Origin of the sequence: Kribbella sp. NPDC005582, assembly GCF_040605415.1 — a bacterium.
Taxonomy (GTDB): domain Bacteria; phylum Actinomycetota; class Actinomycetes; order Propionibacteriales; family Kribbellaceae; genus Kribbella.
This window is the reverse complement of sequence record NZ_JBEXCU010000003.1, coordinates 798199-913541: the sequence shown is the minus strand read 5'-3', so window position 1 is coordinate 913541 and position 115343 is coordinate 798199. Positions and strand designations below refer to the sequence as shown.

Below are 115343 nucleotides of genomic sequence, written 5' to 3'. Positions count from 1 at the left end.
GCCGGCTGAAATAGTTGAATGCTCTGTCAAACGGCTGGGCGGCCCGATCGGTTCAATCTCCTGCTCGATTGAACCGCCGTTTGAGACTTTTGCCCGTCAGGACCTGATCAGCCGGCCGCGCCGGTGACGGTTTGGACGACTCGGGCCGACAGATCCAGCACGGCCCGGCGGGTTTCGTCCTGAAGTTGTTCGGCGTGCAGCGGCCAGGCCCGGGCGATGTGGACGTCGTGCGGCAGCACGAGCGGCTCGAGACCGCGCTGCCGGAACGCCTCCATCAGCCAGTCGACCGTGCTCGGCTCCGCGTTCTGCACCATCGTGATCACGACGACGCCACGGGTCAGCAGGACGTTCTGACCGTCCGGGGTGAGCTGGTCGAGCTGCTGCAGGCAGTAGGTCGCGACATGCTGCACGGACGGAACGACCAGCACGACGCAGTGCGCCGACGACGCCATCTCCATGCTGACTTCGTCGTACATGCTGCCGGGGCAGTCGACCACAGCGAGACCGACGTCGCGAGCGCCTTGGCCCTGGGCCTCGGCGAGTGATCGGCGGACCGCGTCGCCGGTGCCTTCGCTGCGGACCAGGCTGACGCGTTCGATCGGCCCGGCGCCGAGGGTGAGCTCCAAGCGGCGCGAGAGCTCGGCGCCGCCCGGATCGGCATCGATGGCGACGACACGGTCCGACCGCTGCGTTGCCAGCATCATCGCGAGCAGAGCGCTGACTGTCGACGTACCGCCGTTGGTGACCGGGCTGAGGACACCGACGCGGCGCATGATCGCGATCGGCCGCCGGATGGTGGCGATGTTGTCGACGTCGCGCTGGATCCGTCCGGAGGCGCCGACCAGGTACGCCGCCTCGGAGGCGAACCGCCGGAAGCGCCGGAACACCGAGTCGCCCTCAGGAGCGATCGGCTGACCGAGCTGGTCCGACTGCGGGGTCGGCGGCGGTCCCCAGCCGGTGCTCGGCACCGGCGGCGGAGCCTGCTGGTACGGCGCCTGCCCCGGGTGCTGCTGGTGGTACGGCGGGGGCTGCTGCTGGTACTGCGGCTCCGCGTAGGGCTGCTGGTACTGCTGCGGGTATTGCTCAGCCGGCGGGTACTGCGGTACGGCGTAGGGCGGCGGCTCCACCGGCGGCAGCTGGCCGTACGGCGGCGGCTGCTGGTACGGCGGAGGTGGGGGCGGCGGCGGATAGCCCTGCTGAGGCGGGTACTGCTGCGGCTGGTACGGCGGCTGCTGCTCGTACGGCGGCTGCGGCGGATACTCCTGCTGCGGGTACTGCTGCTGCGGCGGGTACTGCTGCTGCGGCGGGTACTGCTGCTGCGGGTATTGCTCCGGCGCATACTGCTGCGGGGGCGCCGGCGGATACGGCTGCTGATACTGCGGCGGCGGCCCCTGCTGCGGCGGCGCTTGCTGCGGATAGGGCTGCTGCTGCGCAGGCGGGTACGCCGGTTGCTGCTGCACCGGCGGCGGTCCGGGCTGGGGCGCAGGCGGAGCGGGCGGCGCCTCCGCTACCGGCTGGTCGGCCGCGGGCGGAGCGTCGGTACGGGACGGCTCTTCGGCCGGTGACTGCTCCGCCGACATCCGGCGCAGCATGTCACCCTGCCAGTCAGATTCAGTCATTCCATCCGGTCGTCAGAATGCGTGCAGCAGGTTGGAGTAGACGCCGAACACTCCCAGCGCCAGCGGGACCGTCACGATGATCGCGCCAACTTCAAGATAGTCGAGCAGCTGCGTGAGCCGCGCACGGACATGCTCCGCCGGTGCGAAACCGAGACCGAAGGCGCAGAACATCGCCACGAACACCAGCAGCCCCAGCGCGATGAACGCACCGCCCTGGCCGTTGACCGCCGCGATCAGCACGCAGCCCGAGACCACGGTGAACGCAGCCGCGAACAGTACGGCGACCTCCTGCACGAGCGGGTACAGCCGCGACCGCGAAGCCAGCAGGAACGCCAGCACCAGTGCGAGTGCAACCGCCCACGGCCCACCGGCCTTCAGCAGCATGATGCCCGCGACAGCCGACGACACTGCGATCGGAACGGTGGCCAGCGCCAGACCCAGGTGAGCCGCGTTCAAAGCGCTCTGCACGTCGCCGCGCATGATCTCCTGACCAGATGCCCGCTTGTCGTCCAGACCGGCCAGGCCGGACAGCGCGAGCGCCATCCGCGGCAGCAGACCGAGCAGCAGCACCGCAAGCAACGCAGCGAGCGCACCGACGCGGTCCGCGGCCAGACCGGTGCCGACACCGAGCATCCACACCACGACAAAGAGCACCGACGTCGCACCCGCCACCAGGCCACCACCGGCGAGCCCGGCCGCCGCGAAGAACAGCGGGCCGAACGCCAGACACAACGCGCCGACCGTGACGGTCAGGCCGAGACTCGCGCCGGCATCCAGCACCCAGAAGCCGATCGCCACCGCCAGCAGCACGGTCGCCACGATCACCAGCGGGACGGCGATCACCTTGTTGCCGGCGCGGCCGAGCGCGATCCCGACGAACGCGCAGATCGCGGCCAGCACCAGCAGCGCGGCCGCGGCGATCGGGTTCGGCGCAGCGACGAGCAACGAGACCGCGCCGGCGATGATGGAGAAGACCAGCCCGGTCCCGGCCAGGACCCGTCGGTGGGCGGGCTTGAACGTCGTACCGCGCCGCTTGAGGTCCTCGACGGCCTCCTCGGTCACGTCGTACACGGTCGGCGGCGGCGGGAGCTCGCCCTCGGCCGCGAGCCTGAGCACCGCGCCGTCGATGATCTGCGCGGAGGCCAGCGTGCCCTCCGGCGGCACCAGTACGCCGGTCGCCGTGGTCAGGAACCGCCGCTGCGGCGTCGGCTGCAGCGGCTCGTCCAGCATCCGGAGCAGGTCGGGCAGCAGAACGCCGAGCGGTTCGTCCGCCGGCAGCACCGCGTCCAGCCGACGGCGCTGACCGATCACCGTCACGCGGCTGTAGACACTCATCGTTCCAAACTCCTGACTACTGTGCGGGCTGCTGTGCCGGCTCGGCCGGGATCAGTTTCTTCATCACGTTCGCGTAGGTCTGCCAGTCCTTGGGATCATGGCCGTTCCCGATCGGGTACCACAGCGCCGGCGTGTGCGCCGGGCCGATCGCCATCGCTCCGCGGACACCCTCGACGTTCAGCATCTCGGTCACGCTCGACGTCGCGAGCGCCTCGTTGCCGGCGCCGATCCCGATCGGCGAGGCCATCCCGACGAACCGCGGCTGGTACGTCCCGTCGGGTGCGCCGAGCGCGCCCATCACGAACGCGGAGATCAGCTCGTAGTTGTCGGCGATCTCGTCGATCAGCTCTCCGACGAACGCCACATCGGGCAGCTCGAGACCGGGTTGCGCGACCGACAGCGTGACGGTCTCGTCCAGACCGGACTGGGTCCGGCGGGTCTCCAGCGTGCCGACAGCAGGCTTGAACTCCGGACCGGGCTGACCGGAGAGCACCAGCCAGGTCGGCTGCGGCGCGCGGCCGCGGCAGTAGTCCGTCAGTGCCTCCGGGCTCCACGGTTGCGTGACCGGCTCCGAGGTCGCCCAGCCGGCCGGTCCTCCGCCCGTGGTCGCCTTGAACAACCGCTCCGCGACGCCGCCGACGATCAGGCTCGCCACCGGCGCGTGCCGGACCCGGACGGTCATCTGCAGGTGGCCGACCGGTACTTCCTCGACCACGAAGTCAGGGTGCAGGTCCGACGTCTGCTCCTGCCCCGGCTGCTGCGGGGTGCGGGCCAGGAACAGCTCACCGTTCCACTTCAGCCGGACGCCGTTCAGGCCGTCGAAGTACTCACCGTCGTCGGTCGTGACGACCCACTTGGAGTAGAGGCCGTTGAGCAGCATCGACCGCACCGGCCAGGTGATCCGCGACGTCTTCGGCGTGACCAGCTGGACGTCACGGCCCTCCTGCTTCGCGGACGCGAGCGCGTCGCTCAGCCAGGCCGACATGCCGACCACGGGCCGGTCCTGCATGACGACGGCGACCTTGTCGGTGATCAGGTCGACGCCGGGGCTGAAGATCAGGCTGTTGGGCATCTCAGTGGTTCTCCTCGCCGGTGGCCGCGATGCCGACACCTTCCGGTGTCCACACCTTGCCGCCGAGCCGATCGATCAGGGTCCGGGCGAACTTCTCCGCGAGCTCGCGGGCGCCCTCCAGGGCCGAGGCCCGGATCTCGACCCACCACGCGGGGGTGTCGACGGTCCCGACCTCCGCGCCGAGCATCCGCTCGACCTCGCCGGGCACCTGGATCAGCAGCGGCAGCTCGATCGAGACCAGCGGCCGGTCCTCGTCGTCGCACAGCTGCACCACCGCGCCGCCGCTGACGGCGCGCACGCCCAGCTCCGCGCCCGCGGCCGCGAGGCCCGCCAGCACGTCCTCGCTGGACGGGCGACCGTCCACCAGGGCCACCAGGTCGTAGGTCATGTGGTCGTTCCTCCGCTGGATTCGGTAACAGGGGCCGGAGCCGGGTCGGCCATCGCCGTCTGGACGAGCTGAGCGGCGTCACCACGGCGTACGAACATGCCGCGTCCGGGCGGGTAGTCGCCCGGGTAAGCGCCGCTGAAGAGCTGGCCTTCGGCGCGGTCGCCGGAGAGCACCAGCCCGGCCGCGCCCGCCTCCATCACGGCGGACAGGAACGGCTCGTACATCTGCCGGGACGCGCCGGAGGCCCGCCGCGTCACGATGAAGTGCAGCCGCACGTCCCGGCCGGCCGCGATGTACGGCAGGAACGGGTCCATCGGCGACTGCGAGCCCGCGGTCAGCAGGTCGTAGTCGTCGGCCAGTACGACGATGCGCGGCCCACCCTGACCGCTGTCCGGGACCTTGCCGGTATCGTCCGGCATCCGCTTGGCGAGCTCTTCCGACACACCGGCCGCCAGTCCCCCGGCGATCCGGCCTGTCGGTGCGTAGCCGCCGACGTACGGGCCGGGGACGTACTCACGCAGTCCGCGCCGCGGGTCCATCACCGCGAACACCAGCTCGTCGGAGGTGTGCCGCTCGATCAGCTGCTGCACGATCAACCGGACGATGTTCGTCTTGCCCGAGCCGCTGTCGCCGAAGACGACCAGGTTGCTGTCCCGGCCGGCCAGGTCCAGGTAGACCGGGGCCAGCGCCCGCTCGTCCACACCGATCGGTACGACGGCCGGCTCGCGGATGTCGTCGCCGACCTGGTTCCGCGGCAGCTGCAGCGGCAGGATCCGGATCTGCGGCGCCGTCGGGCCCTGCCAGGTCGACCTGGCCTGGACGGCCTGACCTTCGAGGATGTCCGACAGGTTCTCGTCGGAGGCGACACCGTCGATCCGCGGCAACGCGACCTGGGCGAACAGCTTGCCGCCCGGGACCAGCATCCGGCCCGGACCGGACTTGCGCAGGACCTCCTGCAGCCGCCGGTCGATGTTCGAGTCGGTCGGGTCGTTGAGCCGTAGCTCGAGCATGGTCCCGAACAGGGCCTGGCTCTGCATCCGTACGTCGTTCCAGCGCATCAGCCCGGCGACCACATGGACGCCGTAGCTGCTGCCGCGCTGCAGGATGTCGCCCATCGGCTCTTCGAGCTCGTCGAATGTCGTCCGCAGTGCACCGAAGTTGTCGACCACCAGGACGACGTCCGCCGTCGGCAGCTCGGGGAGCCGGCCTGCCGCGTGGTCGGCGCGCAGCGCCTCCATCGTGTCGATCCCGTGGTTGCGGAAGACGCGCTCCCGGTGGTCGATCATCGAGCGGATCTCTTCGACCGTCCGCCGTACCCGCTCGCGGTCGGTGCGCAGCGCGACGCCACCCACGTGCGGGAGCCCGGCGAGCGCCTGCATCCCGCCACCGGCCAGGTCGAGGGCGTAGATCGCCACCTCGGCCGGAGTGTGCGTGTGGGCCAGCGACGTGACCAGGGTGCGTAGTGCGGTGGTCTTGCCGGACTGCGGACCACCGATGATCGCTGCGTGACCACCCGCCTTGGTCAGGTCGAGGCGGTACACCTCCTGGCGCTGGTGCGCCGGGTCGTCGATCACAGCGATCGGCGGCTGCATCTGCGGCGTCTGCGCGGCCAACTGCAGACCACGGCCCTCCACGAAGTCCGCCCGGCCACCCAGCCCGTCCAGCGTGCACGCGACCGGCAGCGGCGGCAGCCAGATCTGCAGCACCGACGGAGCGGCCTTCCGCACCTGGTCGACGAACACGGTCAGAATCGTCGGACCCGTCGTACGCTCGGTGGCCTTGGCCACGACCGGCTGCTGCGCAGCCTGCTCCGATTCGAGCAGCTGGTACGGCGGCAGCTCGTGCATCTGGAAGCCGTCTCCCTCGTCCTCTTCGACGAGCGTCGCTGACGGCGCGGTGTAGGCACCCGAGACGTACGCCGCCTTGAACCGCTGGTACACGCTGGTGTCGACCTTGAGGAAGCCGAAACCAGGCAGTGGCGGCAGGTGGAACGCGTCCGGAGTGTTCAGGACGGTGCGGCTCTCCTCCTCGGAGAAGGTGCGCAGACCGAGCCGGTAGGACAGATAGGTGTCGAGACCGCGCAGGACACCGGACTCGATCCGCTGACTGGACAGCAACAGGTGCACACCGATCGATCGGCCGATTCGACCGATCGAGAGGAACAGGTCGATGAAGTCCGGCCGCTGGTTCAGCAGCTCGCCGAACTCGTCGATGATCACGAACAGGTGCGGCAGCGGCGGCATGTCCGGTCGCTGGGCGCGGTGCATCCGGTAGTCGGTGATGTTCGCGATGTTGCCGGCGTCGCGCAGCACCTGCTGGCGGCGCTGCACCTCACCCGCGAGGCTGGCGTACGCGCGCTCGATCATGCTCGCGTCGTCCTGCAGGTTGGTGATGATGCCGGCCACGTGCGGCACACCCTCGAACGGTGCGAAGGTCGCACCGCCCTTGAAGTCGACCAGGACCAGCGCCAGGTCCTCAGGCGTGTGGGTGGACAACAGTGCGAGCACCATCGTCCGCAGCACCTCGGACTTACCCGAACCGGTCGCACCGATGATCAGACCGTGCGGACCCATACCGAGCTGGGCCGACTCCTTCAGATCGATCAGTGTGGTCGCACCGCTGTCGTCCACACCCAGCGGGACCCGCAGGAAGGCGCGGTCCGGGCGTGGCTGCCACAGCCTGTCGAAGTCGAGCTTGGCGACGTCGTCGATGTTCAGCAGGCCCATGAAGTCGACGTTCTCGAGGGTGGCGTCCTCCTCGAGCGACTCCGCCGACAGCCGCAGCGGGGCGAGCTCCCGGGCCACACCTTCGGCGACCGCCGCGTCCAGGTGGTCGACCTGCCCGCTGGCGGCGATCGGGTACGGTCCGCGCAGATCCTCGACCCGGACGTCGTCGCCGTACACGGTGATCCGCATGGTCACCTGGCTCGGCTCCTGGACCCGGTCGGCGACCAGGTGCAGCACGGTCACGCCGAGCTCCCCCGGCACCAGCGAGTCGTCCGCCTGCGGGCGCACCTCGGCGGCCACGTCGCCGTACGTGTCGTGCAGCACCAGCAGCCGCTGGGTCAGCCGGCGGCGGTCCGCGAAGTCCACCGAACCGCGCCGCGACTCGGTCGCCCACTGGACGCGCTTGGCCAGGTCACCGGACAGCATCTGCGCCAGCTTGCGCGGGCTGTCGGCGATCCGCCGGTACGGCGTCGGCCCCTGCCGCAGGTCCGGGTCCTGGACGTGCGGCAGCCAGCTCATCCACTGCCACTCGTTCAGGGCGTTCGGCGGGTAGCAGGCTGCCAGCTTGACGTCCTCCGGCGCGTGGAACACGGCGGTCTGCACGAGCAGCGCCCTGGCCACCCGTACGACGCCTGCCCGGTCACCGACGATGCTGACGTTGCCCACGTGGTCCAGCGGGATCGTCAGCGGCATGTCCGGGATCAGGGTGAACCGGCGTACCAGAGCGTTGGCCTCGGCCATCATGAACTGGTCCGGCGGCTCCATGGCCGAGCCGGACTGCCCGACGACGGCAGGCACCACCGGCACCCGGCCACTGCCGCAGCGCGGCTGCAGGAAGTCGCTGTCGGTCCGGCGTCGCTCCCACAGCCGGGAGACGTCCGCCACACAGTCCAGCAGCGCGTCCGGCGGCGGGTTCAGCTCCAGCGCCTCCGCACGCGCCTTGCGCTCCTGAACCGAGAACTCCTCCCGCATCCGCTCCAGGTAGTCCAGGTACTGGGTGCGCTTCGACTTGCGCTCCTTGCCGCCCCGGCCGCGCCCGGCGAGCATGCCGAACAGCGATCCGACCAGCGTGAGCACCAGCATCACGATGCCGACCATCACCATCGGGCCGGAGCGGCCCATCGTCATCATCGCGACCGAGCCGAGGCTGCCGACCATCGGGAGCAGCATCTGCATCGCCTGGCCGCCACCCCCGCCGCCACCACCGCCGAGTGTGGGCGCAGGCTCGATCACTCGCTGCTGCTGTACCCCGGGTGCAGGTGTGCGCCGCGCCGGGCGGTGCACGATCCGGCTTGCCACTAAGGTTTCCTCCGCTGACCAGCCCGCGGTTGCGCGGGGGAAATTCGTACTTCGTACCGAACGGATGCCCGGCACACTTTAGTGGTGGGAGAGGTCATGGGATGACAGGCACGAGTGAGGCGTTCGAGGTGGTTCAGGTCCTGGCCGACCTGGCCCCGATCTGGCTGCCCGGATGTGTGGTGGACACCACTGAGCAGACCGTGGAGATCGGCTGGGGCCGGGGCGCGCTGCAGATGTCGGCAGTGGTCGGGATCGGCGAGATCGTCGATCGTTGCCTTCAGCTACCACAGCACGTGTGGGCCGCGCAGATCGAGGCCTGGCTGCGCGCACTGGTCGCGGAGGGTGAGCTGGCGACCGAGGAGCACCGCTTCGGCGACGTCGGCGAGCGGCAGCGGGCGCTGCTGGTCCAGCGCGGCTGGTCCGCCCGTACGGCGGGCCCGGTCGCCGACGCGTTGCTGCCGTTCGGTGATCACTTCGAGGTGATCGTGTTCGTCCGGACCGGATCCGAGCTGCGCCGGCTGACCGTCGTCCGGCGATCGATGCTGGGCCTCGGCGATCCCTCCGCGCCGTCGCCGGTGCAGCTGAGCCTGGCCGAGATCGCGGATCTCGAACCGGTCGAGCACGACGGGATCACCGTGCTCAGCCGGGACGGCGATCCGCTGGTCTCGATGGCGATCGTCGACCGGGAGAACTTGTTGCCGCAGGCATCACGAGGAGCCGGCGTACTGGTTGGCGTACCGCGGTTGAGCACGGTCGCCTACTGCCCCGCGGACGCCGGGCAGGCCCGGGCCGACGCGCTGGCGCGCTGGATCGCGGAGTCCTATCGGGACGCGCCCGATCAATGCTCCCCCGACCTGTACTGGCTGCAGGGCGACCAGCTCGTCCAGGTTCCGGTCACGCTGGCGTCGCCGCCGAGCGTGGTACTGCCTGCCGCGTTGAAGCCGCAGCCACGGCGGACGTGGCTGCGGCACCTGTTCGGCCGGAAACCTACCGACTGGGCTGGGGGCTGACCGGCCCGGTCGTCGAGCCGTTGGCCGGCTGCTGCTTCTGGTTCTCCTTGGCCATCGACGTCTTGAAGTAGCCGTAGCCGGCGAAACCGGCGCAGATGACCGCGGCGATCATCACGCTCGCGAGCACCTTGCCGACCTGCTCGTTGAGAGAGTTGCGGACCCGGTCGGATCCGAACAGCCAGGCCTCGCGCAGCCGGCGGCGGCGGACCGCCACCGACTCGATGACCTGGGTGCCGTAGTTGCCCGACATCGATCAGCTCCTCGCTTCCGGCACCCAGCCGCGCCACAGCTCCGCGTGCTCGGCGTCCACCGTCGTCCCCGGCGGGAAGTCGAAGACACCGTACCCCGGCCGGTACGCGGCCACGAGCAGGTCGAGATCGTGGCACAACGCCATCCCGGTCTCGGGCCGGGCGGCCACCAGCCGATCGAAGACCAGCCGCGCCTCGCGCTGCTGGACGGCCTCGTCGTTGCCCAGCCAGATGTCGACCTCGATCTGGAACCCGTCGATCGCCTGCACGTCCTCCGGCGCCGGATCGGGCTCGGCGTGCAGGTTCGGCTGGATCAGGTAGCCCAGCACCCCGCCCTCGACGGTCTGCGCCGGACCGCGCAGACCGTACTGGTCCGGGCCGGCCGACGAGGTGTCCGGGATCGCTTCGAGCCCCAGGATCCCGGCCAGCGCCTTGACCTCGTCCGGGACGCTCCACGTCGCCAGCAGGAAGATGTTCTCCCGCGCGGCCATCAGCTGTTCTCCTTCACGTACGTCACGAGCCGGCCGTCGCCGAGGATGACGCGCACTGTCGCCGCCACCGTCTTGCCCGGCTGGCCGAGCGCCTTGCGGTACGCCTTGTAGGCGTCCTCCTCGGTCAGACCGACCTTACTGCCGTCGATGACCACCTCGCCGTCCGGCGGCACCTGGTCACTGGCGTCGTTGATGTTGCGCTTGGCCGCGTTCGCCGAGCCGCTGTTCAGCGTCTTGAACTCGGTGATCCGCCCCTCGTCGGCCGGATGCGTGCGCACCATCGACTCGGGGTTCTTCAGGTGCTGCTTGGTGTGGTCCTCGGTCCGCGCGTCGACCCGGAAACCCTCCTGCTCCAGCCGGTCGGCGATCTCCCGCTCCTTCGGCTGGAACTTCCCGGACGGGTCGTGCACACCCGGCTGGAACTGGTCGCCGAGCGCCTTGTGGTGGAACGCCGGGTCGAAGCCCGGCTGGTCGCTGGCGCCGAACTTCGAGTCCCCCGGCCGCCAGTCGCCGGCGTCCGGCGTACCGGCCTGATGCGGAGCAGGCGGCGTACCGGCGTGCGGACCGGCGAGGTGCTCCGGCAGACCACCCGGGAAGTAGTGGTCCAGGTCGTCGGCATCGACCATGTGGACGACGATCTCCTCGGTCGTCCGCGGGTTGCCGTGCTGGTCACGCCACGACGACTCGAACTTCACCTTCTCGCTGATCCCGACCGGCACCAGCCGCTCCTTGGCCGGCAACAGGTACTCGCCCTCGGACAGCTCGCGCGAACTCATCTTCCCGACCGGCGCCCCCTTCCGGGTGTGCACCTCGAACACCACCCCGACCCGGTTGTTCGACTCGGTGAACCGCGTCGCCACCTTCGGATCGATCGTCGTGTGCTGGATTCCGCCGAACTCCTTCGGCTTCCCCAGCCCGAACTCGTCCTTCGCCCACTGGAGCAGGTCATCCTTCTTCATCCCCCGCGGCGCCCGCACCCCGCGGTACACGGTGCGAGGCGTCTCCGCGAGCGGCGCCTTCCGGATCAAGCTCTCGACGTCGCGCGCCACCTGGATCGACCGCTCGGTCAGACCACTGTTCGGGTCCTTCCGCATCAGGTCCGGCAGATCGTCGACCGAGTGCCCCTTGTGCATCGCCCGATTGATCGCGGCGTACTCGTTGGCGGTCATCAGATCCATGGCTTGCGCCTCGGCAGGTGTCGCCCGCCGAGCGAAGTCGTCACACTCGGCCTCGTACTTCTCCATCGTGTGCTGGTCCGACCGCCGAACCTTGTTCGACGGCTGGAACCCGTAGTCCTCGGGGTAGAAGTCGGCGTTGGAGTCCTCGAGGAACTTCTTCGCCGCGTCCCCGTCGGCATGCGTCGGCTGACGCGTCTCCGGCTGACGCGGCGCCTCCGGCTGATGCGGCGCCCGCGAGTCCGCGGCGCGAACGGTGTCGGCGGACACCCGCTGCGTCGCATCAGGATCCGCACGGTGTGCAGGTCCGTCGTTCAGATCACCCGTCCGCCGGGCAAACGGATCCGCCGGCTGCTCCGGCTGATGCGGTTGATTCAGATGCTCAGGCTGACGCGGTGCGTCCGGCTGATGCCCGACGCGCGCGTCCGCGTTCCGGATGGTCTCCTGCGGGATCCGCTGCGTCGCATCCGGGTCCACCCGATGCCCGGGCCCGTCGTTCAGATCACCCGTACGCCGAGCAAACGGATCCACCGGCTGTTGCGGTGCATCCGGCTGACGCCCCGGGACGTGCGCCTCAGGTGCATGCGGAGCCGTCGGCGCGTCTGCATCCGGCGTGTGCGGAGCATCCGGCGTACGGGGAGCATCTGGCGTGCGTGGTGCCGCGGGCGCTTCCGGCGTGTGCGGTGCCGCGGGTGTTTCTGGGGTGTGCGGCGCGGGCGGGGTGTGTGCCTCGGGTGTGTGCGGGGTGAGTTGTTGCCACTCGGTGCGGCGGATGCCTTCGGTGGGCGGGCGGTTGCCGGCCATGCGGTCAGCGATCGGCGAGCGGGGCTCGTCGATCCCGTCCAGTACGTCGCTCAACTGGCGCCCGTCCGGAGTGGTGTTCGGGTTGGTGGGCTGGTCGCCAGTCGGGCGGTGGGGCGTCGGCTGCTCACCCGGTCGGGAGGTGAGATGCGAGTCGCCGTCGAGCGCGTCGCGGATGGACTCCGGCGCGTGCTCCGGGGTCCGGGGCTGCTCCGGGGTCCGGGGCTGCTCCGGAGTGAGGCGGTCGCGGACCTCCGGCTCAGGCGTTCGCGGCTGGGCCTCCGACTCAGGTGTATGCGTGGGCGGCTGCGGGTTCTCCGAGCGTCCGGGACTGAGCCTGTCAGCCAAGGACTGCTGCCCCGCCGGCGCTGCGTCGGCGTGGGTTGGCCGCGCGGGGCCGTCCAGGCGGGACGGGTCCCATTGGGGCCCTGCCTCGGGCTGGCCGGCATGCGTCGGCGTACCAGGGGTTTCCGGGGTGAGGCGCGACGAGACCGGGTCGCTGCCGTGCGACAGCGGACGCTGGTTCTCCGGCGGGAGCTGCCGTTGCGAGGCCGGCGGAGTGTCGGGGCTGCGCGGGATGCCTTCCCACGTCCCGCCGGGCTCGCGCACGCTGAAGTCGAGGTAGTCGAGATCGGACTCCACCGGCGGCCGGTGGCTGTCCTTGATCATCTCCTTCTCGATCACCGCCCGCTGCTCCGGACTCCCATCCGGGTACCGGCGTGCATTGGCCGACGGCTGACCGTCCATCCACTTCATGTTGCCGAACTCGTCGACGTACGCCGTGAAGCGGTGACCGCCGCCACCGGTGTAGTTGACGCCGATGTTGGCGTGCGTGCCGGGCGGGCGGTCCTTCAGCGCGTCGCGGACCCGCTGGAACGCCTGCTCGTTGAACTGCGGACCCGGCGGCTGCTGCGGGTGCCGCCCAACCTTGTAGCCCGGCGGTACGTCGTCCAGCCCCATCCACTCCAGGGTGGTGTCGGGGTGCTCACCGCTCTTGAACTTGTTCCCGGCGGCCAGCCGCGGCTGCTCGCCGTTGAAGATCTCGCAGATAGCCCGCGAGACGTCGGGGCAGTTCATGCCGTAGTGCAGCGACTTGGCGTTGTCCGGGTTGAGCTTGTGCACCCAGTCCGGTGCGTTCCGGACCGGGTTGTCGCCGACCTTCTGCGCGAGCTCACCGGCCCGCGGGTCCCGCGGGTCCGGGTGGATGTGGCTGAACGAGTCCACGGTGGTCCGCGGCTTGTTCGGCGCCGGCCGCATGTACTCCGGCTTCATCTCGTCGATGAGCTTCTGCCGCTCGAGCGGACTGTCGTACTTCGGGTCGTTGCCCGCGTCGTGCGGCTTGTTCGGGTCGTGCGCCAGCCGCGGCGGCTCGGTGCCCGGGTCGTGCGGGCGCGAGTACAGGTGGTCGTCCGGCCCGTGGTGCGGTGCGTAGCCAGGCTCACGACGCCAAGCAGGTGTGTCGTTCAGCCCGCTCGGATCACGGTAGTCCGGCTCGCGCTCGATCCGGCGCCCGGTGATCGGATCCCGCTCCGGTTCCCGCGTGCGCGGGTTGTCCGGCGTACGCGCGTTGTCCGGCGTACGCGCGTTGTCCGGCGTACGCGCGTTGTCGGGAGTGCGGGCATTGTCGGGAGTGCGGCCGGGTGTGGTGGGTGCGTTGGGGTCGTCCACGCGCGGGGCGTTCGGTTCCGGGGTGCGGCCGCGCACCGGCTCGACGCCGTCGAGACGCTCGCCGATCGTCGGCTCCTTGCCGGCCAGACGGTCCGGGATGGACTGCCGCGGCGTGGGCGGAGTGTTCGGTTCCGGGGTGCGGCCGCGGACCGGCTCGACGCCGTCGAGACGCTCGCCGATGCTCGGCTCCTTGCCGGCCAGACGGTCGGGGATGGACTGCCGCGGCGTACGCGGGACCGGGTCGCCGGCCAGGCGCTCCGGGATGGTCGGCTCTTTGCCCGCGAGCCGGTCCGGGATCGACTGCCGTGGCGTACCAGGTGTGGTGTCCGGGGTGCGCGGAGTACCGGGCGTGCGCGGTGCGTCCGGGGTGTGTGGGGCGCCGGGATGCATCGGCGTACCGGGGTGCATCGGCATGATCGGCGTGACCGGGTCCGCCGCCCTGGCCGGAGTCACGTCCGGGGTACGCGGTGCGTCCGGGGTACGCGGTGCGTCCGGGGTACGCGGTGCGTCCGGGGTGTGCGGGGCGTTCGGGCTGTTCGGCGTGTGGGGCGAGTCCGGCACGTTCGGCGAGTTGGGCGTGTGCGTGCCCTGCGCGTGCGCCGCCGGAGTGCTCGGTGTGTTGATGCCCGGCGTGTGGGTGCTGGGCGTGTTCGTGCCCGGCGTGTGGGTGCTGGGCGTGTTCGTGCCCGGCGTGTTCGTGCCCGGCGTGTGCGTGCTTGGAGTATTGGTACCGGGCGTGTGCGTGCCGGGCATGTCGTCGAGCGACCGCAACTCTGGGGTGTGCGTCGAGCTCGGGGTGTGCGTGGAGCTCGGAGTGTGTGTCGACGTCGGCGACCCGGGCGTGTGCGTCTGGCTCGGCGCCTCCGGCGTCTGCGCCTGAGTGGGCGCGTCCGGGGTGTGCGTCTGGGTCGGCGTGTGCGAGGTCGTCGGGGTGTTCGGCGTCTGCGGCGTCCCAGGCGTATGCGCCTGGCTCGGCGCATCCGGCGTGTGCGACGGCGTCGGAGAGTTCGGCGTCGTCGGATTGCTCGGCGAGTTCGGCGTCTGCGGGGTCGTCGGCGAGCTGGGGGTGTTCGGAGCGTCCGGCGTGTGGGTCTGGCTCGGCGCGTCCGGAGTATGCGTCTGGCTCGGCGCGTCCGGCGTATCCGGCGTGTGCGACGTACCCGGCACATCCGGCGAGCCCTGGTGGGACGACGGCATCGGGTCGTGCGTGACCGGCGTACTGGGCGTGTCGATGCTGTGGATGTCCGGTGCGTCGACGTGCGGGGTCGACGTCGGGGTGTCGACCTTCGCGTTCGGGACGTCGTGCCCGCCCACACCCGGTACGTCGGCGTGCACCTTCGGCACGCCCTGCATCTTGAAGTTCTCGCCGACGATCGGGATCTTCGCCAGACCGTCGACGACCGCGCCGACCTTCGGAATCTTCGACACCGCGGCCAGCGCCGAGTCGTGCAGGCCGACCTTCAAACCCTTCGCGACGTCGGCGATCTTCACCACCTTGACCACGGCGGCGCTCGCGACGCCGAGCTTGCCGGCGGTCGCCGCTGCCTTGATCGCGCCACCGGCGCCGAACGTACCGACCGTGCTGACGATGTTCGTCAGCGCCATGCCGAACGCCTTGCCCGGGTTCTTCGACCACTCGTCCCAGGCGACGAAGCCCTTGAGCATCGCGACGCCGTTCTCGCCGAGGTCCTTGACGAACTGCGGCCGCTCGAGACCGAACATCTTCTCGGCGCCCCAGGCCACCAGCTCGAGTGGGGCGAAGGCCAGGTGCGCCGCGAGTTGCCCGACGCCCTTCCAGGCGTTGCCGGCGTCCTCCCAGGTGGGCATGTCCCAGCCCCACAGGTTGTTCTTGACCCAGTCGCGGACCGTCGGGATCGACGCGATCGCCGGCAGGATCGGGATCAGCGTGAGCAGACCCTCGACGGTCTCACCGAGCACCTGGGCGACCCCGACGAGGGCGTTGACCGGGAACTCCAGGACGTCCTGCCACAGCGGCTTGTCCCGCTCCTCGTGGGTACCCCACGGCTCCTCCGGCGGGTCACCCTCCTGCTTCGGCTCTTCCTTCGGCTTGTCACCTTCGCGGACACCGGTCTTGGGGTCCCAGGCCTTGCCGCCGTGCAGCCGGACGATCGCGTTCGCGGTGTCGAAGCAGAGAGTCGGGAACTCCTCCTTCATGATCCGGTGCACGTCGTCGACCATCCGGTTGTTCCAGTCGATCATCATCTGATCGTTCTGCCAGTCCGGATTGCCGTTCTTCTTCTGGTGCCACTCGAGCGCCTGGCGGCGGATGTCCTTCAGCTTGTCCAGGCGCGCGCGGGCCTCCCCCGCCAGGTGGTCCAGGTGCTGCGCCATCGCCGGCAGGCTCGGCCCGAACTCGCTCAGGTTCTTCTGGATCTTCTGCGTCGAGTTGACCAGCAGCTCACGCTCCGGCGCCTCGTAGCAGCCGTTCAGTCCCTGGAACGTGTTGTGCACGTTGTTACCGAGGTCGACGAACTGCTGGCCGAGCGCGCTCAACGGCTTCACATTGGACTCGAGCGACAGCACGAGGTTGTTCAGCGGTGCGATCGGGATGCCATCCGGCTTGATCATGTCAGTTCAGTCCTCGGTCACGTGTGGTCGACGGGTCGTGCGGCGGTACGGCGCGGTCCGGCGTACGGGATCAGGCGCGGGCGCTGGCCAGCGCGTCCTCGAGCCGGGTCTGGCTCGGGGCGAAGACGCTGATCCCGCGCTCGCCGACCAGGTAGATCTGGTTGGCGTAGCCCGGCGGGATGAACAGCAGGAACTCGTCCTGCTCGCGCACGTCCCAGCCGGCCAGGTCATCCGGCGTCGCCGCCAGCTCGGGGTCGTCCGGCGTCTGCGCGGTCAGCCACTCGGCCAGTCGCGTCCGGGCCTCGAGCCACGGATCGGCGGCTGTCGGCTCAACCGGGGGCGGGGTCTGCTGGGACAGGTCGGATCCGAACTCCTCGGTCATTCGGCCCGGTTCCTTCCACTGCTCGGCGGCGGTTCACTTCCCGGCTCCGGCGGCACGTAGCCGTTGGCCGCTTGCCGCTGTGCGTTGGCGGCCATCTCTTCCTGACCGGCCATGTAGGCCTTGACCGCGTTCGACGCACCCAGCAGGGAGGCGTTGACCTGGTTCCCGGCCGCCTGCAGCGTCGGGTTCCAGTGCTGCCCGTACTCGCCGATGGCGACCGCGACCACGGTGAAGATGTCCCACTTCAGCGCGACCTGGAGGTTGTTCAGGTTGTCGCCGTACGTCTTGGTCAGGGCGTTGAACGGCTCGGCCGCCGTGGAGGTCTTGGTCAGCACCTCGCTGACGCCCTCGACATTGATGTTCCACTTCGCGTTCACATGCGCTCCTCGGCACAACCGCAGGCCCGGGCGCGCCCGCGAACGGAACGCCCGGGACCCGGTACGACGGTCGGTACGGTCAGCCGTTGATGCCGGAGACGGCGCTGCTGGCCTTGGCGATGGTCTCCGACGCGGTGCCGTCGTTGGCCTTCATGACGCCTTCGAGCGACTTGATCAGGCCCATCGTCGCGTCGGCGGCCTTGTTGAACCGGGCCTCGACCTGGCGGTACTCGTCGGTGACCTTGGTCGCCGACGCGTCCGCGAGCGCCGCCGCGACATTCTTGCGGTGGCCCTCGATCAGGGTCTGGATCTGCGCGGCCAGGCCGGAGAGATTCGACTGGACCTGCCCGGAGGCGCCGCTGTCGTAGGCGTTCGTGTTACCCATGCTTGCTCTCTCCCCGCTCTCAGTGCTTACCGAACTTGGCCGCGTCGAAGTCCGCGGCGCCCTGGGCCTTCTTCGCGTTCTGCGCGAGGTTCTGCTCACCCTCACGGAACGCGGCGTCCATCCCGGACTGACCCTTGTTGATCGCCGCGAGTCCGGCGTTCAGGTCGGCGGCGATGCCGTCGACGTTCTGCTTGAAGTTGTCGAACATCTGCTTGCCGGCGCCGCTCATCTGGCCTTCCAGCGGCTGTGCCGCCGCGACCAGGCGCTTCACCAGACCACCGAGGTCCTGGGTGTTGCCGCCCGTCTTCTTGGCCAGGTCACTCAGGGTGTCCGAGCCCATCTTCCAACGGTTTCCGTCGCCCACTGCATCTCCTTCGATCGAGGTTCGCGCCGCACCGTCACGATAGACGGAGACCCGGGTCATCCGGTTCCCCCCGGCCGAACTGTTGGCCACGGCAACTATCCGCCAACGCGAACGACCCGCCCGGAGCAGCTCCGGACGGGTCGCGGGGTCACCGGCCAGGCGTCAGCCGGCGGCGCGCTTCCGGGCCGCGGTCTTCTTGGCCGGGGCCTTCTTCGCCGCGGTCTTCGTGGCGGTCTTCACCGCCGTTGCCTTGGTTGCCGCCGCGGTCTTCTTGGCAGCAACCGGCTTGGCGGCACCTGTCTTCGCCGCCACCTTCTTCGCCGCCACCTTCTTCGCCGCGGTCTTCTTGGCCGGGAGGGCCTTCGCTGCCGCGGCCTGCACCTTGGCGCTGGGCTTGGCGGCGCGGCCCGCCAGGATCTCGCGCAGGAACTCGCCGGTGTAGGACTCGGGCGTCGCCGCGACCTCCTCCGGTGTTCCCTGGGCGACCAGCGTGCCGCCGCGACGGCCGCCGTCCGGACCGAGGTCGATGATCCAGTCGGCGGTCTTGATCACGTCGAGGTTGTGCTCGATGACCAGCACCGAGTTGCCCTTGTCGACCAGGCCGTTGAGCACGCCGAGCAGCTTGCGAATGTCCTCGAAGTGCAGACCGGTCGTCGGCTCGTCCAGCACGTAGACCGTGCGGCCGGTCGAGCGGCGCTGCAGCTCGGAGGCCAGCTTGACCCGCTGCGCCTCACCACCGGACAGGGTCGGGGCCGGCTGCCCGAGCCGGACGTAGCCCAGGCCGACCTCGACCAGCGTGGTCAGGTGCCGCGAGATCGCCGGGATCGCGGCGAAGAACTCCGCCGCCTCTTCGATCGGCATGTCCAGCACGTCCGCGACCGTCTTGCCCTTGTAGTGCACCTCGAGCGTCTCGCGGTTGTAGCGCGCGCCGTGACACACCTCGCACGGGACGTAGACGTCCGGCAGGAAGTTCATCTCGATCTTCAGCGTGCCGTCACCGGAGCAGGCCTCGCAGCGGCCGCCCTTCACGTTGAACGAGAACCGGCCCTGCAGGTAGCCGCGAACCTTCGCCTCCGGCGTCTCCGCGAACAGCTTGCGGACGTGGTCCCAGACTCCCGTGTACGTCGCCGGGTTCGACCGCGGGGTCCGCCCGATCGGTGACTGGTCGACGTGGATGACCTTGTCGACCTGGTCCATCCCGGAGATCTTCGTGTGCCGGCCGGGCACCGTGCGGGCGCCGTAGATCTGGCGGGCCAGCGACGTGTAGAGGATGTCGTTCACCAGCGTCGACTTGCCCGAGCCCGACACACCGGTGACCGCGACGAAGACCCCGAGCGGGATCGTCACGTCGAGATCCTGCAGGTTGTTCTGGCGAGCGCCGTACACCGTGAGCTCGCGGCCCTCGGTGAGCGGCCGGCGGACCGCGGGGATCGGGATCTCCTTGCGGCCGGACACATAGGCGCCGGTGATCGAGTCCGGGTGGTTGCGCAGGTCCTCGACCGTGCCGGAGACGACGACCTGACCGCCGTGCTCCCCCGCGCCCGGGCCGATGTCGACGACCCAGTCGGCGTGGTCGATCGTGTCCTCGTCGTGCTCGACGACGATCAGCGTGTTGCCCAGCTCCTTGAGCCGGACCAGGGTGTCGATCAGCCGCCGGTTGTCGCGCTGGTGCAGACCGATCGACGGCTCGTCGAGGACATACAGGACGCCGACCAGGCCGGAGCCGATCTGGGTCGCGAGCCGGATCCGCTGCGCCTCACCGCCGGACAGCGATCCCGCCGGCCGGCTCAGCGCCAGGTAGTCCAGACCGACGTCGAGCAGGAACCGCAGCCGCTCGCCAATCTCCTTCACCACCCGCTCGGCGATCTGCTTCTCGCGCGGCGACAGCTCCATCCCGCGCAGGAAGTCGTGCACCTCGTCGATCGACATCGCGCTGACCTCGGCGATGTTCTTGCCGCCGAGGGTGACCGCCAGCGAGATCGGCTTCAGCCGGGCGCCGTTGCAGGCCAGGCACGGCACCTCGCGCATGTACTCCTCGAAGCGCTCCCGGCCGGTCTCGCTGGACGCCTCGGCGTGCCGGCGCTCGACGTACGGGATGACGCCTTCGAAGGTCGTGTAGTAGGAGCGCTCACGCCCGTACCGGTTCTGGTAGGAGACGTGCACCTGCTTGTCGTGCCCGGTCAGGAGCGACTTCTTCGCCTTTGCCGGCAGCTCGGCGAACGGTGTACTGGTCTTGATCTTGAGGTCCTTGGCCAGGGCCGCGAGCAGACGCTCGAAGTACTGCGAGACGTTCGCCCCGGACCAGGGCTGGATGGCACCCTCGTCGAGCGACTTCTCCGGGTCGGGGACCAGCAGCTCCGGGTCCACCTCCATCCGGGTGCCGAGACCGGTGCAGACCGGGCAGGCGCCGTACGGCGAGTTGAACGAGAACGACCGCGGTTCGAGCTCGTCGATCGCCAGCGGGTGGTCGTTGGGGCAGGCGAGCTTCTCGGAGAACCGGCGCTCGCGGTGCGGGTCCTTCTCGTCCAGGTCGACGAAGTCGAGCAGGACCAGGCCGCCGGCCAGGTTCAGCGCGGTCTCGACCGAGTCGGTCAGCCGCTGCTTGGCCGAGCCCTTCACCGCGAGCCGGTCGACGACCACCTCGATGGTGTGCTTCTTCTGCTTGTCGAGCTTCGGCGGCTCGGTGAGCTGGATGATCTCGCCGTCCACCCGGGCCCGGGAGAAGCCCTGGCCACTGAGCTGGCGGAAGAGATCGAGATACTCCCCCTTGCGGCCGCGGACGACCGGGGCGAGCACCTGGAAGCGGACACCCTCCTCCAGCTCGAGGACGCGGTCGACGATCTGCTGCGGGGTCTGCCGCGCGATCGCCTCGCCGCACTCGGGGCAGTGCGGCCGGCCGGCCCGGGCGAACAGCAGCCGCAGGTAGTCGTAGACCTCGGTGATCGTGCCGACCGTCGAGCGCGGGTTGCGCGAGGTCGACTTCTGATCGATCGAGACGGCCGGTGACAGCCCCTCGATGAAGTCCACGTCGGGTTTGTCCATCTGGCCGAGGAACTGGCGCGCGTACGCCGAGAGCGACTCGACGTAGCGCCGCTGGCCCTCGGCGAAGATCGTGTCGAAGGCCAGGCTGGACTTCCCGGACCCCGACAGCCCGGTGAAGACGATCATCGCGTCCCGGGGCAGGTCGACGGAGACGTCCTTCAGGTTGTGCTCACGTGCTCCGCGCACGATCAGACGGTCAGACACAAGCTCACTCTCAGACGTTCTCGAGGGGATCCGGGGCATGCCCCGATGATGCTAACGAGGCCCACCGACAAAAACTTCCGGCAGCAGATCTCAGGGCCTTCCGGTGCTGAGCGGAGCAACCGTTTCGAAAGTATATTCGATCGGAACCGGCCTTCCGTGCAAATCGGGGCAGTGCGAGGATCGAGTACCCATCGAGATTCCAGGGAGCACCCGTATGCCGCAGTACCAAGGAAACGTCGAGGTCGGCGGGCCCGCCCAGACCCACGAGCTGGCCAAGCTGATGATCACCAAGGTCGCCGTCGGCCCGATGAACAACAACGCCTACCTGCTGCGCTGCCGGCAGACCGACGAGCAGGTCCTGATCGACGCCGCCAACGACGCGAGCACGCTGCTCACCCTGATCGGCGACGGCGGCCTGGCCCGGATCGTCACCACCCACCACCACGGCGACCACTGGCAGGCGCTCGCCGAGGTCGTCGCCCGCACCGGCGCCACCACCGTCGTCGGCCGCTTCGACGCCGAGGGCATCGACGTACCGACCGACCAGCTCGTCGACGAGGGCGACCAGATCTCCGTCGGCGACTGCCGCCTGCGCGTCGTCCACCTGGTCGGCCACACCCCCGGCTCCATCGCCCTCGTGTACGACGACCCCGACGGCGCCCCGCACGTCTTCACCGGCGACTGCCTCTTCCCCGGTGGCGTCGGCAACACCGAGAAGGACCCGGCGCGCTTCGAGTCCCTCCTCAACGACGTCGAGACCAAACTCTTCGGCACCCTCCCCGACGAGACCTGGGTCTACCCCGGCCACGGCGCCGACACCACCCTCGGCACCGAGCGCCCCCACCTCGCCGAATGGCGCGAACGCGGCTGGTGAACTATCACCTGCACCCGCGAGAGACGGCGTACTGCGCCTGGTGCGGCCGTCTCACCGGTCGACGGTCTGCTTGTGGTACGTCGCGAGGTCGCGGATCTCGACGGTTAGTTGGGTGTTGAGGTCCGGGGTGAACTTCACGTGGTCGCGGAGCGTGGTGAGGGTCAGGTCGGCGAGGCGGTCCTTGAGGGCTGCGTCGCGGCCGGGCAGGAGGGCGATGCTGACGTGGACCATGGCGTCGGCGGGGTCGCCGGCGCCGATGACGGCTTCGTCGAGGCGGACGAAGCGGGTTTTGAAGCCGGGGACCGTGCTGCTGATGAGGTCGGCGGCGGCGGGGTGGAGGGCCAGGGCGAAGGCCTGGCGGTCGAAGACTTCGGCCAGGGATTCGGAGTACTCGACGGTGATTTGGGGCATGCGTTCAGTATTGGCCAACCGGCCGACTAGGGCGCCGGCAGGTCGAGCACTTGGGCGATGGCATTGGTGACCGCCGCTTCCCGTCCAGGCAGGTGCTGAGGGGCCCACGCGACTACGAGCGCCAGGAAGTCGGTCAGATCGCGTTCGACTCCGGCGAGCATCCGGGTCAGCTCGGCGTCGGTCAGCTCGATCGTGGGGCTGCCGTCCTGTTCGGCATCGACCGTGAGCAGGATCCCGTCGCCGCGGCGCTCCGCCAGCGGCGACACGGGCGGGTGACCGTAGTGGATCCGGCCGCCGGCGCTGAACAGCCGCCGCCACTCACGCCAGTCTTCCAACCCGTCGCAGCAGCCGGGCACGAACGTCGTACCAGTGGAATCGTCGACGACCCGCAGACCGCCGGCCACCACGGGCAGGTCCGCCGTGAGCATCCCGTAGAGGAAGGCATCGAGGGGATCAGCAGGACGAGCAGCACCCTCGGGACCGTCGTTGTAGTCCACGACGCGCCAGACCGCCGTACCGACTTCGAGCGGTGTGAGTTCGCCGCTGAGCGGGAACCAGTCGTCTGGTCCCGACGCGGCGACCGGCCAGAGATCGAAGCCGTAGGGGCCGGTGAGCTCGAGAACGGGCTGCATGGAGATCACCTGGCGAGTGTGCCGCGCTCGCGTCCCGGACGCCTCCGATTTTCGTGACGCCAAGCACATTCCTGACCGATCGGTTGAAAACTGGCCGATCGGTCAGGATGATGAGAGCGTGACTACACCGGCCCGCGAGCGCACGCGGCACGAGATCGTGCGGCAGGCGATGCGGCTGTTCCAGGACCGGGGGTACGGCGCGGTGTCGTTGCAGGACATCGCGTCGGCGGCCGGTTGTTCGAAGGCGACCGTGCTCTACCACTTCAACGGCAAGCCGGCAGTACTGGCGGCGGTGCTGGAGCCGGCCGGGGCCGATCTGGCTGAGCTGGTCGCTGCGGCGGAGCAGCTGGCGCCGGACGAGGCGCAGGAGTACACGATCGGCCGGTTCACGGAGATGGCCGTCCACTACCGCGGCGTGATCGACGTTTTGCAGGAGCTCATTCCGGTCATCGAGGAGATGCCGGAGTTCGCGCAGCTGGTGGCCGACGGTATCCGGATGCAGCGGTTCATGGCCGGGTCGGACGAGCCGCTGGAGCTGGATCTCGCCGGGTTCGCCATCAACGGGCTGCTCGGTGCGTGCCGGCGCCCCGGTGAGCGGACCGACGACGAGATGCGCCGGCTCTGCGACATCGCCCTGCGCCGCCTGCTCAGACCCAACTGAAACCCGCTCCACCTGATTCACCGGCCTGCCGCGGTACGACGGGCGGCCGGCTTCTGCCCGCACGTCAGAAACGGAAGCCCCAGCGATGGCCAACCTCTTGTACCGGCTCGGCCGGTTCTCCTATCAGCGCCGGCGGCTGGTCGCCGCGATCTGGGCGGTGATCATCGTCGCGCTCGGGGTCGGTGCGCTGGCCCTCGGCGGGTCGACCACGAACACCTTCTCGATCCCCGGCACCGAGTCGCAGCGCGCGCTCGACGCCCTCAAGAGCGACCTGCCGGCCGCCAGCGGCGCGTCGGCGACCGTCGTGGTCAAGGCGCCGGACGGCAAGACGCTGGCCGACCCGGCCGTGAAGGCCGCCGTGGGCGCGACCGTCGCCAAGGCGGCGAAGGTACCCGAGGTGGTCGCGGCCATCGACCCGTTCGCCAGCAAGGCGATCAGTCCGGACGGGCGGACCGGCCTGATCAGCGTCCAGTTCGCGAAGCCGGCCGACGAGCTCAGCAAGGCAAGCACCGAGGGGTACGACGGCCTGTCCGGACTCAGCAACGGTGACCTGCAGGTGGTACCGGGTGGCCAGATCGTGGGCGGTGTGCCGGAGCTCGGTGCGACCGAGGTGATCGGCGTCGTCGTCGCCGCGCTCGTGCTGGTGATCACCTTCGGCTCGCTCGTCGCGGCCGGAATGACGCTGCTGACCGCGCTGCTCGGCGTACTGGCCGGGATGGCCGGGCTGTTCATCGTGACCGCGTTCACCGACGTGTCTTCGACCGGCCCGATCCTGGCGCTGATGCTGGGTCTAGCGGTCGGCATCGACTACGCGTTGTTTATCAGCTCGCGGCACCGCGCCCAGCTGGCGGCGGGGATGGACGCTGAGGAGTCGGTGGCTCGGGCGACCGCGACCGCCGGTTCCGCCGTACTGTTCGCCGGGGCGACCGTTGTGATCGCGCTGGCCGGGTTGTCGGTGGTCGGCGTACCGTTCCTGACCGCGATGGGGATCGCGGCGGCCGCTACTGTCCTAACCGCCGTACTGGTGGCGCTCACGCTCCTGCCCGCGATGCTCGGTTTCGTCGGCAACCGGGTGCTGCCGCGCAAGCTCCGCAAGGCGCCGGCCGAGGTCGCTCCGGCCGAAGGCTTCGGCTTCCGGTGGGGCCGGTTCGTCACCCGCTTCCGTGTTCCGATTGTTGCTGTCGGCATCGTCGGACTGGGCCTGCTGGCGATCCCGGTGAAGGACATGCAGCTCGCTCTCCCGGACGGAGCCTCGGCCGCGGCCGGATCACATCAGCGGGTCGCCTATGACCTCACCGCCGAGGCCTTCGGGCCTGGCGCCAACGGTCCGCTGATCGTCGTTGTGAAGAGCAACGACCCGGCCACCTCGAACGCGGTCGTCGAGCAGATCCTGGCCAAGGCACCGGCCCTGCCGGACGTCATCGCGGCGCAGCCCGCGGCCGCCAGCCCGGACGGCAAGACGCGGCTGCTGCAGGTCATCCCGAAGAGCGGACCCGCTTCCGAGGCGACCACCGACCTCGTGAAGAGCCTGCGCACCACCGTCAAGCCGCTGGCCACCGACGGCGCGACGATCTCGGTCACCGGTAACACCGCGGTCGGCGTCGACGTCTCGCAGAAGCTGACCGACGCACTGCCGATCTATCTCGGCCTCATCGTCGGACTGTCGTTCCTGCTCCTGCTGCTGGCCTTCCGCTCCATCCTGGTCCCGCTGAAGGCGACACTCGGCTTCGTCCTCACGATCGGCGCGACCTTCGGGATCACCGTCGGCGTCTTCCAGGAGGGCCACCTGGCCGGCCTGTTCGGCATCGACAGCCCCGGCCCGATGGTGAGCTTCCTGCCGATCATCATGATGGGCATCCTGTTCGGGCTCGCGATGGACTACGAGGTCTTCATCGTCTCCCGCGTCCGCGAGGAGTTCGTGCACGGCAAGGCCGCCACCCCCGCCACCGTCGAAGGCCTCGGCCACGGCGCCCGCGTCGTCACCGCCGCCGCGCTCATCATGGCCTCCGTCTTCGCCGGCTTCATCCTGGTCCACGACCCGGTGATCAAGGCGATCGGCTTCGGCCTCACGATCGGCGTCCTGATCGACGCCTTCATCGTCCGGATGACGCTCGTACCGGCCGTCCTCAGCCTGCTCGGCAAGGCCGCGTGGTGGTTCCCGAAGTGGCTCGACCGGATCACCCCGAACGTCGACATCGAAGGCGAGTCGCTCCGCGTCGAGCCGAAGCCCGACCGGGAGCTGGTCGACGTCCACTGAGTCGATGCGGGGGCGCCTCAGTGCAACAGGCTCGAGGCGTCCCCCACCCGGTACGGCGCGTAGCTCTCGGCGGAGATGGATTTCCGCCCGGCCACCACCGAACTCGGTATGAGGTAGATGCTGCCGTCGCCCAGCAGGATGAAGAACAGATCGATGGTGTCCGGGTCGTACGGCATCTTGCTCGCGGATTTGTCGAGCATGTAGGGACGGCGCCCGATGCCCACGCCCCAGTACCCCTTGCTGTTGCGCGCGGCACATGTCTTGACCTGGACGCGCTGGACACCTTTGCTCGTGGTGACCAGCAGGTCGTACTCCTGGGGCTCGATCGGCAACGCCACGGCGCAGCCGCGCAGCGTGAACCAGGCCATGGCGACCGATGACGCTGCATACCGCAGGGCCTCCAACCGAGCCGGCTCATTGAACAGCTCCGCGTCGGAAGCCGGTTCTCGGGGCGCCGTGAAGTGCGTGAAGTTCAGACCCAACCGGACCGCGTGTCCCTTGATGCGTGTCCGACTCGAACGGTCGTCAGTGATGTCGAGCGCCTGTAGCACGTCGGCCCAACAACTTGCCGACGGCACCGCTTGCCGCAACTGGCGATCGGACCACAGCCGTTGTCCTGTGAAGTGAGCCGAGTCCAGCCCGAGCCGGGCCGCGTGCCGCTTCAGGGTCCTGATCACACCTGCTGACGTGTCTTTCAGATCTAGCGCACGTGCGACAGCTCGCCAGGAGTGATTGTTCTTGATGGCCGAGCAAAGGTCGTCGTCCGTCCACCTGCGTCGATCCCCCAGAGTGTTCATGGGGAGAATGTAAAGAGGGGCACCGACAGAATCGGTGCCCCTCTCGTGGGGGTCGGGCCGACAGGATTTGAACCTGCGATCTTTCGGCCCCCAGCCGAACGCGTTACCAAACTACGCCACGGCCCGATGCTCGCTCCGAAGAACCGAGCAGGAAGAACCATACCCCATGTCGAGGGGTGCCTATGAACGGGGTGGGAGGGTGATGGTTCGGGACCAGACGGCTGCTGTGGAGGGTTTGTTGACGGACCAGTTGGCGCCTCGGTCGCCGAAGGCGAGGAGCGTGGTGGAGCTGGTGGCGACGAGGCTGCCGTTGGCGCTGTTGCGGTAGTCGACGTAGGTGGGTGGGGACCAGGTGCGGCCGCTGCCGTCGTCGGAGATCATGACGGACTGGCCGGGGCGGCCGTAGTAGAGCACGAGTCGGTTGTCGGGCATCAGGACCATGCTCGGGTAGACGCCGATGGTGGATACGCCGTCGGACGACTTCAGGACGGTGGGGGCCGACCAGGTGCGGCCGTTGTCGGTGGAGCGGGCGACGTACATGTTCAGGTACCAGCCGGTGCGCATGACGGCCAGCAGGGAGCCGTCGGCGACGCGCTGGATGCCGGCTTCGCAGAAGCCTTCTCCGGGCTGGGTGCCGTTGTAGGCGACGGTGCCCTGGGTCGACCAGTTCAGGCCCCCGTCGGTGGAGCGCAGGATGAGCTGGCGGTAGCGGGTGTCGCCGTCGTAGTACCCGTACGCCGACAGGTACATGGTGCCGTCCGGATCCTCGACGACGCTGTGGACGAGGACGAAGCCGCCCATCGTGCGGCCGGGTCTACTGCTGGTGGAGCTGATCGGCTTCATCAATACCGGCGTGGTCATCGCGCCGACGCGTACCGGGTCCCAGGTCTTGCCGCCGTCGTGTGAGAGCTTGGTTTCCACGTCGGCGCTGCGGTTCCCGGTCCGCATATACGTGTGCTACGAGAGCGCCAGTACGTCGCCGTTCCGCAGTGTGGTCAGGTTGTAGGACTGCTCGTTCGGCATCGGGTTGCGCGCGTCCTCGCGACGCCAACTGCTCCCCTGGTCGGCAGACGTGGCGAAGCGCGTGCCGGTGCTATTGGTCGCGTCCGCGTGGGCGGCATACGTCACGAGGGTCTCGGTACCGGTGTTCGTCGACGCGTGCGGCATCTGCAGCAGCGACCCGTCCGCCTGCTCGATCGTGACGGGATCTCCGACGGAGAGCGCTCCCGGCGGCTGTACGGCGGGAGCCGCCAGCCCGGTGATGTCGTCGATGAACACCTCGTCCCCGGCCGGCGCGGTGCCGTTGCTGGACAGGTCGAAGCCGGTGATGTCAGTGACCCGCCGCATCCCCCACGGCCCACCGGCTAACTGCCGCACACCGTTCACGGTCAGCTGGACCTCTTCCTGGTCAGCCGCCACCCGCACGCCCAACTGGTTCCACGCCCCGACCTGTACGGCGCCCGGCGGGCTCACGGTCGTCCACGCAGCACCGTCGTACCAGCGCAGGCTGCCGTCGGACTGGATCGCGAGATGGAAGACGACCTGCTGCTCGGTCTGCCCCTCGAAGTGACCGCGGAGCGACACCAGGAAGCCGTTCGCCAGTGCGAGCGGATAGGCGGCAAACGTGAGATCGATCCCCCGCTGCGGAACCGCTGGGCAGGAAATCACCGTCTGCCGGTCGGTGGCCCGATCGTTCAACCGCAGCGAGCGAGCGCCGGTGTTCCCGCGCAATGCGCTCACGACAGCGGGAGCCTTGCCCTCGGGTGTCACGCAACCAGCCGGTACGGCGTCGACCGCCTCGGACTCGAAGCCGCGGCCGGCCGTGGTGCGCACGTCGTCGACGAAGACCCGATCACCCTGCGGCACCGTGCCGTTGCTGGCGAACTGGTAGCTGCTCAGCTCAAGGACGCCCGCCGTGCCGGCCCGCCCCACGGAACCAACCGACTGGTCCCCCACAAACACCTGCGCCGACTGGCTTCCGGCCTCGACCCGAATGTTGCTCCAGGCCCCTATTGGAACCGTCCCGGCCGACGCGAACGGCGTCCACCGCGCACCGTCGTACCACTGGATCGCGCCGCTCGGCAGCACGTTCAGGTGGTAGATCGTCCCGAGTGCACCTCCTTGCCAGCGGCCCTGCAGGCTGACCAGGAAGCCGTTCGGCAGACTCGCCGGATAGACCGCGAACGACAGCGACGTACTCGGCGCCGGATCGAGCGGACACACGACCACGGTGTGCGAGGTCGTGGACGCGTCGTTCACGAGCAGAGAGCGCTCACTGCCCTGAGCGCCGCGTTCTGAGCGGACGACCGCGGCGCCTTTTCCGGCGGGCGTCGTACAGCCGGACGGCACACCGCCGACCGGCTCCACCTCGTAGCTGCGGACGACGCCGACCGCGTCGGCAGCAGCCGATGAAGACGGCAGGACGACGAGCGGCGCGGCTACGAGGGCAAGGGCGAGCGCAAGCTTCTGCATGGGCGGCCTCCGAGGAGCGTGTCGACGACACGCAGCCTGCCGGAGGCTCTACCCGCCCGCCAGCCGTTCGAGACCGATCAAATGGTCTTAGTTCTTCTTCTGCTTCTTCCGGGCCCGGATCTGGACGTGCACCGGGCTACCGACGAAGCCGAAGTCCTCCCGCAGCCGCCGCTCGATGAACCGCTGGTACGACGGCTCGATCGCCCCGGAAGTGAAGATCGCGAAGGTCGGCGGCATCGTGGTCGCCTGGGTGCCGAACAGGATCTTCGGCTGCTTGCCGGACCGCACCGGGTGCGGGTGCGCCGCGACCAGGCGGCCGAGGAACGCGTTCAGCTGGCCGGTCGGGACCCGGGTCTGCCAGCCCTCGAGCGCCGCCTCGATCGCCGGGACCAGCTTCTCCATGTGCCGCCCGGTCAGCGCGCTGATGTTCACCCGCGGCGCCCAGCGGAACTGGACCAGGTCCCGGTCGATCTCCTTCTCCAGGTAGTACCGCCGGTCCTCGTCGACCAGGTCCCACTTGTTGTAGGCGATCACGAGGGCCTTGCCGGCCTCCTCGACCGCGTTCATGATCCGGATGTCCTGCTCGGTCATCGGCAGCGAGGCGTCCACGACCACGACGACGACCTCGGCCCGCTCGATCGCGGCGTTGGTCCGCAGCGAGGCGTAGTACTCGTGGCCCTGGACGTTCTTCACCTTGCGCCGGATGCCGGCGGTGTCGATGAACCGCCACTCCTTGCCGACCAGCGTGATCAGCTCGTCGACCGGGTCGACCGTGGTGCCGGCGATATCGCTGACGACGACCCGGTCCTCCTTGGCGACCTTGTTCAGCAGCGAGGACTTGCCGACGTTCGGCTTGCCGACGATCGCGATCCGGCGCGGGCCGCCGGCCTCGGCGTCGCGCTCCGGCGGTGCCTCGGGCAGCGCGGCCAGGACGGCGTCGAGCATGTCACCGGTCCCCCGGCCGTGCATGGCCGAGATCGGGAACGGCTCGCCGATGCCCAGACCCCACAGGTTCATCGCCTCGGACTCGACCCGCTGGTCGTCGACCTTGTTGGCGGCCAGCACGACCGGCTTGCCGGACTTGCGCAGCACCCGGACGACGGCCTCGTCGGCGTCGGTGATGCCGACGGTCGCGTCGACCACGAACAGCACCGCGTCGGCCGCGTTGATCGCGACCTCGGCCTGGGCGGCCACCAGCGCGGCCATCCCGACCGCGTCCGGGTCCCAGCCGCCGGTGTCGACGACGGTGAAGCTCCGGCCGGCCCAGTCGGCGTCGTACGAGACGCGGTCCCGGGTGACACCCGGGGTGTCCTCGACGACGGCCTCGCGGCGGCCGATGATCCGGTTGACCAGCGTGGACTTGCCCACATTCGGCCGGCCGACGATGGCGAGCACGGGCAGCGGACCGGAGTCCTCCGCGTCGTGCGTCGGCTCGGCGTAGTCGTAGCCCGTGGGCAGGTCAGTCATCAGGGTCCTTCTTGTCTGGCGCACCCGGGAGCGGGTGACCGGTGGCTGCGACGGCGGCCTTGATATGGGCACGCAGCATGTCGCCGATCTGGTCGGCCACCGCCCGTACGTCGGCATGCCGCCTAGGAAAGGATACGCGGTCGATCGTGAACGGTTCGCCGTACACCACGTCGACGCGGCTCCCGACCGGTGGAAACCGCTCGATATCGCCACCCGGCAGCCTGGTTCCGAGCAGCGCCACGGGCAGGATCGGCGCCCCGGTCACCATCGCCAGGTACGCCGTACCGAGCCGGATCCGGGTGAAATCTCCCGTACCGCGAGTCCCCTCGGGGTAGATGTTCAGCACCCGGCCGTCGCGCAGGACCTTGATCGACCGGCGGATCGCCAGCGGGTCGTAGGACGTCCGCTCGATCGGAATCTGGCCGATCGCCCGGAGGAACGCGCCCTGCAGCCCGGTGAACGCCTCGATCTTGGCGAGCTGATGCAGCATCCGCGGCGCGATCGCGCCCAGCAACGGCCCGTCGAGCAGGCTCAGGTGGTTCGGCGTCATCAGGACCGGCCCGGTCCGCGGGAACAGTTCCTCGTGGTACACCCGCAGGTCGTACTTCCGCGCGAAATACCGGCTCGCCACCGCCCGCACCGGCACCGCCAGCCGGTACGGCAGCCGCGGCAGATCGTCAGTGAGCGGAAGCTCCCGTTGCCCGGTCAGTTCGGCTGTCACCCGATAGAGGCCTCCTTGGCGAGTCGGCTGATCACGTCGATGACCTCCTCCAGGGACAGATCGGTGGAGTCGATCGTGACCGCGCCGTCGGAGGCGACCAGGAACTCGGAGACGGTGGAGTCGTCGGCGTCGCGCCGGACGATCTGGTCGCGCAGCTGCTCGGCGGTGATCGAGCCGGCGCCCAGTTCGGCGCCGCGGCGGGCCATCCGGGCCTCCTGGTCCGCGGTCAGGTGCACCTTCAGCTCGGCGTCGGTGGCGACGACGGTCGCGATGTCGCGGCCCTCGACCACGATCCCGCCGGTCGGCTGGGCGTCGTCGATGATCTCGCGCTGCCGCCGGACCAGCTCCTTGCGCACGTCCAGGTTGGTCGCGATCTTGCTCACCCGCTCACTGATCCGCGGCTCCCGGATCGCGGCGGTGATGTCGGTCCCGTCCGCGATCACGAACTGGTTCAGCGGGTCCGTGCTCAGCTCGAGCCGCAGCTCCCGCGCCCGCTGCGCGACCGCCGCGGTGTCGTCCAGATCCAGCCCGTGCTCGATCGCGGACCACGTCACCGCCCGGTACGTCGCGCCCGTGTCCAGGAACCGCAGTCCCAGCCGGTCGGCCACGCCCCGAGCGGTACTCGACTTACCGGACCCGCTCGGCCCGTCCACAGCGATGATCATGGACCGAGAATATCCGCGCGACCGCTCACCGCGTCCCCTCGCCCTGCCCCAGAGCTGGTTTCTCCCACCGCGCCGCGTCCATTGGAGCGGATATCCGGTCTTGTTGCGGGGAGGGGTCAGCGGTGGACGACCCAGCCTCGGTCGGTGAGGGTGGCGACGAGCTGGTCGTCGGAGCCTGGTTTGACCAGGAGCTCGACCTCACCGACAGGACGGCCGGGGCTGTGGTCGATGCGGAGGTCTTCGACGTTGGCGCCGGAGGCGGCGGCGTCGTTGAAGAGGCGCGCAAGCTGGCCCGGGCGGTCGGGGATGGTGACCAGAACGCTGACCAGGTCGATGTGCGGCGTGCCGTGCTTGCCGGGGACGCGGATGGCACCGGAAACGCCGCGAGCGAGCACCGAGGTCAGTTCGTCACCGGCCTCATCCTTGCTGAGGGCAACCAGTACGCGGTCGAGCTCATCGCGGATCTGTTCGAGCAGGCCGGTCAGCGCGGCCGAGTTGGCCGAGACGATCTGGGTCCACAGGCCGGGGTCGCCGGCCGCGATCCGGGTGACGTCGCGGACGCCTTGGCCGGACAGCTGCAGGTGTGAGTTCGGCGCGTCGACGAGCGTGCCGGCGGCCAGGGATGACATCAGCTGCGGCAGGTGCGAGACCCGCGCGACGGCCAGGTCGTGGTCCTCGACGGACAGCTCGACCGTCCGCGCCCCGCAAGCCTCGGCCAGGCAGCGGACGAGCTCGACCGCTTCAGGTGAGCTCGACGAGTGCGGCGTGATCGCCCAGGTCGCGCCGTCGAACAGGTCGGCGCGCGCGGCGAGCGGCCCGTTGCGCTCCGAGCCCGCCATCGGGTGACTGCCGACGTACCGGGTCAGGTCCGCGGACAGCAGCCGGGCGTCCGTCAGCGGTTTCGACTTCACGCTCGCCGCGTCGGTGACGATCGCGTCGGTCTGCGCGAGCTGCTCCGCGATCACCGACCCGACGTGATCCGGCGGTACGGCGACCACCACCAACTGCGGCTCGATCTGAACAAGTCGCGACCCCGCGCCGATCCGCTCAGCCATCAACGCGTTGTCGGGGTTCGCGTCCACCAGCTCGACGACGACACCCAACCGCGCCAGCGCCAAGCCGATCGACGTACCGATAAGGCCCGCACCAACGACGCGGACGGGACCACGCAATTCGGTCACTGGGCGCCTGTCAGATCGGGACGGAGCGCCGACGCGCCGTGCAGGTAGACGTGCTGGATCTTGTCGCGCGACCGCTCGGTCTCGGTGTGCACCATCATCCGGACGACTCGCGGCAGTGCATGCGGTACGTCGATCTCCTGCATGCACATCAGCGGTACGTCGGTCAGCCCGATCTGGCGGCCGGCCACGGCGGGGAACTCGGCGTGCAGGTCCGGCGTGACGGTGAACAGGATGCTGATCAGATCCGCACTGTCCAGATCGTTCGCCTCCAGGACGGCCTTCACCAGCTCGGCGGACCGCTCGAGCAGGTGCTCGCGCTCGTCCACGTCCAGCTGGGTGGCTCCCCGGATCGCCCGCACCGCCACGTCATCCTCCTCGTCAAGCCGCATTCACGACGTAGACAGCCTAGGCCAGACCGGCCACGGACTGGACAGGCGTCTCGGATTGAGCCTCGGCCGCATCCACCGTCTGCTCCAGCAGCAGCGCGATCGTCATCGGCCCGACCCCGCCCGGCACCGGAGTGATCAGCCGAGCCACCTCGCTCGCCTCCTCGAAGTGCACGTCACCGACGTTGCCTTCGTTGTATCCGGCATCGATCACCACAGCTCCCGGCTTCAGCCAGTCGCCCCGGACGAAGTTCGCCTTGCCGACCGCGGCGACCACGATGTCCGCGGTCCGGACGATGTCGGCCAGCCCGACGGTCCGCGAATGCGTGTAGGTCACGGTCGCATCTGATGCCAGCAGCAACATTCCGGCCGGCTTGCCGAGGATCGGGCTGCGGCCGATCACGACCGCGTGCGCTCCGGACAGCGGTACGTCGTACGCCTCGAGCAGCCGCATGATCCCGCCCGGCGTACAGGACCGGAAGCCGGGCTCGCCGAACGCCATCGCCGCGAACGCGTGCATGGTGACGCCGTCGACGTCCTTGGCCGGGTCGATCGCCTCGAACGCCGCGCGCTCGTCGATGTGGCTCGGCACCGGATGCTGCAGCAGAATGCCGTGCACCTCGGGATCGGTGGAGAGCTTGGTCAGCTCGGCCACCAGCTCCTCGGTCGTCGTCGAGGCCGGCAGCACGACACTGCGCGAGCCGATCCCGGCCTTCTTGCTGCGGTTCTGCTTCATCCGCACGTACGTCGCGGAGGCCGGATCGTCACCGACCAGCACCGTGGCCAGGCACGGCTGGACGCCGGTCGACTCCCGCAGCTTCTCGGCGCGGACGGCGGCGTTCGCCACCATCTCGGCGGCGAGATCGGTTCCGATCATCAGGTCGGCGGTCATGGGCGCACTCCTTCGGGCGAGGGATCAAGTGCCCAGGCGCGCGGCGAAGCCGGATCTCCGGCGGGCCGCTCCCCGGTGGTACTCCACCTCAACGCCAGTCGCGGACCTGCGGCCAGCTTACCTTTCCCCCGCGTCGGCTCCCGCCTCGCTACCGCTCGCAGGCTGCCGCCTCCGTGGTGCGCAGGGCCGGGTGGTGGGTGTGGTTCTCTCCCCCCGCGTCGGCTCCCGCCTCGCTACCGCTCGGCCCGCCGACGCCCCACCCGCCCGCGTTCACGCGCTACCGCGCTTCAAGTTGCTCGCTACCGCTCGCAGGCTGCCGCCTCCGTGGTGCACGAGGCCGAGTGGCGGGGGTGGTTCCCTCCCCGGCGTCGGCTCGCGCATCGCTAGCGCTCGGCCCGCCGGCGCTATGAGTCGGCGACCGCCTTCAAGAATCTGCTGCGCGAAGACGCCGCCCAGCTCGCCACGGCTGCCGTCCTGGACCACCTTGTGGTCGGTGATCAGTACTCGTCGCGGAGCCTCATCCATTCCATGGTGAGGGTCTGGGGCCAGCCGGCAGGCGAGTCGTCCCAGGTCTCCTGCCGGCCGTACGGACGCGCAGCACCCCGACATACAGCACCCGCGAGCTCAGCCCGCGCAGGCCGGATGCGGGCCGTTCCGCGGGTCGGCTGATTGCGAACGACCGATGCGGCCCGGATGAGGAAACGCCTGCCTTTGCGGACGATTGCGGCCGCTCCGTGGCAGCGATCTACCGTGAAGCGGCAGCACCGCCACATGCACCAACGGCTCCGGCGCGATCGTCAACTTCCCGCAGCACTGCCGCATTCTCCAGCACCACCCACGCGGCAGCCCGCGAGCGGCAGCGAGCACCCGAAGCGCGGCAGCGCGAGAAGGCACCCGCGGCAGCGGGCAGTGGAAGCGGGCAGTGGAAGCGGGCAGTGGAAGCGCGGTAGCGCGTGAGCGGGGGCGGGTGGGGCGCCGGTGGGCCGAGCGGCAGCGAGGCGGAAGCCGACGCGGGGGGCGAGTACATCCACCACTCAACCTCCAGCACCACGAAGGCGGCAGCCCGCGAGCGGCAGCGGGCAGTGAAGCGCGATAGCGCGCGAACGAGGGTGGGTGGGGCGCCGGCGGGCCGAGCGGCAGCGAGGCGGGAGCCGGTGCGGGGGGCGATTACAGCAGGCCGGCGTGGTCCAGCGCCAGGTACGCGGCGTCGGTGCCGGTCATGGCTCCCGGCGTACGGAGCTCGGCGCGGAACTCGTCCACGGTGAGCTCGACCGGGACGCAGTCCTCGGCCTCGTCGAGGTGCTGGACACCGTCCGGACGGCAGCCGCGGGCGATTGCGACGTACTTGCGGAAAGTGGACGAGGTGCCGGCCCAGAGCCAGCCGACCACCTCGAGCGATTCGCAGGTGTAGCCGGTTTCTTCTTCGAGCTCCCGCGCACCACCGACGGCCGGTTCTTCGCCGGGCTCGATGAGGCCGCCGGGGAGGTTGGTGACCACGCTGTCCGGGCCCGGGCGGAACATGCGGATCGTCACGATCCGGCCTTCGGGGGTCAGCGGGAGGACGGTGATGCCGCGGGCGACTCCCTCGGCGGACTCGGGCCCCGTGACGTCCCACTCGACCTCGTGACCGCCCGGCATCCGGTACTGCCGGACCTTCACCGTCAGGAAGCGCTGGTAGGCGACCTTCTCCCCCAGCAGCTCCCAGGGCTCCGGGTCGGCGGCCCGAGACGACGCAGCCGCCACATCGGACGTGGCGGCTGCTTCGACGGTTCGATCCGTCACAGAGGACGACTGTCGTCGGGCTCCTCCGGCGGAGCGATCGGCGCATCGTCGTCGCTCCCGGAGCTCGCCGGCGAGGTGTCCGCCGAGGTGGTCTCCGCCGAGGTGGTCTCCGACTCGGCCGCTTCGGCGGTGGCCTCCTCGATATCGGCCGCCGGGTGCGACTCGGACAGGATCCGGGCCAGCGTCTCCTCGGAGATCCGCTTGAACTTGCGCACCTGCGTACGCGTCCGGTCCAGTACGGCGACCTCGAGCTGGTCCGAGGTCAGTTCGCGCGGCTCGCTGCTGTCGTGGCCGAGGGCGTCCACGGCCAGCCGCAGTGCACCGGCCAGCGAGATGCCCTCGGAATAATGCTCGCCGACATACTCCGCGACCTGCTCGGCCTGGCCGCCCATCACCGCGAACCCGCGGACGTCGGCGATCGAGCCGTCGTACGTGAGCCGGTAGATCTGGTCGTCGGCCGTGGTCGCGCCGATCTCGGCGACCAGGATCTCCACCTCGAGCGGCTTCTCACCGCCGGAGGAGAAGATCGCGCCGAGGGTCTGCGCGTAGGCGTTGGCCAGCGCCCGGCCGGTGACGTCGCGCCGGTCGTAGGAGTAGCCGCGCATGTCGGCCAGCCGCACGCCGGCGATCCGCAGGTTCTCGAACTCGTTGTACCGGCCGACGGCGGCGAACGCCATCCGGTCGTAGATCTCGGCCACCTTGTGCAGCGCGGGCGAGCGGTTCTCGGCGACGAACAGGATCCCGTCGGCATACTGCAGCGCGATCGCGCTGCGGCCCTTCGCGATGCCCTTCCGGGCGAAGTCCGCCCGGTCGCGCATCAGCTGCTCGGGTGAGACGTAGAACGGCGTGCTCATCGAAGGCTTCGTCCTCTATCGGTCGATGGGATCAGGTCAGGGACGCCGTGGCCGGGCCGTCGGGGCGCTCGTGGCGCTGCGCCCAGGCCGCGTCGACCAGCGTGGCGACCTCGTCCTCGGGCAACCGCTGGTAGCCGTCGGCGGTGACCACACCGATCACCGGGAAGATCCGCCGCAGCATGTCCGGACCGCCGGTGGCCGAGTCGTCGTCGGCGGCGTCGATCAGGGACTGGATCGCCACCGTCGCGCACTCGGTCGCGGACAGGTCCTCGCGGTAGAGCTTCTTCAGCGCACCCCGGGCGAACAGCGAGCCCGAACCGACACTGTGGAAGTGGGTCTCCTCGTACCGGCCGCCGGTGGCGTCGTACGAGAAGATCCGCCCGCCCTTGCGGTCGTGGTCGTAGCCCGCGAACAGCGGCACCACGGCCAGACCCTGCATCGCCATCGCCAGGTTGCCCCGGATCAGCGCGCTCAGCCGGTTCGACTTGCCGTCGAGGCTGAGCACGGTGCCCTCGAGCTTCTCGTAGTGCTCGAGCTCGACCTGGAACAGCCGGACCATCTCGATCCCGAAGCCGGCCGACCCCGCGAAGGCGACCGCCGAGTACTCGTCGGCGGGGAACACCTTCTCGATGTCGCGCGAGGCGATGATGTTGCCCATCGTGGCCCGCCGGTCGCCGGCCATCAGCACGCCACCGGCGAAGGTGGCCGCGACGATCGTCGTACCGTGCGGGACCTGGTCGGAGAAATCGGCCTGCCCCAGGCTGCGCCGTCCGGGCAGCAGGTCGGGCGCGTGCCCGGCCAGGAAGTCCATGAACGACGTGCCACCTGGGGTCAGGAAGGCTTCCGGCAACCGGCCGGAGGCGTCAAATGTCATCGAGCGGTTCACTCCCCACCCTTTTGCACGAAGCCGCGGACGAACTCCTCGGCGTTCTCCTCGAGCACCTCGTCGATCTCGTCGAGGATCGAGTCGACGTCCTCGTCGAGCCGTTCCTTGCGCTCGGCCACGTCCTCGGCCGACTTCGCCTGCTCGACCTCTTCCTCGGTCGTCGAACGCTTCGGCTGCTTGTGCTGCTGCCCGCCGTCATTCGCCATCGCACACACCTCCTAGAACCGCAGTGAAAGAGACGCCCAACCGCTCCTTCGTTGCTTCTAAGAGCGACCCTACCCGGCAGCGCCCCCAGTAATGGTGCGAACCAGGTCACTCGCGGTGTCGCACTGGTCCAGAAGGGCGCCGACATGGGCCTTCGTGCCGCGCAGCGGGTCCAGCGTCGGGATCCGCTGCAGCGACTCCTTCCCCGGCAGATCGAAGATCACCGAGTCCCAGGAGGCGGCCGCGACCTGCGGCGCGTACTGCTGCATGCAGCGGCCGCGGAAGTAGGCACGAGTATCGGTCGGCGGGTGCGAGACCGCCATCCGGATCTCCTCGTCGGAGACGATCCGCTGCATCCGGCCCGACTTCACGAGCTTGTAGTACAGCCCCTTGTCCGGACGTAGGTCGGCGTACTGCAGGTCGACCAGGTGCAGCTTGGGGTCGTCCCACTGCAGGCCGTCACGGTCGCGGTAGGACTGCAGCAGCTTGTACTTCGCGACCCAGTCGAGCTGGTCGGACAGCTTCATCGGGTCGACCGCGAGCTGGTCGAGGATCTGCTCCCAGCGGTACAGCACGTCCTTGGTCTGCCGGTCCGCGTCGTCGCCGTACTTGTCCTCGACGTACTTGCGGGCCTGCTCCAGGTACTCCGCCTGAAGCTGGATCGCGGTCAGCTTGCGGCCGTCCTTGAGCGTCATCAGATGCGTACAGGTCGGGTCGTGGCTGATCTCGTGCAGCGCCTGCACCGGGCGGTCCACGCCGAGGTCGTCGGTCAGCCAGCCGTCCTCGATCATCGCCAGCACCAGCGACGTCGTCCCGACCTTCAGGTACGTCGAGATCTCGGACAGGTTCGCGTCGCCGATGATCACGTGCAGCCGGCGGTACCGGTCCGGGTTCGCGTGCGGCTCGTCGCGGGTGTTGATGATCGGCCGCTTGAGCGTCGTCTCCAGGCCGACCTCGACCTCGAAGTAGTCGGCCCGCTGGCTGATCTGGAACCCGTTCGTGCTGCCGTCCTGGCCGATCCCGACCCGGCCGGCGCCGGTGACCACCTGGCGGCTGACGAAGAACGGCGTCAGGTGCCGCACGATCGACGCGAACGGCGTCGACCGGCGCATCAGGTAGTTCTCGTGCGACCCGTACGACGCGCCCTTGTTGTCGGTGTTGTTCTTGTAGAGGTTCAGCTGCGGGGCCCCGGGCACCTGCCGGGCCTGCCGCGCGCCCTCCATGATCACCAGCTCGCCGGCCTTGTCCCAGACCACCACGTCCCGCGGGTTGGTGCACTCGGGCGCCGAGTACTCCGGGTGGGCATGGTCGACGTACAGCCGGGCGCCGTTGGTGAGGATCACGTTCGCCAGGCCGGTCTCCTCGTCGGTGAGCTGGCTGGAATCGGCCACCTCCCGGCTCAGGTCGAAGCCACGCGCGTCCCGCAGCGGGTGCTCCTCGTCGAAGTCCCACCGGGTCTTCCGCGCCAGTGGCTGCGTCTGGGCGTAGCCGTTCACCACCTGGCTCGAGGTCAGCATCGGATTGGCCCCCGGCTGACCAGGCACCGAGATGCCGAACTCGGTCTCGGTCCCCATGATGCGCCGCACACTCATGGTCCCGAGCCTACGCGGTTCCGCCGACGAAAGGGGCTTGTGCTGCCTCCAACAGAACGTCGAGTGCCCGCTGGGACATGCTCAGCCGGCCGAGCTCCGCGGTGACCCGGTCCCGTTCGGCTTGCAGTCCACCGACCATGCCCGGACATCCGGACAGCACCGGCGCGGCCGGATCGCCGTGCACGCACTCCAGCACGCCGGCGATCATCGCGGTCGGCAGTCCGGCGGCGAGCAGGTTGCGGATGTGACCGACCTTCGCCACGTCGGCTTCGGCGTACTCGCGGTAGCCGTTCGCTTGTCGCGTCGGCTCGAGCAGGCCCTGCTCCTCGTAGTACCGGAGCAGCCTGCGGCTCACCCGCGTCCGCATCGCCAGCTCGCCGATCAGCATGCGCGCCTCCTTGTCTTGACCTTCACACCGGTGTGACTGGCTACGGTGCCGCTGACCAAACACAACACTTGCCAGGGAGCAGACATGCCAGGAATCGTCGTGATCGGTGCCGGACCGGGGATCGGGCAGGCGGTGGGACGCCGGTTCGCCCGGGAGGGCCTGCCGGTCGCCCTGATCGCGCGGAGGCGTCCGTCGCCGGACCTCGGCAGCTTCACGCTGGCCGCTGACTGCACCGACGAGCCGGAGTTGCGCAGCGCTCTGGACGAGGTTGTCGCCCAGCTGGGGACGCCGGATGCGGTCGTTTACAACGCGGCGAAGATCGCAGCGGACCGGATCGGCGATCTGTCACTGCGTGAGCACCAGGACGCCTGGGCGGTCAACGTGGGTGGTGCGATCACCGCCGCCGCCCATCTGGCCCCGTCGATGACAGCGAACGGTGGAGGCTCGTTCCTGATCACAGGCGGGATGCCGGAGACCAAACCGGACTATGTGAGCCTCTCACTGGGTAAGGCAGGCGTCCGAGCGCTCGTGAGCCTCCTGGACCAGTCGTACGGCGCCGGCGGGCTCCACGCCGCCACAGTGACCGTCTACGGCGCAGTCGCCCCCGGTACGGCGTTCGACCCGGATGCCATCGCGGAGCAGTACTGGATGCTCCACCAGCAACCGCGAGCCGAGTGGACGCACGAGGTGCACTACACCGGCGCCATGTGAAACTGCCACCCATGGACGAACTGGTTGCCCTGGTCGATGCCGACGGTGTGGTCTGCGGGTCGGCCCCGCGCTCGGAGATGCGGCGCGACAACCTGCGGCACGCGGCGACCGGCGTACTGGTCCGGAATGCGGCCGGTGACATCTACGTGCACCGGCGGACCGACACCAAGGACGTCTACCCCGGCCGGTACGACTTCGCGGCGGGCGGTGTGGTCGCAGCCGGCGAGGACCCGTACGACGCCGTCGTCCGGGAGCTGGCCGAGGAGCTCGGGATCACCGGCGTCGAGCTCACCAAGCTGCCCGAAGGCGACTACGCCGACGACCACACCCGCTACCACGCCTACCTCTACAGCTGCGTGTGGGACGGCGCCATCAGCCACCAGCCCGAAGAAGTGGCCTGGGGCGCGTGGATGTCACCCGCGGACCTCGTTGCGCGGCTGGACGATCCCGAGTGGCCGTTCATGCCGGACACCGTCTGTCTGCTCGGCTCGTACGTGCGCGACCTGCTCTGAGGCACCCGGGCTAGCGGCGGCGGCCGAGGGAGCGGGCGAGGTTGATGCCGACCAGGCCCGCCCAGCTCACGACGACGCCGACCAGGCCGGTCGTGTTGGCCGCGATCGCGGTGATCGGGATCGCGACGCTGACGGAGACGATCGACAGCGCCAATCCGCCCGGGTCGCGCTCTCGGCCGGGGTGGACCGGCGGCTGGACCGGTTCAGGAACAGTGGCGCGGCGCTGGGCATCGAGCCGCTCCAGGAAGCCTTCGATGATCGCGTCTTCGTACTCCGGGCCCAGCTCCTGACGTGCGGCCACCGCCGCCCGCAGGTCCTTGCGCACATCCTCGGTCGCCATACCGTTCACGGTATGAGTTGTCGCCGTCCGGGGCTATCGGGGGAAACCCCCGGCAGCCCCGGAACGGCGACCGACGTCTTACAGGTACTGACCGGTGTTCGTGGCCGTGTCGATGGAGCGGCCCGGCTCGGTGCCCTGCTTGCCGGAGATGAGCGTACGGATGTAGACGATCCGCTCGCCCTTCTTGCCGGAGATCCGGGCCCAGTCGTCGGGGTTGGTCGTGTTCGGGAGGTCTTCGTTCTCCTTGAACTCGTCGACGCACGCCTGCAGCAGGTGCTGCACCCGCAGGCCCTTCTGGTTCTCGTCCAGGTAGGCCTTGATCGCCATCTTCTTGGCCCGGTCGACGATGTTCTGGATCATCGCGCCCGAGTTGAAGTCCTTGAAGTACAGGACCTCTTTGTCACCGTTGGCGTAGGTGACCTCGAGGAACCGGTTCTCGTCGGCCTCGGTGTACATCCGCTCGACGGTGCGCTGGATCATCCCGTTCACACACGAGGCCTTGTCGCCGCCGAACTCACTGAGGTCGTCGGCGTGCAGCGGCAGCGTGGTGGTCAGGTACTTCGAGAAGATGTCCCGGGCGGCCTCGGCGTCCGGCCGCTCGATCTTGATCTTCACGTCCAGCCGGCCCGGCCGCAGGATCGCCGGGTCGATCATGTCCTCGCGGTTCGAGGCGCCGATGACCAGGACGTTCTCCAGGCCCTCGACACCGTCGATCTCGCTCAGCAACTGCGGCACGATGGTGTTCTCGACATCGGAGGAGACACCGGAGCCGCGGGTGCGGAACAGCGAGTCCATCTCGTCGAAGAACACGATCACCGGCATCCCCTCGGACGCCTTCTCCCGGGCCCGCTGGAAGACCAGGCGGATGTGCCGCTCGGTCTCACCGACGTACTTGTTCAGCAGCTCGGGACCCTTGATGTTGAGGAAGAACGACTTCTGTTCCGCCACGCCGGTCCGCTCGGCGACCTTCTTGGCCAGCGAGTTCGCCACCGCTTTCGCGATCAGCGTCTTGCCGCAGCCGGGCGGGCCGTAGAGCAGCACGCCCTTCGGCGGCTTCAGCTCGTGCTCCAGGAACAGGTCCTTGTGCAGGTACGGCAGCTCGACCGCGTCCCGGATCGCCTCGATCTGGCCGGCCAGGCCGCCGATCTGGGTGTAGTCGATGTCCGGGACCTCTTCGAGAACGAGCTCCTCGACCTCGGACTTCGGGATTTTCTCGTACACATAGCCGGAGCGGGGCTCCAGCAGCAGCGAGTCGCCGGTGCGCAGCGGGATGTCGAGCAGCGGCGAGGCGAGCCGGACGACCCGTTCCTCGTCGGCCTGCGCGATCACCAGCGCCCGCTCGCCGTCGGCCAGCAGTTCCTTCAGCATCACCACGTCGCCCACGACCTCGTAGTCGCAGGCCTCGACCACGTTCAGCGCCTCGTTCAGCATCAACTCCTGGCCGAGCTTGAGCTCGTCCAGGTCGATCGACGGGCTGGCCGCCACCCGGAGCTTGCGGCCCCCGGTGAACACGTCCAGCGTGTCGTCGTCGTTGCGGCCGAGGAAGGTGCCGAATCCGGACGGCGGTTGCGCCAGCCGGTCGACCTCCTCCTTCAGGGCGATGATCTTCTCTCGCGCCTCCCGCAGCGTGTCGGCCAGCCGCTCGTTCTGAGCGGTGACACTCGCCAGGGAGGCCTGTGTTTCGGACAGCCTGCCTTCGAGCGACCGGCTGTCAGCCGGGTGCTCCAACAACCTCCGCCGCAACGCTGCGACCTCGGCCTCCAGGTACCGGACCTGGTTACGCAGCTCTGCCGCGGTAGGACTCTCGTCTCCAGCCACGATCATCACCTCACCATGTGGGGCTCGACCCTATGGACCTTACCCAGAAAACCTCGCCGGGCAAGCTGAATCCCATCACGTGTCGGTTGCGGATGAACCTGTTGCTTTCGGCACATCTTCTGATCCGTCACCGCGACGGGGGCCTTGATAGTCATCGCCGTACGCGCCCGGTGCCGGCCGGCGCTTCTTCCGGGGTGCCTGAACCCCGTGCGCCATCCGTCGGGCGGTGACCAGAAAGGCGGTGTGACCTTGCATCCGGTGTCCCGGACGAACCGCCAGACCCTCCACGTGCCAGTCTCGCACGAGTGACTCCCACGCGCGCGGCTCGGTGAATTCGCCGTGTGCCCGCAACGTCTCCACGACGCGGCTCAGCTGGGTTGTGGTGGCGACGTACGCGCCGAACACGCCGCCAGGGCTCAGCGCGCCGGCCGCGGCGTCCACGCACTCCCAGGGGGCGAGCATGTCGAGAATGATCCGGTCGACCTCGGTCTCGTCGAGTTTCTCGACCAGGTCGCCGACCTCGAGCCGCCAGGCCGGGTGCTCGCCGCCGAAGAAGCCGGTGACGTTCTTGCGCGCGACCTCGGCGAAGTCCTCGCGGCGCTCGAACGAGATCACCTGGCCGTGGATGCCGACCGCGCGCAGCAGCGCGGTGGTCAGCGCACCCGACCCGGCGCCGGCCTCGACCACCTTCGCGCCCGGGAAGATGTCGGCCATCGTGACGATCTGGGCGGTGTCCTTGGGGTAGATCACCGCGGCGCCGCGCGGCATCGAGACCGAGTAGTCGGCCATCAGCGGCCGCAGCGCGAGGTACTCCACGCCGCCCTTGGACCGGATCACCACGGCGTCCGGGCCGTCGATCAGTTCGTCGTGCTCGATCCCGCCCTTGGTGGTGTGGAAGATCTTCCCGCGCTCCAGGAACACCGAGTGCCGGCGGCCCTTGGAGTCCTGCAGGGTGATCCACTCCCCCGCCTGTAGCGGGCCGTGATGGACCCCGGAGTACGCCTGGTCGGGAAAGTCGCGCAAGTCAGCCATAAGGCGCTCACCTTAACGTTCGCGACTCAGCGTTCCCGAAACGCCCGCTCGATATCGGCCGTCGCCAGTACGCCGTACACGCCGCCGGCGGCGTCGAGGACCAGGTACTCCGAGGCGGGGTGCTCGCGGATCGTCGTCAGGATCTCCTCGCCGGTGTCGTTGACGCCGATGATGTGACCGGCGCCGATCCGGGTGGAGACCTCGCTGACCGTGGTCCACGGCCGCTGGTTCGGCGCGACCGCGGCGACCGCGTTCTCCGAGACCAGTGCGTGCGGCTTGCCGTCGCCGTCGATCACCACGACCGCGCCGGCCTGCATCTCGCCGGCCAGCCGGACCGCCTCGGAGATCGGCGTACCGGAGTGGACCGCGATCGCGCGCCGGGCCATCGTGCGGACCTGCAGCGCGGGCAGCTTCAGGCGCAACCGGGCTTGCATCAGCTGCGTCGTCGAACCCATCCACAGGAAGAACCCGACCGCCATCGCGATCAGGAAGTCGATCAGCGTCGGCTCACGGTCCCAGATCTCCCGCAGTACGACGGGAGCCGCCAGCACGAGGATCGCCATGATCCGGCCGCCCCAGGCCGCGACGATCGTGCCGGTGTGCATGTTGCCGGTGACCTTCCAGACGAACGCGCGTGCCACCCAGCCGCCGTCCAGCGGCAGGCCGGGCAGCAGGTTCGTGACGCCGACGATCAGGTTGGAGACCGCGAGCTGCCACAGCGCGATGTAGCCGACGCCGTCGTCGACGGCGCGCGAGCCGAGGTAGGCGAGTCCGCCGACGACCAGCGAGGCGATCGGCCCGACGACCGAGACCGCGAACTCCTCGAACGGCGTCTTCCGCTCGCCCTCGATGTGCGTGCCGGCGGCGAAGAAACCCAGGTTGATCTCCGACACGCCGATGCCGAACCGCAGTGCCATCAGCGCGTGCGCGAGCTCGTGCACCAGGATCGACAACGTGAACGCGACCACGAAGGCGAACGACGCGACGTAGCGCCAGGCGCCGATCTGCGGAAACTGCTGGCCGATCACCGCGGAGAACCCGAAGGCCAGCAGCATCGCGACCGGCAGCCAGGTGAACCGCATCGTGAGCCGGATGCCGCGGACACGACCGAGTACCCAGGTTCCGGGCGGCGGTGGGCCGACCGGCTGGGCGGGGCTCTGGGGATCACGCGACTCAGCCATCGGGGCAACGCTACTGGTCCGGCGGTAACAAGCTGCTACCAACCCGCGAAAGTGTCGGAGGCCTCGCCTAGGGTTTCGATCATGAGCGTCGCGGCCGAGGTTCCAGTCAACGGGCACCCCCGGGGTGCGCTGTCGCCGTCCCGCGCGGCCGATTTCATGAGCTGCCCGCTGAAGTACCGGTTCCGCGTCGTCGACCGATTGCCGGAGAAGCCGTCGTCCGCGGCGGTCCGCGGCACAGTCGTGCACGGGGTGCTGGAGCGCTTGTTCGACCTCCCGCGCGGTCAGCGGACGCTGGAGCAGGCGGCCGAGCTGCTCGAGCCGCAGTGGCAACAGCTGCTGGCCGCCGAGCCGGAGGTGGCCGGGCTGTTCGCCGAGGACGCCGACGGCGCGGAGCTGGCGAGCTGGCTGGCCGAGGCACACAAGCTGCTCGGGAAGTACTTCACGCTCGAGGACCCGAATCTGCTCGAGCCCGCCGAGCGCGAGCTGTATGTCGAGACCGAGCTCGAATCCGGACTCGTACTGCGCGGCTACGTCGACCGCCTCGACGTCGCCCCGACCGGCGAGATCCGGGTGGTCGACTACAAGACCGGCCGGTCGCCGTCGGAGTTCTTCGAGGCCAAGGCGTTGTTCCAGATGAAGTTCTACGCGCTGGTGCTGTGGCGCCTGCGCGGTGTCGTCCCGGCGATGCTGCAGCTGGTCTACCTGGGCAACGGCGAGATCGTCCGCTACATCCCCGACGAGGCCGACCTGCGGGCCTGCGAGCGCAAGGTCACCGCGCTCTGGGCGGCGATCAGTCACGCCCTCGAGACCGGTGACTGGCGCCCGAGCCCCGGCCCGCTCTGCGACTGGTGCGATCACAAGTCCCTGTGCCCGTCCTGGGGCGGTACGCCGCCTCCGCTCCCGCAGCGCTCCGTCGAAGAGGTCGTGGTCGAGTCCTCCGGTGTCGACCTGATCGGTGTGGACGGCTGACGCGGAACCCTGACTCGATACCGTTCGTCGCATGAGCGTGAACGAAGCTGCAGTGCGGGCTGTCGACGTGACCAAGCAGTACGGCGGCGGCCAGACCCAGGTCGACGCGTTGGTCGACTTGAGCGCGGACTTCGGCCAGGGCCGGTTCACCGCGATCATGGGCCCGTCGGGCTCGGGCAAGTCGACGCTGCTGCACTGTCTGGCCGGTCTGGACCAGCCGACGGCCGGGCAGGTGTTCATCGGCGACGTCGAGCTGAGCCGGCTGCCGGAGAAGCAGTTGACGCATCTGCGCCGGGACCGGATCGGGTTCGTCTTCCAGGCGTTCAACCTGGTGCCGACACTGACGGCGTACGAGAACATCACGCTGCCGCTGGACCTCGCCGGTCGCACTACTGACCGCGAGTGGCTGCGGACCGTCATCGACACGATCGGGCTGACCGACCGGCTGAAGCACAAACCCTCCGAGCTGTCCGGCGGTCAGCAGCAGCGGGTGGCCTGTGCTCGCGCGCTGGCCTCGCGGCCCCAGGTCGTCTTCGCCGACGAGCCGACCGGCAACCTCGACTCGCAGTCGTCGGCCGATGTGCTCGGCTTCCTGCACCGGTCGGTGCGTGAGTTCGGGCAGACGGTGGTGATGGTGACCCACGACCCGACGGCGGCGTCGTACGCGGATCGGGTGTTGTTCCTGGCCGACGGCCGGTTGCGGTCGGAGCTGCTCGACCCGACCGCCGAGACCGTCCTCGACACGATGAAGAGTCTCGACCCGGCCGTGACCGGCTGATGCTCAAGATCGGTCTGCGCTCGGTCCTGGCGCACCGGCTGCGGTTCGTGCTCTGCACGGTCGCGGTCGTGCTCGGGATCGCGTTCGTCGGTGGCGCGATGGTCTTCACCGACACCCTCTCGACCGCCCTCAAGAAGCAGTACGCCGGCAGTACGGCGGACATCACGATCACCCCGGTGGACCCGGTCGAGGCACGCACCGGCCCACCCGCGACGCTCGCCGCCGCGGTGGTCGGCCAGGTCGCCGCCCTACCGGGAGTGGCCGACGCCGACGCGCAACTGCTGGTCAGCGACGTGCAGATCCGCAAGCCCGACGGCTCCCCCATCGACACCTACGGACTCCCGACGTACGGCGCCGGCTGGCCGCACGCCGTACGGACCTCACCGTTCCGGCTGGTCGACGGCAAGCAACCGTGGGGCAAGTCGGAGCTCGCGCTGGATCAGCCGACCGCATCGAAGGCCGGGTACAGCCTCGGCGATCAGGTCCGGGTCGTGACCGCGACCCGATCGGTGACAGCAACCCTGACCGCGGTCACCACGCCCGCCCAGGCAGGTCCGGCCGCAGGCGCGCCGCTGGTCACGTTCGACTCCGCCACCGCCCAGCTCGTGCTGCTCGGCAAGCCGGGCTGGACGTCGATCGCCGTCGCGCTGAAGCCGGGCGCGGACACTGACCAGGTCCGCGCGGCGATCGCCACCAAAGTCGGCACCGAGTTCAAGGTCCGGACCGCGGCGCAGGTCGAGGCCGACGGCGAGAACGCGCTCGACACGACATTCGGCGGGTTCAGTTCGATCTTGCTGATGTTCGCCGGGCTCGCGCTGTTCGTCGGCGCGTTCCTGATCGTCAACACGTTCGCGATGCAGGTCGCGCAGCGCTCCCGCGAGCTGGCGATGCTGCGTGCGATCGGGGCGTCTCGCGGCCAGGTCACCGGTGCGGTTCTGGCCGAGGCGCTCGTGATCGGGCTGATCGGCTCGACCATCGGCCTGCTGCTCGGCATCGCCGTCGCCGCCGGAATCCACTTCGCCTATCAGCAGCTCGGCGCCGCGATACCGAGCGCCGGCCTGCAGGTCACTCCGGCCACGATCATCGCCTGCTACGTGATCGGCGCGCTGCTGACGCTGGCCGCCGCCTACCCCGCTGCTCGGCGGGCCGGGCGGTTGCCGCCCATGGCCGCGCTGCGCGACGGCGCGACGATTCCTGAGCGCTCGCTGCTGGTCCGGTTGCTCGCGGGCGCGTTCCTGCTGCTGATGGCAGTGATCCTCTATCTGATCGCCAACGCCGCCAGCGGCATGCCGGGCGCGGTCCTGATCGGGTTGGCGTCGGCGATGGCGCTGCTCGGCATCGTGCTGACAAGCCCGCTGGTCAGCCGCTGGGTCGTGCGCGCGCTGATGGCGCCGTTCGGTCATCAGGCCCCGGTCACGCTCGGCCGCCGCAACGCCGAGCGCAACCCACGCCGTACGTCGGCAACCGCGTCGGCGTTGATGATCTCGGTCGCCCTGATCAGCGGGCTGGCGGTGATCGGCGCCTCGGCCAAGGCGTCAATCGATGCGAATGTCGCTTCCGAGATCGGCACTTCCGACCTGCTCGTCAGCTCGTCCGAGCCCGACACCTTCAGTCCCCAGGTCGCCGACCGGATCCGCAAGGTCGGTGGGGTGACAGCGGTCCACGAGGTTCGGCAGCAGGAGGGGAAGGCGCAGCGGGCCCGACCATCAGGGGCCGCCGACGATCTTTCGGTCAAGGTGACCGGTGTGAGCGACGGCACTCTGGCCGGTCCGGTCACGGTCGCCCTCGACTCGGGTTCGCTGGCCGGCCTCGCGAGCGGGCAGGCCGTCGTACCGCGGACGATGGCGAAGACGCTCGGCGTCTCCCCCGGCAAGACGTTCACGCTCGTCACGACCACCGGCAAACACCCGTTGACCGTGGCCGGCATCCTGGCCCCGAACCGTCAGCTCAACGCGGTCGTGGTCTCGCTGGCGACGTACGAGGCGATCGGCGGCGCCCCGGCCGACTCGCTGCTGTACGTCGATGTTGCCGACGGCACCAGTGCCGCCCAGACGAGTGCGGCGATCCTCGACGGTCTGAAGGACTACCCGTCGATCCAGGTCCGCGACCAGCAGGCGTACGCCGCCCAGGCCCGCGGCCCGGTCAACGCCGTGACCACGGTCATCGGGATGCTGCTGGCCCTGGCGGTCCTGATCGCCATCCTCGGCATCGTCAACACCCTCGCCCTCGGCGTCGTGGAGCGGACCCGTGAGATCGGCCTGCTCCGCGCGATCGGTATGGACCGGTCGCAGCTGCGCCGGATGCTGCGGGTCGAGTCGATCGCGGTCACCCTGCTCGGCGCACTTCTCGGCCTGGCGGTCGGTGTCCTGACCGCGGCCGCCATTCAGAACGTGCTCGTCGACGACGGCCTCGGCAAGCTCCACATCCCCGTGCTCCAACTGATCGGCGCAGTCCTGGTCGCCGGCATCATCGGCGTACTCGCTGCGGTGTGGCCGTCACGCCGCGCAGCGCGGCTGAACGTCCTGCAAGCCATAGCCTCCGAGTAGCAGCTATGCGGTGCTTTCACCGGTAGCCTGCGGGTGTGCCGGGGAGCGTGCAGTCGATCGAGCGGGCTGCGGCCGTGCTGCGACTTCTCGCGGTCGCTCCGAACGGGCTCGGCGTCGCGGATGTCGGCAACGCGCTCGGTCTGGCGAAGACGACTGTGCACGGCATTCTGCGGACGCTGCAACAGGTCGGCTTCGTAGAGCAGGACCACAGCGGCGCGCACTACCACCTGAGTGACGCCTTCGGCCGGCTCGGCGAAAGCTACCTCGATCCGAACGAGCTGCGCAGCCGCGCGATCAACTGGGCGGACTCGCTGGCCGCCCGCAGTGGCGAAGTGGTTCGGGTCGGACGGCTCGTCGAGAACAAGGTCGTCGTCGTCCACCATGTCTTCCGTCCCGACGACAGCGACCAGGACCTCGATGTCGGTACGACGTTGCCGCCGCATGCGACCGCACTCGGCAAGGCCGTCCTCGCGTACGACGCGAGCGGCGCGGGCCGGCCGAAGCGCCTCGAGGCGTTCACCACGCGCACGATCGTCGACGGGACCAAGCTGGCCGAGGAGCTGGCGGCGGTCCGGTCGCGCGGCTGGGCCGGTGAGTTCGAGGAGCACACCATTGAGACTGCCGGTATCGCCGCACCGATCCGTGGGCTCGGCGGACTGGTGGTCGGCGCAGTCGGTCTCACCGGGCGGATCGAGCGGATCTGCGACAGCCGTCTGCGCCCCCGCGCCGAGCTGATCACGATGGTTCGAGCCACCGCCGAGGCCATCGCCCGCGACCTGAGGGGTGACAGCTGATGCACCGCGTCTCGAGGTGGTGGACGAATGGCTGAGCAGTACGTTGCTGCGGTCGATCAAGGGACCAACTCGACCCGCTGCATCCTGTTCGACCGGCGCGGGCGACTCGTGTCGGTGGCCCAGCGCGAGCACCGGCAACTGTTCCCCAAACCGGGTTGGGTCGAGCACGACGCGGCCGAGATCTGGCGGAACGTCACCCGCGTCGTACCGGCCGCACTTCGGCAGATCGGCGCGGCCCCGAGCCAGATCGTTGCCATCGGCATCACTAACCAGCGCGAGACCAGCCTGCTCTGGGACCGCGCGAGCGGCAACCCGATCGGCAACGCGGTCGTCTGGCAGGACACCCGAACCGACCGGCTGGTGACCGAGCTGGCCGGGGACGAAGGCCCTGATCGGTTCGCTGATCTGTGCGGCCTGCCGTTGAACACGTACTTCTCGGCGCCGCGCTTGAAGTGGATGCTCGACCACACGCCTGGTCTGCGGGCCCGCGCCGAGCGCGGCGAGGTGCTGTTCGGCACCATGGAGAGCTGGCTGATCTGGAACTTCACCGGCGGCGCGAACGGCGGTCTGCACGTCACTGACGTGACGAACGCGAGCCGGACCATGCTGATGAACATCGCCACCCTGGAATGGGATGACGAGTTGCTCGCGGCCTTCGACGTACCGCGAGCCGTGCTGCCGGAGATCCGGCCGTCGTCGGGCGTCTTCGCGACCGCCACCGAGGTGCTGCCCGGCGTCCGGATCGGCGCCGCGCTCGGCGACCAGCAGGCCGCGCTGTTCGGCCAGACCTGCTTCAGTGCGGGCGAGGCGAAGTGCACCTACGGCACCGGCTCGTTCCTGCTGCTGCACACCGGCCACGAGATCGTCCGGTCCAAGCACGGCATGCTCACCACCGTGGCCTACCAGATCGGCAACGAGCCCGCATCGTACGCGTTGGAAGGCTCGATGGCGGTCACCGGTTCACTCGTCCAGTGGTTCCGTGACGGCCTCGGCCTGATCCACACCGCGGCCGAGATCGAGACACTCGCCCGGACCGTCGACGACAACGGCGGCGCCTATATCGTCCCCGCGTTCTCGGGCCTCTTCGCACCGCACTGGCGCAGCGAGGCCCGCGGTGTGATCGCCGGGCTCACCGGCTACATCACCAAGGGCCACCTGGCCCGCGCCGTTCTCGAGGCCACCGGCTTCCAGACCCTCGAGGTCGTCGACGCGATGAACGCCGACTCCGGTATCGCCCTCACCGCACTCAAGGTCGACGGCGGCATGACCGCCAACAACCTGCTCATGCAGTTCCTCGCCGACCTGCTCGACGTCCGCGTCGTCCGCCCGATGGTCACCGAGACCGTCTCGCTCGGCGCCGCCTACGCCGCCGGCCTCGCGGTCGGCTACTGGCCCGACCTCGAGGGCCTGCGCTCCAACTGGCACCGCGCCGGCCAGTGGCTCCCCCACATGGACCCGGCCCGCCGCGCCAGCGAATACGCCAACTGGCAGGCCGCCGTCCAGCGAACCTTCAACTGGATCCGCCCCGACCAGTGAGTCAGGCCTGCCAGCGATAGATGGTGCGGTCGTAGGCGACCTTGAAGCCAACGCGCTCCATGTTCGCCAGGGAGGAGTTGTGCTCGCCCGGTCCAGGCTTACCGGTCTCGGAGGCGACCCAGCGGCACCCCGCCGCGAACGCGTCTTCGGCCCGGCGAGCCAGGATCGCCGACTGCGCACCACGCCCCCGGTACTCCGGCAACGTCGTACCGCTGACGCACTCGCCGACCTCACCGGCCACGACCAGACCGCCGGTCGCGACCAGCTTGTCACCGTCCCAAGCCCCGTACGCCGTGACGCCGGGCGCGTGCGCGAACGCGGTGATCAGACCGTTCTGGTCCTGCGGAATTCCGAACACCTCGAGCTGAACGGCCGCCCAGGTGGACGCCTCGTCCGGCTCGATCACGCCGATCCGCAGGTCGGTCCGGACCGGATCCACCGGACCGGCCTCGCGAACCGCCTTCACCCAGGTCGCACCGGTCACGAGGCCGTGCTCGGCGCAGATCTCGGCCCAGTTCGCCGGCAGCACCTCGGGAGCGAGGTGGAAGTTCATCACCCGGGCCTGACCGGACCGGGCGACCTCGAGAACCTCCCCGATCAGCGCACTGTCGATCGGCCGGTCGAAGCCGAACCCGTGCGCCCGCGACCAGAAGTCGACGGAGTCATTGCGCACCACCACAGCGACTCCGTCGCCGATCCGCTGCCCGCTGATCCCGAGCGCCGCCACCACGTCCGGCGGACTCTGGGTCAGCGTCCAGATCATTTCGCCCTCGGCCCGTTCCAGCCGCTCAGTCAGCTCCATGACCCTTACTGTAACTCGTGAAAAAAGCCCCCCGGTCTCAGCCGACGCTGCCGGCCCAGTCGTTGTAGTGCCAGCCGTCGCTGGGGTCGCCGGGCACCTGCCACCAGTGCGCGAGCGTGTTGGTTTTGCTTCGCGCGAAGTACTGCAACTGGTTCTCGAAGGCGAAGCCGACCGGGTCGGAGTACACCTCACCGCCGCGGTCCTCCCACTTCACCACGGAGCCTTCTTGCCACCACCAGTGGTAAAGCGTGTTTTCGGGGCTGCGGGCAACGACATGCTGCTGGTCGCCGATCTTGAAGGCCGCCGGCGCACCGACGAACTTCCCGGGAGCACCGGCCCACTTGTCGGTGTTCAGTCCGGTGGCGGGATCCCAGTACCAATGGAACAGCTGACCGTCGGCCGCCTGCGTCAGGACGTGCTGCTGCTCGCGCCACACGAAGGTCGTCGGATCGGAGAGCGCCTCGCCACCCCAGTCGGCCAGGTGCGGCTCGGTATCGTCCAGCCCCCACCACCAGTGGTAGAGGTGGTTGTCGGTGCCGCGGGCAACCACATGCAGCTGGTTGCCGGTGACAAAGGTCGACGGGGTGCCGACGATCGACGCACCGGTCCAGCGATCGGACCGCACCTCGCCGTCCGCCGGATCCCACCACCAGTGCGTCAGGTCACCGGTGGACGAGCGAGCGAACACGTGCTGCTGTCCCGACCACACCACCGCGGCTGGATCGCCCGCGATGTCGCCGGCCCATTCGGCGTAGTGCGGCGCGGTCTCCGACTCGATCCACCACCAGTGGCCCAGCTTTCCGGACGTTGTCCTGGCAACGGCGTGCTGCTGGTTGTACCAGGAGAAGCCGCTCGACTTCCCCGCGATCGGCCCACCACCGAAGTCGTCCCGCTTCACGCCACCGGCCGCCGACCAGTCCCAGCGCCCGAGCGAGCCAGTCGTACTCGGCTGGAAGATCACCTCGTGACCGGCCCGCCCCGCATCCACCCACGGGTACGCCGTCCCGCCGGGCGCCTCGTCGGTCCCCCGGCCCGCGCCGTACGCCTCGATGTCGTCGACGAACAGCCCGGTCGCGGTGGCCGACCCGGTCTTGATGAACGTCACCCGGACCCAGCGGGCGGGCGTCGGCGCGAAGCTGACGTCGTACCAGTTGCGCGAGGCGCCGTTGACGGCGCCGAGCTGTCCCTTGGTCACATAGTTCACGCCGTCCAGGCTGGTCGCGACGACCACCTGGTCCGGCCGGTAGGCGGGGAACTCCTCATAGGCGTGCACGCGGACGGTGCCGACCGTCTGCATCCCACCGAGGTCGATCTCGACCGCCGGTTCGATGTGCTGGCCGGGGGTGAGTGAGTAGCCGAACGAGCGCTGGTCACCGAACTCGTCGGCCAGGACCCCGTCGGTCGCCTCGGTGCCACTGCCCGGATTCTTGACCGACGGGGTGTCCGGGTACGGCGCGGACGGCGCGGGCTTGCGATACCCCTTGCCACCGGCGAGGTTCTGCTGCAGCAGCAGGCTTCCCGCAATCTCGAGACCAGGCGGCTGGACAGTCCCACCACTGGATTCGGTCACCTCGAGCCGCACGTACCGCGCCTTGGCGTTGAGCCCGACCAGGTCGTCGCCACCCGGCGTGGCCAGGTCGTCCTTCTCGTCGAGGGTTCGCGTCCCCGCCTCCGCCCAGTCCGTGCCGTTGTACGACGTCAGTACGCGGTACTGCTTGCCGTAGACGCTGCCCCAGTTCAGGTGCAGCATGTCCAGCTGCGCCTGCCGGCCGAGGTCGACCTGCACCCAGTTCGTCCCCGTAGTCGTCGGCCGGCCCTTGGCGACGTCCCTGGCCACCACCGGCAGCCCGGCCGCGGCGTCGAGCAGCATCGCCCGCACCCGCTGCATGTACGAGAGGTCGGCGGAGTACTTGTCGCCGTTCGGTGTCATCGCCCGGGCGATCTCACGCGCCAAGCCCGGATTGGTCTTCCCGAGCTTGTTCAGGACCTCCCAGTCCTCCATCCCGTCGCGCAGCGCCTCGTACCGGGTAGTCATCTCCAGCGTGCCGCGGGCCTTGTCGGGCCAGACGATCCAGGCGTCGCCCTTCTGGCCCTGACTACCCTCACCACTCAGGTTGTACTGCCAGTTGTTGTAGGCCCAGTGCAGGTAGCCGGTGACGCCGCGGCTGTACGCGAACCACATCGTCTGACGTTGATGCCACTGCGGCTGGTCGATGAACCGGTTGAAGTAGTTCCCGCCGGGACCCTGGCAGTTGTACAGCCACAACGGCTTGTGCTTGTCACCGCGCCGTTGCGCGTCGAACGGCTTGGGATCGACCGAGTAGATCCACAGGTTCGGGATCACGATGTCGGCCTTCTCGGCGACCTGCGGGGACATCGGGAAGACGGTCGGGTCGGCCAGCTTCACGTCCGGCCAGTAGCTGCGGATCTTGTCCGCGATCTCGAACCAGCCGGCGCCGCCCGCGTCCGCGCGCGGCTCGTCGCCGACATGGGTCCAGAACTTGCTCAGCCAGCCCTTGTCGGCCAGGTGCTGCCGCAGCGCCGGGTAGAACTGCTTGTACCAGTTCTCGGCCGCGGGCGTGTCGTACTTGATGTAGTCGGGGACCTGGCTGCCGGTCTGCTTCGGCGTCGTCTCGATCAGGTACGCCGGCCAATCCGGGTTGCGCCCCTCGGTCTGGGGACCGGCCTGGACGAATCCCTCGAGCGTGTGTACGACGCCCTTGTCCAGAAACCGCTGGACGACCTCGTCGAAGCGGCCGAAGTTGAACGTGTACTTGCCGGCGGCATCGACCTTGCTCCCGCCGTCGGTGAGCAGGTTGATCACGGGAAGCTGCAGGCTGTTCTGCCGGTACTGCTTCATCGTGTCGGCCCAGCGGTCGATCAGCTGCCACCACTGCGGCGAGTACCGGTCGTAGTCGTAGAACAGTTTGATCGTGTCGCCCTTGCCGTGGTCCCACGAGGTGAACCCGAGGAAGTTCGTCCACATCACGTTGGTGAACTCGCTCTGGTTCGCCGGTGGAATCACGACGTTCCGCGCGTTCACCACCAGTGGTACGACGAAGTCCCCGGCCGTCGTCCGCACCGTCACGGACCCGGCGTACCGGCCGCCCGCGGCGGTAGCGGGCACATGGACCCGCACCCACAACGACTCCGTCTCACCGGGCCGGACCGCGACAGTGCGGTCGTTGAGCAACCGGTCCGGGAACCAGCCCGGGGCGTCCCGGATCACCGGGTAGATCTTGTCCGACGGCTTGTCGAGCCACTGGTACTCGACCGGGTTGTAGCTGAGTTCGGTGGCCGGGATCGTGTCGGTCGCACCGCGCAGTGCGGTGAACTCGACGGCGTTCACGGTGAACCCGGCCGGCGACTTGAGCACGATCTGCGCGCTCTCGTAGTCGTTCTTCGCGGTGTCCAGCCGGATGTCGTCGCGGGCCTCGGGCGACCGTCCGCTGTCGCGGAAGATCGAGTTGCCCGAGGGCTCGACCCAGATCGCCGGTCGTACCCCGGCCGCTTCGGCGCGTTCGGGCGGTGGGACCACGACCGCGCCGGTCACCGCCAACGCACCTGCCACGAGCCATCGCATCCACCGCATTGCCGCCTCCACCTGTCGCCGAGCCTGCCGCCAGGATGGAGAAACTCATTTACCGCTAAAAGCTGTGAAACCCAGACCGAATGGCCTCCTTCGGTCTGGGCCGAAGGAGGCCGTTCAGCCACCAGAGGTCAGGCCGGCGAGACGATGTCCGGGGCTTCGAGGCGGACCTTGTCGGCGGACTCGTCGTCGGGCTGGTCCTGGGAGGCGCGCTCGGACTCGACGCGGCGCAGGTAGAACGAGACCTCGCGCTCGATCGCCTGCTCGTCCCAGCCGAGGACCGGGGCCATCAGGCGGGCGGCGGCCTCGGCGGCGGCGACGCCGCGGTCCCAGGCCTCGATCGAGATCCGGGTCCGGCGAGCCAGCACGTCGTCCAGGTGCCGGGCGCCTTCGGCCTTGGCGCCGTAGACGATCTCGGCCTGCAGGTAGTCCTGGGTGCCGGGGAGCTGCTCGCCGAGCGACGGGTCCTCCTCGACGAGCGCGAGCACCTCGTCGATCAGGGCGCCGTACCGGTTCAGGAGGTGCTCGATCCGGGCAACGTGCAGGCCGGAGCGCTGCGCGATCAGGTGCCGCTGGTTCCACAGCGCCTGGTAGCCGTCGGCGCCGACCAGCGGCGTGGTCTTGGTGACCGACTTCGGCACCCGGCCGTCGAGTGCCGCCGCGGCCGCGTCGATCGCGTCCTTGGCCATCACCCGGTACGTCGTGTACTTGCCACCGGCAACGACCACGAGACCCGGGGCGGTGTGCGCGACGACGTGCTCGCGGGACAGCTTCGACGTGCTCTCCGACTCACCGGCCAGCAGCGGCCGGAGCCCGGCGTACACGCCCTCGACGTCCTCGCGGGTCAACGGCGTGACCAGGACCGAGTTCACGTGGTCGAGCAGGTACTCGATGTCCTTGCTGGTCGCGGCGGGGTGCGCCTTGTCCAGGTTCCAGTCGGTGTCGGTGGTGCCGATCAGCCAGTGCCGGCCCCACGGGATGATGAACAGCACCGACTTCTCGGTGCGCAGGATCATCCCGGTGCTGGACTGGATCCGGTCCTTCGGCACGACCAGGTGGATGCCCTTCGAGGCGCGCACGTGGTACTGCCCGCGCTCCCCCACCAGGCCTTGGGTGTCGTCGGTCCAGACGCCGGTCGCGTTCACGACCTGCTTGGCGCGGACCTCGAACTCGCGACCGCTTTCCAGGTCCTTGGCCTTCACGCCGGTGACTCGCTCACCTTGGCGCAGGAACCCGGTCACCTTGACCCTGTTCGCGACATGAGCGCCGTACGACGCCGCCGTCCGGGCGAGCTCCATCGTGTGCCGGGCGTCGTCGACCTGGGCGTCGTAGTACATCAGCGCGCCGACCAGCGCGGACTTCTTCAGCGACGGGACCAGCCGCATCGCGCCCCGGCGGGTCAGGTGCTTGTGGATCGGCAGGCCGGCGCCGAGACCGGAGCTGACCGCCATCCCGTCGTACAGGGCGACGCCGGCGCCGGCGTAGAACCGCTCCCACCAGCGGTGCTGGAGCGGGTAGAGGAACGGCACCGGCTTGACCAGGTGCGGTGCCAGGCGTTGCAGGAGCAGGCCGCGCTCCTGCAACGCCTCGTGCACCAGTCGGAAGTCGAGCATCTCCAGATAGCGCAGACCACCGTGGATCAGCTTGCTGGACCGGCTGGAGGTACCGCTCGCGAAATCGCGCGCCTCCAGCAGTCCGGTGGTCAGACCCCGGGTCGCGGCGTCGAGGGCCGACCCGGTGCCGACCACCCCGCCACCGATCACCAGGACGTCCAGCTCTCGTCCGTCGGCCATCGCGTCGATCGCGTCAGCCCTTGCTTGCGGTGACAGAGCCACTACCGCCACTGTGCTGCCCTTCCTTCCACTTGTTTCAAATTAGTCGACGTCGACCCAGTCAAGAGTCCGCGAGACGGCCTTCTGCCAGCCGGCGTACCCCTTCGCGCGCTGCTCGTCGTCCCACTGCGGTTCCCACCGCTTGTCCTCGTTCCAGTTCTGGACGAGCTCTTCCTTGTTCTTCCAGAACCCGACCGCCAGGCCCGCCGCGTACGCCGCGCCCAGGGCCGTGGTCTCGGCCACGACCGGCTTGCTCACCGGTACGCCGAGAATGTCGGCCTGCATCTGCATGCACAGCTCGTTGGCCGTGACACCGCCGTCGACCTTCAGCACGTCGAGCCGCACGCCGGAGTCCTTCTCCATCGCGTCCGTCACGTCCTTGCTCTGGTAGCAGATCGCTTCCAGTGTTGCGCGCGCCAGGTGAGCGTTGGTGTTGAACCGCGACAGCCCGACGATCGCGCCCCGGGCGTCCGAACGCCAGTACGGCGCGAACAGGCCGGAGAACGCCGGGACGAAGTACACGCCGCCGTTGTCCGCGACCTGACGAGCCAGCGTCTCGGTCTCACTCGCACCGGAGATGATGCCGAGCTGGTCGCGCAGCCACTGCACGGCCGAGCCCGTCACGGCGATGGAGCCCTCCAGCGCGTAGACCGGAGCCTCGTCGCCGAACTGGTAGCACATCGTGCTGAGCAGACCGGCCTTCGAGCGAACCAGCTCGGTACCGGTGTTGAGCAGCATGAAGTTACCGGTGCCGTAGGTGTTCTTGGCCTCGCCCGGGTTGAAGCAGACCTGGCCGACGGTCGCCGCCTGCTGGTCACCGAGGTCGCCCGTCAACGGAACCACGCCACCGAGCGGGCCGTTCGCCAGCGTCTCGCCGTACTTGTTCGGGTCCGACGACGGCCGGATCTCCGGCAGCATCTGCCGCGGGATGTTGAAGAAGCCGATCAGCTCGTCGTCCCAGTCGAGGGTCTCGAGGTTCATCAGCATGGTCCGGCTGGCGTTGGTCACGTCGGTGATGTGCACACCGCCGTTGACGCCACCGGTCAGGTTCCACAGCAACCAGGTGTCGGTGTTGCCGAAGATCGCGTCCCCGGCCTCGGCGGCGGCGCGGACGCCGTCGACGTTCTCCAGGATCCACTGCACCTTGCCGGCCGAGAAGTACGTCGCCGGCGGCAGCCCGGCCTTCTGCCGGATCACGTCACCCTTGCCTTCGCGCTCCAGGGCGGAGGCGATCCGGTCGGTGCGGGTGTCCTGCCAGACGATCGCGTTGTAGTAGGGCCGGCCGGTCTTGCGGTTCCAGACCACGGCCGTCTCGCGCTGGTTGGTGATGCCGAGCGCCGCCAGGTCGCTGGCATGCAAGCCGTTCTTGTTCAGCGCGGTCTGGATCACCGAGCTGGTGCGCTCCCAGATCTCGGTCGGGTTGTGCTCCACCCAGCCGGCCTGCGGCAGGATCTGCTCGTGCTCGAGCTGGTGCTTGCCCACCTCGTTACCGGAGTGGTCGAAGATCATGAAGCGGGTGCTCGTGGTGCCCTGATCGACGGCACCGACGAAGTCAGCCATGGAAGTTCCTCTCCTCACGCACGTGGGTCATACGGTCTTCTCTTCCGGGATGCGGCCGGGCTCTTCCTCGTCGTCCGCGATCGGCAGGTTGCGCCCGACCAGCAGGTCGTAGAGGAACGCACCGACCAGCGCGCCGATGATCGGGGCCACGATCGGCACCCAGAAATAGATGTCCCCGAACTGATCCTTGAACGCTCCCCCGTACCCGGTGAAGAAGGAGGCCAGTCGCGGACCGAAGTCACGCGCCGGGTTGATCGCGTACCCGGCGTTGGTTCCCCACGCCATGCCGATGGCCACCACCAGGAGGCCCACGACGAACGGCGCGAGATTGGCCGCCGGCGCGGTGTTGCGCAGGTCGGTGATCGCCAGGATCACCATCATCAGGATCGCCGTACCGATGATCTGGTCCCGGAAGCCGCCCCACATGTGGACGCCGAGATCCATGCTGCCGTTGCCCGGGAGCGTCGAGAACACGCCCTGCGTCTTGATGGTCAGGCCCGGGTCGACCTTGTTCAGCGCCTCGGTGTAGTTCCAGCGCACGACGAGCGCCGCCAGGAACGCTCCGAGGAACTGCGCCACCGAGTACGGCAGCACCTTTTTCCAGCTGAAGCCGCGGAACGCCGCCAGGGCGATCGTCACCGCCGGGTTCAGGTGCGCGCCGGTCATCCGGCCCGCCACGTAGATGCCCAGTGTCACACCGAGTCCCCACGCCCACGCGATCGAGTCGTGGTCGCCGATCCCGCCGGCCACCACCTGCGCCACCACACCGCAGCCGAACAGGATCAGGATGAACGTGCCCGCAAGCTCGGCAGAACACTCCCCCAGAAGGGTTTTCGCTTTGACCGCTTCGGTCGTAGCCATACCGGCTGGCCTCCCTTCTCTGACAAACCACCGTGACGACCACGGCTGGCTGGAATCTAAGAGCCATCCGCAGCCACCACAACGCCCGCCGTTCGACATTGTCGAACGGGACCAGTTCGCAACTGGTCTGCGACACACGGTAGCGGTCGAGTCACCCGCGGCGAGATCCCGCAAGCTTTCAGGGTAGAAAGTGAACGTACCTCACGGTAATCTCCTGCTCACCCAACGTCCCTCCGCCCCCGGGAGTTGTTGTGATCGCTCTTCGTCGTACCGCCCGCCATGCCCGGCCTCGGCCGCAGTTCTGGCGCCGTCCACCGGTGATCGCGCTGGCCCTGGCCGGGCTGGCGGCCGGGAGTCTGACCACTGCCGCTGCCGCGGACACCACAGCGTTGCGTCCGGTGATGTTCGTCGGGAACAACTGGGAAGGGACCGCGGACGTCCTGCAGCCGTCCGGGGCGTTCGCCAAGATCGGGCGGGTCAACATGGTGCCGGACAAGGCCGAGCGGCTGGCCGAGATCTACCTGAACCCGGTCAAGCTTGGGTTCTTCCTCGGTATTCGCAATGGGCCCGGCGAAGGCCATGACCAACTGGTCGACGACCTCTACAGCAGCCCGGACGGTACGGCGATCGTCGCGTCCCGGCCGAGTTTCGCCGATGTCGTGTCGATCGACATCGCGACCGGGCACCTGAAGTGGCGATTCCCGGTCAGTGGCTTCCGCGCCGACCACATGGCGTTGTCGCCGGACGGCCGGCGAGTGGCGGTCTCGGCGTCGACCGCGAACACCGTGCACGTCCTGGATGCCGCGACCGGCGTCCAGCTGGGGTCGTTCCCGACCGGCGACAAACCGCACGAGAACGTCTTCACCGCGGACGGCAAGATCTGGAACTCGGCGATCGGTGACGTCTTCACCGCGCTCGACGGACCGGGCTGGGACTGGACCAAGGGCGACCGCAGGATCACGGTCGCCGACGCGACGACGTACCAGGTGGTGAAGGTGATCGACATGCGTCAGCGCCTCGACGCCTTCGGCCGCAGCGACCTGTCCGACGCGGTCCGGCCGGTCGCGTTCACCCCGGACGAGTCGAAGCTCTACTTCCAGGTGTCGTTCTTCAACGGCCTCCTCGAGTACGACGTCGCCTCCGACATGATCACGCGTCAGGTCGAACTGCCGAAGAACCCGGCGACGAACGAGGACCGCACCACCTGGGTGAACGACTCCCGCCACCACGGTCTCGCGATGAATCCGGCCGGCACCAAGCTCTGCGTCGCCGGCACCATGGACGACTACGTGACAGTTGTCGACCGCAGCACACTCGCGCACGGCCCGCTGGTGACGGCGAGCAAGCCGTACTGGGCGACGATCAGCGGCGACGGCCAGAGCTGCGTGATCTCCGAGAGCGGCACCGACCAGATCACCGCGGTCAGCTTCGCCACCGGGCAGAAGCAGGTCTCGGTCCCGGTCGGCGATCACCCGCAACGCATCCGCCTCGGCCGCGCACCGGCGAACTGGCCGAACTAGACGGCGTACGAGCCGCGCGGGCCGCGGAAGGTCGCGGTCAGCGCGGCGGGTCCGGTGCTGAGGTCGAGGCTCGTCGACAGCACCGCCAGTGCTTGGCGCACTTCGTCATCCTGCGGGTGAGTCGCGTGCAGGCTCACCAGCTCCACGGTCCGCAAGTTCGTGGTCGGGTGCGGCGCGGTACCCCAGTCGATCAGGAACGGCACCAGCCCGTCGTACAGGTAGTCCGGGGGCGTGCTGACTCGCCAACTGAGCAGCTCACCGCTCGGCGTCGCCCGCGACAGCGCACCGATCTGTCCGAGATCGATCCCAGCCTCCCGCGCAGTCACCAGTACGCCGTCGATGTCGGCCGGGTGGATCGCCCACGTGATCAGCCGCTCGGGACCCTCGAAGTCGAACACCGGCGCCCTCTCGGCCTCCGGATCCGGCCCGAGCAACTCCAGGTACGCCGTACCGCCGAGCCCGACCAGGAAGTTCCGGGTGCCCCACCGGGCGTGCCGGCCACCCTCGACCGGCTCGACCCCCGTCGCGTCGGCGAACCGGCGGACGGTGCGGAACAGGTCGGCAGTGGCAAGGACCAGGTGGTCGAGCAGCGGCACGGACATGATCAGACCGTATGCCAACCGATCGGACTCGGTCGGCGTCTCGGGAGTGGATGTTGTCTCGGGAGGTGGCTGGGAATGGAAAGCGTGTCGTTGCTCGGCGGGTGGTTTCCGGTGGCTTTGGAGCTTCTCGCGGCCGGGTTGCTGGTCGTGGCGATCGGCTGGCGGGACCGGCGCTGGCGGCTGCGGGTGCTGCCGCTGGTGATCGCGTTGTCCGCGGTCGGCGCGCTGCTCGCGTCGTACCCAGGGGCGCAGCTGGCCGGAATCACGGATCCGCTGCCTTTCGGAGTGTGGCTGTGGTTCGGGGTCGGGCTGACCGCGCTGGTCGTCCTGATCGCCGGCTGGCGGAGCGCGCAGTGGTGGCGACGGGGTGCGGCCGTGGTCGCGGTCGCGGTGGCGTCGGTCGTCTGCGCGAACCAGGTCAACCAGTTCGTCGGCTACTACCCGACGATCGATGCCGCGGTCAACGATTGGACCAATGCACCGCTTCCCGGCCAGGTGTCGATGACCGGGCTCGCCCATGAATCGGGCGGCCACACACTCCCGCCGACGGGCAAACTCGTGTCGGTCGACATCCCCGCGACGTACAGCGGGTTCCAGCACCGGCCGGAGCTCGTCTACCTGCCGCCGGTCTGGTTCCGCAGCGCGAAGCACCACCCGGCGCTGCCCGTGGTCGAGGTCATCGGCGGTGAGCGCGGCGCGCCCGCTGACTGGGTACGGCTCGGCAACGCGGTCCGCGTGTCCGACGGCTACGCCCACCAGCAGCACGGATTTGCGCCCATACTGGTCTTCGTGGATGCGACGGCCTCGTTCGACAACGACACCGAGTGCGTCGACGGGCCGCGCGGGAACGCCGCCACACACCTGGACCGCGACGTCCCGCAGTACGTCGAGAAGACGTTCGGCGCCTCCCGCAATCCGGCCCAGTGGGCAGTCGCGGGCTTCTCGATGGGCGGGACCTGCGCGATCGACCTGGTCGTCGAGCACCCGGCCACGTTCACGCACTTCGTCGACATCTCCGGTGATCTGGAGCCGAACAGCGGCGACGACCACGACACTTTGGTCCAGTTGTACGGTGGCTCGGTGGCGTCGGAACAGGCCAATGAGCCGCTGAAGGTGATGCAGGCGCACGGGAAGTACGCCGGCGTCAGCGGCATGTTCCTGACCAGCACGGCCGAGAAGACCCACCAGCGCGAGGCTCACCAACTGTCCCGGGCGGCCGCCAAGGTCGGCATCGTCTCGACCGTCCAGGTCTCCCCCGGTTCGCACGTCTGGCAGTTCGCCGGCCCGGCGTTCGCGCGGTCCTTCCCCTGGCTGGTCGGCCAGGTCACCCCAGCCCACCACAGGTCGGCGTGACGCGCAGACTCACCTACCTCCTCGTCACGCTCGCACTGGTCACCCTGGCCGCCGCGGCGGATGCCAAACCTGCCGTGCTCGAGGTCCCGGCCGGCAACCTGAGCGTCCTGGCCCTCGGCGACTCGGTCACCTCCGGCTACCACTGCTACTGCGACGCCTTCCCCGCCCAGTACGGCGATCTGCTCGCGAACCGCACCGGTAGCGGGGTGACCGTGCACAACTACGGAGTCGGCGGTATCGACTCCGAAGGCCTCCTCAATGAGCTCAACCGCTCGAGCTCACCGATGGCCCGGGCCGCCACCGATGCGGACTACGTCCTGCTGACCATCGGCGCCAACGACTTCGCCGGCCACGAGGACGACGTCACCACCGGGAAGTGCACCACGGAGTGCGTCAGCGAGGAGATGGCCGAGCTGACGCGCAATCTCCGCAGCATCCTCGACCGCATCACCAGCCTCGACACCCACCGCACACCCGACATCCTCGTCACCGGCTACTGGAACGTCTTCAAAGACGGCCAAGTGGCCCGCGACCTCTATCCACTCGAAGGCCAGAACGCGACCCAGACGCTGACCCAGGCCACCAACCAGGTGATCGCGAACGCCGCCCACGTCGCCCACGCGACGTACGTCGACATCGCCACCCCCTTCGAGACCGCACCGGACATCACCAACCTGCTCGCCCCCGACGGCGACCACCCGAACGCGGCCGGCCATGCGCTGATCGCCGATTTGTTGCTCAAGGCCACACCGCCGAGCAAGAAGCTCACGGGCTGAGGTTCTTCCGCGACGGTCGGTCACGAACTAGGGTCCCTCCCATGGCCGCCCACCATCTGTTGCGCACGAGCGCGCCCGTTTTGGTGGGCCGGAGCGAGGAGCTGCAGGTCCTCGTCTCGACCGTTCCCCGCCGGTCGACCGTGGTGATGATCGAGGGCGAAGCCGGAATCGGGAAGACCCGCCTGGTCGACGAACTGCTCGCCCACCCCGACGTCGCTCGACTCAAGGTCCTCGTCGGCCACTGCCAGCCGCTGCGCGAACCCTTCCCGTACGGCGCCGTGATCGAGGCACTGCGGTCCCTGGCCGGCACCCGGCTGCAGAAGGTCAGTCCCGTCGCGGGAGCACTGCGCCCACTCCTGCCCGAGCTGGCCGACGTACTCCCGCCCCAGCCCGAACCGATCGGCGACCCACACGCCGAGCGCCACCGCACACTCCGCGCGACCCGCGAGGTGCTCGCCGCGATCGGCCCCGCCGTGCTGGTCGTGGAGGACCTGCAGTGGGCCGACGACGGCACCCGCCAGCTGCTGCGGTTCCTGATGGCCGATCCGCCGCCCAACCTCTCGGTCGTCATCACCTACCGCCGCGAGGACCTGGCCGGTCACCTTCCCCTCGGTACGGCGTACCGGCCGCCCGATCATGTGGCCGGAATTCTGCTGCAGCTCCGGCCGCTCGACGTCGACGCCGTGCGAACGCTGGCTGCCTCGATCCTCGACCAGGAACCGGTCAGCGCGGAGTTCGCCGACCGCTTGCACGAGCGGACCGCCGGGATTCCGTTCGTGGTCGAGGAGCTGCTGCGCTCATTGCACGGCGCGGCTGCCCGGCTCCCCGACGAGGTCGAGGTCCCGGTCCTGCTGCGCGATGCGTTCGCCGACCGCCTCGACGGACTCCCCGACCTCGCGCACAGGACCGTCCACGCCGCCGCGGTCCTCGGCGTACCGGCTGGGGTTGAGCAGCTGGCGGCCGTGGCCGGTATCGACCCCGACCAGGCTGAGCTTGCGCTGATACAGCTCGCCCGGGCGGGTGTGCTGCACGAGGTCCGGCCGAACCGGTACGGGTTCCGGCATGTGCTTGCGCAGCAGGCCGTCTACGACTCCCTCGAAGGACCGGGTCGGCGCCAACTCCACTTGGCCGCGATCGACGCATTGCGCGGGACCGAGCCACCGCCTCTCGTGCAGCTGGCCGAACACAGCCGCCGGGCAGGCCGCCGTACCGACTGGCTCCGGTACGGCGAAGAGGCGGCCGACCGGGCCACCGAAGTCGGCGACCCCGCCGTCGCGACCGGCCTCCTCCAGCGGCTGCTCGCCGAACCCGGCCTGCCGACCGCCGAGGTCGACCGGCTCGCCATCAAGCTCGGCTCCGTCGCATACGCCGGCCTCGATCAGCACGACCCGCTCGCGACCCTGGACCGGGTGCTGAGCGACCAGCGGCTGTCGACCGCCGCGCGTGGCGAGGTCCGGCTCCTGCTCGGGCGGCTGATGGTCCGGGCCAACGGCAGGATCGCCGAAGCCCGCCTCACGATCAGTCAGGCTGTCGACGAGCTCGCCGAGCGCCCCGACCTCGCCGCCCGCGGCGCCGCTCTCCTCGGTACGACGTTCATCGGCGACACCCCGCTGGCCGAGCATCTCCCGTGGCTCCGGCGGGTCGAGGACTACCTGGCCGACTGCGACGACATCGAACTCCGGATGTCGCTGCTGGCCAACCTGCTCGGCTCTCGCCTGTCGATCGGCGACCCCGACGTGCTGTCCGACCTCTCCGCCCTCCCGAGCACCGCCGAGCCCCAGGCCGAACGCCGCCAGCTTGCCCGCACCCGGTGCAACCTCGCCGACGCCTGTACGACGATCGGCCGCTTCAACGAGGCCCGCGAGTTCCTCACCAGCGGGGTTCGGCTGGCCGCGGGGGCCGGCAGCCCGTTCGTGGTCAGCACCGCCCGCTCGACCGAGGTCCGTCTCGACTGGTACACCGGCAACTGGACCGGCCTCACCGAACGCGCCACCCGGCTGCTCGGCGAGTACCGCGACTTGTTGCCGGTGGCAAGCGAACTGTCGCTGGTTCTCGGCCTGCTGGCGATCACCCGCGGCGAGTGGCCGGCCGCCGCCGAACACCTCGGCCGAACCGGCGTCAACAGCCCGCAGGACGCGATCACCCCGATCGCCATCGGCGGCTTCGCCGGGCTGGCCCGGCTGTGGCTCGCCCAGGACGACCTCGCCGCCGCGACGACCATCGTCGACCGCGGTCTACAACTCGTCCGGCACAAAGGCATCTGGGTCTGGGCCGCGGACCTGGCTCCGGTCGCCGTCAGCACACTGCTTGCGACCGATCGAGTCGCCGAGGCCGGTGCTTTGACCGATGAGTTCGCGGCCGGGATCGCCGGCCGCGACGCGCCCCTCGCGCAAGCCGCGCTCTCGTTCTGCCGCGGCGAGGTCACCTCGGATCCTGAGCACTACCGGGCCGCCGAGCAGGCCTATCGCGCGTTGGACGCGGTCTACTTCGCCGCGCAGGCATCCGAGCTGGCGCAGACTCAGGACCTGCCCGCGCTCGCCGACTGGTACGACGTACTGGGTGCGACTCGGGATGCCGCCCGTTGCCGCCACGACCTGCGCTCCCGCGGTACGCCGTCGCCGTCGCGGCGTGGTCGCCGCGGCTACGGATTGGAGTTGTCGCCGCGGGAGCAGGACGTCGCGAGGCTCGTTGCGCAGGGTCTGACCAATCGCGAGATCGCCGAGGTGCTGTTCCTGTCGCCGCGGACCGTCGAGCAGCACGTGGCGAAGGTGCTACGCAAGCTCGGAGCGGTCTCCCGCTCCGAGCTCGGTCGCATTACTGGTTGAAGCAGAAGCCCTGCGAACCCACGTTCCAGCACTGGATCTGCTTGGTCGCCGTGCTGGTCAGGCCTGCCCGATCGGTCACCTTCACCGTGGCGGTGTAGGTCTTCTGCGCGTTCGGATACGTGTTCGACGTGGTCACGCCGGTTCCGGTCTTGCCGTCGCCGAAGTTCCAGGCGTACGACGCGATGTCGTTGTCGGGATCCGTCGACCCCGACGCGTTGAAGCTGCACACGGCCCACTGGCACTGCACCGTGAACGACGCCACCGGCGGCTTACCCGCGGGCGGCGCACCCGCCTGCACCTGCTTCGTCGTCGCTCCCGTCTTCCCGGCATCGTCGGTCACCGTGAGCTTCACGGTGTAGGTGCCGGCGGTGCTGTAGGTGTGGGACGGCTTCGCACCCGTACCGGTCTGGCTGTCACCGAAGTCCCACGCGTACGACGCGATCGATCCGGTCGAGGCGGATCCGTCGAACGTGCAGATCAGCGAGCCGGCGCAGTCCGCGGTGAACGACGCGGCCGGGCCACCCGGCTGCCCGCCGCCGATCTTGCTGACATCCAGGAGCTTGTTCGGCGAGCCGGTGCCCGGGTTCTGCACCTTGCCTTCCTGTGCCATGTTCACCAGCGCGTCACGGACCTGAGCAGGCGTTGCGCTCGGGTTCGCCGACAAGTACAGCGCCGCGGCTCCGGTCACGTGCGGCGCGGCCATCGACGTACCGGACATGCCTTTGCTGCCGGTGTTGCTCGAGTTGCTGGCCGAGGTGATGTTCCCGCCGGGCGCGAACAGGTCGACGCAGGAGCCGATGTTGGAGAAGCTCGACCGGCTGTCGTTGGAGTCGGTCGACGCGACGGTGATTGCCTCCGGCACCTTGGCCGGGCTCGGCGTACAGGCGCTGCCGCCGTTGTCGTTGCCGGCCGCAACCGCCCAGACGATGCCGGCGGCAATCGAGTTCTTGACCGCGCGGTTGACGCCCTCCGGGTCGGCGTTCGCGCCGCCGGAGGTCCAGCTCGCGTTCGCCACGGCCGGCTTCACCGCATTCTGGGTGACCCAGTCGACGCCCTGGATCGAGTCCGCGTCCGGGGCGTTCCCGTCACAGCCGAGCACCTTCACGCCGATCACGGTCACGTCCTTCGCGACGCCATACGTCTCGCTGCTCGACGTACCGGCGGTGTGCGTGCCGTGGCCTTGGTCGGTCGCGTTCTTGCACTCGTTCACGTTGGCGTCCTCGTCGACGAAGTCGTAGCCGGACTTCGCCCGGCTCTCGAAGGCGATGTGGTCGGTGTTCAGCTCGGAGTCGGTGTTGTAGACGGTGACGCCGGAGCCGGTGTTGGGGTATTTGTAGACGCCGTCCTTGACCCCGTCGATCCGGTCCAGGCCCCACGACGGCGGGTTCGGTTGCTCCCCCGCCGCGGTCTTGGTTCGCCCGGCTTTGACGACCTTGACGACCTGGGCGCCGAACATGTTGCCCTGGGCATCGGCCCGGTGCACCCACAGCGACTGCTGGACGAACTCCACCTTGGGATCGGCGGCGAGCCGCCGGGCCTGTCCCTCGGACATCTTCGCGGCGAATCCCCGCAGGGCCGCCGAGTAGACGTTGCGGACCGCGCCGCCGTACCGGTCGGTGAGTACGTCGGCCTCCGCGCTGACGGTGGACGCGGTGGCGGGGGCGAGCGACGTACCGCCGTACAGGCCGACGATGTACAGACCAGGGACGGTGTCCGGCGCGCCGGCGTTCAGCACGGTGCCGGTCGGCGCCGCCTGAACGTTACCGGCACCGGCCACGACGAACGCCAGGGTGGCAGCGAACAGCCCAATGGACCTACTACGCATGGTTCCTCCTTCGGATCTGGAGCAACTGTCGGCGGTGGCCAGGCGCGGAACAATCCGTAGTGGAGTAGGTACCAATAGATGGGTAGCCCTACGGATCCGTCCTCGGATTGTTCGGTAGGTGGCGGCTGCCGATGCTGCGGTCATGAGACGACTCCTCGCATCCCTCACCGCCCTGATCGCCTTCTCCCCCGGACTCGCGTACGCCGCGCCGTCGTACGACGCTGTCCTCCCGACCGACACACCGCCGGCAACGCAGATCGTCGGCGGGCAGCAAGCGTCGGTGGCCGACTATCCGTTCGCCATCGCGATGCTGCGCGAAGGCGGCGCCCGCCCCCAGGGCCAGACCTGTACGTCGGCCGTGGTGGCGCGCCGCGTCATCGTCACCGCCGCGCACTGCAAGGCCGGCGACGGCGCCAAGTCGATGCTGTACGGCTCGGACGACCTGACCAAGCCCGGCGGGACCAAACTCGCGATCAAGGAGTACCTGCTGCACCCCAACTACCAGCCGCCGAACGGCTGGCAGCAGGGCTGGGACGTCGGCATCGTCGTCACCGAGACCGACATCCCGGTCCCGGCCGGCTACCAGTACCCGCGGGTCGCCACCTCGGCCGACACCACGCTCGACGATCCCGGCAAGAAAGCGCTGCTGCTCGGCTACGGCCGGGTCCGCGACGGTGAGAACGAGTTCGCGCACCTGAAGAAGGTCGAGAACTTCCCGCTCGTCGACGGCCGCAACACCTGTGGTTCCTTCGGTTCGTTCAACGACGCGTACATGATCTGCGGCGGCTACGCCGACGGACACGACGGCATCTGCCAAGGCGACAGCGGCGGCCCGATGCTCGTTGACGGCGTCATCGTCGGCGTTGCCTCGTGGGTCAAGACCGGCTGCACCAGCTACGGCGCCTGGGGCAAGCTCACCAGCGCGATGGGTGACTGGGCCAACGAGACCATCAAGAAGTACAGCGACGAACCCGGCTCGCCCACCGCATCCTTCACCGCGGACTGTGCCGGTTCGCTGACCTGCTCCTTCGACGGCTCCGCGTCGACGGACCCCGATGGTTCGATCGCGTCGTACGCCTGGGACTTCGGCGACAGCCAGACCGGCACCGGCGCGACGCCCACGCACACCTACGGCAGCGCCGGCGCCTACACCGTCAAGCTCACGGTCACCGACAACGCCGGCAAGACCGCCTCCACGACCAAGCAGGTCCAGGCCGGCACGCCGCCCACCGGCCAGCCCCCGAAAGCCTCCTTCACCGTCCAGTGCCAGTGGGCCGTGTGCAGCTTCAACGGATCGGGTTCAACCGACCCGGACAACGACATCGCGTCGTACGCATGGACCTTCGGCGACGGCAAGACGGGATCGGGAGCGACGGCCTCGAACACCTACCCCAACGCTCAGAAGACCTACACCGCCGCCCTCAAGGTCACCGACCGAGCCGGCCTGACCAGCACCGCCACCCAGCAGATCCAGTGCTGGAGCGTCGGCAGCCAGGGCTTTTGCTTCTCCTCGTGACGGCAAATGACTCCTAGCGATTCAACAAGACCTCTTGTACAAGCTTGATTGTTCTGAACGGCTACAATCGGCGCGTGGAGCAGACGTTCGCCGCCGCCCTTCGCACCGTCCGCCAGTCCCGCGGTCTCAGCCAGGAAGCACTGGCCGAGCGTGCGGGACTGAGTGGTCAGGCGATCGGCCTGCTGGAGCGCGGTGTCCGGAAGTATCCGCACCTCACCACGCTCGACAAGCTCCACCTCGCCCTCGACCTCTCCCCCGACGAGCGTGCCCTGCTCAAGCGACTCGCCGCCCGCGGCACGCCCCGGACCAGCCCGGAGGCTGCTGGGCCTGCCTGGACCGTCGCCGACCAGCTGCCGACCACGCGAGCCGCGTTCACCGGCCGGACCGAACCACTCGAACAGCTCAAACAAGCTCTGACAGCCGGCGAAGCCCAGGCCGGCGCGACGGTCGTCGTCACCGTGCGCGGCATGGCCGGCGTCGGGAAGACAGCTCTGGCGGTCGAAGCCGCCGAAGCGTGCCGAGCCACCTATCCGGACGGCATCCTGTCGGTGAACCTCCGCGGCTTCGGCTCCGGTACGCCGCTCACCGGGCTGCAGGTGATCGGCCAGTTGCTCCGGGCAACCGGCGTACCGGCCGACGCGGTGCCGGCTGATCAGGCAGCTGCGATCGCGGCGCTGCGGACCCGACTCGCCAACCGCCGGGCCCTCGTGGTCCTCGACAACGCCCGTGACGTCGCACAGGTCGCGGACCTGATCCCCAGCACCAGTGGCTCAGCCGTCCTCATTACCAGCCGCAATACGCTCACCACCTTGCCGGCCCGACTCCACATCCAGCTCGAGCCGATGCCTTCCACCGAGTCGCTCCAGCTCCTCACGCAGTCGGCCGGATCGGAGTGCCTCGGCGACTCCGCGGACCGCATTGCCGAACTCTGCGGCCACCTGCCCTTGGCCCTCGCCGTCGCCGGTGCCTGGCTGCTCCGCCACCCCGACACCTCCGCGGCCGAGCTCGTCCGGCGCCTGGAAGACCAGACCCGCCGCCTCGACCTCCTGGGCGTCGACGACCTCGATGTCCGTGCCAGCCTCGCCCTATCGGTCGACCAACTCACCAGCAGCCCTCGCTCCCGCGACCACGACGCTGCCCAGTTGTTCGCCTTCCTCGGCCTCACCGCCGCCGAAGACTTCACCCCCGAATCCACCGCCGCGCTGCTCGCCACCACCCCGCCCAAGACCGGCGACCTCCTCGAACACCTCACCGACCTCCACCTTCTGGAGTCCCCGACCCCCGGCCGCTACCACTTCCACGACCTCGTCCGCGCCTACGCCCAAGAGCTCGCCCAGCAGCTTCCGGCCGAAGCGCGAACGACGGCCATCGACCGCCTGCTGACCTTCTACCTCGCCGTCGCCTGGCGCTCGGCGGAGCTCACCGACCCCCAGGCCGCCCGGGCAGCCTGGTCTGGACGCCCGCAGGCACCGGAGTTCCCGCTCTTCGAGTCTCCCGACGAGTCACTCGCCTGGCTCGACGCCGAGCTGGCCAACTACTTGGCGATCATCGACAGCACCGCATCACGAGGAGCCCACGACGAGGTCGTCGCCGGAATGGTGATCGGTCTCTACAGCTACTTCGTCAGTCGCGGAAACCTTGCCGACTGGCTGCCCGCGATCGAGAGCGTCCTCGGTGGCCGGATCGATCGCTGGACCTTCGCTCAGCTCCACGCGGACGCAGCCATCGCCCTCGCCGAACTCGCTCGCTACGATGAGTCGGCGCTGCGCTTCGGGCGTGCCCACGAGGCTTTCGAGGCGATCGGGAATCTCCGCGGCGTGTCGTTGACGGCGAACAACAAGGCTCGACTGCTCATCCGGATGGGCCGGCACGCCGAGGCAGTTCCGCTGGCCGAGCAGGCACTTGAGATCAACACGCAGCTCGGCGATTCGCGCGCTGCGGGTTCCTCCTACGGCACCTTGGCCGAGATCCACATCGAACTTGGCGATTGGACCGCGGCCGAGGAGGCCGCGGCTGCTGGCGTGGAGTTGTCGACGGCCGCCGGAAGTCGCGGGCTTGCGGCCAACCTGCGAATCGACAGAACGTGGGCGCGGGCCCGGTCGGGCCGTCCTGAGGCCGCCATCGCCGACCTCGCTCAGTCCCTGGCGGAACTGCAGGAGCTCGGGCTGCGCAAGTACGTTTGCGATGCGCATTGGGTTCTGGGCATGACCTACCTACAGCTGAACGACTTCGAGTCCGGCATCAAGCACGCCGAGTCGGCGCTGGAGATCGCGCTCGACGTCACCGACCGCCGGCGCGAGGCGCAGATCCGCTTGCTACTGGGTGAACTGCTGGCAGAGCTCGGCGATCGCGACGAGGCCGTCGCCAACATCGAGTTCGCACTCACGTTCTACCGCCAGCACCATCCCGGCAAGGCTTCGACGGCCGAAGCCTTGCTGAGGAAGGTCCGAAACGAAACCGATTACTCCTTGCCTGCTTGAGTTGTGGCGGCCGGGGTGGTCGACGCATCGCCGGGCTGGTTCTCCGGGAAGTGACACGCGGCCTGGTGCCCCGGAGCCAATTGCAGCAGCGGCGGCTCAACCGTCTTGCAGATCTCCTGCGCCTTCCAGCACCGGGTGTGGAACCGGCACGCCGGCGGCGGGTTGATCGGGCTCGGTACGTCGCCCTCCAGCCGGATGCGCTTGACGTTGCCCTTGCGCGTGGTGTCCGGGACCGGCACCGCCGACAGCAGCGCGACCGTGTACGGATGCATCGGCGTCTCGTACAGGCCGACCCGGTCGGCGATCTCGACGATCTTGCCCAGGTACATCACCGCGACCCGGTCCGAGACGTGGCGTACGACGGACAAGTCGTGCGCGATCATCACGTAGGTGAGGTCGAACTCGTTCTGCAGGTCCTCGAGCAGGTTCACGACCTGCGCCTGGATCGACACGTCCAGCGCCGAGACCGGCTCGTCCGCGACGATCAGCTTCGGCCGGAGAGCGAGCGTACGGGCGATGCCGATGCGCTGCCGCTGACCGCCGGAGAACTCGTGCGGGTAGCGGTTGTAGTGCTCCGGGCTCAGGCCGACCAGTTCGAGCAGCTCCTGGACCGCGCGCTTCACGCCGTGCTCGGTCTTCACGTTCTGCAGCCGGTACGGCGCTCCGACGATCTTGCCGACGGTGTGCCGCGGGTTCAGCGAACCGTACGGGTCCTGGAAGATCATCTGGACGTCGCGGCGCAGCGGGCGCATCTTGCCCTCGCTGAGGTGGCTGATGTCGCGGCCCTCGAACACGATCTTGCCCGCGGTCGGCTCCAGCAGCCGGGTCAGCAGCCGTCCGGTCGTCGTCTTACCGCAGCCGGACTCCCCCACCAGTGACAAGGTCTCGCCGCGGGTGACGTTGAAGGTCAGGCCGTCGACGGCCTGGACCGCGCCGCTCTGCCGCTGCAAGAGGCCCTTGCGGATCGGGAAGTGCTTGACCAGGCCGTCGACCGACAGCAGCTCTTCGCCGATGGCCGGTTCTTCCACGCCCGGGACGGCAGTGGGATCAGAATCTTGAATAGTCACAGTGGCGTCCCGTTCACAGCTTCGGCTTGATGTCGGTCTCCCACGCGTGCTGGCGCTCGGCCGGGGAGAGATGGCAGGCGACCTTGTGGCCGGCGCCGATGTCGAGCAGTTCCGGCCGGTCGGTCTCGCTGGCGCCGCCGTTCAGGTGCGCGTAGTTGCAGCGCGGGTTGAAGGCGCAGCCCTGCGGCACGTTGATCAGGCTGGGCGGCGTGCCCTTGATCGGGATCAGCCGCTCGGTGCGCTCGCGGTCGATCCGGGGCATCGACCCCAGCAGACCCCAGGTGTACGGGTGCTGCGGCCGGTCGAAGATGTCCTCGGCCGTGCCGTACTCGATCGCGCGACCGGCGTACATCACCTGGATGTCGTCGGCGAGCTCGGCGACCACGCCGAGGTCGTGGGTGATGATGATGACCGCGGAGTTGAACTCGCGCTGCAGGTCCCGGATCAGGTCCAGGATCTGCGCCTGCACGGTCACGTCGAGCGCGGTGGTCGGCTCGTCGGCGATCAGCAGGTCGGGGTCGCAGGACAGCGCCATCGCGATCATCGCGCGCTGCCGCATACCGCCGGAGAACTGGTGCGGGTAAGCGTCCACACGCTTGTCGGGCTGCGGGATGCCGACCCGGTCGAGCATGTCGATCGCGTGCTTGCGGGCGACCTTCTTGGTGACCTGGTTGTGCACCCGGTACGCCTCGACGATCTGCGCACCGACTGTGTAGAACGGGTGCATCGCCGACAGCGGGTCCTGGAAGATCATCGCCATCCGCTTACCGCGGAGCAGCCGGACCTCCTCGGGCGTCGAGGAGACCAGGTCCTGACCGTCGAGGAAGATCTGCCCGGTGATCCGGGCGCCGCCACGGGCGTGCAGGCCCATGATCGACAGGCTCGTCACACTCTTGCCGGAGCCGGACTCCCCCACGATGCCCAGCGTCTTGCCGCGCTCGAGCTGGAACGAGATCCCGTCGACCGACTTGACCACGCCGTCGTCGGTCGGGAAGTGCACCTTGAGGTCCCGGACGTCGAGGAAGGCCTCGCCGCGCTCGATCCGCTGGACGCCTGCGCCTTGAACGGTGTTGTCTGCGATTTCGGTCACGAGATTCGCACCCTCGGGTCGACGACGGCGTACAGGAGGTCAACGATCAGGTTCGCCAGCACGATGAAGAATGCGGCGACCAGCGTCACGCCGAGCACCTTCGGCAGGTCGTTCACGCGCAGCGCGATGACGGCGTACTGACCGATCCCCGGCAGCGAGAACGTCGTCTCGGTGAGGATCGCGCCACCCATCAGCAGACCGAGGTCCAGACCGAAGATCGTCAGGATCGGGGTCAGCGCGGAGCGCAGACCGTGCTTCATGACGACCGTCCGCTCCGTCAGGCCCTTGGCCCGAGCGGTCCGAACAAAGTCTTCGTTCATCGTCTCGAGCATGCCGGCCCGGGTCAGTCGCGCGTACGACGCGGCGTACAGGAAGGCCAGTGTCACCCAGGGAAGGATGAGGTCGTACGCCCACCAGATGGGGTTCGTTTCGTCGAGTGGGTTGGTGCCGCCCTGGACCGTCCAGCCCAGGCCGTAACTGAAGATCGACAGCGAGAGCAGGCCGGTGAAGAAGATCGGTAGCGAGACGCCGGCCAGTGCGACCGACATCAGCGACCGGTCCAGGACCGAACCGCGCTTCAGCGCCGAGATGATGCCGGTGCCGACACCGGTGATGAGCCAGATGAAGGCCGCACCACCCGCCAGCGAGGCGGTGACGGGTATTCGGGCGACCAGGTCCGGCCAGACCGGCTGCTGGGTCAGGAACGAGTACCCGAAGCACGGCGCCGGGCAGTGCTCGGTCGCCGGACCGTAGTTGTAGTCCTGCCCGACGAACAGGCCCTTCACGAAGCGGCCGTACTGCTCGTAGAGCGGATCGGTGAAGCCGAGCCGGACCGCCGTCTCGTGGATCTGCGTCGCCCCCGCACTCTTACCGACATAGCGCGACGCCAGGTCGTCGGCGGTCGCGCCGCCGAGCTTGGGAACGAGAAAGAAGATCGCGAACGTCACGGCCGTGACGATGAAGAGCAGGACTACTGCTCCGATCACCCGGCGGACCAGATATGCGAACACCGTGCTCGGCGGGGTGGCCGATGATCATCGCTGATCACCGGCCACCTAAGCCTTCACCTACCTCTGCTGAGCGATTTCGGTTGGTTGGTCAGGGCAACGACTTACTTGAGGCCGATGGCCGCGTAGTCGTACATGTTCTGACCGGCGTTGGTGAAGACGTTGGCCAGCGTGTCCGGGCGGTACAGCAGGCCCTTGGCCCAGATACCCGGCAGCGCGCCGGCATTCTCCATGACCTTCTTGTCGACGTCGACCCAGTACCCGTTGCGCTTGGTCTCGTCGGTCTCGGCCATCGCCTTGTCGACCAGGGCGTCGACCTCGGGGAGGCGGATACCGAGGTTGGTGTTACCACCGGTGGCCCGGATGGTCCGGCTGTCAACGATCTGCTGCAGGAAGCCGAAGCCGTCGTTCCAGTCCGCGCCCCAGCTGTAGACGATCAGGCCGAGCTTGTTCGCCTTCGCGAAGTCCGGCTTGCCCGCGTAGAGCTTGGTGTAGTCACCGGTCGGGTACGGCTTGGTGGTCAGCGTGATGCCGGCCTTCTTCAGCGACTGCTGCAGGGTTTCGGCAACAGCCTTCTCCTTGTTGCGGTCACCGCGGAAGGCGATGTTCACGGCGAAGCCGTTCGGCTGGTTGCACTGCTTCAGCTCGTCCTTGGCCTTCTCGACGTTGCCGTTCTTGTCGGCCTCGAAGCCGTAGTCGTCGAACTTCTGCGAGCCGAGGACCGACGGCGGCATCAGGTTCGTCGCGATGTCGCCACCGATCGGGCCACCGTAGGCGCGCTGGTAACCCTCGTGGTCGGCCGCGTACAGCACCGCCTTGCGGCAGTGGATGTTGTCCAGCGGCGGAACCTCGGTGTTCAGCACGGTGAAGTTCAGGCGCGGTGCCGGCACGTTGTCCGTGTGCGCCTTCAGCTTCGGGTCGGCCAGCACCTTCGCCTGGGTCTCCGGCTGCACACCGGTACCGGCGAGGTCGACGTCGAGGTCACCGGCGATCAGCCGGTTGTCGATGTCGGTGCCCTCGACGTTGTAGGCGATGGTCAACTTGTCCGGCAGCGCCTTGCGGCCCGAGTCCGGGTCGGTGGCCGCGTCGTAGTTCTCGTTGCGGACCAGGTCGAAGCCCTTGTTCGAGTCGTACGTCCCGAACTTGTACGGACCGGTCGCCATCGGGTGTTCCTTGTACTTCGCACCGGTGTCCTTCGCCTGCGGGACCGGAGCGGTCGACGGCAGCTGCGCGAAGTAGTCGAAGCTCGAGAACGGCTTCTTCAGGTGGAAGACGATGGTCTGGTCGTCCGGCGTCTCGATCGCCTTCGCGACACCGGCCAGGGCCTTGTCCTTGTAGACGCTGAAGCCCTCGGGAACGTCCAGCAGGAAGTCGTTGAAGTACGTCGGGCCGTTCGGCAGCGCCGCCTTGTCCAGCGACCGCGCAACGGCGTACTTGACGTCCTTCGAGGTGACCGGAGTGCCGTCCTCGTACTTCACGCCCTTGCGGAGCTTGTAGGTCCAGGTCTTGGCGCCGTCACTGGGCACACCAGGAGCCTCGGCCAGGTCCGGCGCCGGCTTGCCGCCGTCCTCGCCCGGAACCGCCTTGAAAGTCATCAGCGGGCGGACGTAGTTCCGCACCAGGTTCCAGGACAGGCCGTAGTAGGTGTCACCGGGGTCAGTGGAGTCCCACTGCTCGGTGATGGCCATCCGAAGCGTGCCGCCCTTTTTGTCACTCGGGCTGTAGACCTTGTCGACGGCCGCGTTGGCCTGCGGCTCGGCGCCACCGTTGCTGGTGCCACCCCCCGGCTTGGCCTTCGGTCCCCCGCAAGCCGCCAAGCTCAAGGCGACGGCCGCAGCGACGGCGGTCACCGTCGTGATGCGTTTCCGACTCATCTCTTGTTGCACCCCTTTGTGTGGTTGGGAGCTGTGCGTTCACACGGCTCCCGGTTTGGAGAGAAGTACTACCGCGACCGCGGGTCCAGCGCGTCGCGCAACCCGTCGCCGAACAGGTTGAAGGCCAGGACCGTGACGAAGATCGCCAGGCCCGGCGGGATCATGTACATCGGGTCGACGGCGTACCACTTCGAGGCGATCGACAGCATGTCGCCCCAGCTCGCCGTCGGCGGCCGGACGCCGACACCCAGGTACGACAGACCGGCCTCGAACAGGACGTTGGTCGGGATCAGCAGCGTCGAGTAGACCAGGATCGGCGCGATCAGGTTCGGCAGCAGCTCGGTGAACAGGATGTACGGCCGGCGCGCACCGAGGCTGCGGGCCGCGTCCACGAACTCACGCTCACGCAGCGACAGCGTCTGGCCGCGGATGATCCGGCCGATGTAGGGCCAGCTGAAGAAGCCGATGATGAAGACGATCAGCGCCACCCGCAGCGGGTCACCGGTCAGCCCGAGGATCGAGTCCGGGATCGCGCCGACCAGCGCCAGCGCGAACAGCACCAGCGGGAAGGCCAGGAAGATGTCCATCAAGCGGCTGATCAGGGCGTCGACCCAGCCGCCGAAGTAGCCGGCCACGATCCCCATCACGACACCGATCACCACCGACAGCAGGGTGGCCAGGAACGCGATCAGCAAGGAGATCCGGGCGCCGTACAGGATCCGGGCCAGGATGTCGCGGCCGTTGACCGGCTCGATCCCGAGCGGGTGGTCCCAGCTGATGCCGCCGAGCTTGCCGATCGGGGTCTGCAGGGACGGGTCGACCAGGTCCTGGTGGAAGTCGTTCGGCGTCACGCCGATCAGCTTGCAGATCAGGGGCGCGAAGATCGCCACGATGATCAGCAGGATGACGATGACGCCACCGGCGATCGCGATCTTGTCGCGCTTCAGCCGCATCCAGGAGATCTGCCAGAGCGACCGGCCCTCGATCTTCTTGACTCCGTCGAGGACGGCCTCCGGCTGGGCCGCCGACGACCCCGGTTCGACCTCGAGTGGTGCGCTCACGCGATGCGACTCCCCTGCCTCATTCGGTTGAACCGGATCGAAATCCGGTATGGCTGCCGCCTTAACCTGCCGCCATTACGGTCTGGAGTCAAACGCCGAATGCGGTGCGTTGCCCGATCGTGATCGCCAGGAAATCGTCCCGTATCGTGGACGTTTCCGCAGTAAAGCACGCTGTCCTACCGACGGTCGCCGCCAGCTCGCAAAACGTTACTGTCATGGCATCTTTGTGTCATTTACGCAGGCCCGACAGATGCAGGAATGCAAGCGGATCGAGGGCTCCGGAGACGTTCTGCACATCCTGACCGGCGACTACGCTGAGTCGCCCTTGCCACGTTGGAAGCACCGGGACCTCCCGGGCGAAAACGCCCTGCAGCTGCTCCAGCAGCTCCGCGCGCTTGATGCCGTTCTGCTCGGTCCGTTCCTGCTGCAGCAGCCTCGTCGCGGCGGCCGAGCGGTAGCCGTTCGGGAAGGGGTCGGTGACTCCGATGAACGGCGCCAGGTAGTTGTCGGCGTCCGGGTACTCCGGGATCCAGCCCGCGATATACAGATCGAAGGCTCCGGAACGGATCAGCTGCTGGTACGCCGGCCATTCCGCACTCCGCAAGGTCACCCGGAAAAGCCCCGAGGCGTCCAGCTGCCGCTTCAGCTCCAGGGCCTCGGCCTTCGAGCCCGGCCCGAACCGCGACGGCGTCCAGCCGAGCGTCAGCGGCACCACGCCCTTCACCCCGCCGGCCTTCAAGATCGCTGCCGCGGCAGCTTTGTTCGGCTGCTTGTACTCCGCGCGGTAGGCGTCCGTCGCGCCACCGAAACTCGGCGGCACCATCGAGTACAGCGGGCTGACGTGCTCGGCGTACGCCTTCTTCACCAGCGCCGGCCGGTCGATCAGTTGCGCGATCGCGCGCCGTACGGCGAGTTTGCGGGTCGTCACCGACTTCAGCTGGAAGGCAACGAACTGGATCACCGCGTCGTCGGACTCGACCACCTGCACCCGGTTCGACGACCGGAGTTTGTCGAGCTGCCCGATCGTGAAGCCGCGGTAGGCCAGGTCGGCCTTGCCACTACCGTCCATGCCGCCCGGCAGCGCCTGGTTCAACGCGGCCGCGTCCTTGACGAGCGCGACCTGGATGCCGTCGTTCCGCGCGGCGCGCGATCCCTTGTAGCCGGTGAAGCGCGCGAGTGTGACCGACTCCCCCGGCCGGTACGACGTCAGCTGGTACGGCCCGCTGCCGACCGCGGTTGCATCGAGCAACTTCTTCGCCGGGTACGACTCCTCGTCCACGATCGACGCGCCGGTCGTCGTGAGCAGGTACGGCAGTCGCGCGTCCGGAGCCTTCAGATTGAAGACCGCGGTCAGCTCGTCCGGCGTACCGACCGAGGTCACGGACGCGAACAGCGGCGCCGGCCCACCCGGTGTCTTCAGCGCCAGCATCCGGTCGAAGCTGAACCGCACGTCCGACGAGGTCAGCGCGTGCCCGTTCGGGAAGGTCAGGCCTTCCTTCAAACTGCACGTGTACGTCGTCGGCGAATCGAACTGGCAGTCGGCCGCATCCGGCACCGGCGTCGGCTTGCCCGGAAGAATCGTCAGCAGGGTCTGGTAGAGATTCGCCTGCACGGTCCGCGAACCGACGTCGTACGGACCGGCCGGATCGAGCGAGCTGATCGTGTCGGTGGTCGCGAGCCGCAGGACCATCTCCTTCGGCGTGGGAGTACCGGTGTGCGGCGCGTTGTCGTCCGGCTCACCGCACGCAACGAGGCTCACCCCGAGCCCACCGACCGCAGCGGTCACCACCAACCGCCGCCACAACTCGCTCACCCTGTCACCTTCCCCAGCCCGATACCTGCCCCCGAGGGCACCAAGTGACGGTAACGCCTCAGGAGAGCAACTGCCGCAGTGACTCCGGAGTCACGGCTTCCAATGAGCTCACGACCAATCGGCGCGGGGCCTCCGGGATCGGCACCCAGTGCGGCACGGCGACGACGTACGCGCCGGCCGCCGTTCCCGACTCGGTCCCGGTCATGGAGTCCTCGATCACCACGCACTGGGCCGGATCGACGCCGAGCTTGGCCGCCGCGGTCAGGTAGGGCTCGGGGTGCGGCTTGCCGTTGATCACCTCGTCACCGGCGATGATCACGTCGAACGGATCATCCGGCAGATGCCCGAGCACCGCGTCGATCATCACCCGGTACGACGCCGAGACCAGCGCGCACGGTACGTCGGCCTTGCGCAGCGCCTGCAGCAGCTCCAGCGCACCGGGCTGGAAGCTCACCTCCCGGCGCAGCGACTCGATCACCTCGCCGAAGATCCGCTCGGCCAGCTCCTCGGCGGTGATCACGCCGGCCGGCAGCGCCGCGAGCCAGACCTGGACGGCGTCCCGCAGGTCGCTGCCGATCAGCCCGAGGCTGTCCTCGTCGGTCCAGGTCCCGCCGAGCTCGGGCAGCACCTGCAGCTGCACCTCGGCCCAGACCTTCTCCGAGTCGACCAGCGTTCCGTCCATGTCCCAGAGCACGGCCTGCAGCACGGTTCCCCCTCTACTTCGTCGGTGTTCCGGAACCATTTTCCTCAGTCGGCCGGGCCACTCGGCGGGCGGGGCCGCCCGACACGTTCCGCCGGAGGTGAAACACAGGGCGTGGCGCGAGCCGAGCACGTAGGCTGGCAGTCCGGATTCCGGCAGCCCTGCCGGACGGCTAACAGACGACAGGGGGCCTGCGAGTGGTTGATCTCGCGAACCTGAGGGACCCGGTCGTGATCGCGGCGTTCGCGGGCTGGAACGACGCCGCCGAAGCGGCCACCGGAGCGGTCGACCACCTGATCGAGCAGTGGGGCGCCGAGCTCGTGCTCGAGATCGACCCCGAGGACTACTACGACTTCCAGGTGAACCGGCCCGAGGTCGGCTTCGACGAGAACGGCGAGCGCCGGCTGACCTGGCCGACGACCCGGGTCTACGTGGCGCAGCCCGAGGACACCGACCGCGACGTGCTGCTGATCCGCGGCGTCGAGCCGAACATGCGCTGGCGCGGCTTCGCGCGGGAACTGCTCGAGGTGGTCGACGAGTCGAACGCGCAGATCGTCGTCGTCCTCGGCGCGCTGCTCGCCGACTCCCCGCACACCCGGCCGATCCCGGTCTCCGCGACCTCCAACGACGAGGCGCTGAACGCGTCCTGGAGCCTGGAGCCGTCGACCTACGAGGGACCGACCGGGATCACCGGGGTCTTCGCCGACCTCTGCGGCGCCCTCGGCGTACCGTCGGTCTCGATCTGGTCGGCGATCCCGCACTACATCGCGGGCTCGCCCTGCCCGAAGGCGTCCCTGGCGCTGCTGAGCAAGATCGAAGCACTGCTCGACCTGCAGATCCCTGAAGGCGAGCTGCCCGAGATGGCCCGCGCGTGGCAGCGCGGCGCCGACGAGCTCAGCGAAGAAGACCCTGAGGTCGCGGAGTACGTGCAGTCCCTGGAGGAGCAGCGCGACACAGCCGATCTGCCGGAGGCCTCGGGCGACGCGATCGCCGCCGAGTTCGAGCGCTACCTGCGCCGGCGGAACAAGAACCACCCCGATACGCCGTAAATTTCTTGCTACCCACGGGTCACCTACTGTGGCGTAACATCCCGGATCGGCCTATTGTCGTCGTCGGACAGTAGGCCGCTCACGGGGAGCTGGACAGATGCGCAGGTCGCGGGACGAGCGAGGCAGTAGTTCCATGCCTGCCCTCGCGGTCCTGATCCTGCTCGGAATCGTCGCGGTGATCGGTTTCCTCGGGAACGACGAGGACGAGCCGCCGCCGGTCGATCTGACCACCCTCGCCGCCTCCAGTACGGCGACCACGATCGCGACCGCTCCGCTCGATCCCGAGCCGTATGCCGCGACCGCCGGGATCGTCGTTCACCCGCGCTCCGAGTCCGCGCTGTACTCCGCGCCGGACGGCGATCCGTTCGCCAAGATCGGTCCGAAGCAGTTCGGCCCGACCTGGCTGCCCGTGGTCGAGCAGACCGACGGCTGGGTCCGCGTCCTGCTGCCGTCGAAGCCGAACCGCTCGACCGGCTGGATGCGCGACGACGACCTGGAGCGCGCCTCCTCGTCGTACCTGATCCGGGTACACACCGGGTCGCGGACGATCGAGCTGTTCGAGAAGGGCAAGCGGCTGGGCTTGTGGAAGGCGGGTGTGGGCGCGCGCAAGACCCCGACCCCGGCCGGCCGCACCTTCCTGCTCGGCTCGATCGTCGACCACAAGCGCTCCGCGTCGCCGATCGTGCTGCCGCTGGGTGCGCACAGTCCCACTCTCGACACGTTCGGTGGCGGGCCTGGTACGGTCGCGATCCACGGCTGGCCGCGCGCCGACGTGTTCGGAGCCGCGATCAGCGCCGGGTGCGTCCGGGTGCCGAAGACCGCCCTCGCCAAACTTCAGCAGGTCCCGCTCGGGACGCTGGTTCAGATCGACAACAAGTGATGTACGTGAGGAGACCGCAGATGCGACAGCTCGTGCCGACCGTCGTCACGGCAGCGGCCGTGGCCGGCGTCGTGGCGTTCAGCCTGGTCGCCAGTGCCCCGGTGGGCAACGCCACCGCCCGCCCGTCGTCGGCGTACGCCGTCAGCGCCGAAGGTCAGGTGCCGGTCGACAAGACGCCGTACGTCGAATCCGCCGACGGCAAGCCGAAGAAGTCCTCGGCCCTCGAACTGCCGGACAACCCGCTGCTCGCGGTCCGCGCCGGCACCGTCAACGCCGGCAACAACTCGGCGTCGGTCGAGCTGATCGACGTCTCCGTCGGCGCCGACATCCTCGGTCAGATCCCGATCCCGCCGGACCTGAAGAAGCAGTGCGACGCGCTGCCGCCGACCGGCGCGGCCGACCTGCCGCTCCCCGACATCAAGCTGCCGGACCTCGGCCTGCCGATCCCGCTGCCGTCACTGAGCACCAAGGACCTGCCGGTCAAGAACCTCCCCGACCTGTGCAAGCTCCTGCTCACTCCCCCGAGCTCACTGCTCGGCATCGACGCCGTCAACGTCTGGTGCTCCGGCGCCAAGGGCGGCATCGACATCGGCTCCCTCACCCTGCTCGGCCAGACCGTGAAGATCCCCAGCACCACCCAGACCTTCACCACCCCGGCCAACCCGCTGATCGCCCTCACCGTCAACGAGCAGACCAAGAACGCCGACGGCTCCTTCACGGTCACCGGCCTCAAGATCAACCTCGGCAACGGCGCCCAGGTCATCCGCCTGGCCTCCGCCACCTGCGCCAAGCCCGCCGCCGCCAAGCCCACCCCCAAGCCGACCCACCACCCGACCCCCCAGCCTCCGGTGGAACAGCCCCCGAACGCCCCCAAGCCCACGCCGATCAAGACCCACGTCCCGGTCACCGGCTGAGCTTCCGCTTTCCCTGGAGCCCGCGCGGCGCACTCCAGGGATTAGGCAAGAACTCTTGTACAAGATTCATTGCAAGACGTGCTCGCAGCGCGCCCGCGAGGACTCTTTAGAGCTTGATGCCCAGCAGCGAATCGATGACCTGGGCAACCAGGGCCGGCGCCGTCGCGTCGTCGCCGTTGGTTTCGGACCAGGTGTCGACGGCCGAGAGGGCGGCGACCGTGTCGAGGTCGTTGGTGAGCGCAGCCCGTACGGCGTCCACCGTGGCAGCGCCGTCGGGGCCGGTACCGCGGCTGAGCGCACCGCGCCAGACATCGAGGCGCGACTGAGCCTCGGTCAGACCTTCGGCCGTCCAGAACCAGTCAGTGCGGTAGTGATTGGCCAGCAGCGCCAACCGAATCGCCATCGGGTCCGTGCCGGAGAGGCGTTCCTTCGACACAAGCACCAGGTTGCCCTTGGACTTCGACATCTTCTCGCCGTCCAGCCCAACCATCGCCTGATGCACATAAGCCCGGGCGAACGGATGCCGCCCGGTCGCCACCTGCGCACCGCTCGCCGACATCTCGTGGTGCGGGAAGATCAGGTCCGACCCACCGCCCTGCACATCGAACGACATCCCGAGGTGCTTGAGCGCGATCGCCGAGCACTCGACGTGCCAGCCCGGGCGACCGCGGCCGACCGGTGAGTCCCACGACGGCTCATCAGGGCGCTCGTGGCGCCACAGCAGGCTGTCCAGCGGGTCCTGCTTGCCCTCGCGGTCCGGGTCTCCCCCACGCTCGGCGAACAGCGCGGTCATCGTCTCGCGGTCGTAGTTCGAGACGCCACCGAACGCCGGGTCCGCCTTCACGGCGAAATACAGGTCGCCGTCGACCGAGTACACGGCGCCGGCCTGCTGGAGCTCCTGGACCGCGGACGCGACCAGGTCGATCGACTCGACGACGCCGATGTAGTGCTGCGGCGGGATCACCCGCAGCGCGGTCATGTCGTCACGGAACAGCTGGATCTCCTTGTGCGCCAGCTCGGTCCAGTCGACACCGGTCGCGGCGGCGCGCTCGAGCAGCGGGTCGTCCACATCGGTGATGTTCTGCGTGTAGACCACGTCGTACCCGGCGTCGCGCCACAGCCGGTTCACCAGGTCGAACGTGACGTACGTCGCCGCGTGCCCCATGTGGGTCGCGTCGTACGGCGTGATGCCGCACACGTACATCCGCGCGGTCCGGCCGTCGACGGGCGCCACCTCCACCGGTCCGCCGGAGGCGGTGTCGTGGAGGCGCAGCCGCCGGGCCGGACCCGGGACGACCGGGATGTCTGGATGAGTCCACGCCTGCATGATCTGGAGCTTATGTCAGGGCGCATTTCCGCGATGCGACCCGGTTCCATTCCCCGGTCCCAGCCGCCCGCCGCGGGCCCGGTCGGCTACCCTGCCCAGACCCGCTCGACGTACGCCGTGAAGCTTCCCGCCGGTCGACCGAGCAGCCGCTCGACATCAGCGCTCGGCGTGGTCAAATGCCCCGCGCGCATGGTCGCGAACAAGTCGTTCAGCTCGTCGGCGACCTCGGCCGGCCAGCCGATCCCCACGAGCATCGCGTGGTACTCAGCCGGCGTCACGGCGACGTACTCGACCGCCCGTCCGGAGACTTTGGCGATCGTCTCCACCGCCTCGCCGAACGTGATCGACTCCGGCCCGGACAGGTTGTAGATCTGCCCGTCATGCTCGGACGACGTCAGCACCTTGGCCGCAACCTCCGCCAGGTCCTCCAGGTCGACGAACGGCTCCCGCAGGTCCCCCGCCGGCAACGCCAGTCGCCCGGACAGCACCGGCTCATGCCACATGTCCTCGGTGAAGTTCTGCGCGAAGTTGTTCGCCCGCAGGATCGTCCATCCGACGCCCGCGGCCCGGACCGCCCGCTCCGCCTCAGCCATCCCCGCGCCGAACCGCCCCACCACCTTGTCCATCCCACGCCCCGACAGCGCGACAAACCGCCGTACACCGGCTGTCACCGCCTGCTCGACGAACGCCTCGATCGGCTCCGGATCGTCCGGCGCCACCAGATACACCGCCTCCACATCCCGTACGGCGTCCGCCCAGCTCCCGCGATCCGTCCAGTCGAACCGGGCCTCCCCCGACCGCGACGCCGCCCGCACGTCAACACCGTCCGCCCGCAGCCGCGCCACCACGCGCCGGCCGGTCTTACCTGTCGCTCCCAACACCAGAATCGTCATACCCACAGTCAATCCACGAACCACCACGGATCGAATGGGCGATCGGACCGCGCTCATGTGCGGACGGCCCACCTAGGGTGGGGAGCGTGGATCCTCTCGACGACCTCTTGCGCGGCCTGCGGGCCGAAGGCGCCGTCCTCGGTACGCCGGTGCTCGCGCCGCCGTACGCACTGCGTTTCGTCGACGGCGCGGCGCTGACGTTCTGCGCGCCACTGCTCGGCAGCGGCTGGATCGTTGCTGAAGGCATCGACCCGGTCCGGATCGTCCCCGGCGACACCGCGATCGTCCGCGGCCCGAAGCCGTTCCTGTTCACCGACGACCCGGCGCGCTCCGGGCCGACCATCGACGTGCGCTGTGACGGCCGGGTCGATTCACCCGGCCCGATCGACCACGGCACGGTCCTGATGGCGGGCGCGTACCACGTGCGCCAGGAGCTTCCTCGCCGGCTGGTCGCCGAGCTTCCGCCGCTGGTCGTCGTACCGGAGGATCACGATTGCACGCCGCTCCGGGAGTATCTGCAGGAGCGGATCGCGGCCGGCGCGCTCGGCCGTCACGTCGGCCTGGATCGCTTGCTGGACTGGCTGATGGTCTGCTGTCTGCGCGACTGGTTCGAGGCCAACCCGCCGCCCTGGTACCGCGCCCTCGGCGACGATGTGGCCGGCCCGGTGCTCCAGGCGATGCACAACTCCCCCGCCACGGGCTGGACGCTCGCCGGTCTCGCCGAGGTCGCCGCGGTCTCTCGGACAACGCTCGTCCGGCGCTTCACGCAGCTCACCGGTCAGGCGCCGCTGACCTACCTGACCGAGCTCCGGATGACGCTGGCAGCCGACCTGCTCACCGAACCCGACGCAACCGTCGCGGCAGTCGCCCGCCGCGTCGGGTACGCCGATGCGTTCAGCTTCAGTTCGGCGTTCAAGCGCGAGCGCGGCATCAGTCCGAGCGTCGCTCAGAAGGCCGGCCAGGGGATGGCCGGCCAGTCGTCACTCGGGTAGGGATACGTTCCGGTCTTCAGCAGCGTCGCGCACCGCTCGCGGGTCGCGGTCAGCTCGACCGCGGTGATCAGCTGACCGAGCTCCTGCCCGAATCCACCGGCCAGTCCGTCGGCCAAGCGCCTTACGTCGTCCAGGAGGTCTGGCGCGATCGGCTCACCGGCCCAGCCCCACAACACTGTCCGGAGCTTGTCATCGGCGTTGAACGTGAGGCCGTGGTCGACGCCGAACACCCGGCTGTCGCCCGGGTTGAGCACGTGCCCGCCCTTGCGGTCGGCATTGTTGACCAAGGCATCGAACACGGCCATCCGCCGCAACGCCTCGGTGTCGGCGTGTACCAGCGTCACCGGGTTGTGCCGGCCGTCCATCGCGTCCAGGACACCGACCCAGCCGGACGGAACCCGGCCCTGCGGCACGATGTCGACCAGCTCGGTCTCACCCGCGGTCAGCTCGACCTCGTCGATCCACAGCTGCACCATGCCCGGACCGAGCGGCCCGTCCCGCAGCAGTGTCGGCGGCACGATCGACCAGCCGAGCGCCTCGGAGACGACGTACGCCGCGTACTCGCGCTCGGCGAGCGTGCCGTCGGGAAAGTCCCACAGCGGCCGCTCCCCCTGCACCGGCTTGTAGACCACCGTCGCCGTCTCCCCGCCGAGCGTGACCGACCCCTGGTAGGTCCCGTTCGAAGCGGCCATCAGCCGCCCGTGCAGCGACAGCTCGCCTTGAGCCAGGAGGTCGGGATCAATCATTCGGGAGGTGCCTGCGGTAGCCGTTGGCGCGGGGGCAGATGTGGCCCTCGGGGTCGATCGGGCGGCCGCAGAACGGGCAGTTCGGGCGGCCGGAGGCGACCAGTGCGACCGCCCGCCGGGCGAACGCCCGGGCCTGCTGCTCGCTGAGCCGGACCACGAACACCTCGCCGTCCTCGGACTCGAGCACGGCCGCGACCGGGTCCTCCTCCTCGAGCTCGACCTGCTCGGTGCTGACGACCGAGAAGACCTCGATCACCACCCGCTCGGTGTCGGCCTCCCAGGCCAGCGTCATGGTGCCGGCCCGGAACTCCTCCTCGATCGGCTGCTCCAGCGGGTCGGTGTCGTCCGGCCCCACCGGTGTCAGTGGCTCCCGCTCGAACCGGCGCGCGACCTCGTCCAGCATCACGTCCAGCCGCTCCGCGAGCGCCATCACCTGTTCCTTCTCACAGGCCACCGAGGTCAGCCGGACCCCGGCCCGGGCCTGCAGGAAGAAGGTTCTCGCACCGGGTTCTCCCACGGTGCCGGCGACGAACCGCTCAGGATCGTCGTACGAGTGAACAACGCGTGCCATGACTACGACCCTATTACCGTCCGCCTACTACCGCGTCGGAAGACTGCTTTTTGGTCGCTTTGCCCTTCGCCGGCGGCTTCGGAATCAGCGAGGCCAGCTCGCTGCCGGTGTCGTTGAGCCGGACCAGGAACGGGCGGGTCTGGGTGTAGGTGATGATCGTCGTGGAGGCGGTGTCGACGACGATCCGCTGGAAGGTGTCCAGGTGCTGACCGAGGGCATCGGCAACGATCGCCTTGATCACGTCACCGTGCGACACGGCCACCCAGATCGCGTCGTCCGGCAGTACCGCATTGTGCGCCCGGATCGCGTCCACCCCGCGCTGCTGCATCGCCCGCATCGATTCGCCGTTCGGGAACGTCACCGCCGACGGGTGCGCCTGCACGACCGACCACAGCGGGTCCTTGGCCAGGGTCGAGATCTTCTGCCCGGTCCAATCGCCGTACCCGCACTCGGTCAGCCGGCGGTCGCTCGCCGGCCGCAGCCCGGGATGACGCTTGGCGATCGCGGCCGCGGTCTGCCGGCAGCGCTCCAGCGGCGAGGTGACGATCGCGGCCAGCGGCAGCGCCGCGAGCCGCTCAGCGACCGCTTCGGCCTGCTGGACGCCGGTCTCGTCGAGCCGCACGCCCGGCATCCGGCCGGCCAACGTGCCGGATGTGTTCGACGTACTGCGGCCGTGCCGGACCAGAATCACCGTGGGCATAAGGGGCACGGTATCCGGTCAGCGCAACCGCCGGTGCCATGATGGAGCGGTGATCGTCGATTGCGGGGTGTACGCCGAGGGCGAGCGGCTCGATCTGCCGAAGGAACCCGAATCCGTCGCCCACACCATCGGCGAGGACACCCGCACGTTCGGCTGGGTCGGCCTGCACGAACCGTCGGCCGCGGAGATGCGCCGCGTGCAGGCTCTCTTCGGCCTGCACGAGCTCGCCGTCGAGGACGCCCTGAAGGCCCACCAGCGGCCCAAGGTCGAGCGGTACGGCGCCGACCTGGTCGTCGTACTGCGCACGCTCTGGTACGTCGACGAGGGCGACCAGGTGGAGACCGGCCAGGTCAGCGTCTTCGTCGGACCGCAGTACGTCGTGACCGTGCGGCACGGCGACGGTGCCGAACTGGCGACCACCCGGCAGGCGCTCGAGGACCGGGCCTCGATGCTCGGCCACGGACCGGGCGCGGTGCTGTGGGCGGTCTGCGACTCGGTCGTCGACGGCTACGAGGAGGTCGCCGAGCAGGTCGAGATCGACATCGACGAGGTCGAGTCCTCGGTCTTCTCGCCGGAGCGGACCAGCGACGCCGAGCGGATCTACAAGCTCAAGCGCGAGGTGCTCGAGATGCGCCGCGCGATCGTTCCGCTGCGCGAGCCGATGGAGGCGTTCGCACACGGTGCCCCCGGCATCAATCGCGAGGCCGCGGCCTTCTTCCGCGACGTGGCCGACCACGTCAGCCGGGTGTCGGACCAGACCGACGCCCTGGACACCCTGCTCAGCTCGGCGCTGAACGCGCACCTGGCCCGCGTCTCGGTCCAGCAGAACGACGACATGCGGAAAATCTCAGCCTGGGTGATGATCGCCGCAGTGCCGACCATGCTGGCCGGCATCTACGGCATGAACTTCGACAACATGCCCGAACTGCGCTGGCACTTCGGGTACTACGCCGTCCTGCTGCTGATGGGCGGCGTCTGCGGCACGGTGTACGGCTTCTTCCGCAAGGTCGGCTGGCTCTAGGTCTTCTCAGGTCGCGGTGATCGTGCTGGTCGCCAGCAGGATCAGGATCACGATGCCGACCAGCACCCGGTAGAAGGCGAAGACCTCCGTCGTGTGCTTGGCGACGAACCGAATCAGCCACGCGACGCTTGCGTAGCCAACGATGAAGCTCACCACGGTTCCGACCAGCAGCGGTACGGCGCCCACGTGGCCGCCGAGTGCGTCCGGCAGCTCGAAGATCGCCGCACCGACCAGCGCCGGGATCCCGAGCAGGAAGGCGATCCGGGTCGAGGCGACCCGGTCGAGACCGCGGAACAGACCGGCCGTGATGGTTGCACCGGATCGCGAGACACCCGGGATCAGCGCCAGACACTGGATCAGACCCATCACGATCGCGTCGGTCAGCGTGGTCTTCTCCAGCGGCCGCTTCTTCGAACCGAGCCGCTCGGCCGCGACCATGAAGAACGACCAGCCGATCAGCGAACCGGCCACCCACCACATGCTGCGCAGCGGCCCCGAGATCAGGTCCTTCGCGAGGAACCCGACGATGCAGATCGGCAGCGAGCCGACGATCACGTACCAGCCCATCCGGTGGTCGAACTCGCCCCGGTGCTCCGGCTTGGTCAGGCCACGGAACCACGCGACGGCGTACCGGGCGATGTCCTTCCACAGGTAGAGCACGACCGCGGCGATCGCGCCGAACTGGATCACGGCGGTGAACGCGGTCACGCTCGGGTCGTCGATCGGCAGGCCGAGGGCCTTCGACGCGATCGTCAGATGGCCGGTGCTGGAGACCGGCAAGAATTCGGTGAGCCCCTCGACGATGCCGAGGATGATCGAGTCCCAGATGGTCACTCAGGCACCGACCCCGGAGAGTTCGAGCGCCTCAGCCAGCAGCCGCAGGTCGGCGATCCGCTGGTCCACGGTGGGGGCGAACGGCGTGACGGCCGCGGTGGTCACCCCGGCCTCGGCGTACGCCGTCAGCTTCTCGGCGAGCCGCTCCTTGCCGCCGAGCAGCGAGATGCCATCGATGAACCCCTGCGGTACGGCGGCCATCGCGTCGCGGTGCTGCTTGGCCAGGTACAGGCCCTGGATCTTCTTGGCCTCGTCCTCGTAGCCCATCCGGACGGCCAGCTGGTTGTAGAAGTTCTTCTCCCGGCTGCCCATGCCGCCGATGTACAGCGCGGCGTACCCGCGGATCGGGTCGGCGGCGGCGTCCAGGTCGTCGCCGGTCATCAGCGGCACGGAGGCGACGACGTCGAAACCGTCGAGTCCGAGCTCTCTCTTCTCGCGACCGGTCGCGATGTGCTTCAACTGCTCTCCAAGATAAGCGGGGTCGTTGAGGATCCCGAGCCAGCCGTCGGCGATCTCGCCGGCGAGTTCGAGGTTCTTCGGGCCGACCGCGGCCAGGTAGACCGGCACGTGGTCGCGGAGCGGGCGGCTGGACAGCTTCAGCGCCTTGCCGGGCCCGTCGGGCAACGGCAGCGTGAAGTGCTCACCGTGGAACTCCACCGTCTCGCGCCGCAGGGCGGCGTTGACGATGGCAACGTACTCGCGGGTGCGGGCCAACGGCTTGTCGAACCGGACGCCGTGCCACCCCTCGGACACCTGCGGCCCGGAGACGCCCAGCCCGAGCCGGAACCGGCCGCCGGACAGGCGGTCCAGCGTCGCCGCCGTCATCGCGGTCATGGCCGGCGTCCGGGCGGGGATCTGGAAGACCGCCGCGCCGACGTCGATCGTCGTCGTCTGGGCGGCGATCCAGGTCAGCAGCGTCGCGGCGTCCGAGCCGTACGCCTCCGCCGCCCAGGTGACCGAAAATCCCAGGGACTCGGCCTCCTTGACGAGCTTCAGATGGTCCAAGTGCTCGTCGCCGAAGACGAAGCCGATGTTCAGTCCGAGTCGCATGACTGGCGAGCCTATCCAGCCGTTGTCGGTGGGCCGCAATAGGCTCGACCCATGCAGCAGCGCTATCTCGGTCACAGTGGACTGGCGGTGAGTCGGCTCGGCCTGGGCACCATGTCCTGGGGACGGGACACCGACGAGCATGAGGCGCGTGAGCAGCTCGCCGCTTTCGTGGCCGCCGGTGGCACCCTGATCGACACCGCCGCGGCGTACGGCGACGGTGACAGCGAGCGACTGATCGGCACCCTGCTGGGCGACGTGGTGGAGCGCGACGATGTGGTGATCGCCACAAAGGCCGGTTTCAGCGTGCGCCGGGGCGAGCGGATCACCGACACCTCGCGCGGTTCGCTGCTGCGCGACCTGGACGCCTCGCTGCGCCGGCTGAACGTCGACTACATCGACCTCTGGCAGCTGCACACCTGGTCCGACGACGTACCGCTCGAGGAGACGCTGTCCGCGCTCGACTACGCGGTCAACTCCGGCAAAGTCCGGTACGTCGGGGTGTCGAACTATGCAGGCTGGAAGTCGGCCCGTGCGGTCACGTGGCAGCAGGCCTGGCCCGGCCGCGCCGTACCGGTGTCGAACCAGGTCGAGTATTCGCTGCTCGCCCGCGACGCCGAAGCGGACGCGATCCGCGCGGCCGGCGGGCTGGGGATCGGCGTGCTGGCGTGGTCCCCCCTTGGCCGGGGCGTGTTGACCGGTAAGTACCGCACCGGCATCCCGGCGGACTCCCGGGCGGCGTCTCAGCATTTGTCCAGATTCGTCGACCCCTACCTCGACGGCCGGGGTTCGGGCATCGTGGAAGCGGTGGCACGTGCCGCGGACGGGCTGGGCTGGACTCCGCTCGAGGTCGCGCTCACCTGGGTGCGAGACCGGCCCGGCGTGTCGGCGGCGATCGTCGGCGCCCGGACGGCGATGCAGCTGAAGTCCGTGCTGGGCGTGGAGGAGCTGACGCTGCCGCCGGCCATCGCGGCGGCGCTGGAGGATGTTTCGTAGTCTTGTACTGGAGGGTGCGGATGGCCGAATACGAGTTGCAGCAGTTCGAAGTCTCCCGGACGGAAACCCGCGGCGCGGTCCGCCGCCTGCTCACCGAGCACGCCGAGTACGGCGGCTGGGAGCTGGCCCGCCTCCGCCGCTACCCCGACGGAACCCGCCGCGTCTGGCTCCGCCGCCGCATCATCAAGGTGATGCGCACGCTCTAGGTTGGTCCTATGACGCTCTCCCGGCACGTCATCAGCGCGATCAGCACCGTCGAGGTCGGAGCGCGGTACCTCCGGCCGGTCGGCAGAAACTCGTTCCGCGGGCACCACGGCAGCGGGCCGATCGAGACGGCGTACGTCGTGGAGACGTCGACCGGTGCCATCGGGTGGGGACTGCCGCTCGGCCCCGGTGATCCGGGCGCGTTGATCGGGCGTCCCGTGTCTTCGCTCATCGACCCCGCTCGTGGAGTGACCGATCCAGCTGCGCTGTTCCTCGACTATCCGCTGCACGACCTGGCCGCGCGGATCCTCGACGTACCGGTTCATGTGATGCTCGGAGCGACCGGAAGCCCGCAGGTGCGCGCCTACAGCGGCGGCATCTACTTCGACGATCTGGACTCCGGCCTCGCGGCGCTGCGGGAGAATCTCGCTCAGGATCGCGCGTTCGGCTTCCGCGACTTCAAGCTGAAACTCGGGCGTGGCTACCGGTGGATGCCTGCTCAGGAGGGCCTTGAGCGCGACATCGAGGTCACGCGGCTGACCCGCGAGCTGTATCCGGAGGCGGAGATCCTCGTCGACCCGAACGACGGCTACTCGGTGAACGACCTGACGACGTACCTGGCCGCTGTGGACGACTGCCGCCTGTACTGGCTCGAGGAGTGCTTCCCGGAACGGGTCGAGGATCTCGAATTCCTCCGCGAGCACCTCGCCACGCTACCGACGCGGCCGCTGGTGGCCGACGGTGAGTTCGATCCCGACGTCGACAAGATCATCCGGCTCGGCCAGGCCGGGTTGATCGACGTCGCTCTGATGGACGTGGTCGGGCACGGCCTCACCGCCTGGCGCCGGACGATGCCGTCGCTGCCGATGAAAGCCTCACCGCACGCCTGGGGACTGCCCTTGAAGACCTTGTACGCCGCTCATCTGGCGGCGGGTCTGGGCAACATCGACATCATCGAGGGTGTGCCCGGGCACACCGTCGGCACTGTCGATGACGGCTACACGTTGGCGGACGGTCTGCTGACGCTTGCCGATCGGCCGGGGTTCGGCATCGACCTGGCCAGATAGCCGACCGTTGTGGCCATCACGGTCGTCAGCAGACCGGCGCCGATCAACGTGCTCTCCGCTCCGGCCGCCGCGATGATCGAACCGCCGGCGAGGAGGCCGACCGAGCTGCTCGCGTTGACCACCACCGATTGCCCGGACAGCAACGCTCGCCGGTCCGGGCCGGTTGAGGTCCGGGTGATCGCTGCGGAGATCGCCGTGATGCCCCAGACGATGAACACTCCCGACACCGCGCCGAACACCGCGACGCTCGCCGGGGTCGTCCACAGGCCCATACCTGCCCAGCACAGTCCGGTCACCGCCCAGGCTGCGCCCGCGAGCGGTACTGCGGAGAACCTGCTGACTATTTTTACGGCTACCAGCGTCCCCAGCAGGGCACCAACGCCGTACCCGCTCATGCCGGCCGCCACGTAGACCCCTGGCCGCCCTCGCTCGGCTCCGACCACGGACAGACCCAGCGTGAAGGCGAACCACGTCACGCATCCCGTCCCGCGCACCAGCCAGCCCAGCGTGACCTCCCGTCTTCCTTGGAGGCTGGCCCGGATTGAAGGTGCTTCGCTGCCGGCTGCGCGTGGCTCTCCCTTGATCCGCCAGCCGGCCAGCCCGGCCCCTAGGACCGCGCATGCCTCCAGCCACAGCAGGCCGTTCGTGACCCCGGCTGCGACGGCCGCCGCAGCCATCACCGGGCCGACCACCATGCCAACCCGCCGTACGCCGTCTTGCCAGGTCAGCAGGACGACCGCCTTCCCCTCGCCCCGCCGATCGCCGATGTCCGCGAGGAGCGACGTACGGCCTGGTGAACCCAAAGCATCACCGCAGCCCAGCACGAGGCCGCTGACGATCAGCAACGCCGGCGTGACCAGGTCCAGCGCCGCCGCTGCCGGCACGGCCGCCAGCGCGAGTGCCGACACGAGAGCGACCAACGCCAGCCGTCGTCCCGAATCCACCCACTGCCGCGCCCGGCGGCCCCACCACGGCGACAGCAACACCGGTACGCCGGCCGCGCCGCCCACCAAGCCGGTCGCCGCCACCGACCCGGTCTCGTGCAGGATCACCAACGGCAACGCCACCTGCGTGAACCGGAGCGCCAGGTCGGCGACTCCCCCGCCCGCCAGCAACAGCACCGCCTCGCCTCTCATGTCGTTGATTCTTCGGCGTCCCCGCCCTCGCGGGTAGGCAGCACGACCTGCGAGCTTGCCATAGCCTGGCCCTATGACCTCATTACCGGCGGTCGAGGATCTGCGGCTGGTCCAAGCCATCGCGCGAACCGGCGCGGTCGGCACCGCGGCCCGCGAACTCCGCATCTCGCAGCCCTCCGCGTCGCAGCGACTCGCCCGGATCGAACGCCTCTGCGGTACCAAACTCTTCGAGCGCGACACCCGCGGCGCCCGCCCCACCCCCGCCGGCACCGAACTCGCCCGCCGCGCCGACCACATCCTCAGCCACCTCGAAGAGGTCTACGACGCCACCCGCGCCGCCGCCACCGGCCGCCGTCTCGTCATCGGCACCTTCGCCAGCCTCGCGCCGATCCTCTTCCCTGTTCTGGACGCCGACCTCACCGACATCGACATCGAGCAGCAGGTCGACCACGGTCAGTTCCTCGTCGAGCGCGTCGCCGAAGGCACCATGGACGCCGCCTTCATCGCCATCGCCGACCAGATGACGCTTCCCCGCGGCACAGTCGCCCGCCGCATCGGCCGCGACGACCTCGTCCTGTTCGTCCCACCCGGCGTACCGCCCTCAGGAACCGGCAAGCAACCCCTCAAGGACCGCCTCGTCGCCTTCTCGACCTACGACCGAGGCAGCGAAGAGATCCAGGCCCGCCTGGTCGCCCTCGGCGCCACCGCCCGCCGCGGCGTCACCCTCGGCACCACAGTCGCCATGGCCCGCCGCCGCTCCAACCTCGCCCTGGTCCCCCGCAGCGCCCTGGCCACCGAACTCCAACCAGGCGAACAACTCACCCCCGCCCCCTTCCGCTACCGCCTCACCCTCTCCGTCATCACCTCCCCCACCCCACCGAAGGCCCTCATCCGCCACCTCCCCCGCCTCCGCGAGACCCTCAATCTGTTGCCCTAGGCATGGACCTTCGACCCGTTAGGGTGCGGGAATCCTGAAGACCGGCCCCACGATCCGAAAGGTCGTCAATGTTCGCTTCCCGTGTCCTGGCAGTCGCCACAGCGATCGTCGCCACACTTCCCCTGACAGCTCAAGCAGTTGCCGCGGGCCCCGATTCCACCCCGGCGCGGTTCGCGTCCGAGGTCCGCGGGCTCTCGTCCACCCAGCGCCACGAGCTGCAGAACGCCGTCAACGCCGAGCTGGCCAAGCGCGGCGGGCGGCAGATCGCCGCGAACAAGGTCCTGTGGGCCAACGGCGATGCCGCCACCACCATCCAGTCCCAGGCCGACTGGGGCGACCCGTCGACCTGTGCCTACGGCAACTTCTGCGTCTACACCGGCTCCGGCTACACCGGCAACCGCACCGACTTCTACAACTGCCGCTCGTACACCTACTACGACGACTTCTGGTCCTATGTGAACAACCAGACCGGCGGCACAGTCGCCACCCTCTACCTGGATCAGCCCGGCGGTCCGGACTACACCCCCGGCGCATGGCACGGCCAGTTCACCTGGAACGGCCTGAACTACAGCAGCATCAAGCCCTGCTGAATTTGTCGTGAACAACCGCTCGGCTGGGTCCTGCGTCCGGCACACTCGGTGGCATGAACCTGGGTCGGCTGGCAAGTGACCGGCGGCGGTTGACGGCGTACTGGAGCGCGACCGTGGTGCACGTCGCCGCGGTCGCGCTCGACGTCAAGCTCCTCAAGCAGGCCAGCAAGTTCACCCTCATGCCGATCCTGCTGTCCTGGACCCGCACCCAACAAGGGCACCCACTGCTGCAAGCCGCCCTCCTCGCCTCCGCAGCCGGCGACCTCCTCCTGGAGACACGCTTCGAGCTAGCCGGCATGGCCGCCTTCGCCGCCGCCCACGCCTGCTACCTCGCGTTCTTCCTCAGCAAACCCGGTCCCCGAAGCTGGCGCGTCCTCGCCGCCTACGCCGCCCTGTGGGCAGCCCTCATCGCCGCCCTGTCCCCCGGCCTCGGCACCCAGAAGATCCCAGTAGCCGCCTATGCCCTCCTGCTCACCGCCACCGCCGTACTCCCGCTGGCACAGCCCCCGCGCCGGCCTCGGCGGCCTGCTCTTCCTCATCTCCGACGCCCTGATAGCCCTCCGCATGTCCGGCCGCGACTTCCCCGGCCGCGGCGCCCTCGCCATGTCCACCTACGCCGCCGGCCAGTACTTCCTGACTACTTCGCGAACACCTGCGAGTCGTCCGCACACGCCTTGACTCCAGCGCATTACCAGCAGGGTCGTACAGGAACATCGTCCACTGTTCCCCCGGCTGCCCCTCGAACCGCACACACGGCTCGATCACGAACGCCGCACCAGCCGCCCGGAGCCACTCCGGCTGCTTCAGCGCCAAATGCGTCACGAACTGAGTCGCCTCAAATACGGCGACAGCCGAAGGGGTCTTTCGATCCAGCTGGTAATGGTGGCCCGGCACAGAAATCGATTTCTAGGCTGTGCCCTCACTCACTCGCCAACCTGAGGAGCACCGATGACACTTGTCATTCCCTCCACCCACCAGCTGCGCACCGAGCTCGCGGCCGACGACCTCACGCAGCCCATCCCGGGCACCAGCGGCATGGAGCAGTACGGCGCTCCCTGCCAGCCCATCTACCAGATGCACCTCGCACTGAGCGCCGACGACCTCAACCCGGCCTTCGGCTGAGCACCGAGATGCCGGCGGGCGGGCTGATCCGGGGCGGCCTACGGACGTCCGAAGCGTTGCCGGCGGTCAAGACCGTGCTCGCCGGAACCCACCGGATCTGCCCGCCCGAAGAGACACTACGGCGGATCGAACCGCATTTCGCCGCGATGGGCATCACCAGACTGGCTGATCTCACCTGGCTCGACGACATCGGCATCCCGGTCTGGCAGGCCGTCCGGCCGAACTCGTACACACTTTCAGTTGCCCAGGGCAAAGGACTGACCGGCCCGCTGGCCAAAGTATCCGCGGCCATGGAGGCGATCGAGACCTGGCACGCTGAGCGGCTGCGCCCCGGCCGACTCGAGGCGGTCGGCGCCCTGGCCTCCGAACTGCCTTACAACCCGGCGGAGCTGCCCCTCGTTCCGCGACACCATCTGAACCAGGCGGCGCTGATCGAATGGTCCCCGGCGGTCCCGATCCGCGACGCGACCGCCGCCACCTGGGTACCGATGGAACTGGTCCGGCTCGACGGGCGAGTAGTTCGTCGCTGGCAAGTGCCGCTGTTCCATCCGTCGAGCAACGGCCTGGCCAGCGGCAACACCCTGCACGAGGCGACGCTGCACAGCCTGTACGAGGTCATCGAGCGCGACGCCGCCACGCGGGCCGGACACCCGCCCGCGCGGTTCCTGATCGACCAGGCAACCGTGGACGGCGATGCGGGCCGGCTCCTGGAGCAATTCCGGCGCGCCGGCGTCGACGTACGGATCGATCTGATGCCTTCTCCGATGATGATCGCCTGCCTGCGGGTGCGGATCGTCAGCGACGCCTTTCCCAGCCTGTTCCAGGGGATGGGCTGTCATCTCGACCGCCAGGTCGCCTTGTGCCGCGCGCTCACCGAAGCCGCACAAGGCCGGTTGACCGCGATCTCCGGCGTCCGCGACGACATGCCAGGAACGTGGTACCGGCGAGCGGCTCGTGCCGTCTCGGGCACCAGCGGACCGCCCGCGCTCGACCCCCTGTACGACGACGCCCAGCTGGTCGATTTCGAATCCGTTCCCTCGACGTCGCACCCAACACTCGAAGAAGATCTGGCAGCGGTCGCTGGCATGGTCGCCAAGACCACCGGTCGTGAGCCTCTTGTCGTCGATCACACCCGTGCCGAACTCGGCATCCCGGTGACGCGGGTGATCTGCCCAGGCCTGCTCTACGACCCCGAACTGACATGAGGGCGGCATGACAACACTCTTGTATGTCGGCCCGTCGCTGGCCGACGCGGACGAACTTCTCAGTGACACCGACATCGAGGTCTGCCCACCGATCGCGGCCGGCGATCTGCTCCGGCTCGATCTCGGACCCGGCGACACCATCGGGATCGTCGACGGATACTTCCACCAGCAGCGCGCCGTACGGCACAAGGAACTGCTGATGCAGCTCGAGCGCGGCGTCCGGGTGCTCGGCGCGGCGAGCATGGGAGCCCTGCGGGCAGCAGATCTGGACACCTTCGGCATGGAAGGTGCCGGCCGTATCTACCTCGACTACCGCACCGGTGTGCTGACAGCAGACGACGAGGTGGCGGTCACTCACGGGCCCGCGGACTCGGGCTATCGGCGGGCGTCGGAGCCATTGGTGAATATGCGGGCGACGCTGGAACTCGCCGAGGCTCGTGGTCTGGTGAGCCGCGAACAGCGGGAACGCCTCATCGACCGGCTGGCCGCGACGCCGTACCAGCTCCGTAACTACCGAGGTCTGATCGAGGTCGCCCGGAACTTGGCCGTGCCGCGAGTAGAGGAGTTGCGACGGTTCTGCAGGACAGAGCCGGTCGACCGCAAACGCGAAGATGCGCTGGAACTGGTACGACGACTTTCGGAGCCGGCGGCCCCGAAGCCGGACAGACAGCCGGACGAGACCAGCCGAACGATCTTCCTGTATGCCTGGGAGACCGCGGCCCGCCGTACCGAGTCGACCGAGTTCGTCGATCTGGCGCTGCTGCGGATCAGCCAGCTGCTGGCTGCCGGCTACCCAGCAGCACATCGCGACTCCGTGCTCCGCCGCGTCGCCGAGGAGTGCAGGCGCGAGTGCGACGGACAGGAGGCAGCCGACGACCGGGCCGTCGCCCTGCACCACGGCGTTCATCGCGGCTGGTACGGCGACCCGTCCGCCACCGACGACTTCGGCTTTCTGGACCTGTGGCTGACCCCGGCCGAGCTCGCGACTCTCGACCGCACGGAGCAGCTGACGCTGTTCGTCGTGCGGAGCTATCGCATCGTGCCGAGCATCATGGACGACCTCGGCGGTATCGAGGCAGCGCGGCAGGCGGGGCTTCTCGGCCCCGCTCGGCAGCTCGCCGACGCCTCGGTGATGGTGAACAGCGGGGCGGCCCGCAATGATCGTGGATTCTCGATCGACCTGTTGCGCGCCGACCGGCTGATCCCATGGATCTGCACCCACTGGAAGGTGACGCCGGCCGAGCTACCGTTCGCGCTGCTCGACCGCGGGCTCGATTCGGAGGCCGCACTGGTGACGGCGCTGCGTCCGTACTACCTCCTGGTCCGCTACAACCCCGAGCTTCTCACGCTGTTCCCCGGGACCACTCCGGCCGTCGATTTCGATCTCGGATACGCGGTCAACGCGATTTCCGAGCGACGAAATGCTCTGTTCCAGGAGATCTTCGAGCTACCGGCCGAGATCGAGCCGAACTCCTTCGTCACCGAGCCGGTGCTGCAGCAGATCAGGGACAGTCTTCAGCTCAGCTCAGGGGACGTGCTGGCCGACCTGGGGTGCGGTCGCGGCGGCCCTGGACTGTGGCTCGCACGGCTGACGAGTTCCCGGCTCCATGGGGTCGACTCGTCCACGGTGGCCGTCCAGCAGGCGACGGAGCGGGCGGACCGTGCCGGGCTGGCAGACCAGGCGCGATTCGACGTCGGCGATCTCACTGCGAGCGGACTCGACGACGCAGCGGCCGCTGCCGCTATCTGTATCGACGCCTTTCACTTCGCTGCCGACCACGTGGCTGCCGCCCGCGAGGCCTGCCGCATCTTGAGACCCGGTGGGCGTTATGTCCTGACGGGTTGGGAGCCGATCGACATCGACGATGACCGCTTGCCGGCGCCGCTCCGGGTCGACTTCGAAGCGGTGCTCGGCCGCGGAGGATTGGCCATGGTACAACGGACCGAGCATTCGGATCTGGCGGATCGCCAGATCCGCCTCTACGAAAGGGCACTGGCCGACCGGACGGACGACGACGCGATGCGGCACCTGAGGGCCGAGGCTGCGACCGGGCTGCCTCTGTCACCGCTTCTCCGTCGTGTCCTTGTCGTTGCCGAGAAGCCTCGCGTCTGAGGTCAGGCTTGCGTGAGGAACCTGTCGAGGACGCGGGAGCCGAACTCCAGTGATGCCGTCGGGACGCGCTCGTCGATACCGTGGAACATGCCCATGAAGTCGAGCTCGGGCGGTAGCTGCAGCGGCACGAAGCCGAAGCACCGAACACCCAGCCGGCTCCAGGACTTCGCGTCCGTCCCACCTGACATCAGCAGCGGCGCCGTACGGCTCTGCGGGTCCTCGGCGGCGAGGCACGCCTTCATCGCCTCGACCAAGCCACCGCTGAACTCGGTCTCCAGCGCGATGTCGGTGACCACGCTCTCGCGCGTCACCTTGTCGCCGAGCAGTTCGTCGATGGTCGCGTGGAACTCATCCTCGAAGCCGGGCAGGAAGCGGCCGTCGATGTGCGCCTCAGCTTCGCCGGGGATCACATTCACCTTGTAGCCGGCGTTCAGCATCGTCGGGTTCGCCGTGTTGCGGATCGTCGCGCCGAACATCCGGCTGAAGCTGCCGAGCTTGGCAAGCGTCTCGGTCATGTCCTCGGGGTCGAGCTCGACCTCGAGCACCTCCTCCAGCGTCTTCAGGAACTCCCGCACGGTCGGCGTGATCCGCAGCGGCCACTCGTGCCCGCCGATCCGCGTCACCGCCTCCACCAGGTTCGTGACCGCGTTGTCGCCGTTGATCATCGACCCGTGACCCGCCGTACCGCGGGCCTTCAGGCGCATCCAGTCCATGCCCTTCTCGGCCGTCTCGATCAGGTACAGCCGCAGGTCGTCCTTGACCGTCACCGAGAACCCGCCGACCTCACCGATCCCCTCGGTGCAGTCCGCGACCGTCTCCGGATGATTGTTGATCAGCCACTGAGCGCCGTACACGCCGCCGGCCTCTTCGTCGGCCGTGAACACCAACCGCACCGGCCGCCGCGGCTTCACCCCCGCCCGCTGCCGCGCCCGTACGACGGAGAGCACCATCGCGTCGAAGTCCTTCATGTCGACCGCGCCGCGCCCCCACACGCACCCGTCGAAGATCTCCCCCGCGAACGGATCGACCTTCCAGTCCTTCGGATCCGCCGGTACGACGTCCAGGTGCCCGTGCACGAGCAACGGATCGGCGCTCTGGTCCTCGCCCTCCCAGTGCGCCACCAGCGTCGCCCGCCCCGGCTCCGACTCGTAGATCGTCGACTCGATCCCGACCTCGTCCAGCTTCGCCGCGACGTACTCCGCCGCGACGCGCTCCCCGTTGCTCTTCCCGTTGCCGTAGTTCGTGGTGTCGATCCGGATCAGCTCACTGCAGAGCTCCACCACTTCGGCATCAGGGCTGTACGACGGCTCAGTCATACGACCCATCTTCTCTCAGAGCACACTCAGCCCGTACATCTCCCCCAACGGATCCGAGATCAGCTCCACCCGGGTCCCGTCCGGGTCCCGGAAGTAGATCGACGTACCGCTCTCCTCCAGGTACTCGACGCTCGCCTCGTCCAGCCTTCGCTTGAGCTCGACCCAGCGCTCCGGCTCCACCGAGATCGCCAGATGATGCAACCCGCCCAGCACCTCGGCGTACGGGCCCAGATCCAGCCCCGGAAAGTCGAAGAACGCCAGCAGGTTCCCGTTCCCGATGTCGAAGAAGAAGTGACTCGACCCCGCGTAGTCCCGGTTCCCCACGATCTCCGTCAACGGAAACCCCAGCACCCCCTGATAGAACCGGATGGTCGTCTCCACATCCGCACACAACACCGCCACATGATGCAACCCCCGCGCCGTACTCCCCGCCCGCTCCGGCCGCAGATACTCCCCCCGCAACCGCTCCCGCTCCGCCTCGATCCCTGCCACATCAACAGTCCCCACAACACCCAACCCCTCTCGCTGAACCCCCATCACACACCCCCACCCACCCGATGTGAATTCCACCCAGGTTGTTTGCTACTGTTCTCCGGTCGGCGCCGCCAAGGCGCAGACCACCTGTCCGGGTGGCGGAATAGGCAGACGCGCTAGCTTGAGGTGCTAGTGCCCTTTACGGGGCGTGGGGGTTCAAGTCCCCCCTCGGACACCAGACTTCAAACGCTGCGCCGGCCATCTGGTCGGCGCAGTATGCATGTGAGGGGCCGTGCAGACAACCGGCCCGGCGCGCTGAACGCACGCCCGCCTCCCCCACCACTTGACAGAAGTAACTAGTTGGTCACATCTGAGAAGCTCTTCGTCCGGCAGCGCGGCCGGCAACGCTCTCTCTGCGGCCTGGTTCTGAGCTTCCGAGCCGGATTCTTAGTGACCTTTGCCGCACGGACACGCCCACGCAATTCCTCGACAAAGGCGCGGCGACGTCCCCGCTGCCAGGGTCGACCAGACGGGCCCGTGCTCGACGCCGGTCCATGGCCCCCGCCACCACCACATCGAACTGATGGACATCTGCTTGGCCGGGTTGTTGGGGATTCGCGTACCACGCCAAGGAGATGCTCGACGGGTACGCCGACGTGCGGGCGGAGTATCCGGAACTCCAGCCACTTGCGGTCTGGCTCACGCAAGGATCGCCCGACGAGCGGCCACTGATCGTTTACCCACGCCACGCCAGGACCTGCCATTGCAGGACACTTCCGTCGGGCGCGAGCTCCGATCGGGTGCCGGCGGCTCGCACTCACCGGAGGGCCGAGATGAATACCTTGCACGAGGTTCTTCCTGCCTTTGCGACGAGGATGCTCCGGTCTGCCCGCCCTAGGCGATCCTCCGCGATGCCAACAGCTTCGGGGTAGCTCTCCAGCTTCCAGTCGTGTTGCTGCCCGGCCGTCTCAACCAGCGACGGGAGCGGCACGTAACGCTTGGACGAGGCCTTGAACGAGCTTTCTTTGAGGAACTCCGGCACCGTCCCGCACTCTGTGTCGAAGGTGAGATCGAAATTCTCATTTGGCCCGATGTAGACCGCGAATCGAACTCCGGCCGCGTCTTCAGGCAGCCGTATCCCATTGTCTTTGGGCGCCTGTTCCAGCGTGAGGTCCGGCGCCGAGGCGGCGGCCTCGCGAGGGCTGAGATGCTCGATCAGCCGTCGGCTGCCAGGACTTGGTCGAAGAGGCTGGGTTCCGGGTCGGGCCGAGTGGGAGCCGGTGAGGATCTCGTGCCGGACTGGGCACCTGGTTGGACGACCGCACGTCCGACCGCCTCCTCCAGACCTTTGACCGCAAGCCGATCGGCGCGCTCGTTCTCCGGATGGCCTGCATGCCCCTTGACCCACAACCACTCGACCTCGTGCCGCGCGGCCGCCTGCTCCAGCCGCTGCCACAGATCGGCGTTCTTGACGGGCAACTTCGCCGACGTACGCCACCCGTTCAGCTTCCACCTCGGCAGCCACTGGGTGATTCCGTTCCGCACATACGTGCTGTCGGTATGGACCGTCACGACTTCGCCGTCCCGGGTCAGCGCCTCCAGCGCCATGATCGGAGCCATCAACTCCATCCGGTTGTTGGTGGTCTCCCCTGGCTCTCCGCCGTACAACTCCTTCTCATGCTTCCCGTACCGCAGTACGACGCCCCACCCGCCAGGCCCCGGATTGGGACTGCACGCCCCGTCGGTAAAGATCTCGACCACCCGCTTGTCTGTCACCGCCGAACCCTATCGCCAGGGACCATTGTGGAACTGGGCCGGATGGCGTCACCTGCCGGAGGGGGCCGAGCTCGCCCCAGCTCCGCCCCCTCCGGCCCCGTGCGGGGATCCCCACCCGCCGCTTGCCGCAGCCGCCCCCGACTGCCGCAAGCGCATGGTCAAGCTAGCAACACGAAGCGTTGCACTGTCGGGTTCGTTAGATGACTCACAACGCCGCGCTCGACACGCCTGATCCGGCTTGCGCCACGCGACAGCCGATGCAGTTGGAGAACTGCTTCAGGTTTCACATTCCTGTATACACGTCGATTCCAGCCACGGAGGTTGCCACTGGCAACCGAACGGTCGCAGCTGATCGTCAGGTGGCCGTCGGTGAGAAGGAGGTCTATACCTGGAAGGCACAGCTGGACATCGCTTCGGGACCGGACTGGCTGCGTCTGATGGGGTACGTCGAGATCCGCAACGCGCGGCAGCATGGCCTTGGGCGACTCACCGAATCTCAACTCACCGAGCGACGAGATGACCTGCTGCGCTCGATTCGGGCGGCGGCCCGCAGATTCACCGGCATCCCCGATCTGCTGATCTCGACCTCGCGATGAACGAGGCACTGGCCAAACGGATCAAGTGACGTACATGAAGTTGTCGATGCTCGAGATCGGGATCCGCCGTCGAGAATAGGCCTCCGGCCGTTCCGCGTTGTACTCCTCGATGATCGCGTAGCTGCCATCGAGTCCGGCCACCCAGGCAACGTGGCCGTAGGTGCCGGCGTTGAACTGGGCGATCGCGCCTACCGCGGGGGTTCGGGAGACGGCGCCGCCGTACTTGCGGGCAGCCTCGTCCCAGTTCTTCGCATTGCCGTAGTTCGGGCCGTTGAACTTCGAGCCGTTGGCCGGCTTGTAGTACTTGTCCACCCGGGACGCCACGAACGACGTGCACTGGTTGACGACGAAGATGTAGGGATCGAGGATCCACCACCCGCCCCACGGGTAGTCGTCATTGGCGCCGAAGGCGATCACTTCGCCGGCCGAGGGCAAGCCGTACTTGCCATAGCGGTCGGCTTGGGCCCTGTACAGGTAACAACCTTGTACGTAGTGGACTCGCGCGTAGGTCCCGGTGACAAGGATCGCGGCATTGGACCAGCTACCACCTCGACATGGCTTCACCTGAACCGTGTAGCCGGTTGCGTGCGACGCGGGGTCCCAGTAGACGTCAACGGAGCTGTCGTCTGTTCTCGGCACGGCCCGTACGCCGGTTACCGGCGCGGGCGTGATGATTGTGAGTGTGGCGATAGCTGTCGGGTTCGGCGCTGTACTGAAGCCGGCAAGGTTCTCTGTCGCGAGGACGAAGATGTACGTCCGCCCAGGGATCAGGTAGCTCATGGTGAAGTCACAACACACCACTGGGTAGACGGCTTGCGTCCAGTTCTCTTGATCGCTGAGGCGGTACCAGATTCGGTAGTAGACGTTCGGGGTCGGACTGGCCGTCCACGTGAGTCGTACCGCGCTATCGCCAGAGGGAGTCGCCGTGAGGTTCGAAGGCCGCTCCGGGATCGGCGGCATCGGCTTAGCGCCCGCGGCCACTGATGGCCCCGAATCACCCGCCAGGTTGGTGGAACGGACGCGGAACTCGTAGTAGGTGCCGTTGGCCAAGTAGCCGACCGTGAAGGTGCAGCAGGTGTCCAGCGGGTACTTGAGGCGCTGCCAAGTACCACCGGCCGGGCGGTACTCGATCCAGTAGTAGACGTCCGGACTGGAGCTGGCATTCCATCGCAGCGTCACCTTGCCATCGCCAGGTGTGGCCGTCAGACCAGTAGGTGCGGCCGGAAGCGGCGGTAGCGGTCTCGCCCTTGCACTGTTGGACGCAGAGCTGTCGCCGGACACGTTGGTCGCGCGGATTCTGAAGTCGTACGTCGTGCCGTTGGCGAGGTACTGGACGGTGAACGTGCAGCACGAGTCCAGCGGGTACTGCAGCCGCTGCCAGCTACCGCTCGCCGTCTTGTACTCGATCCAGTAGAACACGCTCGGACTGGGGCTCGCCGACCACCGAAGGGTCACCTGGCCGTTGCCGGCTTGAGCCGTCAGGTTGGACGGTGGCAGTGGTAGGCCGCCGACAGATGTGGCACTTGCTGCGCCCGAGGTGGCGCCTTCGCCACCTGGATTCTCCGCGGACACCTTGAACTCGTAGACGTGTCCGTGGACCAAAGGCCCGACACTGTGCGCCGTACGGTCTGTCGGATAGATCCCCTTGGTGAAACCTTGCCCGGCCGTCACGTCTCGCTGGTAGATCCAGTAGTAGAGACCGTCGCCTGCGGAGTTCCAGTCGAGGTCAATGCTGCCGTCGCCTGCAGCTATCGCCGTTAGACCTGTAGGCGCCGGAGGCGGGCTATAGCGAGCAGTAGCTCGTGCCGCATCCGACTGGGGGCCATCGCCGGTCATGTTGGTGCCGGCGACCTTGAAGTCGTAGACGTGGTTGTGAAGCAGCAGACCAGCGGTGTGCGTGCAGCACTCCCCCACGGGCAGCGGGAGCTTGGTGTAGGTGCTCTCGCCTGCAGTGACGTCTCGCTGGTAGACCCAGTAGTAGAGATCAGGCGCGGCCTGACTCCAGTTGAGCCGGATCTGGCCGTTGGAGAGCGTGGTAGCGGTCAGACCCGTCACCTTCGGCGGTAGCGGGAGCCGTGGCGTAGCCCGGACCGTGTTGGAGGCTGCGGACTCACCGCCCTGGGCCACCGCTGTCACCTTGAACTCGTACTCGTGATCGTTGACGAGATAGCCCGCCGTGAACTGGCAACACGTCGTCAGCGGCAACGGCAACCGGGTGAACTCCGCCTGGCCTTCCGTCACATCACGCTGGTAGACCCAGTACCAGGTGTCGGGGGTGTTCGACTTCCAGTTGAGCCGGACCTGCCCGTTGCTCGCCGAGGCCTCCACCTCGGTCGGCGCGGCCGGTGTCGGGTACGTCGACTTCGCGCGAGCCAGGTTGGACGCGGGCGAATTGCCCCCGGAGTTGGTGGTCTCGACCTTGAACTCGTACTCGTGATCGTGCGCGAGATACCCGGCCCTCAGTTGGCAACACCCGACGGGTAACGGCAGCTCGACGAAGGCGGTGTCCCCTGCGGTCAGGTCTCGCTGGTAGACCCGGTAATAAACGTTCTCGGTCGGCCCAGACCACTTGAGCTCGATAGTCCCGTCGCTCTGCGGTACGGCGGTCAGCCCCGCCGGCGCCGGCGGCACCGCGTAACGCGCGGTAGCCCTGGCTGTCGCAGACCTCACCGACTCTCCCCCGCCATGTGTGGCAGTGACAGCGAACTCGTACTCGTGGTTGTGCGCCAGCCACAGTGCCCTCGCCGTCGTGTCGCGGCTGTCCCCATCGCTGACGGCGGTGAAGTCCGTCTCGCCTGCAGTGATGTCTCGCCGGTATACCGAGTAGTTCCAGGCGTACGCCACAGCTGCCCAGTTGAGTGTCACCGAGCCGTCCGAACCAGCTGTGGCCGTTAGACCTGTCGGTGCAGGCGGTGCCGCGATGGTGACGGCCACAGTCCGCGTCGCCGACGGCAGCCCCTCGCCCACGCTGTTGCTCGCGGTAACCCGGAACTCATAGGTATTGCCCGTCTTGAACCCACCAAGCGTCCGAGCCGTCTCCGACATCTGCGCCACGCGTGCGAAGTGCGACTGGCCGGCGGTGAGGTTGCGCTGATAGATCGAGTACGTCGTCACAGTCCCGGGTGGTGCCGTCCAGCTGAGCCGTACACCGCCGGACGACGATTCGGCTGTTGCGGCGAACCCCGCAGGCGCAGCTGGAACCTGCGCCGGGTCAGGCGTCGGAACAGGCCACGTCACGCTGACGAACCTCGGCCGGTAGATCCTCGCGTCGTCGTACAGGTCGTCGTCGTTGAGGCTGTGCACGTTGTACGAGACGAGCAGCTTGCCTGGTTCCGCCAAGGACGGGTGGAGGCGTGCGTCGTACACGATGACGCCTTCGCGGGCCGCAGGCTCTGGTGCGGTGAAGAGTTCGGTGGGCCCGGTGAACGGGCCGGTCGGACTTGCTGCGGTGTACGCGACGATCTGGCGTCCGAAGACCACGTTGCTCTCGACGGTGACCACTACGTACTGGCCGTTGACCTTCTGGACACCGAAGGCCGTGCCTACACCCGACAGCTGGAGCCGGGCAGAGGTACTGCCCCACGTCGTACCGTTCCAGAACTGCCAGGTGCCGCCGAGGCCGCCGGCCGGTACGCGTGCGACGTGGGCGAACCGCATGCCGGTCGAAGCGACGTACTCGGATCCATAGACGTAGGTGTACGGCCCGTCCTCCAGTACCGCGTTACCCCACGCTACGGTCGAGCCGACGGGCAGCTCGACCGTGCTACTGACTGTCAGTGCGGGCAGGGCAAGAGTTGCTAGAGCCGTCCCTGTCAGCTGGACGTCCAGGGCGCCTTCACCAGTCTTCCTATAGCGGTTGTAGAGGACTTTGACGGCTCCGGCTTCCACTGTGGCGTCTGCGACCCAGTAGAACTCTCCGGCGGCCGCTGGCTTCACTAGTGCCTGCGGTGCGGCACTGGTTCCACCGTGCAGCGTGGCGGTCAGCGCGTCGCCCGTCTGGACCACGAGGCTGTTGTTGATCATGGGGCTGGTCCGCGGCCGGGTGAAGTCCGCGTTGACTGTGCCGAGCATGGTGTCCGAGAAGATCCAGGCGGTCCTACCGTCGGGCAGCGCCACCGAGACCGTGCTGTCACCGCCACTCCAGCGGCCACCGGTATTGCCGTAGTCGTTGAACATCGCAGTCAGCCGCTGGCCTTGATCGGCTAGCGGGGCCGCGGCGGCTCGAGCCGGTGAGGCCACCAGCGAACCGGCCAGCAGGGCAAGGGAAACGAGGGCACGGACCAGCATGGGCGCTCTCCTTGAGACCGCCGGTAGACCGGCGCAGGGGCGTAAAAGTTACCAACACGAATAGTTGCCCCGGAAGCATTTGCGCGTCCGTCGAACCGATTGCCAACCAGTCGCCGATATGCCACCCACCAGCCCGTGCGCAATGAGTGACGAGCGATACAGCTGCCTGCACCCGACTCCAGGCCCTCCGACCGGTTACGGTGCCAAGATGACTGCGCGCATGTGGCGAGGGCGGGTTCCGACCGACAAGGCTGCTGAGTACGCCGAGATTGTCGAACGTACCGGGATGACGGGCTACCGGAGCACACCGGGCAACGAGGGGGCACAATTGCTCACCCGCGATCTCGGCGACGGGCAGACCGAAATCGTCACGCTGAGCTGGTGGACCGACCTCGACCAGATCCGCGCCTTTGCCGGTGACGACATCGAGGCCGCCAAGTACTACCCCGAAGACGACGACTACCTGCTGGACCGCGAGGCCACCGTGACCCATTTCGAGGTCATGCCACCACACTCACACTGAATCGCGCTCCTCCACCTGTTACCGGCGCGCCAGCCAGCCCATCAACTGGACGACCTGCCGACGCGGGAGCAGCCTGCTGGCGAGCGCGAGCGGCCGGCCATTCGTGATGACCGACGGCGGTGCGGACCGGCGGTCCAAGGTTTCGAGGGCCGTCTTGACGACGGCCTCCGGGGTGGCGCGCTTCGCGCCGTAGTCCGCGGTCTGGCTACCGGCGGTGTCGAAGAACTCTGTCTGCATCGCACCGGGGCAGACGGCGAGGACGCGCAGGCCGGTGCCGCGGGTCTCCTCCCACAGCGATTCGGTGAAGCTGAGAATGAACGCCTTGGTGGCGCCGTAGACACCCATGTACGGCGTCGGCTGGAAGCCCAGCAGGCTTGCAACGTTGATCAGGAAGCCGTTACCAGCGGCCGTCAGCGGGTCGACGTACGCGCGACTGAGGTCAACAAGGGCGCTCACGTTCAGCGCGAGCATGCTCTGCAGGCGTTCTGGATCTTCCTGGGTGAAGGCGTTGTGGGTACCGAACCCGGCGTTGTTCACAAGACTCGTCGCGTAGATGCCCTGGGACTCGAGTTCCGCGCGGAGTGTGCGGCCGGCATCGGGCAGGCCGAGGTCGCGGGCGACGACGGTCACCGTGACGCCGTAGGCGCGGGTGAGTTCGTCGGCCAGGCTCTCGAGCCGGTCCGCCCGGCGCGCGACCAGTACGACGTTCGCGCCGCGCCGGGCCAACTGGCGCGCAAATTCCGCGCCGAGACCCGAGCTCGCTCCGGTGACGATGGTGGTCTGTCGTTGGTATTCAATCGTGGTCATGTGTACACCCTAGGCACGCCTGTGCACTCAGTGCAAATTGCTTCCTTGAGTAAACCGCCCTACCATCGGTGCATGGCCCCGAAGCAGACACCCCTTCGCGAGCAGACCCGATCCGTGGTCCGTTCGCTGCTCGCTCGCACCGCGCTCGATCTGTTCGCAGCCAAGGGGTACGACGACACGACGTTGGACGAGGTCGCCGCCGCAGCGGGTGTGTCGCGGCGGACGCTGTTCAACTACTTCAAGAACAAGGAGGACCTCGCGCTCAGCGGCTTGTCCGAGCAGGGCGAACTGATCGCCGCGCGCTTCGCCGAGCGCCCGGCCGACGAAGATCCGTGGACTTCCCTCCGCGCGGCGTTCCAGGTGCTCGAGGAGATCGAGATGACGGCCGAGCGCCGCCTCGAGATCATCACCCTGCTGTTCGGCAACGAGAGCCTGCGCTCCGGCCACGCCGAGAAGCAGGCTCGTTGGCAAGACCTGCTCGCGCCGCAGATCGAGCCGCGACTGGCCGACTCCGACCAGCGCGCCTTCGAGGCACGCGCGATAGCGGCCGCGGCAATCATCTGCCTCCAAACCGCGAACGAGGAATGGGCTCGCCTAGGAGGGCGAACCGACCTGTTCGACCTCTACGACGCCGCCGTAAGGGCGGTCCGCCGCCCAGTCTGAAGTCGTGGCGATGCCACACGGCTGCGAAGCCGATGACTTCGAACGGCCCGTCACCACAGATAGGAAACACCAAGGAGACGGCGTCGACGCCGCAGTCGACCGGCGTAGCGGTTACGGTGAGGACGATGACCGTGGCTCCGTCGGTCAAGGGCACCACGACGGCGCCTGCCCCGGTGGTACGAAGCTTGCCGAAGGCGATCGGCGACGTGGGATCGCTCCCGGCGGGACTCTTCTGCCGGGACCTGAAAGAGCAAGGGGTACAGCTATGGCGCGGCGATCGACTACTGGCGGCTGCATGGGCAGCCCGACCAGATGGATGCCGACCGCAACGGTATTTCTTGCGAGACCGTCTATCCGCCGTGATCTGGCCGGGCGGGGAGCTATGGATGCCGACCAGAACGGCATCCCGTGCGAGACGGTCTATTCAGTTGCCTTGGTCAACGACTTTTGGTTCCAGTGAGGCGTTCCGTCGGAGTGGCGTTGCTGTCCGCGGCCCTGGTCGTCGCGGGCGGCGGCCTGATCATACTCACCGCTACCGGTGCTTTCGACCAGTCTGAGTCCAACAAGCCATCCGGTCGGGCGCCAACTGTTGCTGCAACGCCTGCCCAGCCCCCGACGCAGAAGCGGCCTTCGAGGTCGGCGACTACACCGCCGCCGGTCGCCATCAGGGCCACCCGGTACGTGTTCCCGATCGGTGGTTGCCGGGCGGATGCTTCGCAGAGTCATCATGACTATCCGGCGTCGGACATCTTCGCGGACAAGGGATGTGAGTTCGTCTCGCCGGTGGACGGACGGATCGACGAAGTGACCTGGGTGGACACCTGGAACAAGAAGACGAACGTCGGGCGTGATCGTGGCGGGTTGTCGATCTCCGTCGTCGGCGTCGACGGCGTGCGGTACTACGGATCGCACTTGTCGGCCATCGGAGCTGGGATCAAACCGGGGCTGGTGGTGAAAGCCGGGCAAACACTGGGCCTGACCGGGAAGACCGGGAGCGCCCAGCTGACGCCGCCGCATCTGCATTTCGGGATCAGCTGGCCGACGCCTGCCGGGCACTGGTGGATCCGACGGGGAGCCGTGCCACCGCAGACTTTCCTCAACGCGTGGCATTCCGGGCGACAGCTCTCGCCGGTGTCGTTGGTCGAGAAGACCAGGCGAGCGTACGGCGCCGACCGCGGGTGCCGGTCTTACTGCTGACGAAGGGCGTCCGCCAGCGATGGGTTTGTTGCATGGCAGAGTGGTGGACCGAGGGACAGTGCAACTGCGGAGGAGGTATGTGAGTGCAGCCGGCCGCCATACTGCGCCGCTTCGGGCCTGATCCCGACAACTGGGTACGCCGTACATCCGCCGATCACGACGTTGTCGTCGTCGGTGCGGGGCAGGCCGGACTCGGCATCGGATTCGCACTGCGGCGGGCCGGCATGGGCCGTTCTGCAGTCGTCGACGCAGCGGCACCTGGCGAGACAGGCAGCTGGACGACCACCGCACGGATGCACACGCTGCGCACGCCGAAAATTTGGCCGCAGCCGGAATACGGCCACCCGGAACTGAGCTTCCGAGCCTGGTACGAACGCCTCCACGGCGAGGCCGCCTACGACACCGTCGAAAACATCCCACGGACCGTCTGGGCGCAGTACGTCGCCTGGTTCGGATGCACCGTCGACGTACCCGTTCGCCACCACACCCGATTGGTCGGCGTCTCCCCAGCCTCCGACCACCTCGTCCTCCGCCTCGCGGTGAGCGGTAGTGACGGCCACGTGGCAGAACGGGTCGAGACGACGAGAAAACTCGTACTGGCGACAGGCGTCGAGGGTACCGGCGGCCCCGCTCTCCCGCCGTACTTCCGCGCGCTTCCCGCATACCTGGCCGCCCACACAGGCGATCGAATCG

96 protein-coding genes, 2 tRNA genes, 2 pseudogenes and 1 riboswitch (1 of these 101 running past the window's edge) are annotated in these 115343 nt (G+C 68.7%); of the genes and pseudogenes, 37 read left to right on the top strand and 63 right to left on the bottom strand.

The genetic code is table 11. From position 1 onward, the window contains the following. Window positions 1-107: 107 nt before the first annotated feature. Genes ABZS29_RS21900 through eccCa form a run of 5 tightly spaced genes read right to left on the bottom strand, consistent with a single transcriptional unit; the run spans window position 108 to window position 8373 of the window. Entirely contained in the window at window positions 108-1619 is a 1512-nt protein-coding gene (locus ABZS29_RS21900; protein WP_355464113.1) for a hypothetical protein, read from the bottom strand. Between the two features lie 12 nt (window positions 1620-1631). Further along, on the bottom strand, window positions 1632-2954 hold the full coding sequence (locus ABZS29_RS21895) for an EsaB/YukD family protein (RefSeq protein ID WP_355464112.1): 1323 nt from the start codon (window positions 2952-2954) through the stop codon (window positions 1632-1634). 16 nt (window positions 2955-2970) lie between these two features. Continuing rightward, the gene (locus ABZS29_RS21890; protein ID WP_355464111.1) at window positions 2971-4026 is read right to left on the bottom strand and encodes a DUF6177 family protein; all 1056 of its coding nucleotides are present in this window, start codon (window positions 4024-4026) and stop codon (window positions 2971-2973) included. 1 nt (window position 4027) lies between these two features. Then, window positions 4028-4414 carry a hypothetical protein gene (locus ABZS29_RS21885; protein WP_355464110.1) on the bottom strand — a complete coding sequence of 129 codons (387 nt, stop codon included), beginning with the start codon at window positions 4412-4414 and terminating at the stop codon, window positions 4028-4030. Further along, window positions 4411-8373, bottom strand: coding sequence for a type VII secretion protein EccCa (gene eccCa, locus ABZS29_RS21880; RefSeq protein WP_355464109.1), 3963 nt, complete (start codon window positions 8371-8373; stop codon window positions 4411-4413). The genes ABZS29_RS21885 and eccCa overlap by 4 nt, the downstream gene beginning before the upstream one ends. Before the next feature lie 167 nt (window positions 8374-8540). Here eccCa and ABZS29_RS21875 point away from each other — a divergent pair, with 167 nt between their 5' ends. Next, window positions 8541-9449 carry a hypothetical protein gene (locus tag ABZS29_RS21875; protein ID WP_355464108.1) on the top strand — a complete coding sequence of 303 codons (909 nt, stop codon included), beginning with the start codon at window positions 8541-8543 and terminating at the stop codon, window positions 9447-9449. Here ABZS29_RS21875 and ABZS29_RS21870 read toward each other — a convergent pair. The 8 genes from ABZS29_RS21870 to uvrA all read right to left on the bottom strand — a co-directional run bounded on the left by ABZS29_RS21870 (window position 9427) and on the right by uvrA (window position 21175). After that, a complete protein-coding gene (locus ABZS29_RS21870) occupies window positions 9427-9699 on the bottom strand; it encodes a hypothetical protein (protein ID WP_355464107.1) in 273 nt (90 codons plus the stop codon). The genes ABZS29_RS21875 and ABZS29_RS21870 overlap by 23 nt on opposite strands. 3 nt (window positions 9700-9702) lie before the next feature. Beyond that, complete coding sequence (locus tag ABZS29_RS21865) at window positions 9703-10188, bottom strand: hypothetical protein (RefSeq protein ID WP_355464106.1); 486 nt, start codon at window positions 10186-10188, stop codon at window positions 9703-9705. Continuing rightward, window positions 10188-16421, bottom strand: coding sequence for a toxin glutamine deamidase domain-containing protein (locus ABZS29_RS21860; protein WP_355464105.1), 6234 nt, complete (start codon window positions 16419-16421; stop codon window positions 10188-10190). The genes ABZS29_RS21865 and ABZS29_RS21860 overlap by 1 nt, the downstream gene beginning before the upstream one ends. 70 nt (window positions 16422-16491) lie before the next feature. Further along, entirely contained in the window at window positions 16492-16803 is a 312-nt protein-coding gene (locus ABZS29_RS21855; protein WP_355464104.1) for a hypothetical protein, read from the bottom strand. Further along, window positions 16800-17180 (bottom strand): DUF6507 family protein, encoded by a 381-nt coding sequence (locus ABZS29_RS21850; protein ID WP_355464103.1) that lies wholly within the window; start codon window positions 17178-17180, stop codon window positions 16800-16802. The genes ABZS29_RS21855 and ABZS29_RS21850 overlap by 4 nt, the downstream gene beginning before the upstream one ends. A 79-nt stretch (window positions 17181-17259) precedes the next feature. Continuing rightward, the gene (locus tag ABZS29_RS21845) at window positions 17260-17565 is read right to left on the bottom strand and encodes a hypothetical protein (RefSeq protein ID WP_355464102.1); all 306 of its coding nucleotides are present in this window, start codon (window positions 17563-17565) and stop codon (window positions 17260-17262) included. Window positions 17566-17584: 19 nt separating this feature from the next. Further along, window positions 17585-17905, bottom strand: coding sequence for a hypothetical protein (locus ABZS29_RS21840; RefSeq protein ID WP_355464101.1), 321 nt, complete (start codon window positions 17903-17905; stop codon window positions 17585-17587). Window positions 17906-18091: 186 nt separating this feature from the next. Further along, window positions 18092-21175 carry an excinuclease ABC subunit UvrA gene (gene uvrA, locus ABZS29_RS21835; protein WP_355464100.1) on the bottom strand — a complete coding sequence of 1028 codons (3084 nt, stop codon included), beginning with the start codon at window positions 21173-21175 and terminating at the stop codon, window positions 18092-18094. Between the two features lie 214 nt (window positions 21176-21389). Here uvrA and ABZS29_RS21830 point away from each other — a divergent pair, with 214 nt between their 5' ends. Beyond that, a complete protein-coding gene (locus ABZS29_RS21830) occupies window positions 21390-22049 on the top strand; it encodes an MBL fold metallo-hydrolase (RefSeq protein WP_355464099.1) in 660 nt (219 codons plus the stop codon). A gap of 51 nt (window positions 22050-22100) precedes the next feature. On the opposite strand, the gene ABZS29_RS21825 is transcribed toward ABZS29_RS21830, so the two are convergent. Both ABZS29_RS21825 and ABZS29_RS21820 read right to left on the bottom strand, forming a co-directional pair. Further along, window positions 22101-22460, bottom strand: a complete 360-nt coding sequence (locus ABZS29_RS21825) for a hypothetical protein (RefSeq protein WP_355464098.1) — start codon at window positions 22458-22460, stop codon at window positions 22101-22103. Window positions 22461-22486: 26 nt separating this feature from the next. Further along, complete coding sequence (locus ABZS29_RS21820) at window positions 22487-23092, bottom strand: hypothetical protein (RefSeq protein ID WP_355464097.1); 606 nt, start codon at window positions 23090-23092, stop codon at window positions 22487-22489. 118 nt (window positions 23093-23210) lie between these two features. Here ABZS29_RS21820 and ABZS29_RS21815 point away from each other — a divergent pair, with 118 nt between their 5' ends. Both ABZS29_RS21815 and ABZS29_RS21810 read left to right on the top strand, forming a co-directional pair. Beyond that, complete coding sequence (locus ABZS29_RS21815) at window positions 23211-23753, top strand: helix-turn-helix domain-containing protein (RefSeq protein WP_355464096.1); 543 nt, start codon at window positions 23211-23213, stop codon at window positions 23751-23753. An 85-nt stretch (window positions 23754-23838) separates the two neighbouring features. Beyond that, the gene (locus ABZS29_RS21810; protein ID WP_355464095.1) at window positions 23839-26010 is read left to right on the top strand and encodes an MMPL family transporter; all 2172 of its coding nucleotides are present in this window, start codon (window positions 23839-23841) and stop codon (window positions 26008-26010) included. 17 nt (window positions 26011-26027) lie between these two features. Here the strand turns inward: ABZS29_RS21810 and ABZS29_RS21805 are convergent, their stop codons facing one another. The 16 genes from ABZS29_RS21805 to ABZS29_RS21730 all read right to left on the bottom strand — a co-directional run bounded on the left by ABZS29_RS21805 (window position 26028) and on the right by ABZS29_RS21730 (window position 40297). Beyond that, window positions 26028-26600 (bottom strand): group I intron-associated PD-(D/E)XK endonuclease, encoded by a 573-nt coding sequence (locus ABZS29_RS21805; protein WP_355464094.1) that lies wholly within the window; start codon window positions 26598-26600, stop codon window positions 26028-26030. 259 nt (window positions 26601-26859) lie between these two features. Next, window positions 26860-26933: transfer RNA gene (locus ABZS29_RS21800), tRNA-Pro, on the bottom strand. Between the two features lie 54 nt (window positions 26934-26987). Continuing rightward, window positions 26988-27755 (bottom strand): sialidase family protein, encoded by a 768-nt coding sequence (locus ABZS29_RS21795; protein ID WP_355464093.1) that lies wholly within the window; start codon window positions 27753-27755, stop codon window positions 26988-26990. A 9-nt stretch (window positions 27756-27764) separates the two neighbouring features. Beyond that, on the bottom strand, window positions 27765-29279 hold the full coding sequence (locus tag ABZS29_RS21790; protein WP_355464092.1) for a hypothetical protein: 1515 nt from the start codon (window positions 29277-29279) through the stop codon (window positions 27765-27767). Between the two features lie 87 nt (window positions 29280-29366). Continuing rightward, window positions 29367-30746, bottom strand: coding sequence for a ribosome biogenesis GTPase Der (der, locus tag ABZS29_RS21785; protein WP_355464091.1), 1380 nt, complete (start codon window positions 30744-30746; stop codon window positions 29367-29369). Continuing rightward, window positions 30739-31467: a lysophospholipid acyltransferase family protein gene (locus ABZS29_RS21780; RefSeq protein ID WP_355464090.1), complete on the bottom strand. Its 729-nt coding sequence runs from the start codon at window positions 31465-31467 to the stop codon at window positions 30739-30741. The genes der and ABZS29_RS21780 overlap by 8 nt, the downstream gene beginning before the upstream one ends. Further along, window positions 31464-32132 carry a (d)CMP kinase gene (gene cmk, locus ABZS29_RS21775; protein ID WP_355464089.1) on the bottom strand — a complete coding sequence of 223 codons (669 nt, stop codon included), beginning with the start codon at window positions 32130-32132 and terminating at the stop codon, window positions 31464-31466. Before cmk ends, ABZS29_RS21780 begins: the two co-directional genes overlap by 4 nt. 116 nt (window positions 32133-32248) lie before the next feature. Then, a complete protein-coding gene (locus ABZS29_RS21770; protein ID WP_355464088.1) occupies window positions 32249-33313 on the bottom strand; it encodes a prephenate dehydrogenase in 1065 nt (354 codons plus the stop codon). Next, complete coding sequence (gene aroH / locus ABZS29_RS21765; RefSeq protein ID WP_355464087.1) at window positions 33310-33702, bottom strand: chorismate mutase; 393 nt, start codon at window positions 33700-33702, stop codon at window positions 33310-33312. The genes ABZS29_RS21770 and aroH overlap by 4 nt, the downstream gene beginning before the upstream one ends. A 16-nt stretch (window positions 33703-33718) precedes the next feature. After that, window positions 33719-34591: a bifunctional 5,10-methylenetetrahydrofolate dehydrogenase/5,10-methenyltetrahydrofolate cyclohydrolase gene (locus tag ABZS29_RS21760; RefSeq protein WP_355464086.1), complete on the bottom strand. Its 873-nt coding sequence runs from the start codon at window positions 34589-34591 to the stop codon at window positions 33719-33721. Window positions 34592-34614: 23 nt separating this feature from the next. Continuing rightward, window positions 34615-34703: riboswitch (ZMP/ZTP riboswitch) on the bottom strand. Window positions 34704-35758: 1055 nt separating this feature from the next. Further along, window positions 35759-36373 carry an NUDIX hydrolase gene (locus tag ABZS29_RS21755; protein ID WP_355464085.1) on the bottom strand — a complete coding sequence of 205 codons (615 nt, stop codon included), beginning with the start codon at window positions 36371-36373 and terminating at the stop codon, window positions 35759-35761. After that, entirely contained in the window at window positions 36370-37227 is an 858-nt protein-coding gene (gene prcA / locus ABZS29_RS21750) for a proteasome subunit alpha (protein WP_355464084.1), read from the bottom strand. Before prcA ends, ABZS29_RS21755 begins: the two co-directional genes overlap by 4 nt. A 31-nt stretch (window positions 37228-37258) precedes the next feature. After that, window positions 37259-38101 carry a proteasome subunit beta gene (prcB, locus tag ABZS29_RS21745; RefSeq protein WP_355464083.1) on the bottom strand — a complete coding sequence of 281 codons (843 nt, stop codon included), beginning with the start codon at window positions 38099-38101 and terminating at the stop codon, window positions 37259-37261. Between the two features lie 8 nt (window positions 38102-38109). After that, window positions 38110-38319, bottom strand: coding sequence for a ubiquitin-like protein Pup (locus tag ABZS29_RS21740; RefSeq protein WP_355464082.1), 210 nt, complete (start codon window positions 38317-38319; stop codon window positions 38110-38112). 69 nt (window positions 38320-38388) lie between these two features. Next, on the bottom strand, window positions 38389-39909 hold the full coding sequence (gene dop, locus ABZS29_RS21735; RefSeq protein ID WP_355464081.1) for a depupylase/deamidase Dop: 1521 nt from the start codon (window positions 39907-39909) through the stop codon (window positions 38389-38391). 10 nt (window positions 39910-39919) lie between these two features. Further along, on the bottom strand, window positions 39920-40297 hold the full coding sequence (locus ABZS29_RS21730) for a MerR family transcriptional regulator (RefSeq protein ID WP_355464080.1): 378 nt from the start codon (window positions 40295-40297) through the stop codon (window positions 39920-39922). 84 nt (window positions 40298-40381) lie between these two features. Here ABZS29_RS21730 and ABZS29_RS21725 point away from each other — a divergent pair, with 84 nt between their 5' ends. Both ABZS29_RS21725 and ABZS29_RS21720 read left to right on the top strand, forming a co-directional pair. Further along, complete coding sequence (locus ABZS29_RS21725) at window positions 40382-41008, top strand: SDR family NAD(P)-dependent oxidoreductase (RefSeq protein ID WP_355464079.1); 627 nt, start codon at window positions 40382-40384, stop codon at window positions 41006-41008. 11 nt (window positions 41009-41019) lie between these two features. Continuing rightward, window positions 41020-41520, top strand: coding sequence for an NUDIX domain-containing protein (locus ABZS29_RS21720; protein ID WP_355464078.1), 501 nt, complete (start codon window positions 41020-41022; stop codon window positions 41518-41520). A 10-nt stretch (window positions 41521-41530) separates the two neighbouring features. Here the strand turns inward: ABZS29_RS21720 and ABZS29_RS21715 are convergent, their stop codons facing one another. From ABZS29_RS21715 to ABZS29_RS21700, 4 genes are all read right to left on the bottom strand, one after another. Next, window positions 41531-41860 carry a hypothetical protein gene (locus ABZS29_RS21715; RefSeq protein ID WP_355464077.1) on the bottom strand — a complete coding sequence of 110 codons (330 nt, stop codon included), beginning with the start codon at window positions 41858-41860 and terminating at the stop codon, window positions 41531-41533. A gap of 78 nt (window positions 41861-41938) precedes the next feature. Then, window positions 41939-43684 carry a proteasome ATPase gene (gene arc / locus ABZS29_RS21710; RefSeq protein ID WP_355464076.1) on the bottom strand — a complete coding sequence of 582 codons (1746 nt, stop codon included), beginning with the start codon at window positions 43682-43684 and terminating at the stop codon, window positions 41939-41941. Window positions 43685-43753: 69 nt separating this feature from the next. Then, the gene (locus tag ABZS29_RS21705) at window positions 43754-44710 is read right to left on the bottom strand and encodes a tRNA (adenine-N1)-methyltransferase (protein WP_355464075.1); all 957 of its coding nucleotides are present in this window, start codon (window positions 44708-44710) and stop codon (window positions 43754-43756) included. A 26-nt stretch (window positions 44711-44736) separates the two neighbouring features. Beyond that, window positions 44737-45891: a site-2 protease family protein gene (locus ABZS29_RS21700; RefSeq protein ID WP_355464074.1), complete on the bottom strand. Its 1155-nt coding sequence runs from the start codon at window positions 45889-45891 to the stop codon at window positions 44737-44739. Between the two features lie 81 nt (window positions 45892-45972). On the opposite strand from ABZS29_RS21700, the gene ABZS29_RS21695 reads away from it, so the two are divergent. The 5 genes from ABZS29_RS21695 to glpK (ABZS29_RS21675) are packed head-to-tail and all read left to right on the top strand — an operon-like array spanning window position 45973 to window position 52514. Further along, window positions 45973-46860, top strand: a complete 888-nt coding sequence (locus ABZS29_RS21695; RefSeq protein WP_355464073.1) for a PD-(D/E)XK nuclease family protein — start codon at window positions 45973-45975, stop codon at window positions 46858-46860. Between the two features lie 31 nt (window positions 46861-46891). Beyond that, window positions 46892-47638, top strand: coding sequence for an ABC transporter ATP-binding protein (locus tag ABZS29_RS21690; protein ID WP_355464072.1), 747 nt, complete (start codon window positions 46892-46894; stop codon window positions 47636-47638). Further along, on the top strand, window positions 47638-50184 hold the full coding sequence (locus tag ABZS29_RS21685; RefSeq protein WP_355464071.1) for an FtsX-like permease family protein: 2547 nt from the start codon (window positions 47638-47640) through the stop codon (window positions 50182-50184). The genes ABZS29_RS21690 and ABZS29_RS21685 overlap by 1 nt, the downstream gene beginning before the upstream one ends. Before the next feature lie 35 nt (window positions 50185-50219). Beyond that, a complete protein-coding gene (locus ABZS29_RS21680) occupies window positions 50220-50978 on the top strand; it encodes an IclR family transcriptional regulator (RefSeq protein ID WP_355464070.1) in 759 nt (252 codons plus the stop codon). A 27-nt stretch (window positions 50979-51005) separates the two neighbouring features. Then, on the top strand, window positions 51006-52514 hold the full coding sequence (gene glpK, locus ABZS29_RS21675) for a glycerol kinase GlpK (RefSeq protein WP_355464069.1): 1509 nt from the start codon (window positions 51006-51008) through the stop codon (window positions 52512-52514). Between the two features lies 1 nt (window position 52515). Here glpK (ABZS29_RS21675) and ABZS29_RS21670 read toward each other — a convergent pair whose 3' ends face one another. From ABZS29_RS21670 to ABZS29_RS21650, 5 genes are all read right to left on the bottom strand, one after another. After that, complete coding sequence (locus ABZS29_RS21670) at window positions 52516-53316, bottom strand: GNAT family N-acetyltransferase (RefSeq protein WP_355464068.1); 801 nt, start codon at window positions 53314-53316, stop codon at window positions 52516-52518. A gap of 37 nt (window positions 53317-53353) precedes the next feature. Then, on the bottom strand, window positions 53354-56908 hold the full coding sequence (locus tag ABZS29_RS21665; RefSeq protein WP_355464067.1) for a glycoside hydrolase domain-containing protein: 3555 nt from the start codon (window positions 56906-56908) through the stop codon (window positions 53354-53356). Between the two features lie 128 nt (window positions 56909-57036). Beyond that, the gene (locus tag ABZS29_RS21660; RefSeq protein WP_355464066.1) at window positions 57037-58749 is read right to left on the bottom strand and encodes a glycerol-3-phosphate dehydrogenase/oxidase; all 1713 of its coding nucleotides are present in this window, start codon (window positions 58747-58749) and stop codon (window positions 57037-57039) included. A gap of 30 nt (window positions 58750-58779) precedes the next feature. Beyond that, window positions 58780-60297 carry a glycerol kinase GlpK gene (gene glpK / locus ABZS29_RS21655; protein WP_355464065.1) on the bottom strand — a complete coding sequence of 506 codons (1518 nt, stop codon included), beginning with the start codon at window positions 60295-60297 and terminating at the stop codon, window positions 58780-58782. A gap of 27 nt (window positions 60298-60324) precedes the next feature. Continuing rightward, window positions 60325-61158 (bottom strand): MIP/aquaporin family protein, encoded by an 834-nt coding sequence (locus tag ABZS29_RS21650; protein ID WP_355464064.1) that lies wholly within the window; start codon window positions 61156-61158, stop codon window positions 60325-60327. A 251-nt stretch (window positions 61159-61409) separates the two neighbouring features. On the opposite strand from ABZS29_RS21650, the gene ABZS29_RS21645 reads away from it, so the two are divergent. Continuing rightward, the gene (locus ABZS29_RS21645) at window positions 61410-62678 is read left to right on the top strand and encodes a YncE family protein (protein ID WP_355464063.1); all 1269 of its coding nucleotides are present in this window, start codon (window positions 61410-61412) and stop codon (window positions 62676-62678) included. Here ABZS29_RS21645 and ABZS29_RS21640 read toward each other — a convergent pair. After that, window positions 62675-63280, bottom strand: a complete 606-nt coding sequence (locus ABZS29_RS21640) for a VOC family protein (RefSeq protein ID WP_355464062.1) — start codon at window positions 63278-63280, stop codon at window positions 62675-62677. The genes ABZS29_RS21645 and ABZS29_RS21640 overlap by 4 nt on opposite strands. A 75-nt stretch (window positions 63281-63355) precedes the next feature. Here ABZS29_RS21640 and ABZS29_RS21635 point away from each other — a divergent pair, with 75 nt between their 5' ends. The 3 genes from ABZS29_RS21635 to ABZS29_RS21625 are packed head-to-tail and all read left to right on the top strand — an operon-like array spanning window position 63356 to window position 68234. Continuing rightward, a complete protein-coding gene (locus ABZS29_RS21635; RefSeq protein ID WP_355464061.1) occupies window positions 63356-64633 on the top strand; it encodes an alpha/beta hydrolase-fold protein in 1278 nt (425 codons plus the stop codon). Beyond that, entirely contained in the window at window positions 64630-65409 is a 780-nt protein-coding gene (locus ABZS29_RS21630; RefSeq protein WP_355464060.1) for an SGNH/GDSL hydrolase family protein, read from the top strand. Before ABZS29_RS21635 ends, ABZS29_RS21630 begins: the two co-directional genes overlap by 4 nt. 41 nt (window positions 65410-65450) lie before the next feature. Then, window positions 65451-68234, top strand: a complete 2784-nt coding sequence (locus tag ABZS29_RS21625) for an AAA family ATPase (RefSeq protein WP_355464059.1) — start codon at window positions 65451-65453, stop codon at window positions 68232-68234. On the opposite strand, the gene ABZS29_RS21620 is transcribed toward ABZS29_RS21625, so the two are convergent. After that, window positions 68224-70059, bottom strand: coding sequence for a S8 family serine peptidase (locus ABZS29_RS21620; RefSeq protein WP_355464058.1), 1836 nt, complete (start codon window positions 70057-70059; stop codon window positions 68224-68226). The genes ABZS29_RS21625 and ABZS29_RS21620 overlap by 11 nt on opposite strands. 142 nt (window positions 70060-70201) lie before the next feature. On the opposite strand from ABZS29_RS21620, the gene ABZS29_RS21615 reads away from it, so the two are divergent. Together ABZS29_RS21615 and ABZS29_RS21610 are read left to right on the top strand one after the other, a co-directional pair. After that, window positions 70202-71575: a PKD domain-containing protein gene (locus ABZS29_RS21615; RefSeq protein ID WP_355464057.1), complete on the top strand. Its 1374-nt coding sequence runs from the start codon at window positions 70202-70204 to the stop codon at window positions 71573-71575. Between the two features lie 74 nt (window positions 71576-71649). Next, window positions 71650-74055, top strand: a complete 2406-nt coding sequence (locus ABZS29_RS21610; RefSeq protein WP_355464056.1) for a tetratricopeptide repeat protein — start codon at window positions 71650-71652, stop codon at window positions 74053-74055. On the opposite strand, the gene ABZS29_RS21605 is transcribed toward ABZS29_RS21610, so the two are convergent. The 7 genes from ABZS29_RS21605 to ABZS29_RS21575 form a co-directional block, all read right to left on the bottom strand. Next, window positions 74037-75083: a dipeptide ABC transporter ATP-binding protein gene (locus ABZS29_RS21605; RefSeq protein ID WP_355464055.1), complete on the bottom strand. Its 1047-nt coding sequence runs from the start codon at window positions 75081-75083 to the stop codon at window positions 74037-74039. The genes ABZS29_RS21610 and ABZS29_RS21605 overlap by 19 nt on opposite strands. Before the next feature lie 52 nt (window positions 75084-75135). After that, on the bottom strand, window positions 75136-76203 hold the full coding sequence (locus ABZS29_RS21600; RefSeq protein WP_355464421.1) for an ABC transporter ATP-binding protein: 1068 nt from the start codon (window positions 76201-76203) through the stop codon (window positions 75136-75138). A 5-nt stretch (window positions 76204-76208) separates the two neighbouring features. Further along, entirely contained in the window at window positions 76209-77222 is a 1014-nt protein-coding gene (locus ABZS29_RS21595; RefSeq protein ID WP_355464054.1) for an ABC transporter permease, read from the bottom strand. Between the two features lie 101 nt (window positions 77223-77323). Continuing rightward, window positions 77324-79093 (bottom strand): ABC transporter substrate-binding protein, encoded by a 1770-nt coding sequence (locus tag ABZS29_RS21590; RefSeq protein WP_355464053.1) that lies wholly within the window; start codon window positions 79091-79093, stop codon window positions 77324-77326. A gap of 68 nt (window positions 79094-79161) precedes the next feature. Further along, a complete protein-coding gene (locus ABZS29_RS21585; RefSeq protein ID WP_355464052.1) occupies window positions 79162-80154 on the bottom strand; it encodes an ABC transporter permease in 993 nt (330 codons plus the stop codon). 229 nt (window positions 80155-80383) lie between these two features. Beyond that, on the bottom strand, window positions 80384-81967 hold the full coding sequence (locus tag ABZS29_RS21580; RefSeq protein WP_355464051.1) for an ABC transporter substrate-binding protein: 1584 nt from the start codon (window positions 81965-81967) through the stop codon (window positions 80384-80386). A 58-nt stretch (window positions 81968-82025) separates the two neighbouring features. Further along, complete coding sequence (locus ABZS29_RS21575) at window positions 82026-82673, bottom strand: HAD family phosphatase (protein WP_355464050.1); 648 nt, start codon at window positions 82671-82673, stop codon at window positions 82026-82028. A 191-nt stretch (window positions 82674-82864) separates the two neighbouring features. On the opposite strand from ABZS29_RS21575, the gene ABZS29_RS21570 reads away from it, so the two are divergent. The 3 genes from ABZS29_RS21570 to ABZS29_RS21560 all read left to right on the top strand — a co-directional run bounded on the left by ABZS29_RS21570 (window position 82865) and on the right by ABZS29_RS21560 (window position 85510). Then, complete coding sequence (locus ABZS29_RS21570) at window positions 82865-83716, top strand: PAC2 family protein (protein ID WP_355464049.1); 852 nt, start codon at window positions 82865-82867, stop codon at window positions 83714-83716. A 133-nt stretch (window positions 83717-83849) separates the two neighbouring features. Beyond that, complete coding sequence (locus tag ABZS29_RS21565) at window positions 83850-84596, top strand: L,D-transpeptidase (RefSeq protein ID WP_355464048.1); 747 nt, start codon at window positions 83850-83852, stop codon at window positions 84594-84596. Window positions 84597-84616: 20 nt separating this feature from the next. After that, window positions 84617-85510 carry a hypothetical protein gene (locus ABZS29_RS21560; RefSeq protein WP_355464047.1) on the top strand — a complete coding sequence of 298 codons (894 nt, stop codon included), beginning with the start codon at window positions 84617-84619 and terminating at the stop codon, window positions 85508-85510. Between the two features lie 106 nt (window positions 85511-85616). Here ABZS29_RS21560 and mshC read toward each other — a convergent pair whose 3' ends face one another. Together mshC and ABZS29_RS21550 are read right to left on the bottom strand one after the other, a co-directional pair. Then, the gene (gene mshC, locus ABZS29_RS21555; RefSeq protein ID WP_355464046.1) at window positions 85617-86837 is read right to left on the bottom strand and encodes a cysteine--1-D-myo-inosityl 2-amino-2-deoxy-alpha-D-glucopyranoside ligase; all 1221 of its coding nucleotides are present in this window, start codon (window positions 86835-86837) and stop codon (window positions 85617-85619) included. An 86-nt stretch (window positions 86838-86923) separates the two neighbouring features. Continuing rightward, entirely contained in the window at window positions 86924-87730 is an 807-nt protein-coding gene (locus ABZS29_RS21550) for an NAD(P)H-binding protein (protein ID WP_355464045.1), read from the bottom strand. 86 nt (window positions 87731-87816) lie between these two features. Between ABZS29_RS21550 and ABZS29_RS21545 the strand changes: the two genes are divergently transcribed. After that, the gene (locus ABZS29_RS21545; protein WP_355464044.1) at window positions 87817-88722 is read left to right on the top strand and encodes an AraC family transcriptional regulator; all 906 of its coding nucleotides are present in this window, start codon (window positions 87817-87819) and stop codon (window positions 88720-88722) included. Here ABZS29_RS21545 and ABZS29_RS21540 read toward each other — a convergent pair. The 3 genes from ABZS29_RS21540 to ABZS29_RS21530 are packed head-to-tail and all read right to left on the bottom strand — an operon-like array spanning window position 88677 to window position 90739. After that, the gene (locus tag ABZS29_RS21540) at window positions 88677-89468 is read right to left on the bottom strand and encodes an SCO1664 family protein (RefSeq protein ID WP_355464043.1); all 792 of its coding nucleotides are present in this window, start codon (window positions 89466-89468) and stop codon (window positions 88677-88679) included. The two genes, ABZS29_RS21545 and ABZS29_RS21540, sit on opposite strands and share 46 nt — an antisense overlap. Next, on the bottom strand, window positions 89461-90039 hold the full coding sequence (locus ABZS29_RS21535; RefSeq protein WP_355464042.1) for a DUF3090 family protein: 579 nt from the start codon (window positions 90037-90039) through the stop codon (window positions 89461-89463). The genes ABZS29_RS21540 and ABZS29_RS21535 overlap by 8 nt, the downstream gene beginning before the upstream one ends. A gap of 13 nt (window positions 90040-90052) precedes the next feature. Continuing rightward, entirely contained in the window at window positions 90053-90739 is a 687-nt protein-coding gene (locus tag ABZS29_RS21530) for a histidine phosphatase family protein (RefSeq protein ID WP_355464041.1), read from the bottom strand. 49 nt (window positions 90740-90788) lie between these two features. On the opposite strand from ABZS29_RS21530, the gene corA reads away from it, so the two are divergent. After that, the gene (gene corA, locus ABZS29_RS21525; RefSeq protein ID WP_355464040.1) at window positions 90789-91760 is read left to right on the top strand and encodes a magnesium/cobalt transporter CorA; all 972 of its coding nucleotides are present in this window, start codon (window positions 90789-90791) and stop codon (window positions 91758-91760) included. 6 nt (window positions 91761-91766) lie between these two features. On the opposite strand, the gene ABZS29_RS21520 is transcribed toward corA, so the two are convergent. Both ABZS29_RS21520 and ABZS29_RS21515 read right to left on the bottom strand, forming a co-directional pair. Continuing rightward, window positions 91767-92594: an undecaprenyl-diphosphate phosphatase gene (locus ABZS29_RS21520; protein ID WP_355464039.1), complete on the bottom strand. Its 828-nt coding sequence runs from the start codon at window positions 92592-92594 to the stop codon at window positions 91767-91769. Then, window positions 92595-93644 (bottom strand): LLM class F420-dependent oxidoreductase, encoded by a 1050-nt coding sequence (locus ABZS29_RS21515; protein ID WP_355464038.1) that lies wholly within the window; start codon window positions 93642-93644, stop codon window positions 92595-92597. 51 nt (window positions 93645-93695) lie between these two features. Between ABZS29_RS21515 and ABZS29_RS21510 the strand changes: the two genes are divergently transcribed. From ABZS29_RS21510 to ABZS29_RS21500, 3 genes are read left to right on the top strand one after another with little or no spacing between them, the layout of a single operon-like run. Next, on the top strand, window positions 93696-94637 hold the full coding sequence (locus ABZS29_RS21510) for an aldo/keto reductase (protein ID WP_355464037.1): 942 nt from the start codon (window positions 93696-93698) through the stop codon (window positions 94635-94637). Between the two features lie 20 nt (window positions 94638-94657). Next, window positions 94658-94843 (top strand): DUF5703 family protein, encoded by a 186-nt coding sequence (locus tag ABZS29_RS21505; protein ID WP_185445878.1) that lies wholly within the window; start codon window positions 94658-94660, stop codon window positions 94841-94843. 9 nt (window positions 94844-94852) lie between these two features. Continuing rightward, on the top strand, window positions 94853-95908 hold the full coding sequence (locus ABZS29_RS21500) for an enolase C-terminal domain-like protein (protein WP_355464036.1): 1056 nt from the start codon (window positions 94853-94855) through the stop codon (window positions 95906-95908). On the opposite strand, the gene ABZS29_RS21495 is transcribed toward ABZS29_RS21500, so the two are convergent. Beyond that, a complete protein-coding gene (locus ABZS29_RS21495) occupies window positions 95839-97044 on the bottom strand; it encodes an MFS transporter (protein ID WP_355464035.1) in 1206 nt (401 codons plus the stop codon). The two genes, ABZS29_RS21500 and ABZS29_RS21495, sit on opposite strands and share 70 nt — an antisense overlap. Window positions 97045-97117: 73 nt before the next feature. Between ABZS29_RS21495 and ABZS29_RS21490 the strand changes: the two genes are divergently transcribed. From ABZS29_RS21490 to ABZS29_RS21465, 6 genes and pseudogenes are all read left to right on the top strand, one after another. Further along, complete coding sequence (locus tag ABZS29_RS21490) at window positions 97118-97981, top strand: LysR family transcriptional regulator (RefSeq protein WP_355464034.1); 864 nt, start codon at window positions 97118-97120, stop codon at window positions 97979-97981. Window positions 97982-98049: 68 nt separating this feature from the next. Next, a complete protein-coding gene (locus ABZS29_RS21485) occupies window positions 98050-98571 on the top strand; it encodes a hypothetical protein (RefSeq protein ID WP_355464033.1) in 522 nt (173 codons plus the stop codon). A 53-nt stretch (window positions 98572-98624) separates the two neighbouring features. Then, window positions 98625-99249: pseudogene (locus ABZS29_RS21480) on the top strand (lysoplasmalogenase). Window positions 99250-99519: 270 nt separating this feature from the next. Then, the gene (locus tag ABZS29_RS21475) at window positions 99520-99693 is read left to right on the top strand and encodes a hypothetical protein (protein WP_355464032.1); all 174 of its coding nucleotides are present in this window, start codon (window positions 99520-99522) and stop codon (window positions 99691-99693) included. Window positions 99694-99701: 8 nt separating this feature from the next. Continuing rightward, window positions 99702-100898 carry a YcaO-like family protein gene (locus tag ABZS29_RS21470; RefSeq protein WP_355464031.1) on the top strand — a complete coding sequence of 399 codons (1197 nt, stop codon included), beginning with the start codon at window positions 99702-99704 and terminating at the stop codon, window positions 100896-100898. Between the two features lie 7 nt (window positions 100899-100905). Beyond that, window positions 100906-103011 (top strand): TfuA-like protein, encoded by a 2106-nt coding sequence (locus tag ABZS29_RS21465; protein WP_355464030.1) that lies wholly within the window; start codon window positions 100906-100908, stop codon window positions 103009-103011. Between the two features lie 2 nt (window positions 103012-103013). Here ABZS29_RS21465 and ABZS29_RS21460 read toward each other — a convergent pair whose 3' ends face one another. Together ABZS29_RS21460 and ABZS29_RS21455 are read right to left on the bottom strand one after the other, a co-directional pair. Next, window positions 103014-104327, bottom strand: a complete 1314-nt coding sequence (locus ABZS29_RS21460; protein ID WP_355464029.1) for a M20/M25/M40 family metallo-hydrolase — start codon at window positions 104325-104327, stop codon at window positions 103014-103016. 15 nt (window positions 104328-104342) lie between these two features. Then, the gene (locus tag ABZS29_RS21455; RefSeq protein ID WP_355464028.1) at window positions 104343-104819 is read right to left on the bottom strand and encodes a VOC family protein; all 477 of its coding nucleotides are present in this window, start codon (window positions 104817-104819) and stop codon (window positions 104343-104345) included. A gap of 131 nt (window positions 104820-104950) precedes the next feature. Between ABZS29_RS21455 and ABZS29_RS21450 the strand changes: the two genes are divergently transcribed. Next, window positions 104951-105039: transfer RNA gene (locus ABZS29_RS21450), tRNA-Leu, on the top strand. A 579-nt stretch (window positions 105040-105618) separates the two neighbouring features. On the opposite strand, the gene ABZS29_RS21445 is transcribed toward ABZS29_RS21450, so the two are convergent. Both ABZS29_RS21445 and rnhA read right to left on the bottom strand, forming a co-directional pair. Next, complete coding sequence (locus ABZS29_RS21445; protein WP_355464027.1) at window positions 105619-105843, bottom strand: hypothetical protein; 225 nt, start codon at window positions 105841-105843, stop codon at window positions 105619-105621. 293 nt (window positions 105844-106136) lie between these two features. Next, window positions 106137-106577, bottom strand: a pseudogene (gene rnhA / locus ABZS29_RS21440) (ribonuclease HI); the annotation flags it as partial. A 200-nt stretch (window positions 106578-106777) separates the two neighbouring features. Between rnhA and ABZS29_RS21435 the strand changes: the two are divergent. Beyond that, the gene (locus ABZS29_RS21435) at window positions 106778-107173 is read left to right on the top strand and encodes a hypothetical protein (protein WP_355464026.1); all 396 of its coding nucleotides are present in this window, start codon (window positions 106778-106780) and stop codon (window positions 107171-107173) included. A 21-nt stretch (window positions 107174-107194) separates the two neighbouring features. On the opposite strand, the gene ABZS29_RS21430 is transcribed toward ABZS29_RS21435, so the two are convergent. Continuing rightward, on the bottom strand, window positions 107195-111460 hold the full coding sequence (locus tag ABZS29_RS21430) for a fibronectin type III domain-containing protein (protein ID WP_355464025.1): 4266 nt from the start codon (window positions 111458-111460) through the stop codon (window positions 107195-107197). A gap of 208 nt (window positions 111461-111668) precedes the next feature. Here ABZS29_RS21430 and ABZS29_RS21425 point away from each other — a divergent pair, with 208 nt between their 5' ends. Beyond that, window positions 111669-111983, top strand: coding sequence for a hypothetical protein (locus ABZS29_RS21425; RefSeq protein WP_355464024.1), 315 nt, complete (start codon window positions 111669-111671; stop codon window positions 111981-111983). A gap of 18 nt (window positions 111984-112001) precedes the next feature. On the opposite strand, the gene ABZS29_RS21420 is transcribed toward ABZS29_RS21425, so the two are convergent. Further along, entirely contained in the window at window positions 112002-112790 is a 789-nt protein-coding gene (locus tag ABZS29_RS21420; protein ID WP_355464023.1) for an SDR family oxidoreductase, read from the bottom strand. A 72-nt stretch (window positions 112791-112862) separates the two neighbouring features. Between ABZS29_RS21420 and ABZS29_RS21415 the strand changes: the two genes are divergently transcribed. The 3 genes from ABZS29_RS21415 to ABZS29_RS21405 form a co-directional block, all read left to right on the top strand. Further along, window positions 112863-113453, top strand: coding sequence for a helix-turn-helix domain-containing protein (locus ABZS29_RS21415; RefSeq protein ID WP_355464022.1), 591 nt, complete (start codon window positions 112863-112865; stop codon window positions 113451-113453). A 456-nt stretch (window positions 113454-113909) separates the two neighbouring features. Beyond that, window positions 113910-114650: a M23 family metallopeptidase gene (locus ABZS29_RS21410; RefSeq protein WP_355464021.1), complete on the top strand. Its 741-nt coding sequence runs from the start codon at window positions 113910-113912 to the stop codon at window positions 114648-114650. Window positions 114651-114733: 83 nt separating this feature from the next. After that, a protein-coding gene (locus ABZS29_RS21405; RefSeq protein ID WP_355464020.1) for a SidA/IucD/PvdA family monooxygenase crosses the window boundary here: on the top strand, window positions 114734-115343 show its 5' portion. The gene runs 791 nt beyond the window's last position; the window shows 610 of its 1401 coding nt (coding positions 1-610); the start codon lies at window positions 114734-114736; the stop codon falls past the right edge of the window.

Bases quoted from the DNA above. Each gene is read 5' to 3' on its own strand.
- ABZS29_RS21900 (WP_355464113.1), bottom strand. From the start codon at position 1,619: ATGACTGAATCTGACTGGCAGGGTGACATGCTGCGCCGGATGTCGGCG.
- ABZS29_RS21895 (WP_355464112.1), bottom strand. From the start codon at position 2,954: ATGAGTGTCTACAGCCGCGTGACGGTGATCGGTCAGCGCCGTCGGCTG.
- ABZS29_RS21890 (WP_355464111.1), bottom strand. From the start codon at position 4,026: ATGCCCAACAGCCTGATCTTCAGCCCCGGCGTCGACCTGATCACCGAC.
- ABZS29_RS21885 (WP_355464110.1), bottom strand. From the start codon at position 4,414: ATGACCTACGACCTGGTGGCCCTGGTGGACGGTCGCCCGTCCAGCGAG.
- ABZS29_RS21875 (WP_355464108.1), top strand. From the start codon at position 8,541: ATGACAGGCACGAGTGAGGCGTTCGAGGTGGTTCAGGTCCTGGCCGAC.
- ABZS29_RS21870 (WP_355464107.1), bottom strand. From the start codon at position 9,699: ATGTCGGGCAACTACGGCACCCAGGTCATCGAGTCGGTGGCGGTCCGC.
- ABZS29_RS21865 (WP_355464106.1), bottom strand. From the start codon at position 10,188: ATGGCCGCGCGGGAGAACATCTTCCTGCTGGCGACGTGGAGCGTCCCG.
- ABZS29_RS21860 (WP_355464105.1), bottom strand. From the start codon at position 16,421: ATGATCAAGCCGGATGGCATCCCGATCGCACCGCTGAACAACCTCGTG.
- ABZS29_RS21855 (WP_355464104.1), bottom strand. From the start codon at position 16,803: ATGACCGAGGAGTTCGGATCCGACCTGTCCCAGCAGACCCCGCCCCCG.
- ABZS29_RS21845 (WP_355464102.1), bottom strand. From the start codon at position 17,565: ATGGGTAACACGAACGCCTACGACAGCGGCGCCTCCGGGCAGGTCCAG.
- ABZS29_RS21840 (WP_355464101.1), bottom strand. From the start codon at position 17,905: ATGGGCTCGGACACCCTGAGTGACCTGGCCAAGAAGACGGGCGGCAAC.
- ABZS29_RS21830 (WP_355464099.1), top strand. From the start codon at position 21,390: ATGCCGCAGTACCAAGGAAACGTCGAGGTCGGCGGGCCCGCCCAGACC.
- ABZS29_RS21825 (WP_355464098.1), bottom strand. From the start codon at position 22,460: ATGCCCCAAATCACCGTCGAGTACTCCGAATCCCTGGCCGAAGTCTTC.
- ABZS29_RS21820 (WP_355464097.1), bottom strand. From the start codon at position 23,092: ATGCAGCCCGTTCTCGAGCTCACCGGCCCCTACGGCTTCGATCTCTGG.
- ABZS29_RS21810 (WP_355464095.1), top strand. From the start codon at position 23,839: ATGGCCAACCTCTTGTACCGGCTCGGCCGGTTCTCCTATCAGCGCCGG.
- ABZS29_RS21795 (WP_355464093.1), bottom strand. From the start codon at position 27,755: ATGCGGACCGGGAACCGCAGCGCCGACGTGGAAACCAAGCTCTCACAC.
- ABZS29_RS21790 (WP_355464092.1), bottom strand. From the start codon at position 29,279: ATGCAGAAGCTTGCGCTCGCCCTTGCCCTCGTAGCCGCGCCGCTCGTC.
- der (WP_355464091.1), bottom strand. From the start codon at position 30,746: ATGACTGACCTGCCCACGGGCTACGACTACGCCGAGCCGACGCACGAC.
- cmk (WP_355464089.1), bottom strand. From the start codon at position 32,132: ATGATCATCGCTGTGGACGGGCCGAGCGGGTCCGGTAAGTCGAGTACC.
- aroH (WP_355464087.1), bottom strand. From the start codon at position 33,702: ATGCGGCTTGACGAGGAGGATGACGTGGCGGTGCGGGCGATCCGGGGA.
- ABZS29_RS21760 (WP_355464086.1), bottom strand. From the start codon at position 34,591: ATGACCGCCGACCTGATGATCGGAACCGATCTCGCCGCCGAGATGGTG.
- prcA (WP_355464084.1), bottom strand. From the start codon at position 37,227: ATGAGCACGCCGTTCTACGTCTCACCCGAGCAGCTGATGCGCGACCGG.
- prcB (WP_355464083.1), bottom strand. From the start codon at position 38,101: ATGACATTTGACGCCTCCGGCCGGTTGCCGGAAGCCTTCCTGACCCCA.
- ABZS29_RS21740 (WP_355464082.1), bottom strand. From the start codon at position 38,319: ATGGCGAATGACGGCGGGCAGCAGCACAAGCAGCCGAAGCGTTCGACG.
- dop (WP_355464081.1), bottom strand. From the start codon at position 39,909: ATGAGTGTGCGGCGCATCATGGGGACCGAGACCGAGTTCGGCATCTCG.
- ABZS29_RS21730 (WP_355464080.1), bottom strand. From the start codon at position 40,297: ATGCTGATCGGCGAGCTGGCGATGCGGACGCGGGTGAGCCGCAGGCTG.
- ABZS29_RS21725 (WP_355464079.1), top strand. From the start codon at position 40,382: ATGCCAGGAATCGTCGTGATCGGTGCCGGACCGGGGATCGGGCAGGCG.
- ABZS29_RS21720 (WP_355464078.1), top strand. From the start codon at position 41,020: ATGGACGAACTGGTTGCCCTGGTCGATGCCGACGGTGTGGTCTGCGGG.
- ABZS29_RS21715 (WP_355464077.1), bottom strand. From the start codon at position 41,860: ATGGCGACCGAGGATGTGCGCAAGGACCTGCGGGCGGCGGTGGCCGCA.
- arc (WP_355464076.1), bottom strand. From the start codon at position 43,684: ATGATCGTGGCTGGAGACGAGAGTCCTACCGCGGCAGAGCTGCGTAAC.
- ABZS29_RS21705 (WP_355464075.1), bottom strand. From the start codon at position 44,710: ATGGCTGACTTGCGCGACTTTCCCGACCAGGCGTACTCCGGGGTCCAT.
- ABZS29_RS21700 (WP_355464074.1), bottom strand. From the start codon at position 45,891: ATGGCTGAGTCGCGTGATCCCCAGAGCCCCGCCCAGCCGGTCGGCCCA.
- ABZS29_RS21695 (WP_355464073.1), top strand. From the start codon at position 45,973: ATGAGCGTCGCGGCCGAGGTTCCAGTCAACGGGCACCCCCGGGGTGCG.
- ABZS29_RS21690 (WP_355464072.1), top strand. From the start codon at position 46,892: ATGAGCGTGAACGAAGCTGCAGTGCGGGCTGTCGACGTGACCAAGCAG.
- ABZS29_RS21685 (WP_355464071.1), top strand. From the start codon at position 47,638: ATGCTCAAGATCGGTCTGCGCTCGGTCCTGGCGCACCGGCTGCGGTTC.
- glpK (WP_355464069.1), top strand. From the start codon at position 51,006: ATGGCTGAGCAGTACGTTGCTGCGGTCGATCAAGGGACCAACTCGACC.
- ABZS29_RS21670 (WP_355464068.1), bottom strand. From the start codon at position 53,316: ATGGAGCTGACTGAGCGGCTGGAACGGGCCGAGGGCGAAATGATCTGG.
- ABZS29_RS21665 (WP_355464067.1), bottom strand. From the start codon at position 56,908: ATGCGGTGGATGCGATGGCTCGTGGCAGGTGCGTTGGCGGTGACCGGC.
- glpK (WP_355464065.1), bottom strand. From the start codon at position 60,297: ATGGCTGACTTCGTCGGTGCCGTCGATCAGGGCACCACGAGCACCCGC.
- ABZS29_RS21650 (WP_355464064.1), bottom strand. From the start codon at position 61,158: ATGGCTACGACCGAAGCGGTCAAAGCGAAAACCCTTCTGGGGGAGTGT.
- ABZS29_RS21640 (WP_355464062.1), bottom strand. From the start codon at position 63,280: ATGTCCGTGCCGCTGCTCGACCACCTGGTCCTTGCCACTGCCGACCTG.
- ABZS29_RS21635 (WP_355464061.1), top strand. From the start codon at position 63,356: ATGGAAAGCGTGTCGTTGCTCGGCGGGTGGTTTCCGGTGGCTTTGGAG.
- ABZS29_RS21625 (WP_355464059.1), top strand. From the start codon at position 65,451: ATGGCCGCCCACCATCTGTTGCGCACGAGCGCGCCCGTTTTGGTGGGC.
- ABZS29_RS21620 (WP_355464058.1), bottom strand. From the start codon at position 70,059: ATGCGTAGTAGGTCCATTGGGCTGTTCGCTGCCACCCTGGCGTTCGTC.
- ABZS29_RS21615 (WP_355464057.1), top strand. From the start codon at position 70,202: ATGAGACGACTCCTCGCATCCCTCACCGCCCTGATCGCCTTCTCCCCC.
- ABZS29_RS21590 (WP_355464053.1), bottom strand. From the start codon at position 79,093: ATGAGTCGGAAACGCATCACGACGGTGACCGCCGTCGCTGCGGCCGTC.
- ABZS29_RS21565 (WP_355464048.1), top strand. From the start codon at position 83,850: ATGCCTGCCCTCGCGGTCCTGATCCTGCTCGGAATCGTCGCGGTGATC.
- ABZS29_RS21560 (WP_355464047.1), top strand. From the start codon at position 84,617: ATGCGACAGCTCGTGCCGACCGTCGTCACGGCAGCGGCCGTGGCCGGC.
- mshC (WP_355464046.1), bottom strand. From the start codon at position 86,837: ATGCAGGCGTGGACTCATCCAGACATCCCGGTCGTCCCGGGTCCGGCC.
- ABZS29_RS21550 (WP_355464045.1), bottom strand. From the start codon at position 87,730: ATGACGATTCTGGTGTTGGGAGCGACAGGTAAGACCGGCCGGCGCGTG.
- ABZS29_RS21540 (WP_355464043.1), bottom strand. From the start codon at position 89,468: ATGATTGATCCCGACCTCCTGGCTCAAGGCGAGCTGTCGCTGCACGGG.
- ABZS29_RS21535 (WP_355464042.1), bottom strand. From the start codon at position 90,039: ATGGCACGCGTTGTTCACTCGTACGACGATCCTGAGCGGTTCGTCGCC.
- ABZS29_RS21530 (WP_355464041.1), bottom strand. From the start codon at position 90,739: ATGCCCACGGTGATTCTGGTCCGGCACGGCCGCAGTACGTCGAACACA.
- ABZS29_RS21515 (WP_355464038.1), bottom strand. From the start codon at position 93,644: ATGCGACTCGGACTGAACATCGGCTTCGTCTTCGGCGACGAGCACTTG.
- ABZS29_RS21510 (WP_355464037.1), top strand. From the start codon at position 93,696: ATGCAGCAGCGCTATCTCGGTCACAGTGGACTGGCGGTGAGTCGGCTC.
- ABZS29_RS21505 (WP_185445878.1), top strand. From the start codon at position 94,658: ATGGCCGAATACGAGTTGCAGCAGTTCGAAGTCTCCCGGACGGAAACC.
- ABZS29_RS21500 (WP_355464036.1), top strand. From the start codon at position 94,853: ATGACGCTCTCCCGGCACGTCATCAGCGCGATCAGCACCGTCGAGGTC.
- ABZS29_RS21495 (WP_355464035.1), bottom strand. From the start codon at position 97,044: ATGAGAGGCGAGGCGGTGCTGTTGCTGGCGGGCGGGGGAGTCGCCGAC.
- ABZS29_RS21490 (WP_355464034.1), top strand. From the start codon at position 97,118: ATGACCTCATTACCGGCGGTCGAGGATCTGCGGCTGGTCCAAGCCATC.
- ABZS29_RS21485 (WP_355464033.1), top strand. From the start codon at position 98,050: ATGTTCGCTTCCCGTGTCCTGGCAGTCGCCACAGCGATCGTCGCCACA.
- ABZS29_RS21475 (WP_355464032.1), top strand. From the start codon at position 99,520: ATGACACTTGTCATTCCCTCCACCCACCAGCTGCGCACCGAGCTCGCG.
- ABZS29_RS21470 (WP_355464031.1), top strand. From the start codon at position 99,702: ATGCCGGCGGGCGGGCTGATCCGGGGCGGCCTACGGACGTCCGAAGCG.
- ABZS29_RS21465 (WP_355464030.1), top strand. From the start codon at position 100,906: ATGACAACACTCTTGTATGTCGGCCCGTCGCTGGCCGACGCGGACGAA.
- ABZS29_RS21460 (WP_355464029.1), bottom strand. From the start codon at position 104,327: ATGACTGAGCCGTCGTACAGCCCTGATGCCGAAGTGGTGGAGCTCTGC.
- ABZS29_RS21435 (WP_355464026.1), top strand. From the start codon at position 106,778: ATGACTCACAACGCCGCGCTCGACACGCCTGATCCGGCTTGCGCCACG.
- ABZS29_RS21430 (WP_355464025.1), bottom strand. From the start codon at position 111,460: ATGCTGGTCCGTGCCCTCGTTTCCCTTGCCCTGCTGGCCGGTTCGCTG.
- ABZS29_RS21425 (WP_355464024.1), top strand. From the start codon at position 111,669: ATGACTGCGCGCATGTGGCGAGGGCGGGTTCCGACCGACAAGGCTGCT.
- ABZS29_RS21420 (WP_355464023.1), bottom strand. From the start codon at position 112,790: ATGACCACGATTGAATACCAACGACAGACCACCATCGTCACCGGAGCG.
- ABZS29_RS21415 (WP_355464022.1), top strand. From the start codon at position 112,863: ATGGCCCCGAAGCAGACACCCCTTCGCGAGCAGACCCGATCCGTGGTC.